General features: G+C 47.6%; 84 protein-coding genes, 2 tRNA genes, 1 other RNA gene and 2 pseudogenes. 34 read left to right on the top strand and 55 right to left on the bottom strand.

Going from position 1 to position 89,103, the window contains the following annotated elements:
• Positions 1-114: 114 nt before the first annotated feature.
• Entirely contained in the window at positions 115-975 is an 861-nt protein-coding gene (gene argB / locus ACH2BK_RS07325) for an acetylglutamate kinase (protein WP_395003017.1), read from the bottom strand.
• 64 nt (positions 976-1,039) lie between these two features.
• Here argB and ACH2BK_RS07320 point away from each other — a divergent pair, with 64 nt between their 5' ends.
• The 3 genes from ACH2BK_RS07320 to ACH2BK_RS07310 all read left to right on the top strand — a co-directional run bounded on the left by ACH2BK_RS07320 (position 1,040) and on the right by ACH2BK_RS07310 (position 3,937).
• Positions 1,040-1,969: a D-2-hydroxyacid dehydrogenase gene (locus ACH2BK_RS07320; RefSeq protein ID WP_395003015.1), complete on the top strand. Its 930-nt coding sequence runs from the start codon at positions 1,040-1,042 to the stop codon at positions 1,967-1,969.
• A gap of 81 nt (positions 1,970-2,050) precedes the next feature.
• A complete protein-coding gene (locus ACH2BK_RS07315) occupies positions 2,051-3,331 on the top strand; it encodes a hypothetical protein (protein ID WP_395003013.1) in 1,281 nt (426 codons plus the stop codon).
• 9 nt (positions 3,332-3,340) lie between these two features.
• Positions 3,341-3,937: a DedA family protein gene (locus tag ACH2BK_RS07310; RefSeq protein WP_395003011.1), complete on the top strand. Its 597-nt coding sequence runs from the start codon at positions 3,341-3,343 to the stop codon at positions 3,935-3,937.
• Here ACH2BK_RS07310 and ACH2BK_RS07305 read toward each other — a convergent pair.
• The 4 genes from ACH2BK_RS07305 to hisB are packed head-to-tail and all read right to left on the bottom strand — an operon-like array spanning position 3,924 to position 6,515.
• Complete coding sequence (locus ACH2BK_RS07305) at positions 3,924-4,877, bottom strand: septal ring lytic transglycosylase RlpA family protein (protein WP_395003009.1); 954 nt, start codon at positions 4,875-4,877, stop codon at positions 3,924-3,926. The genes ACH2BK_RS07310 and ACH2BK_RS07305 overlap by 14 nt on opposite strands.
• A 15-nt stretch (positions 4,878-4,892) precedes the next feature.
• Positions 4,893-5,432, bottom strand: coding sequence for a hypothetical protein (locus tag ACH2BK_RS07300; RefSeq protein ID WP_395003007.1), 540 nt, complete (start codon positions 5,430-5,432; stop codon positions 4,893-4,895).
• Positions 5,407-5,931 (bottom strand): KdsC family phosphatase, encoded by a 525-nt coding sequence (locus ACH2BK_RS07295; protein WP_394998071.1) that lies wholly within the window; start codon positions 5,929-5,931, stop codon positions 5,407-5,409. Before ACH2BK_RS07295 ends, ACH2BK_RS07300 begins: the two co-directional genes overlap by 26 nt.
• Entirely contained in the window at positions 5,928-6,515 is a 588-nt protein-coding gene (gene hisB / locus ACH2BK_RS07290; RefSeq protein WP_395003005.1) for an imidazoleglycerol-phosphate dehydratase HisB, read from the bottom strand. The genes ACH2BK_RS07295 and hisB overlap by 4 nt, the downstream gene beginning before the upstream one ends.
• Positions 6,516-6,660: 145 nt before the next feature.
• Here hisB and coaBC point away from each other — a divergent pair, with 145 nt between their 5' ends.
• On the top strand, positions 6,661-7,929 hold the full coding sequence (gene coaBC, locus ACH2BK_RS07285) for a bifunctional phosphopantothenoylcysteine decarboxylase/phosphopantothenate--cysteine ligase CoaBC (protein ID WP_395003003.1): 1,269 nt from the start codon (positions 6,661-6,663) through the stop codon (positions 7,927-7,929).
• Entirely contained in the window at positions 7,910-8,659 is a 750-nt protein-coding gene (locus tag ACH2BK_RS07280; RefSeq protein ID WP_395003001.1) for a hypothetical protein, read from the top strand. The genes coaBC and ACH2BK_RS07280 overlap by 20 nt, the downstream gene beginning before the upstream one ends.
• Here the strand turns inward: ACH2BK_RS07280 and ACH2BK_RS07275 are convergent.
• The 9 genes from ACH2BK_RS07275 to ACH2BK_RS07235 all read right to left on the bottom strand — a co-directional run bounded on the left by ACH2BK_RS07275 (position 8,643) and on the right by ACH2BK_RS07235 (position 16,183).
• Positions 8,643-9,590 (bottom strand): methyltransferase FkbM, encoded by a 948-nt coding sequence (locus ACH2BK_RS07275; protein ID WP_395002999.1) that lies wholly within the window; start codon positions 9,588-9,590, stop codon positions 8,643-8,645. The genes ACH2BK_RS07280 and ACH2BK_RS07275 overlap by 17 nt on opposite strands.
• Entirely contained in the window at positions 9,581-9,706 is a 126-nt protein-coding gene (locus ACH2BK_RS07270) for a hypothetical protein (protein ID WP_395002997.1), read from the bottom strand. The genes ACH2BK_RS07275 and ACH2BK_RS07270 overlap by 10 nt, the downstream gene beginning before the upstream one ends.
• On the bottom strand, positions 9,699-11,096 hold the full coding sequence (locus ACH2BK_RS07265; RefSeq protein WP_395002995.1) for a hypothetical protein: 1,398 nt from the start codon (positions 11,094-11,096) through the stop codon (positions 9,699-9,701). Before ACH2BK_RS07265 ends, ACH2BK_RS07270 begins: the two co-directional genes overlap by 8 nt.
• Positions 11,093-11,470 (bottom strand): FkbM family methyltransferase, encoded by a 378-nt coding sequence (locus tag ACH2BK_RS07260; RefSeq protein WP_395002993.1) that lies wholly within the window; start codon positions 11,468-11,470, stop codon positions 11,093-11,095. The genes ACH2BK_RS07265 and ACH2BK_RS07260 overlap by 4 nt, the downstream gene beginning before the upstream one ends.
• A complete protein-coding gene (locus ACH2BK_RS07255; RefSeq protein ID WP_394998079.1) occupies positions 11,454-11,831 on the bottom strand; it encodes a hypothetical protein in 378 nt (125 codons plus the stop codon). Before ACH2BK_RS07255 ends, ACH2BK_RS07260 begins: the two co-directional genes overlap by 17 nt.
• Positions 11,828-12,847 carry a hypothetical protein gene (locus tag ACH2BK_RS07250; protein ID WP_395002991.1) on the bottom strand — a complete coding sequence of 340 codons (1,020 nt, stop codon included), beginning with the start codon at positions 12,845-12,847 and terminating at the stop codon, positions 11,828-11,830. The genes ACH2BK_RS07255 and ACH2BK_RS07250 overlap by 4 nt, the downstream gene beginning before the upstream one ends.
• Positions 12,771-14,252 (bottom strand): hypothetical protein, encoded by a 1,482-nt coding sequence (locus ACH2BK_RS07245; RefSeq protein ID WP_395002989.1) that lies wholly within the window; start codon positions 14,250-14,252, stop codon positions 12,771-12,773. The genes ACH2BK_RS07250 and ACH2BK_RS07245 overlap by 77 nt, the downstream gene beginning before the upstream one ends.
• Positions 14,253-14,259: 7 nt before the next feature.
• Positions 14,260-15,090 carry a hypothetical protein gene (locus ACH2BK_RS07240; protein WP_395002987.1) on the bottom strand — a complete coding sequence of 277 codons (831 nt, stop codon included), beginning with the start codon at positions 15,088-15,090 and terminating at the stop codon, positions 14,260-14,262.
• A gap of 103 nt (positions 15,091-15,193) precedes the next feature.
• Complete coding sequence (locus tag ACH2BK_RS07235; RefSeq protein ID WP_395002985.1) at positions 15,194-16,183, bottom strand: hypothetical protein; 990 nt, start codon at positions 16,181-16,183, stop codon at positions 15,194-15,196.
• Between the two features lie 150 nt (positions 16,184-16,333).
• Here ACH2BK_RS07235 and fabI point away from each other — a divergent pair, with 150 nt between their 5' ends.
• Positions 16,334-17,161, top strand: coding sequence for an enoyl-ACP reductase FabI (gene fabI, locus ACH2BK_RS07230; RefSeq protein ID WP_395002983.1), 828 nt, complete (start codon positions 16,334-16,336; stop codon positions 17,159-17,161).
• Positions 17,161-18,477: a 30S ribosomal protein S12 methylthiotransferase RimO gene (gene rimO, locus ACH2BK_RS07225; protein WP_395002981.1), complete on the top strand. Its 1,317-nt coding sequence runs from the start codon at positions 17,161-17,163 to the stop codon at positions 18,475-18,477. The genes fabI and rimO overlap by 1 nt, the downstream gene beginning before the upstream one ends.
• Here the strand turns inward: rimO and ACH2BK_RS07220 are convergent.
• From ACH2BK_RS07220 to ACH2BK_RS07180, 9 genes are all read right to left on the bottom strand, one after another.
• Positions 18,474-19,853: a hypothetical protein gene (locus ACH2BK_RS07220; protein ID WP_395002979.1), complete on the bottom strand. Its 1,380-nt coding sequence runs from the start codon at positions 19,851-19,853 to the stop codon at positions 18,474-18,476. The genes rimO and ACH2BK_RS07220 overlap by 4 nt on opposite strands.
• A gap of 122 nt (positions 19,854-19,975) precedes the next feature.
• On the bottom strand, positions 19,976-20,329 hold the full coding sequence (locus ACH2BK_RS07215) for a hypothetical protein (RefSeq protein ID WP_395002977.1): 354 nt from the start codon (positions 20,327-20,329) through the stop codon (positions 19,976-19,978).
• A complete protein-coding gene (locus ACH2BK_RS07210; RefSeq protein WP_395002975.1) occupies positions 20,314-20,730 on the bottom strand; it encodes an alpha/beta hydrolase-fold protein in 417 nt (138 codons plus the stop codon). Before ACH2BK_RS07210 ends, ACH2BK_RS07215 begins: the two co-directional genes overlap by 16 nt.
• Positions 20,706-21,125, bottom strand: coding sequence for a hypothetical protein (locus tag ACH2BK_RS07205; RefSeq protein WP_395002973.1), 420 nt, complete (start codon positions 21,123-21,125; stop codon positions 20,706-20,708). Before ACH2BK_RS07205 ends, ACH2BK_RS07210 begins: the two co-directional genes overlap by 25 nt.
• A complete protein-coding gene (locus ACH2BK_RS07200) occupies positions 21,106-22,803 on the bottom strand; it encodes an AAA family ATPase (RefSeq protein WP_395002970.1) in 1,698 nt (565 codons plus the stop codon). Before ACH2BK_RS07200 ends, ACH2BK_RS07205 begins: the two co-directional genes overlap by 20 nt.
• On the bottom strand, positions 22,790-24,130 hold the full coding sequence (mtaB, locus tag ACH2BK_RS07195) for a tRNA (N(6)-L-threonylcarbamoyladenosine(37)-C(2))-methylthiotransferase MtaB (protein ID WP_394997039.1): 1,341 nt from the start codon (positions 24,128-24,130) through the stop codon (positions 22,790-22,792). Before mtaB ends, ACH2BK_RS07200 begins: the two co-directional genes overlap by 14 nt.
• Before the next feature lie 16 nt (positions 24,131-24,146).
• Positions 24,147-25,904, bottom strand: a complete 1,758-nt coding sequence (locus ACH2BK_RS07190) for a mechanosensitive ion channel domain-containing protein (protein WP_395002967.1) — start codon at positions 25,902-25,904, stop codon at positions 24,147-24,149.
• 17 nt (positions 25,905-25,921) lie between these two features.
• Positions 25,922-26,971 (bottom strand): 3-dehydroquinate synthase, encoded by a 1,050-nt coding sequence (gene aroB, locus ACH2BK_RS07185; RefSeq protein ID WP_395002965.1) that lies wholly within the window; start codon positions 26,969-26,971, stop codon positions 25,922-25,924.
• A gap of 21 nt (positions 26,972-26,992) precedes the next feature.
• The gene (locus tag ACH2BK_RS07180; RefSeq protein ID WP_395002963.1) at positions 26,993-28,462 is read right to left on the bottom strand and encodes a COG3400 family protein; all 1,470 of its coding nucleotides are present in this window, start codon (positions 28,460-28,462) and stop codon (positions 26,993-26,995) included.
• Between the two features lie 118 nt (positions 28,463-28,580).
• Here ACH2BK_RS07180 and tgt point away from each other — a divergent pair, with 118 nt between their 5' ends.
• The gene (gene tgt / locus ACH2BK_RS07175) at positions 28,581-29,711 is read left to right on the top strand and encodes a tRNA guanosine(34) transglycosylase Tgt (protein WP_395002961.1); all 1,131 of its coding nucleotides are present in this window, start codon (positions 28,581-28,583) and stop codon (positions 29,709-29,711) included.
• Positions 29,712-29,768: 57 nt separating this feature from the next.
• Here the strand turns inward: tgt and ACH2BK_RS07170 are convergent, their stop codons facing one another.
• Positions 29,769-29,915, bottom strand: a complete 147-nt coding sequence (locus ACH2BK_RS07170) for a hypothetical protein (RefSeq protein WP_394997049.1) — start codon at positions 29,913-29,915, stop codon at positions 29,769-29,771.
• Positions 29,916-30,029: 114 nt separating this feature from the next.
• Here ACH2BK_RS07170 and metE point away from each other — a divergent pair, with 114 nt between their 5' ends.
• From metE to ACH2BK_RS07130, 8 genes are read left to right on the top strand one after another with little or no spacing between them, the layout of a single operon-like run.
• Positions 30,030-32,315 (top strand): 5-methyltetrahydropteroyltriglutamate--homocysteine S-methyltransferase, encoded by a 2,286-nt coding sequence (gene metE, locus ACH2BK_RS07165; RefSeq protein ID WP_395002959.1) that lies wholly within the window; start codon positions 30,030-30,032, stop codon positions 32,313-32,315.
• A gap of 12 nt (positions 32,316-32,327) precedes the next feature.
• Positions 32,328-33,338 carry a methylenetetrahydrofolate reductase gene (locus tag ACH2BK_RS07160; protein ID WP_395002957.1) on the top strand — a complete coding sequence of 337 codons (1,011 nt, stop codon included), beginning with the start codon at positions 32,328-32,330 and terminating at the stop codon, positions 33,336-33,338.
• A 29-nt stretch (positions 33,339-33,367) separates the two neighbouring features.
• Positions 33,368-33,805, top strand: a complete 438-nt coding sequence (locus tag ACH2BK_RS07155; protein ID WP_395002955.1) for an outer membrane beta-barrel protein — start codon at positions 33,368-33,370, stop codon at positions 33,803-33,805.
• Positions 33,806-33,816: 11 nt separating this feature from the next.
• Positions 33,817-34,554, top strand: coding sequence for an ATP-dependent dethiobiotin synthetase BioD (bioD, locus tag ACH2BK_RS07150; protein ID WP_395002953.1), 738 nt, complete (start codon positions 33,817-33,819; stop codon positions 34,552-34,554).
• Positions 34,555-34,610: 56 nt separating this feature from the next.
• Positions 34,611-36,767 (top strand): glycine--tRNA ligase subunit beta, encoded by a 2,157-nt coding sequence (glyS, locus tag ACH2BK_RS07145; protein WP_395002951.1) that lies wholly within the window; start codon positions 34,611-34,613, stop codon positions 36,765-36,767.
• 36 nt (positions 36,768-36,803) lie between these two features.
• Entirely contained in the window at positions 36,804-39,953 is a 3,150-nt protein-coding gene (locus tag ACH2BK_RS07140) for an FAD-binding and (Fe-S)-binding domain-containing protein (protein ID WP_395002949.1), read from the top strand.
• Positions 39,950-40,900 (top strand): 16S rRNA (cytosine(1402)-N(4))-methyltransferase RsmH, encoded by a 951-nt coding sequence (gene rsmH, locus ACH2BK_RS07135; RefSeq protein WP_395002947.1) that lies wholly within the window; start codon positions 39,950-39,952, stop codon positions 40,898-40,900. Before ACH2BK_RS07140 ends, rsmH begins: the two co-directional genes overlap by 4 nt.
• Positions 40,897-41,274, top strand: a complete 378-nt coding sequence (locus tag ACH2BK_RS07130; RefSeq protein WP_395002945.1) for a hypothetical protein — start codon at positions 40,897-40,899, stop codon at positions 41,272-41,274. Before rsmH ends, ACH2BK_RS07130 begins: the two co-directional genes overlap by 4 nt.
• A 107-nt stretch (positions 41,275-41,381) precedes the next feature.
• Here the strand turns inward: ACH2BK_RS07130 and ACH2BK_RS07125 are convergent, their stop codons facing one another.
• The 4 genes from ACH2BK_RS07125 to bamA form a co-directional block, all read right to left on the bottom strand.
• On the bottom strand, positions 41,382-41,708 hold the full coding sequence (locus ACH2BK_RS07125) for a hypothetical protein (RefSeq protein ID WP_395002943.1): 327 nt from the start codon (positions 41,706-41,708) through the stop codon (positions 41,382-41,384).
• Between the two features lie 171 nt (positions 41,709-41,879).
• Entirely contained in the window at positions 41,880-43,256 is a 1,377-nt protein-coding gene (locus tag ACH2BK_RS07120; RefSeq protein WP_394997065.1) for a M16 family metallopeptidase, read from the bottom strand.
• 9 nt (positions 43,257-43,265) lie between these two features.
• Positions 43,266-44,336, bottom strand: coding sequence for a dehypoxanthine futalosine cyclase (locus ACH2BK_RS07115; protein ID WP_395002941.1), 1,071 nt, complete (start codon positions 44,334-44,336; stop codon positions 43,266-43,268).
• A gap of 21 nt (positions 44,337-44,357) precedes the next feature.
• Complete coding sequence (bamA, locus tag ACH2BK_RS07110; protein ID WP_395002938.1) at positions 44,358-46,643, bottom strand: outer membrane protein assembly factor BamA; 2,286 nt, start codon at positions 46,641-46,643, stop codon at positions 44,358-44,360.
• A 260-nt stretch (positions 46,644-46,903) separates the two neighbouring features.
• Between bamA and gdhA the strand changes: the two genes are divergently transcribed.
• Together gdhA and ACH2BK_RS07100 are read left to right on the top strand one after the other, a co-directional pair.
• Positions 46,904-48,256, top strand: a complete 1,353-nt coding sequence (gdhA, locus tag ACH2BK_RS07105) for an NADP-specific glutamate dehydrogenase (protein ID WP_394997070.1) — start codon at positions 46,904-46,906, stop codon at positions 48,254-48,256.
• A gap of 401 nt (positions 48,257-48,657) precedes the next feature.
• Positions 48,658-48,885, top strand: a complete 228-nt coding sequence (locus tag ACH2BK_RS07100; protein WP_395002936.1) for a hypothetical protein — start codon at positions 48,658-48,660, stop codon at positions 48,883-48,885.
• Here the strand turns inward: ACH2BK_RS07100 and ACH2BK_RS07095 are convergent.
• The 4 genes from ACH2BK_RS07095 to ACH2BK_RS07080 all read right to left on the bottom strand — a co-directional run bounded on the left by ACH2BK_RS07095 (position 48,872) and on the right by ACH2BK_RS07080 (position 51,336).
• A complete protein-coding gene (locus tag ACH2BK_RS07095; protein WP_395002934.1) occupies positions 48,872-49,447 on the bottom strand; it encodes a hypothetical protein in 576 nt (191 codons plus the stop codon). The two genes, ACH2BK_RS07100 and ACH2BK_RS07095, sit on opposite strands and share 14 nt — an antisense overlap.
• 62 nt (positions 49,448-49,509) lie before the next feature.
• A complete protein-coding gene (gene rpe, locus ACH2BK_RS07090; RefSeq protein ID WP_395003021.1) occupies positions 49,510-50,151 on the bottom strand; it encodes a ribulose-phosphate 3-epimerase in 642 nt (213 codons plus the stop codon).
• Positions 50,152-50,211: 60 nt separating this feature from the next.
• Entirely contained in the window at positions 50,212-50,448 is a 237-nt protein-coding gene (locus tag ACH2BK_RS07085; protein WP_394997074.1) for a hypothetical protein, read from the bottom strand.
• A gap of 15 nt (positions 50,449-50,463) precedes the next feature.
• The gene (locus ACH2BK_RS07080) at positions 50,464-51,336 is read right to left on the bottom strand and encodes a 3'-5' exonuclease (protein WP_394997075.1); all 873 of its coding nucleotides are present in this window, start codon (positions 51,334-51,336) and stop codon (positions 50,464-50,466) included.
• Positions 51,337-51,412: 76 nt separating this feature from the next.
• Between ACH2BK_RS07080 and purH the strand changes: the two genes are divergently transcribed.
• The gene (gene purH, locus ACH2BK_RS07075; RefSeq protein WP_395002932.1) at positions 51,413-52,954 is read left to right on the top strand and encodes a bifunctional phosphoribosylaminoimidazolecarboxamide formyltransferase/IMP cyclohydrolase; all 1,542 of its coding nucleotides are present in this window, start codon (positions 51,413-51,415) and stop codon (positions 52,952-52,954) included.
• Positions 52,955-53,169: 215 nt separating this feature from the next.
• On the opposite strand, the gene ACH2BK_RS07070 is transcribed toward purH, so the two are convergent.
• The 7 genes and pseudogenes from ACH2BK_RS07070 to ACH2BK_RS07040 all read right to left on the bottom strand — a co-directional run bounded on the left by ACH2BK_RS07070 (position 53,170) and on the right by ACH2BK_RS07040 (position 62,959).
• A complete protein-coding gene (locus ACH2BK_RS07070; RefSeq protein WP_395002930.1) occupies positions 53,170-54,252 on the bottom strand; it encodes a DUF354 domain-containing protein in 1,083 nt (360 codons plus the stop codon).
• 56 nt (positions 54,253-54,308) lie between these two features.
• A complete protein-coding gene (thyX, locus tag ACH2BK_RS07065) occupies positions 54,309-54,965 on the bottom strand; it encodes an FAD-dependent thymidylate synthase (protein WP_395002928.1) in 657 nt (218 codons plus the stop codon).
• Between the two features lie 60 nt (positions 54,966-55,025).
• Positions 55,026-57,233, bottom strand: coding sequence for a flagellar hook-basal body complex protein (locus ACH2BK_RS07060; protein WP_395002926.1), 2,208 nt, complete (start codon positions 57,231-57,233; stop codon positions 55,026-55,028).
• A gap of 8 nt (positions 57,234-57,241) precedes the next feature.
• A pseudogene (flgD, locus tag ACH2BK_RS07055) lies at positions 57,242-58,051 on the bottom strand (flagellar hook assembly protein FlgD); the annotation flags it as partial.
• Positions 58,052-58,060: 9 nt separating this feature from the next.
• Positions 58,061-58,999, bottom strand: a complete 939-nt coding sequence (locus ACH2BK_RS07050) for a flagellar hook-length control protein FliK (protein ID WP_395002924.1) — start codon at positions 58,997-58,999, stop codon at positions 58,061-58,063.
• Positions 59,000-59,444: 445 nt separating this feature from the next.
• Positions 59,445-60,212 (bottom strand): hypothetical protein, encoded by a 768-nt coding sequence (locus tag ACH2BK_RS07045; protein ID WP_395002922.1) that lies wholly within the window; start codon positions 60,210-60,212, stop codon positions 59,445-59,447.
• Positions 60,213-60,274: 62 nt separating this feature from the next.
• Positions 60,275-62,959, bottom strand: a complete 2,685-nt coding sequence (locus tag ACH2BK_RS07040) for a heavy metal translocating P-type ATPase (protein ID WP_395002920.1) — start codon at positions 62,957-62,959, stop codon at positions 60,275-60,277.
• Positions 62,960-62,995: 36 nt separating this feature from the next.
• On the opposite strand from ACH2BK_RS07040, the gene ACH2BK_RS07035 reads away from it, so the two are divergent.
• Entirely contained in the window at positions 62,996-63,136 is a 141-nt protein-coding gene (locus tag ACH2BK_RS07035; RefSeq protein ID WP_395002918.1) for a hypothetical protein, read from the top strand.
• A gap of 218 nt (positions 63,137-63,354) precedes the next feature.
• On the opposite strand, the gene ACH2BK_RS07030 is transcribed toward ACH2BK_RS07035, so the two are convergent.
• Together ACH2BK_RS07030 and prfB are read right to left on the bottom strand one after the other, a co-directional pair.
• Entirely contained in the window at positions 63,355-64,029 is a 675-nt protein-coding gene (locus tag ACH2BK_RS07030) for a hypothetical protein (RefSeq protein ID WP_395002916.1), read from the bottom strand.
• Positions 64,030-64,039: 10 nt separating this feature from the next.
• Entirely contained in the window at positions 64,040-65,131 is a 1,092-nt protein-coding gene (gene prfB, locus ACH2BK_RS07025) for a peptide chain release factor 2 (protein WP_395002914.1), read from the bottom strand.
• 262 nt (positions 65,132-65,393) lie between these two features.
• Between prfB and ACH2BK_RS07020 the strand changes: the two genes are divergently transcribed.
• A complete protein-coding gene (locus ACH2BK_RS07020) occupies positions 65,394-66,956 on the top strand; it encodes a hypothetical protein (RefSeq protein ID WP_395002912.1) in 1,563 nt (520 codons plus the stop codon).
• A 295-nt stretch (positions 66,957-67,251) separates the two neighbouring features.
• Here ACH2BK_RS07020 and ACH2BK_RS07015 read toward each other — a convergent pair whose 3' ends face one another.
• Genes ACH2BK_RS07015 through ACH2BK_RS07000 form a run of 4 tightly spaced genes read right to left on the bottom strand, consistent with a single transcriptional unit; the run spans position 67,252 to position 70,850 of the window.
• The gene (locus ACH2BK_RS07015; protein WP_395003019.1) at positions 67,252-67,962 is read right to left on the bottom strand and encodes a di-trans,poly-cis-decaprenylcistransferase; all 711 of its coding nucleotides are present in this window, start codon (positions 67,960-67,962) and stop codon (positions 67,252-67,254) included.
• 11 nt (positions 67,963-67,973) lie between these two features.
• Complete coding sequence (locus ACH2BK_RS07010; RefSeq protein ID WP_395002910.1) at positions 67,974-68,693, bottom strand: restriction endonuclease; 720 nt, start codon at positions 68,691-68,693, stop codon at positions 67,974-67,976.
• A 28-nt stretch (positions 68,694-68,721) separates the two neighbouring features.
• Positions 68,722-69,174 carry an acyltransferase gene (locus ACH2BK_RS07005; RefSeq protein ID WP_395002908.1) on the bottom strand — a complete coding sequence of 151 codons (453 nt, stop codon included), beginning with the start codon at positions 69,172-69,174 and terminating at the stop codon, positions 68,722-68,724.
• Positions 69,175-69,176: 2 nt separating this feature from the next.
• Positions 69,177-70,850, bottom strand: a complete 1,674-nt coding sequence (locus ACH2BK_RS07000) for an N-6 DNA methylase (protein WP_395002906.1) — start codon at positions 70,848-70,850, stop codon at positions 69,177-69,179.
• 232 nt (positions 70,851-71,082) lie between these two features.
• On the opposite strand from ACH2BK_RS07000, the gene ACH2BK_RS06995 reads away from it, so the two are divergent.
• Together ACH2BK_RS06995 and ACH2BK_RS06990 are read left to right on the top strand one after the other, a co-directional pair.
• Positions 71,083-72,039: a hypothetical protein gene (locus ACH2BK_RS06995; RefSeq protein WP_395002904.1), complete on the top strand. Its 957-nt coding sequence runs from the start codon at positions 71,083-71,085 to the stop codon at positions 72,037-72,039.
• A gap of 21 nt (positions 72,040-72,060) precedes the next feature.
• On the top strand, positions 72,061-72,183 hold the full coding sequence (locus ACH2BK_RS06990) for a hypothetical protein (protein ID WP_395002902.1): 123 nt from the start codon (positions 72,061-72,063) through the stop codon (positions 72,181-72,183).
• Positions 72,184-72,211: 28 nt separating this feature from the next.
• On the opposite strand, the gene ACH2BK_RS06985 is transcribed toward ACH2BK_RS06990, so the two are convergent.
• Genes ACH2BK_RS06985 through fabD form a run of 4 tightly spaced genes read right to left on the bottom strand, consistent with a single transcriptional unit; the run spans position 72,212 to position 74,830 of the window.
• Entirely contained in the window at positions 72,212-72,658 is a 447-nt protein-coding gene (locus ACH2BK_RS06985; RefSeq protein WP_394997105.1) for a type II secretion system protein, read from the bottom strand.
• Positions 72,659-73,186 (bottom strand): SixA phosphatase family protein, encoded by a 528-nt coding sequence (locus ACH2BK_RS06980; protein ID WP_395002900.1) that lies wholly within the window; start codon positions 73,184-73,186, stop codon positions 72,659-72,661. It abuts the gene before it with no gap.
• Positions 73,176-73,892, bottom strand: a complete 717-nt coding sequence (locus tag ACH2BK_RS06975) for a 5'-methylthioadenosine/adenosylhomocysteine nucleosidase (RefSeq protein ID WP_395002898.1) — start codon at positions 73,890-73,892, stop codon at positions 73,176-73,178. Before ACH2BK_RS06975 ends, ACH2BK_RS06980 begins: the two co-directional genes overlap by 11 nt.
• 11 nt (positions 73,893-73,903) lie before the next feature.
• A complete protein-coding gene (fabD, locus tag ACH2BK_RS06970; protein WP_395002896.1) occupies positions 73,904-74,830 on the bottom strand; it encodes an ACP S-malonyltransferase in 927 nt (308 codons plus the stop codon).
• Between the two features lie 131 nt (positions 74,831-74,961).
• Between fabD and ACH2BK_RS06965 the strand changes: the two genes are divergently transcribed.
• Positions 74,962-75,052 (top strand) — tRNA-Ser (locus tag ACH2BK_RS06965).
• A gap of 421 nt (positions 75,053-75,473) precedes the next feature.
• Here ACH2BK_RS06965 and ACH2BK_RS06960 read toward each other — a convergent pair.
• From ACH2BK_RS06960 to ACH2BK_RS06945, 4 genes are all read right to left on the bottom strand, one after another.
• Complete coding sequence (locus ACH2BK_RS06960; RefSeq protein WP_395002894.1) at positions 75,474-75,632, bottom strand: hypothetical protein; 159 nt, start codon at positions 75,630-75,632, stop codon at positions 75,474-75,476.
• A gap of 569 nt (positions 75,633-76,201) precedes the next feature.
• Positions 76,202-76,780 (bottom strand): hypothetical protein, encoded by a 579-nt coding sequence (locus tag ACH2BK_RS06955; protein ID WP_395002891.1) that lies wholly within the window; start codon positions 76,778-76,780, stop codon positions 76,202-76,204.
• A 58-nt stretch (positions 76,781-76,838) separates the two neighbouring features.
• Positions 76,839-77,609, bottom strand: a complete 771-nt coding sequence (locus ACH2BK_RS06950; protein WP_395002889.1) for an MlaD family protein — start codon at positions 77,607-77,609, stop codon at positions 76,839-76,841.
• Positions 77,610-77,712: 103 nt separating this feature from the next.
• Positions 77,713-77,789 (bottom strand) — tRNA-Arg (locus ACH2BK_RS06945).
• A gap of 106 nt (positions 77,790-77,895) precedes the next feature.
• Between ACH2BK_RS06945 and rpsU the strand changes: the two genes are divergently transcribed.
• Both rpsU and ACH2BK_RS06935 read left to right on the top strand, forming a co-directional pair.
• On the top strand, positions 77,896-78,108 hold the full coding sequence (rpsU, locus tag ACH2BK_RS06940) for a 30S ribosomal protein S21 (RefSeq protein ID WP_095627347.1): 213 nt from the start codon (positions 77,896-77,898) through the stop codon (positions 78,106-78,108).
• Positions 78,109-78,185: 77 nt separating this feature from the next.
• A complete protein-coding gene (locus ACH2BK_RS06935) occupies positions 78,186-78,317 on the top strand; it encodes a hypothetical protein (RefSeq protein ID WP_394997118.1) in 132 nt (43 codons plus the stop codon).
• A 421-nt stretch (positions 78,318-78,738) separates the two neighbouring features.
• Here the strand turns inward: ACH2BK_RS06935 and ACH2BK_RS06930 are convergent, their stop codons facing one another.
• Positions 78,739-80,214, bottom strand: a complete 1,476-nt coding sequence (locus ACH2BK_RS06930) for a hypothetical protein (protein WP_395002887.1) — start codon at positions 80,212-80,214, stop codon at positions 78,739-78,741.
• A 259-nt stretch (positions 80,215-80,473) separates the two neighbouring features.
• Between ACH2BK_RS06930 and ACH2BK_RS06925 the strand changes: the two genes are divergently transcribed.
• From ACH2BK_RS06925 to ACH2BK_RS06900, 6 genes are read left to right on the top strand one after another with little or no spacing between them, the layout of a single operon-like run.
• Positions 80,474-81,247, top strand: coding sequence for an inositol monophosphatase family protein (locus ACH2BK_RS06925; RefSeq protein ID WP_395002885.1), 774 nt, complete (start codon positions 80,474-80,476; stop codon positions 81,245-81,247).
• Between the two features lie 2 nt (positions 81,248-81,249).
• A complete protein-coding gene (gene accD / locus ACH2BK_RS06920; RefSeq protein ID WP_395002883.1) occupies positions 81,250-82,119 on the top strand; it encodes an acetyl-CoA carboxylase, carboxyltransferase subunit beta in 870 nt (289 codons plus the stop codon).
• Positions 82,094-82,552, top strand: a complete 459-nt coding sequence (locus tag ACH2BK_RS06915) for a 23S rRNA (pseudouridine(1915)-N(3))-methyltransferase RlmH (RefSeq protein WP_395002881.1) — start codon at positions 82,094-82,096, stop codon at positions 82,550-82,552. Before accD ends, ACH2BK_RS06915 begins: the two co-directional genes overlap by 26 nt.
• Before the next feature lie 18 nt (positions 82,553-82,570).
• Entirely contained in the window at positions 82,571-82,948 is a 378-nt protein-coding gene (gene dksA / locus ACH2BK_RS06910; RefSeq protein WP_395002879.1) for an RNA polymerase-binding protein DksA, read from the top strand.
• Positions 82,949-82,957: 9 nt separating this feature from the next.
• Positions 82,958-83,980: a hypothetical protein gene (locus ACH2BK_RS06905; protein ID WP_395002877.1), complete on the top strand. Its 1,023-nt coding sequence runs from the start codon at positions 82,958-82,960 to the stop codon at positions 83,978-83,980.
• Between the two features lie 8 nt (positions 83,981-83,988).
• Positions 83,989-85,383, top strand: coding sequence for an FAD-linked oxidase C-terminal domain-containing protein (locus ACH2BK_RS06900; RefSeq protein ID WP_395002875.1), 1,395 nt, complete (start codon positions 83,989-83,991; stop codon positions 85,381-85,383).
• A 16-nt stretch (positions 85,384-85,399) separates the two neighbouring features.
• Here the strand turns inward: ACH2BK_RS06900 and ACH2BK_RS06895 are convergent, their stop codons facing one another.
• Entirely contained in the window at positions 85,400-86,692 is a 1,293-nt protein-coding gene (locus tag ACH2BK_RS06895; protein ID WP_395002873.1) for an adenosylmethionine--8-amino-7-oxononanoate transaminase, read from the bottom strand.
• 81 nt (positions 86,693-86,773) lie between these two features.
• Here ACH2BK_RS06895 and rnpB point away from each other — a divergent pair.
• Positions 86,774-87,547: RNase P RNA component class A (gene rnpB, locus ACH2BK_RS06890), an RNA gene on the top strand.
• 215 nt (positions 87,548-87,762) lie between these two features.
• Positions 87,763-89,103 (top strand): annotated as a pseudogene (locus ACH2BK_RS06885) (methyl-accepting chemotaxis protein); the annotation flags it as partial.

Raw genomic sequence — 89,103 nt, 5'->3', positions numbered from 1 at the left:
AAAGCCCATTTTCTTGCCAAACGCTACGCGCCATTCTCGCTTTGGGATAAACCACGATAGGACCTTATAGGCTAGTCTCCTGAGATAATACTCTGGCATCACACCTCCTTACAATCAATCACACACAATCTGCGTGCCAATGCCCTCTTTGGTAAAGAGCTCTAGCAGCAGAGAGTGCTCGATACGCCCATCGATGATATGCGCCTTTTGCACGCCATTGCGCACGCAGCCCACACACGCCTCGAGCTTTGGGATCATACCGCCGCTAATCACCCCCTGTGCGCGCAGAGATTCTATCACGCTAGGTGTGAGCGAGCCAATAAGCTGCCTGTGCGCATCAAGCACGCCCGGAATATCGCTAAGAAACATCACTTTGCTCGCCTTGAGGGCTTTGGCGATCTCGCACGCAGCGATATCGGCGTTGATATTATACCCCGTGCTATCCTCGCCGCTAGCAATAGGCGCGATAATGGGGATAAACCCCTCGCTTAGAATCTTCTCTAACAACCGCGTATCCACACTAATTATCTCTCCGGTGTAACCAAACTTCCCATTATCCTTTGCCCGCGCGCTTAGCATCAATCCGTCCTTGCCGCTTATCCCCACGGCACGCGCTCCGTGGAGATTTAAAAACGCCGTGAGCTCCTTGTTTATCTCGCCACTTAGCACCATCTCCACCACCTGCATACATTCCTTGCTCGTGACACGATAGCCCTCGACAAAGTGGCTCTCTATCTGCAATCTAGTGAGCATCTCATCGATACGCTTCCCCCCGCCATGCACGACTACGGGGCGTATCCCCACCATATACATCAGCACCAAGTCCAGCGCGAAGCTCTCTTTTAACTCGGGGTTTAGCTGGGCAGCCCCGCCGTATTTGATGACGATAATCTGCTCGCGGAAGGCACGGATAAAAGGGATAGATTCTAAAAGCACATTGACGATTTTTTGGTGGGTTTTGTAGGATTTTTGCATTGCCTGCCTTTACTTTGTGTGGTTTTTGCATTATTATTACTAAAAAAACATTAAGGAGCACATAATGAAAAACATCGTCCTGCTGGATTCACAGACTTTGGGGGAATGCGATTTGAGCGTGTTTGAGCGATTTGGGAATTTCACACACTACCCCACCACAAGCCCACAAGAGGTGCTAAGCCGCTGCAAGGACGCGCATATCGTGCTGACAAACAAAGTCGTGCTCGACTCCGCCCTGCTCGCGCAGCTCCCTAGCCTCGAGCTCATCTGTATCACCGCTACGGGTATGAATAATGTCGATTTGGACTATGCTAAGCAAAGGGGTATCGTGGTAAAAAATGTCGCAGGCTACTCCACCAACGCCGTGGCACAACACACGCTGATGATGGCGCTAAGCCTTTTGGGCAATCTGGGGTATTATGATGGGTATTGCAAAAGCGGGGAGTGGAGCAGGAGCGCGATTTTTACCCATATCAAAGATCCCATACGCGAGATAGATGGGCTAGAATGGGGGATCATCGGACTAGGCACGATTGGGCGCAGAGTGGCGCAGCTAGCGCAGGGCTTTGGGGCGAGGGTGAGCTACCACTCCACAAGTGGCAACAACACCAAAGCCGGCTATCCACACAAGGATCTAAACACGCTCCTAAGCACGAGCGATATCATCTCTATCCACGCCCCGCTAAATCCTCAAACCAACAACCTCCTACACGCGGGCAATCTAGGGCTACTCAAAGATCACGCGATTTTGCTCAATATGGGGCGTGGCGGGATCGTCAATGAAGCCGATATCGCTAAGATTTTAGAATCTAAGCCCATATACTTTGGTGCCGATGTGCTCGCCAAAGAGCCTATGGAGCCAAACCACCCCTTGCTAAATCCTAAAATCGCGCATAAAATCCTGCTCACCCCGCACTACGCGTGGGCGTATGACAAAGCTAGGGCAAGACTACTAGAGGGCGTGCTCAAAAATATCGCGGAGTTTGTGGGCTAAGTTTTGGCGTAAAATTTGGGAATCTAAGTTTTTTTTAGGTAGAGTCGCGCCGCTTTTTATCTAAACAACAAAGGAATGATAATGGTGAAAAAAACCCTCACTTCCCTAGCAGTATGCGGAGCATTAACCCTCACAAATGGCGTGGAGATAGAAGTCTCTCCCTTTGGCTATCTCACAGGAATGTATCACTCACAAAATGACTTCACATTCCATGTGCGCAGTGGCGCGGATTTTAATGTCAATAACAGCGGATTTTCCTTCGGACTTGGGGCGATAGGTGCGTGGAATATCCCGCTAAGCCCAAATACCCCCTCATCAAGCGCAGGGGATATCTCCGATGCATATATCCAATATAAGCGCAGTGTCAAAACCAACGACAACAAGACTAAAGAAACCCTGCACGCATCAGTGGGGCGGTTTAATAGCGATTATCTACGCTCGGACTGGATAGCGGGCAATATCCAAGGGATCGCGGCGCGCTACTCTGTGTCCAATCGCTTTGATATCTATGCGACTTATCTCAACTCCTACCTCAACACCGGATACAAAAAAGGGCAAATCGGCACAAAATACGGCACTTCTATCGCAGCCCTCACGCCCTTTAGCCCAACTACCAAAGATAATTTTGTAGGTGGTGAGGTGCTGATGGCGGGGCTTAGCTTCACAGAGCAGAGCAAATACCTCATCGATGTTTTTGGACTTATCAATACCTCGCTACCCGAGAGATTTAGCACACTCACAGACAGAGGCTCGTCGCTCCTCGCACAGGGCGGTATCACGATGGGATTTACCCTCATACCACACGAGAATTTCAAAGCCCGCACGACTTTGCGTGGGCTTGTGCAGTATGGCAACACCGACAGACGCGATGTGGCAAACAGAGCCGGGCAGGATCTAAGCTTTCTTTTGTGGGCTGATGAAAAGGTTACGATTTTTAATGATTTCTATGTCGGAGCGGGGGCGCACTATGTCGGCGGACGCGAGGGTATGGGCGGTATCTGGAGTATTACCGATGCCACGTATTATTATGGCAACACGATGGGACTAGCAAGCACGACTATGGGCTATATCGCGCCCTATTTCCTAAACAACACCATTAGCGCGTATATCTATGGTGGGATTGAGTATCAACGCTTCAAACTCCACGCACTCGCCTCATTCATCGACTACACAGAGTTTTCGCTCATGGCGCAGTATAGATTCTGGGAGCAAAATGCGATGAGCCTTGAAGTGGGCGGGGGCTTTGTGCATTATAGCTTTGACAACTACACATACACCAGCACAACCTCGCCTTATTCTTATTATGGCATACTCGCCTCGAGCAACAACGCCTTCAGTGTCTTTGTGCGCTTTAACTACTAAGGCTAGGATTTGGAAGAGATTATACAAGCCTTGCAAACTTGGGGTTATGTGCTCCTCTTTGTGTATAGTCTCTATGGTGGCTATGTAGGGCTCATCGCCGCAGCGAGCCTTAGTGCGCTAGGTAAGTTTGATATTAGCCTATGTATCATTACCGCAGGGCTAGCAAACGCGCTTGGCAGCTCGCTTGTCGCCTTTATCGCACGGCATTACAAGGCAGAGATTTTGCCCCTGTTTGCCAAATACTCGCGCCAAATCGCCCTCACGCAGATTTGGATACGCAAATACGGCAAAGTCAGTATCTTTGTGTGCAAATATATCCACATTATCCGCATTATCGTGCCTATCGCCATAGGGATTAGCCGATACAAATTCACGCTCTTTTTGTTTTACAATGCCCTTGCTTCGTTTGTTTGGGCGATTTTGGTGGGCTGTGTTACATTTTTTTCAAGCAATGCCGTACTTGCCTTGGTAGAAAAGCTTGATGTCCATCCTTATATCCTGCCGCTTGTGCTTGCGTGCTGGGGGGCTCTCATCGTGCTTTTGATGCGCACCGCCTCACGCAAGATTCACAAAAAACCCCCGCACACAAAATCTACTCGCGTATGAGAATCTTATCGCCAAAGCCCTTGGTGTTTTTCATAAAATCCCGCGCCTCCTCTTCACTCTGAAATCCCTGCAAAAACACACGATAGAGAATCTCATCGTTTGCATCACGCATCTCTTTGATAGTAGTCGTGTAGGGCGGATAGGTGTCGTATTGCTCTTTGGTAATGAGCGCGCCCTCTTTTTTCCTAAACGCCCCAAGCTGCAGCGCAAACCTCCCGCCCGATACACTCTGTGGAGTTTGTCCTATGGCAAACTCCTCCTGCAACGCCTCATCATCTCGCACCTCATCTTTAGATTCTGTATTGATCACGCCCTTAAAGCCTATAACCTCAAGGCGCACCTTTGCCGTGCCGGCTTTGAGCATATCGATATCCTTTGCCGCGGCGTTGCTTAGATCGATAATGCGCCCCTCGACAAAGGGACCACGATCGTTGATACGCACAATCGTGCTTTTGCCATTTTCGAGGTTATGGACTTTCACCACCGTGTTCATCGGAAATGTCTTATGCGCGGCAGTGTGGGCATACATATTGTAAGTTTCGCCATTAGAAGTCTTTTTGGCGTGGAAGTCGGGACCATACCAGCTCGCTAACCCCTCAAAGCTATCACCAAGTTTCACTTCCTGTGGGTGATACCACTTCCCTGCGATTTGGTAGGGCTTCATCGTGGCGTTTTGGATCGCAGGAGATTCACGCATAGCACTCCCGCCTATGTTGGCATCTACGCCACTTTGAAACGCATCTAGATCGTTATAATTCTCTGAAAAACTCTGATAAGTGTTGGTATTGCCGTGCTCAAAGGTGCGCTTGTGGGTGTTTTCATAGCTCCCCCAATCCTCATATTCGCTAAAACTCCCTTTGCCACCGCTATACGCGCTATTGCTCGCACAACCACACAAAAGCCCCACCAACGCAATGCCCACATACCTACGATAATCCATCGCCACTCCTTACTGCTATTGTGCGAGTTGGATAAACCCATCAAGGCTCTCGCCCTGCAAATATTCCTGATTTTGATCAAAATACACATTAAGCCCTTGCAAATCCGTCTCCTCTTGATTGACAAAAAACTGCCCCTCGCCCTTAAAAATCCGCTTTTTGTAGTCATACACACCCCGCTCACTCCATAGCACTAGCCCATCTTGGCGGATGAGGCGGATACTTTGGGGCGTGTGGTAGATATCCTTTATCGCCTTGAGATAGGGCGCGTAATACTCCTCCCTGCGCTGCTGTGAATCTAGCTGATAGGCAAAAACCTCATAGCCCTCATCGTAGGTGTTGTAACGCAGGATTTTAGAGCCATTTGCGATGAGAGAGAGCGGATCTGTCGTGAGCAAAAAAAACTCAAAATCCCCAATCTCAACACTCGGGATATTAGTGCCTATGTCCTTATAGGTGCTTTCATCTTGCTCAAAAAAGAGCAAACTCCCTAGACTAAGTAGCAATAAACCAACAAAAAACGCATAAATGCTAAAGGAAATATTTTTTAAGCTCATCGCGATTGTCTTTGTTGCGCTTGCCTTGAGATTCTTTGGCGAGAATATCCTCTATCATCTCGCGCACCGCACCTTTGCCGCCCTTTTTGCCTAGCACGACTTTAGCAAGGGCTTTGATCTCCTTGGCACCATCTTTGGGCGCGTAAGTGTGCTTAATGCACTTAAACATCGGCAAATCATTGAGATCATCGCCGATACACGCCACTTCATCACTCTCTAACCCGAGCTTATTTAGAATCTCACGCACCACCGCGCCCTTATCACTCACACCCATATAGATATGCTCTATCCCGAGCTCTTGTGCGCGCTTTTGCACGATGAGAGAATCTCTGCCTGTGATGATCGCACTCTTGCGCCCTAGCTGCTTATTCCACACACTTAGGGCTAAGCCGTCTCTGATATGAAAGCTCTTTATCTCCTCGCCACTTTGGGTGTAGGTAATCTCGCCCGTAGTCAGCGTGCCATCGACATCAAGCAATAAGAGTTGGATTTTTTTCATAGCACGCCTTTGGTGCTTGGCGTGGAGATTCTAGGATTTGGCGTGAGTGCGCGGCGCAAACTCACTCCAAAAGCTTTAAACATCGCTTCGGTAATGTGGTGGAGATTTTTGCCACGCACACAGATGATATGCGCGCTGATTTTGGCATTAAAGCACACTGCGCGGAAAAACTCCTCCACGAGCTCCACATCAAAACTCCCTATCTTGCCCCCATAGCCTTCCCCTGCTTCAAAGACCAAAAACGCGCGATTAGCGAGATCTATATCGCACGCCACGCACGCCTCATCCATCACCACGCGCGCATTGCCAAAGCGCTCCACGCCGCTTAAAGGATACATCATCTGCCTCAACGCCTCGCCTAGAGCGATCCCACAATCCTCCACACTATGATGATCGTCTATATGTGTGTCGCCTTGGCATTTGAGCGTGAGATCCATAAGGCTATGCTTGCTAAAAGCCTCAAGCATATGATCAAAAAACCCAACCCCACTGCTAATCCTCGCACTACCACTCCCATAGAGAGTCGCCTCTAGGCTAATGTCTGTCTCTTTTGTCTTGCGTGTGTGTGAAATCTGCTCTTTCATACTCTGCCTTTGGGTTTATAGAATCTAAAAATGCCACCATTTTACCAAAATATTAAAGCCCCGCACAGAAAATACGCCAAAATTGTGCATTTAGGGATAAAGTTTTATTACAATGCAAAGCAAAATCCACAAACTAAGGCAGGCAATGACTGATTTGCAATTCCTCGCACCCTTTTTTGCGCAAAAGCGGATTTTGCTCCTTGTGAGCGCGTCTGTGTCGCTCTATAAAATGCTCGATGTGCTTAGCACGCTCACCAAGCTCGGCGCACAAGTCAAAGTCGCAATGAGTAAAGAAAGCACCAAGCTCATCAATCCCACGCTTTTTGAGGCTCTAAGCAAAAGTGTCGTGCTCCATCAAGATTCACAGAGCTGGAGTGACACCCATACGCCAAACCACATAAGCTACGCCAAATGGGCAGAAGTCGTGCTCATCGCCCCTGCCACGGCTAACACCATCGCCAAACTCGCCTATGGCATAGCCGATGATACGATCCTTTGCACCGCGCTCGCCTCTAGCGCGCCTAAGCTCATCGCTCCCGCGATGAACACCACTATGCTAAACGCCCCGCAAACACGAGAAAACCTAAACAAATTAAGATGCCTAGGATTTGAAATCATCGAGCCTAGAATCTCCCTGCTAGCTTGTGGCGAGCACGGCAAGGGCGCGCTTGCCCAGCACCACGATATCGTCTTTGCCCTCGCACAGGTGCTCATCAAAATGGGTATGTTCAACAACACCGGCTTTTGGCACAATAAAGAAGTGATAATCACAGGCGGGGGGAGCAAAGAAAATATCGATAGCGTGCGCGTGCTAGGCAATCTCTCAAGCGGCAAGCAAGCATACTTCCTCGCCATAGCCCTGCACTTACTAGGCGCAAAAGTCTTTTTGATAAGCTCAAGCGTGCCTACCATACTGCCCCAAGGCATTCACTTCATCGAGGTTACCACCTCGATTCAATACTACCAAGCCATTATAGAATCTAAAAAAATGTGTAGAGCCAAGCCCATACTCTTTATGGCGGCGGCTATAGCGGACTTCATACCCGAGGCGGTGAGCCAAACCAAAATCAAAAAAGATTCACTGCGCAACCTCCAGCTTACCTTTGAAAAAAATATGGATATTTTGAGCAAGCTCTCGGCTAAAGAGTTTGTAAAAATCGGATTTAAAGCCGAGGATAATCACCAAAGCGCCTTCCAAAATGCCCAAGGAATGCTGCACAAAAAAGAATGCACCATCGTGTGTCTAAATGTGCTAGATTCACTCAAAAACGCCTTTGGTTCGGACAACAACCAAATGACACTCATTAGCTCTAACGCGACACAAGAGACGCCACTACTTGATAAATTTAGCCTAAGCTTTGAAATCGCTGCCTTCACCCAGCAAGTGCTGCTAAATGATGATAACGCGCATTAGTGCCCTCCAAAAGCTCCTCTCACAAGCAGATTCTAAAGCCCTGCATTTTAATGCGCGCCTGCCCATCTCACTCAAAGTCCTGCAAAAACTCGATGCCACCACCTACCTCCTGCAAGTGGGCACCAAAACCCTCAAAACCACGAGCTACAAGCCCCTGCATATAGGGCAAAAGTATTGGGCGCAGATGTCAAGCACTAAGGATAATAATATCGTGCTAGGCAATCTCTTAGAGCAGCCAAAGATATTAGATTCTATTACGCGAAGTCCGCTGAAATTTAGCCCACAAACGCTAGAGGAGGTGCTCACAGAGCTAGGCAACAATCTGCCCAAAGAAATGGCACAATTTAGCGCAGAGCAAATGGCGCAGGCAAAGGACAGGGCGGAGTTTGAGTATTTTGGGTTTGTGCTTGCGGGGCTAAAGAGTGGGGTGCTAAGCCTATGTATCGCTGATAAGGGCGCGCGAGATGGTTTGCTGCAGCTAAAGGGAGAGAGAGATGCGCTCACTTTCAGTGCGATTATGCCAAACCTCGGGATTATCGAGGGGAAAATCACGCTAAGAGAGGGCTTAGCTCATCTCGCGCTTAAGGCAAATTTTGCCAGCACACTCGCGCTTTTGCAATCACAAGTGGGCGAATTGGAGGGCTTTGGTTCTGTGAGTTTTGAGGAGGCGGCGCATCTCGCACCACTTTTTGTGCTAGAGGGCGAGCATTTGCTCAATGTCGTGGGCTAAGGCTTTTTAGGATCTTTTGAATCTTCCTCACCACGCGCCTTAGGAGGCTTGGCATCTCAAAAACAAGGCTAAAGTTTAGTGAATCTAGCGCGGGATTTGGAGCTATGTGGCGAGGGTGTGTGAGCGGAAAGATGAGATCATAGCTTGGCATACGCGCAAACTTAGAATCTCCTTGCGTGTGTGCGGCGTCCTGTCGATTAAAGCCGATGTTTTGAATCATATTATTTTTGGGATACACACAGAGCCCGCGGGACTTCCAAATGCTAAATGTCCAAGGATAATCCCAAGTATCGATTTTGCCTGCATAATACGCGCCAAAAGTCCTGCGCCAACTCCTGCGCTCGGATGTGGAGCTAAAGGCAAAGCGCGCGAAGTCGCTAGCAAAATCGCTAGATTCTAACTCATACTTAGCCCACGCCCTAGCCCAGCTCGCCCAGCCCCAAATGTGGTTGTATTTGGAGAAAAAATAATCCTCTTGCAAGCGTGCCTTGGGGCAAAGCGTCTCAACTGATGGATTGGGCGCGAAGTCAAGCGCACTCCACCCGCTTATCATCATCACGCGCTCCTGCTCTTTATACCGCGCCAAAAGCTCATCACAGAATCGAAAAAAGCTCAAAGTCGGCAGGCAATCATCTTCTAGGATAATGCCCTGCTCTTCATACGCAAAAAACCACGATATAGCCGAGCTCACCGCTGCCTTGCACCCGAGATTAGAATCCAAAAAACGCGTATGCACCCCACAATCCCAATCAATAGAATCTAACAAAAACTCCCGCACTTCCTGCACGAGTGTGGATTCTGCTATGCCTTGTGCGTTTATTTTACCCTCCCTTGCGCCATCGGAAGCCAGATATATCCTTGGTGGCTGCACACGCGCGATTTGGGCTAGAATCTGGCGCACCGTATCAAGACGATTAAAACTTAGAAGCAATATGGCATTTTGACACCGATAACCTCTAAGATATTCCCCCCCCCCCCGAGAGTGGATTCTGTCATATTATTGCAAGAGCTAGGCTCTATATCAGGGCTTAAAGCCAAGCTAGACATTTTCGCGCTCTGCAAGATATGAGAGCACAGAATCTAACATATCCCTAGCCTTTGTAGGGGATTTATGGTAGATACTGCGAGCTTTGATGTAGGCTTTGTATTGGTGTATCTCTTCTTCAGTTAGCACAAAAGATTGTGGATTTTCTAATAGTGTCCTAACTCCATTATATAAATCCTCAAAACTCTCTACATACACGATATTTTTAGCATTTTTCAAAAGCATATTATGCCCACCAAAGACGATACAGGGCTTGCCGCTAAAAAATGTCGCTTCCAAATGCACTGTGCCATTAATCGTAGCTACTGCCAACGCCTTTTGGTTGAGTTCTTTTGATGAGGTATCAAGGTCGATAAAACGCACATTTGGGAGTTTCTCAAGCTCCTTGTAAAAACTTCTATTTTTAAAATACCCAAAGTTATAGAGATAATAATACATTCGTGGCTTATTGAGACTAAACTGCATAGGGTGCTCTTTGACATAGAGCTTGTAGCCCTCTGGCAAAGCGCGAGAGAGCATTTGGATAACGCTTAGCTGATTTTGGAGTGGCACGCACACGCTCGTATTACCCTCTGGCTCAAATTGGATAGCATAGAATATAAACTTTTCTCCCTCTTTTGGCTGAGTGGAGATTTTCTTATAATAATGTTTCATACGCATAAGCTGCACATAGCTCAAAAGATTTTCTTTGAATCTACTGCCCTCTTTGCCCACCAAAACATTGCGCCCCCACACAAGAAAATCCACCAACAACGAACCTCCCAAGCGCAATAGCAATCTCATCATTGCATTGCCTACCTTAGAGTGCCTTTGATAAAATGGTGGTATCCAGCCAAAATCAAAATGAAAATAGAAATTTTCCGCTAATTGCTCATCGTTTAAGGTATCCCCACACAAGGGAATATAACTCTTAGTCGCGTAATCCAAGATATTTGGCGCAAAAATCAGCCTCGTGGGCGCACAAAATGCGGGGATACCACGCTTTTGCGCTATGGGCAGACAAAGCTCGCAGAGCAAAATATGCTCTATGGCGTTGTTAAACACAAAATCAATAGTGTGTGTCTCAAAGATGTGATTCCACCAAAAGAGTGCATTAAGGTATTTGTTAGTAACAAGCATTGTGTCCCGAAAATCACGATGATAGGTAAATTCTATCTTGCGTTGGGTGTCGCGAAAAGATTCTATAAGTTCATAGTCCAAATACTCCATAGCAATGACAGATTCCACTGCAAAACGATGCGTGATAATCTCAATCTGTTCTTTTGTGTATGCTGCCCTGTAAGATTGTGCCTGCTCAGGTGTCTCCACCACAAGCACGATAATACGACATCCACGCGCGATAAACTCATCTACGAGCTCACATTGTCTATCCACAAGGATAATGTTTTTCATACATCATTCCTTTGGAATATCAGCGTATTGTGTAGTTTGGCGTGCAGTCTGTATTGGTGTGAATCTAAGAGCGCATAAATGGGATTGTCCATAATTTGGGCTAAATCACTCCCAAAAGATTCTACAAGGATTACGCCCGGCTTGTATTTGCTCCAATCATTGGATTGCAGCACTTCCAAATCCAAGCCCTCACAATCAACGCTTAGCACATCAATGTGTGTTTGCAGCGGCAGGTGCGAATCCAAAATCTCGCTAAGCTTTCTCACGCGCACAGGCACTTGGGCTTTGAGATGGTAGCGCGGATGATTGGCATAGGAAGTCGAGAGCTCGGGGGAAAAGCCATTGAGTGCGGGCTCATTAAACATATAATACATTAATGCCCCCCCCCCCGAGACCTACTCCACACTCGATATTGATATCTCGCGCTCGGAATCTCCTAAAAAGCCTCATACTGCCGGGCATAGCGTCGATATTGATACCCCTCCAACCGCGCTTATACAAAAGATAAGTGTTTGAGAATCTAAACGGGTGGTGCGCGCCCACATCGACATAAAAGCCATTTTTTTGGTGCTCAAATATCCGGCGTAGTAGCAAATCCTCTCCCTCTTGGGAATAAGACTTGGTAGCAAAACGCGTGATATAGAGGTTTTTAAAATCTCGCAGGGCGTCATATAGGGATCTTGGGAGTAAAGACGACAGAATGGACTTTAGTAGGGATTTGGCGGAGATTCTCATCGCACACCTCCGTGCGCGAATTTTGAATCTTTAGTAAAGGTGCAGGAAATATAAAGACTAAGTAGGAGAAAGCTTATAAGAAGGTATCTATTTACCCCCCCCCCGAGGACAGAATCTAGGCTTGCTCTAGGAAATGCGTCAATCATGGAGCTTGAGGAGCAGTTAAAGATTCTATACTCGCTACCAAAAAGTTTTTGGAGTTGTGAGTAAGCCCCAAATATGAGATGATCGTGATAAAGTCGCTCTCCCATATCCATACTTTCATATCTTGCGTGTGTATTTTCTTTTGCTTCTTTATAAAAATGCTTGTAATCCCGTATAGATAGCTTGTTGGTAGTGTTATCTACACAATACCCCAAAAATGCGTTTTGATCACAACCCAAAAGATAAATCCTTTTGTATCCCATAGCAATCGCACTCACAATGGCAGGGACTAGCACACAGGCATTTGAAGGGATAGACAAAGTATTTTTATACACGATTTTTTCAAGCCACTCAAACCCTCTAAACCCAAATACATTGTATGTATAAACACGCATATAAGGATTGGAAAAAGTCAGTGTGTGCTTCCACACAGATGGCACTAAAAGTATGAGGTTGTTTCTCAAAGCACTTAGCATATCAAGTGTTTTTTCAAAAACCAAACGCATTTTATGAAAATCATCTTCCACCAAATCCCGATAGGCATTGCCAACAAAATACATAGAATCCATAAGCACATAATATTTGGGTTGGAGTTTGGCAAAGAGAGGGGTTTGGATAGCATTATTCATCATCAAAACATCTTTTGAGGCTATGAGATCTTCATAACCACCAATATCATTCTGTAAGCTCGGTCCATTTGCGATGATAAATAGCTCATCGTTTTTACCATCACGAAGACTTGGAATGGTTGGACAAAATTTTATGTGTGTGAGTAAATGCTTTGCAAGGGCTTCTTTATCTGCATCGTGCCGCTCCGATGCGAGATAAACTCTGCAGTGTATAAAGTAATAAAAATATTCTATAAAGGTCAATTAGGGAATATCTATTTACCCCCCCCCCGAGATGAGATTCTATAGTGTCTAATATCTCCTGTCCCCTATTTGGGGATACCGCACTAATAGTGTGTTTTGCTATAAATTCCTTACAATCTGCTAAATCAGATTCTATACTGAAATCTTGTGGAGATTGTATGAGGTGCTCAACATCATGCTTCAACCTCTCAAAGCTCTCTACACAAATAATGTTTTTGGCATTTTTTAATAAAATATCATAGCCGCCAAATGCAATACAGGGTTTATTTGCTAGTGTAGATTCAAACTGAATAGAGCCATTGATCGTGGCCACTGCCAAGGATCTTTGGATAAGCTCCTCCGATGAAATATCAAGAGATATAAACTCTACATTCTTTAGTTTTTGAATCTCTTTATAAAAATTTGCATTTTTAAAATACATAAAGTTGTAAAGATAATAATCCATTCCCGGTTTATTGAGACTAAACTGCATAGGATGCTCCTTGACATAAAGTTTGTAGCCTTCTGGCAAAGCGCGGGAGAGCATTTGGATAACGCTTAGCTGATTTTGGAGTGGCATACACACTCCCGTGTTAGCCTCTGGCTCAAAGTGGATAGCATAAAAGATAAAGGGAGTATCATAATGTGGAGAGTGTGCTAGGGAACAATACGCCCTCTTTTGTTTTTTAAGTTGGTAATAACAAAAAAGCTTATACCAAAAACTTATGCGCATATCTCCACCTATGGCATAGCGCAACACAAAGCTACCTTTATAAAGGCATTGCAAGAAATCTACAAGGAGTTGCCCACCGATACTTCTCACGGCTTTAGCTATGATTTTTTTGAAAGTGATTGTATTGTGGGGTTTTGGTAATTGTGTAAATAATTCCCGCGTAATTTGCGAGGACAAAAGCGTTCGTTTTACAAAAGGTATAAATGTCTTTTTATTAAAATCAAAGAGGTTTCTAGCATTTAAAATTCTTCTTGAGACACAAAAAGCCGGAATATTTTTGAAATGTGCCAAATACAATGCTATATCAGACATGCACCCATGCTCTATATTGTCAAACACCACCAAATCGACACTATAGCAATCAAAAATATGCGCCCACCAAAAGAGTGCATTAAAGTATTTATTAGTTACGAGCATGCCATCATCTAAATACCGCTGATAAAAAAACTCCACCTTGCGTTGAGCATCGCGCAGGGATTCCATAAGTTCATAATCAAAATGTGTAATACCATCGACTTTTTCAATATCTGAAACAGACATAATATGTAAAATCTGTGAAGTGCTTTTGTATTTTTGCTTACAAACCTCCACATCACTATCATAGAGCAAAATGAGAACTACGATACGATACCCACGCTCAAGTAGCGTATCCACCATACATATATCAAAATCCATAACAACAATGTTTTTCATCGCTCGCTCACACATCGCGTCTGCCTATCAGGATTGCTCTATATAACAAAAGCATAAAGAGATAGTATCCTACTAAGGAGAGACATTTAATTACCCCCCCCCCGAGGACAGAATCTAGGCTTGCTCTAGGAAATGCGTCAATCATGGAGCTTGAGGAGCAGTTAAAGATTCTATGCTCGCTACCAAAAAGTTTTTGGAGTTGTGAGTAAGCACGAAACATCAAAGAGTCGTGGTATAGCATCTCTCCGAGACTAAAAGCATAGCCTATCTGATCGCTCTCATTGTTGTTTGTATAAAAATGCTTATAGTTTCGCATAGAAAATTTATTAGTTTTATTATCTACATAATACCCCAAGAACGCGTTTTGATCACAACCCAAAAGATAAATCCTTTTGTATCCCATAGCAATCGCACTCACAATGGCAAAAATAAGGATATTATCGCTTGAAGGCATAGCTAAAGCTTTCTTATATGCTATTTTCTCTAACCACTCAAATCCTCGAAAATCATAGAGACCAAATGTGTAGATGCTAATACGCGGATTTGTGATTTTCAAGCCATCCATAAAGGTAGATGGCACAAAAAGTGTGAAATTATGCTCTGTGGTATTAAATAACTCAAATGTCTTTTGAAATGGCACACACACTCTGTCAAAGCTTTCTTCGTCAAAGTGTGTTTTTACCGCCTGTCTATAACTTTTACTTAAGAAAATCGTATCGACAATAGCGTAATACTTTGGCTTAAGGGTTTTAAAAAGCGGTGTTTGAATCGCTTGATTAACCATAAGGACATCTTTTTGGGCAATGAGGCTTTCATAGCCGGCGATATCTCCCTGCAAGCTTGGCCCATTCACAACAACAAAAATCTCGTTATTGTCCTTGTTGTAGAGTTTAGCAATAGTGGGTATAGCGTGTAAATGCAACAACCAATGCTTTACTTCTTTATCTGCATCGTGCCGCTCCGATGCGAGATAAACTCTGCAGTGTATAAAGTAATAAAAATATTCTATAAAGGTCAATTAGGGAATATCTATTTGCCCCCCCCCCGAGGACAGAATCTAGGCTTGCTCTAGGAAATGCGTCAATCATTGAGTTTGAAGAGCAGTTGGTAATGTGTGAAAAAATCTCTCCAAGCTCCTGATATGCCCTAAATGCCTCCGTCATACATTGCATAATAAACGCAAAAGTATAAGGCATATACAACACGCTCTGCGCGTCCTCATAAAAATGTTCATTCTGCACAAATACTCTATTTTGAGAATCTGTGCTAAGGCTCTTGTGCCAATCACTATCTGCCCCAAGCAAATAAATACGCTCATACCCCACAGCAATCATACAACAAAGCGAGGCAATCAGCACATTTATCCCGCTTGGAATGGCGAGATTAGCCCGATACATTGCCCTAGCGAGATTTTTAAAGCTATAAAGCTCCACGGCATTAAAAGTCACAATATGCACTTTAGGATTTGTGCATAAGCAAAGATTCTCACGCGCACTTTTTGTTATATCTTTTGATGAAGCCTTATAATGCTGGTAGGGGACAAACAGCACCATCTCCCAATCCACCCTCTCCAAAGCCTCACTCAACTCCGCCACACGCCGCGCAAACTCCACGTCTATATCGCCACCGGGTAATATCCCAAAATACGCTGGATCCATAAGGACATAATACCTTGGTTTGAGTTCAAAGCCTAGTGGTGAAGCAAGACTTTGATTAACCATAAGAATATCCTCGCAAGCAAGCTTGCCTTTATAATCTGCTATATCCTTGATGAGTGATGGTCCATTGCCCAACACAAACACGCGACTTTTTGCAGGCTCTACACTCCGCACACTAGGGCTAAAACTCCCAAATCGTAACTGCTCCTGCGCCCACCACAAAAGCTGCCATGAGTTTTTGACAAATGTCCTAACGCCACCTTTAATGCTCAATCCCAAACCTTTTCATAATCGCAACGTAAAAACTCCGGCGATTGTAGCCAAAACAAACTTGGAGATTTTTTAAAGAGAGCTGTTTTTAAGTTTTAAGCCCATATAATGCGTGCTTTAGATTCTAAATCCCCCACTTTAAGGAGCAAACTTATGATACTAAAGGGCAAAAAAGGGCTCATCGTAGGCGTGGCAAACAATCGCTCAATCGCATATGGTATCGCCAAAGCCTGCAGGGAGCAGGGTGCGGAGCTAGCTTTTACATTCCTAAATAGTGCGCTAGAAAAGCGCGTGCGTCCCATAGCACAGGAGATGGGGGCGGGTGAGCGTGTGTATGAGCTCGATGTGAGCAAGCCAGAACATTTCGCTAGCCTTGTAGAAAGTCTTAGGAACGACTTTGGCAATCTTGATTTTGTCGTGCATTCCGTGGCATTCGCACCAAAAGACGCGCTAGAGGGGGCGTTTGTGGATACGAGCAAAGAAGCCTTTAACACCGCTATGGAGATCTCTGTGTATTCGCTCATCGAGCTTAGCCGCCATGTGCTGCCATTGCTCAATACCGGCGGGGCGATTTTGACACTAAGCTATCTAGGCAGTGTCAAGTATGTAACCAACTACAATGTGATGGGCGTGGCAAAGGCTGCGCTAGAATCTAGCGTGCGCTACCTCGCCTACGATCTGGGCAAACGCCATATCCGCGTCAATGCCATCTCCGCAGGTCCGATAAAAACTCTCGCGGCAAGCGGCATAGGGGATTTTAATATTATGCTCAAATGGAATGAAGCCAACGCACCACTACAAGAAAATGTGAGTATCGAGCAGGTGGGCAACTCCGCGATGTATCTTTTGAGTGATCTTGCAAGTGGGGTTACGGGTGAGGTGCATTATGTGGATTGTGGGTATAACATCATGGGTATGTGCGCCACCGAGGAAGTCGATGGCAAGCTCGTGCCACGATGGGATAGCGTGAAAAATAGCTAATGCCAAAACAACTCCACCTCATCTCACTAGGCTGCACCAAAAATCTCGTAGATTCTGAAGTGATGCTAGGCAGGCTCGCTAGCTATAAGATCACGCAGGATTTGGGCGCGGCTGATGTGGTCATCATCAATACCTGCGGCTTTATAGAATCTGCCAAGCAAGAGAGTATCGCCACAATCTTAGAGGCGAGTACCAATCGCAAAAAGGGCGCGCTGCTCGTGGTGAGCGGATGCCTAAGCGAGCGGTATTATGACGAGCTAAGAGAGCAGATTCCAGAGATTGATATCATCACGGGCGTGGGGGACTATGACAAAATCGATGAAATGATAGAATCTAGGCAGAGCCGCCACTCGCCTAAGGTTTTTCTCGCTGATGAACTAAATGAACGCGTGATCACTAATTCTAGTTTCCATAGCTATATCAAGCTAAGCGAGGGCTGCAACCAAAAATGCAGTTTTTGCGCTATCCCCTCGTTTAAGGGCAAACTGCACTCACGCACGCTAGATTCTGTGATAAAAGAGCTAGAGATTCTCTACTCTAAGGGCTTTAGGGATTTTAGCTTCATCGCACAAGATTCTAGCTCGTTTTTGCGTGATGTGGGCGTGCGCGATGGGTTAGTCCAGCTCATAGCGCGCATAGATGCGCTTAATCTCCCTATCACTGCGCGCCTGCTCTACCTCTATCCGAGCACCACGAGCCTAGAGCTTATAGAATCTATTGCCAACTCACGCACCTTCCTGCCCTATTTTGATATGCCTATCCAGCACATCACAGATTCTATGCTAAAGATTATGAATCGCGGAGCAAATCGCGCTACACACCAAAAACTTATAGAATCTATGGACAAGGTTAGGGGGCGATTTATGCGCACAAGTCTCATCATCGGGCACCCCGGTGAGAGCGAGGAGGACTTTAGGCAATTGTGCGCGTTTGTGGAGCAAAGCCCCTTTGATAGGGTTAATATCTTTGAATACTCGCCCCAAGAGGGCACAGCGAGTTTCACGCTCCCCAAGATAGAATCTAAAGTGGTTACTAAGCGCATAGCCACCATAAATAAGATTCTAAAAGCCAAGCAAAAAGCCTCGCTAAATGCGCTACTAGGGCAAAAACTCGAGGTGGTTGTAGAGGGCGTGAGCGAGATGAGTGAGTATTTTTATAGCGCACGCGCAAGGCTATGGGCGCGTGAAATCGATGGGGAGATTCTCATCAACGACAGGATAGATTCACTAGGGGCTATCGAGCCAAAAGCCTATCTGTGCGAGGTTACGCAGATTAAAGATGACTTTGTCTTTGGCAAACTCATAGCGGAGGCTTAGGGAGCGTGAGGAGGGCTCTTATACACATCAGCTAAAAGCGTGTCGATGATACACGCTACACTGCCTTTGGGTGGAAAATAAAAACAGCTTTTCAGAATATCCTCTCGTCTAAACTGCAACGGAGCTATCATACCTTGAAAATCCTCTTGTAGCCTAGCGATGAGCTCTCGCATAGAATCTAAAGAATTAATAATAAAGCAACCTTGCAAAAGCTTCACTGCCCAGTTGTTGAGCTCCCCACCCATAAGGTTTTGTGTATAAATCACAGGTTTGTTTGCCAAAAACGCATACACGATTGTAGAACTCGCATCAGAGACAATCACATCAGCTTTTTTGAAGCTATCCTCATAGCTAGGATTGGTGTCTAAGGAGAGGTTTGGAGTGTTAAAACGCGCGACAAATTCCTGCCACTGCGCACCGCTAAGGATATTGTGATTGCCTTGCTTGGTGTCATACATATTTGGGTGTGGCCGATAGATAAAGTGTATCTTATCTTCCTTAGCTTGCTGCATAAAATACTCAATAAAAGTAAAAAAGGTGTTGTAACTATCGCCTTTGCTATACCGAGAGGTATAAAATATGGTAAGTTTTTGCGTGTGTGGCTTGGAAAAATCTCCTTGCTTGAAGTTTTCTAACCGAGGCGATCCCGTAACGACAAAACGCGTATAGGCGTCTTTGCTCTTATAAAATGCCATAACATCCCTATGAAAGGTATCAGGCACAAACAAAAAATCATAATACCTATTTGCCCTGCTATACCATGGTGCCGATGGGTGATCGCTTGGTGCAAAGTCAAAATAGAACGCCACAAAAAATATACCATACTCTATTCTAGCTAGCTTCATACACTCCGCAATGTCGGCATTGCCCCAGCCTTTGGGTCGCAAGCTATCATAAGGTCTAGTAGTGAAGCAATACTGCGCTTGTGTCTGATTTGGGAAAAGTGTGGGGCACATTTGCGTATCAAAGCCCACGATACACTGCACTCTAGAGCGTGAATCTAAGGCGTGTGTGATAGGAATCCCAATCTTATCCCCAAAGGCTTGCAAAGCTTTAGTAGCACCCAAATCATAAAAATTTTGGCTTTGCACCAAAGTGGGCATCGCTAGCACGATAACCTCAAATCGCTCATCGCTAGCTAGGGCTAGTGCCAGAGGCTCTAAGGCCTCCCAGCTCCCACCCCAATCGTTATAAAATAAGACTTTGATTTTTGTATCGCGGTTGTGTGTGGCGAATTTTTGGAAAGATTCTATGGTGCGGAGACGATAAATGCGCGCAAATCGCTTATCCTCAATATAGCGATGGATTTTTCTTTTAAGAGCTAAAATGGGGGGGGGGGTGAGAAGTCTTAAGAATTTTTTTAGTTTTGCAAACATCAACGCTCCTTGTGCTATGGGATTTGAATGTGCATTATATCTGATTATGTTTTGATACGATCTTAACTGCTCTAGCCCAAGGGGGTTTGCCTCCTACCGCGCCTATAGAGACAAAGCGCACTCTAACTTTTTGGTATCCTAATCCCAAACACCACGCCGTATTTTTGTAATGGAGTGTCCTTAAAAATACCCTCACACGCGTGTGCCACTTGCATAACAAACTCCATCTGCACCCCATAGCGCGCTAATCTCTCTAGCTTCTCCATATCAAGATTCTCTAAATAGGCTTGTGTGCCTATCAGCACGACTTTGAGCACGCGTTTCCCCGCCTCACAGCACACACACGCATTCTCACACACGCGTGCGCACTCCTCCCCACAGCCGATAAGCACATAAGGATTGTTGGCATAGCGTGCTAGGATCTTGCCTCTCATTTGTTGTAAAGATTCACTAAAATTTACTAAATCTCTTGGCACTCACCAAATCCTCCCCCTCCCAAAAGCTCACTTAGCATAAGCACAATCGATGGTCTAATGCTATCGCCATGCCCTCCTGCAAATACTTGTGTATTCATACACGCCTTTGGGCATTGCGCATGCAAAGCCTTGCTAAACTCTGCAAGTGACATACCACCTTTATGAGGCTCATCTGTGCCATAGCTAAAAGCAATCTTAGCATCGCACAAAAAAGTGCGTGGGATCTCCACATCGCCCCACCACAGCGATGGCGAGGCGATCATATAGTGGCTAAAGGTCTCTTGGTGGTGCAAAAGCACATACAGTCCAAAGAGCCCCCCAAATGAATGCCCAAAAAATCCTATGCTAGAGAGCTCCCCACCCGCGCTCTTACGGACTAAAGGCAGAATCTGCGTGTGCAAAGATTCAAAAAAACGCGCCGCACCCCCGCCCTGCCCTCTCTCACTAAGGGCGTATAGTCGCGTGTGCGCCTTGGGGTATCATACGCCAGCTCCCCCTCATAGCCCACGCCCACGATAAGCAGCGGAGATTCTCTTGGCGTGTAGTGGTGGGCAATGTATTGGTTGATGGCTATGGGGAAGTGTGCGTTGCCATCTAACACGACTAAGGCGGGGTATGTGGCGGCATTTGTCTTTGGTTTGGCGATGAAGATTTTGCGTTCCCCCATAGTGTGTGTCTCTATCGTGAAATACTCGCGTGCTAGGGGGTTTAGGGATTCTATCTCTTGGCTTGGGCGCGCGTGCAATGCCACGCACACCGCCACACACACGAGAAATTTATGAAAAATACTTCTCATCGATGATGGCTTTTATCTCATCTTTGTGTAGTCGCTCCTGCTCTAAGAGCCTGTGTGAGAGCCGCTCAAGCAGTGGCTTGGCGTTAGCGAGAAAGTCTTGCATCTCTTTGCGGCACTGCTCGAGTATCTCTGCCACATCGCTAGAATCTGCGATGAGTTTTTTGCCCATACCATAGTCCTCACACATCTGTAGCGCGATTTGCTTAGCATTGGCGATATCCTCCTTGGCATTGCTAAAGACTTGGTTATAGAGCATCTCTACTGCGATACTTCCAGCTAGGTGGATTTTTATCTTATTGCTCATCTCGGTTTTACTCACAAGCTCTTTGTCGATATCCTTAAAACTCTCGCTAATGAGTGAAATCTTGTCAAAATCGACATCTAGCCAATACGCGCTAAGTGCCTTGGCACTCTGATAAGTCGCCAAAATCCGCTTTTCCTCCTCGCTAAAGCTAAGCATTTTTTTCTTGCCCAACAGCACCTTGTCTTTGGTATTGAGGATATCCTCCTTTTGTATCACATCGCTTTGTCGCCTTAGCGCGCTTAGAGCGGCTTCATTGACAAGCGAGGCGATCGCCGCACCGCTAAAGCCCACGCACAGCCGCGCCACCTCATTTACATTAAAATCGTATTTTTTATCACGCAAATACACTCCAAAAATCTTTTCACGCTCGCTTAAATCCGGCAAATCCACATAGATTCTACGATCAAATCGCCCACTGCGCAGTAATGCCTCATCGAGCACATCGATTTTATTCGTCGCGCCGATGACAATCACCCCGCTAGAATCTTCAAAGCCATCCATCTCCGTAAGGAGCTGGTTTAGCGTGGCTTCACGCTCATCATTGCGCGTGCCACCTCGTGCCTTGCCCACCGCATCGATCTCATCGATAAAGATAATGCTCGGACTCTTTGCCTTAGCGCGCATAAACAGCTCCCGCACGCGCTTTGCCCCCATACCCACATAGATTTGCACAAAGCTCGAGCCACTTTGATAAAAAAACGGCACGCCCACCTCGCCCGCCACGGCTTTAGCAATCATCGTCTTGCCCACGCCCGGCGGTCCCACAAGCAGCACGCCCTTAGGCAGTCGTATGCCCAAATCCTGATATTTTTTGGTGTTTTTGAGATAGTCGATAATCTCAAAAAGCTCCTCTTTGACTTGAGTAATCCCCGCGACATCCCTAAAGGTAATCGCGCTTTGGAAATGCGGCTCAAAGCCCTGCTCAAGGGGTATCATCGGGCTTTGTTCCTTGCGCGCGATCGTGCCGCTAAGATTTTGTGCGTTGATATCTAAGCCCTTGGGTTGGGGCTTAGGTGGCATAAAGAGCAGCGAAACTGCCTTAATAAGCACCGCCACGCCGATAAAAATAATCACAAAAAGCCCAATCTCATCTAAGAAACTTCCGCTTTTTTGCGCCACCACCACCGCGATATGGGGATCAAGCTCGGATAGATTGATAGCATCTCGCGCGACTTTGTAAGTCTCATTATACGTGCTAAAACTTAGCTCATTGTCTTTAAGCACGATGCTTTGGGGCTTAGCCTCTAGGAGCTTTTTGTGAAACTCATAGGGGCTTAGCACCACGCTAGAATCGCGCAAAAGCATAAACGCGATGAGTAGCCCCGCAAGGCTCAAGGCTATGAGTGAAAAAATGAGATTTTTAGATTTTGGCATAATTCCCTTCTTTGTTTGCTTGGTATTCTCTAATCTCTAGCCATTGCCCATTTTGGAGCGGCTTAGAGCTCTCAATCGTGATTTTGTTAAAAAACTCATCAAGCCCGTGATAGAGGCGCAAATCCCCACTCGCTCCATCATCATCAAATCTTGACGCCAACGCACTGCCCTCTTTAGAATCTAGAGATGGCTTAGATTCACTAACGCTGCTGGCTGCGCTAGATTCTATCAAAACATTGAGTGGCTTAGAGCAATGGCGGCGCATTTGGTAGTTGTTTTCTTGCACAATGTTTTTGAGCGTATGGAGGCGTTGCTTTGCCACATCGCCCTTAGTGGTGTTTTTCATACTCGCTGAGGGCGTGCCGGCGCGCGGAGAGTAGATAAAGGGGTGCAAATGCGTGATAGGGAAATGCTTAAAATTCTCCAAAGTCTGCGCCCAAATCTCCTCGCTCTCGCCCGGGTGCGCCACGATAAAATCTGTGCCAAGGAAAAATCCCTGCTTGTGCAATCGCATAAAGAGCTCCAAATCCTGCTCCACGCGGTTTTGGCGATTCATAATCTCTAGCATTGTGTTGTGTGTGTGCTGCAGGGCGATATGGAGGTGCTTTTCAAAAAGTGGCTCTTGGGTGAGATTCAAAAACTCCTCGCTTATCTGACTAGGCTCTAGGCTGCCCACGCGCAGACGCTTTAAGCCCTGAAGTTTGAACAGAGATTCTATAAGGCTTGCGATACTCTCATCGCCCAAATCCTTGCCATAGCTGCCGACATTTGTGCCTGTGAGGATAATCTCGCTCACTCCAGAATCTAACAACCGCTCCACTTGCCTAATAATCGCTGCTTTTGGGAAGCTGCGCGCCCCACCACGCACAGAGGGGATAATGCAATAGCTACACGCAAAATCACAGCCCTCTTGGATTTTGATAAATGCGCGCGTCTTGCCCACAAACTCACTCACAATCGTGCTATCAATATGCAGGGGCTGCTCCTCGGCATAAAAAAATCGCTGATTTTTTGCTAGCAATGCGCTAATATCCTCTTTGAGACTATGAGGGAATACCCCAAAGGCAAGGTTTTTGTCATAATTCTCCCTGCCCTTAGAGCCCGCACCACAACCTGTGAAGTAGATTCTCTTCTTAGAATCTCTAAAGCGATTGATATAGCTCTGCACGCCAGAATCCGCGCCATTAGTCACTGTGCAGGAATTCACCACGATGATATCGGCGAGATTCTCATCGCTCACGATCTCATAGCCCCTAAGATTTGCCATCATCACTTGGGTATCAAAGAGATTGCTCCGACAACCAAAGGTTTTAAAAAACACACGCATCACACACACCCTCACTCTAGCTTATTGGGAAGTTCCCGTGATCTAAGTCTTTGTTATCCACAAAGGGTATATCCGGTGCGCCTTTGGGGCGTGTGGGGGGAGTAGAGGGATTTGGCATAGAGGCATTGGGTGCGATAGGCTGTGGCTCGATAAAGGGTTTATTGCCCCTGCCATCGCCACCTGTGGGCACGACTTTTGTCGTCGGATAAGCTATGTGTATATCCTCCTCGCGCAAAAACGCCTCGATAAGCTCGCCTGAAATCGTGCTGCGCAAAGTCATAATCGCATAAGAATTGACGTGATACCACAAAGAGATTCTAATCCCATTTGGCTCGAGCATACAAAATGCGCGCGTCTCGAGGTTGATATTGCGCAGTGAAAAGCGATCTTTGAGCCGCTCCATACGCTTGCGCGTAACCTCTGTGTAGCCTTTGGAGTATTTTTTGCCAATCTCTGTGGCAATACCTAGGGCTTTTTTGTAATTGCTATCAAAGGTTATGCTAATATCTATCCCATCCCACACGGTTTTGAGCCCAGCGTGCGTGTAGTTTGCCAAAAGCGTGGTAAAAATGTAGTTATTAGGGATAAAGATAATCCGCCCGGCACGGCGATTTTCCATATAGGAAGTGAGCGTGATATCCTCATAAATAGTCATACGCAATACCGAGATATCAAGCACATCGCCCACATACACCGCGCCATCTTTTACCACGCGCACCCTATCGCCCACGTGGATACTGCCCCCTAGCACGATCACAAACCACCCAAGCACGCTCATAAACAAATCCTTCATCGCGATCGCCAAACCCGCCGAGGCAAAACCCAAAATCGCCACGAGATAGCTGACATTTTCTAAATACGAAAAAAGCAGGATAATCACAACAAGGCTAAGGTTAAAGATATTGATGATTTTGTTTGCGGTATAGACGCGGTTGCTATCAAGGATATATTTGCGCAGCGCGATTTTGATAAAAAGCCCGATGAGGAAAATCGCACCGATGGCTACAAGAATGGAAATCATCTTGATAATCTGCTCTTTTATCTCAGATTCTAATGTAGCGATGATGCTCTCTGTCTCTTTGGCATAGATTCCATAGGAGGTTTTGAGAATCTCCTTAGCAGATTCTAGGCTTTGGAGCATTTGGAATGCCTCAATACTCTCAATCTGATATTCCTTTGCTTTTTTGGCGATGTTTTCATCGATATAGTAGTCATTGAGTATCTGGGCTATCTCATAGCGTTGCTTTGCCTTATCGAGGATTTCCTCTAGGCTTTTAGCATTGCTCTCAATTGTGTGCTGATTTTCTTGCAAGCTTTTGATAAAGGAATAGCCGCTGATGATAAGGATTGGGTTGCTCACATGCGGGACATCTTGGATCTCGGGGAGCTCGAGGAGCTGGGAGTAGTTTTTGGCATAGGATTCTAAAATATCGCGTTGTCGCTGGAGGGTTTGGAGCGTGTTTTTGTATTGGAGGATTTGTGAGGCGACTCTAGAGCTCTTATCCTCGATAGATTCTAATCGCTCAAGCTCGCTTTGTGTGCGCGATATCTCTTGGAGGAGGCTTTCATACGCCTTGATATTGGTGTATTGCTTATACCACGCGTTATTACTCTGGGCGATATCTTGGGTTATCTTAGCGAGCTTAGATTCTAAGCTCGGTGCGTCTATGCCCTCATTATTCGTGTTTGTATTGGCGTTTGCGCCCATATCCGCACCCACACTCGCCCACGCCACACACATAGCGCACAGCACACTTACGACTACTCGCCTCATCGCCTAATCCTCTTTTGTCATTTGCTATATTGCTCTAGCACTTCCATCACGATTTCTTTAGGGATATCATCGCGCATACACACACCGCCGATATGCACAGGCAGCACAAAAGTGATCTTGCAATCCCTGCTTTTTTTGTCTAAGAAAAACTTCTCCCAAAACTCCCTAACATCGGCTATTTTGTAGGAAGTTGGAAGGTTATAGTGCTCTAAGAGTGCCTTGATACTCTCGCGCTCTTCTTGGCTTATGAGCGAGAGTTTGAGGGCGAGATCGTTTGCCATACACATACCTATGGCTACACACTCGCCGTGCAGATAGCCCCTATAGTGCGTGAGATTCTCTATCACATGCCCAAAGGTATGCCCATAATTAAGCGCAGCGCGCAAGCCCTGCTCTTTTTCGTCCTTGCTCACCACCATAGCCTTTATCTCTATGCTTTTAGCGATGGCATACTCTAGGCTTTGGGTATCTTGCAAGCACGCGCCCTGCAAGTAGGCAAAAAACTCCTTATCAAAGCACACCGCCATTTTGATAATCTCCGCCACCCCCGCGCTAAACTCCCTTGAATCTAGCGTGGAAAGCAAGTTGGTATAGGCATACACGGCTTTTGGCTGATGAAAAAGCCCGATGAGATTCTTCCCAAAGGCATTATTGATCCCACACTTCCCACCCACGCTAGAATCTACCTGTGCTAAAAGTGTGGTGGGAATCTGGACAAACTCCACGCCACGCTGATAAATCCCGCTCACAAAACCCACGATATCACCCACTACTCCGCCGCCAAGTGCCACAAAGAGCGAGTTTCTATCAAGCTTATGCGTGAAAGCACACTCCAAAATATACTCCACGCTCCTTAAGTCCTTATACGCCTCGCCATCGGGGATAATGCACACATACACTTCCTTTGCCACAATCTTTGGCAAAATGCTAGAGAGGTGCAGCCCAGCGACTTTGGGATTTGAGACGACAAGCACCTTGCCATTATGCGTGAGTGGCTCTAGATTCTGTATGTTAGTAATATACACGGGGTATTGCTTAGTGGGGGTGTTTATGATGATTTCTCGCATTAGACAATCCTTTTTGGTGGGTTAATAGGGGATAAAAATCTGTGGGTTTGTATCAAGCCCGAGCGAGAGGCGTTGAGAATCCATCGAGCCAAAGGCAAAGAGGCGCATCTGGGTAATGCTGCTATCAAAGGGCACAAACTGCAAATACACTTCGTGCGAGCCCTGCAAAAACAAAATGGGATTGTGCGAGCTAGAATAAGTAATCTCTGGCTTTTGTGAAAAAATCTTGCCGAGATTCTCGATATTATTTAGCAATGTGCGCTGGTGCTCTGAATCTGGGTTAAAATCATAGAATCTCGTCGTGATATGAAGCTGCTTAGAGATATCAAACATTGCTGAAGCGATGTTTTCGCCCTTTTGCAAGCCCTCATCGACGACTAGGAAGCTCTTTTGCACCTCTGCTAGACGCTTATAGCCTGTCTTTAGCACCGGTGTGTTGGCTTGGTAGAGGGCTTGGCGATGAGCGCGCGGGACAAAAAGCGCGTGACTTAGCACAATGAGCCCCGGACGCTTTTTGCAGTCTTTGCGAATCTGGACGCAAAAGTCGTTGTTGTCATAGATGAAATGTATCTCGATCTTTGGGGCTTGGTGGGCGCGGATAGATTCTAAAAGTGCGAAATTGCTAGGATTTAGCACAAAAATGCGGAGTTTGTCGCTTTTGATATGCGTGTGCAAAAAGAGCGCGTCCTCTATATCATCTAGCACGGACTGCACGCTAGAGCGGCTCGCATCGACATACAAAAATATATCCTTGCCAAAGGGTGCGGGAAACTGCCCGATATCGCTTTTGGCACTGCGATAGATTTCGCTTAGCACCACAGAATCTCCCGCCACAAGCAGCACATCATTTGGCTGGATCACTAATGTATGCGTGGCGAGGATAAACTCCGCGCGGCGATAAATCCCCACGATACGCCATTTTTTTTGCTGGATAGAGCCTATGTGGCGGTAGGCAAAGATACTCCCCGGCGGGATAGCGATCTCCATCAGCTCGCCCTGCTCTAGCCCAAAGCCGCGCGGTATGAGCGGGACATTGGCAAGGCGTTGGGTGAGGCGGTTTGCTACTAAGTGTTCAGAATCTATCACGATGAGATTGGGATCTATCGCGCCTTTTAAACGCAAATCCTCGCGTAGCAGCACGACATTGTTATTGCCCTCAGTCGTGTGGATGGTAAATTCGTGATTGTTAAAGAGCACGATACGCACTTTGGCATTAAACCTGCGGATAAGCTCATAGAGCACAAAACGCTCCTTTGGCTCATCAATCACGATAAAGACATCTTGGATATCGCTCCCACACAGAGATTCTAATCGAAACGCTGAAGTGTAGTCAAAGCAATGGGTTTCTATGGAAGTGGGGATAGAGGCTGGGAGCATCGTGCTATCCTTGCACACGATGGCGTAGGCGTTGTTGCTAAAATATTGGGTGATGATTTTTTGGATAAAGATTTTTGCTACAATGCCATCGGCAAAAACAAGCGTTTTTTTCAAACCAAATCCTTCTAGCCACAGGGGTAAATTTGGCGTATTATAGGAAGCTAAGACTAAAGAGCCTCTGAAATCAATAAATTTAATATAAGTTTGGATTTTAAGGAATAAAGGAGAGTGTATGCAGGTGCGTATTGATGGGCGAGATTCACACGCTAGAGCACTCACGCTCACGCTCGCTCACGGGGAGATTCACACGCCTATCTTTATGCCTGTGGGCACACAGGGCTGTATCAAAGCCCTAGATAGCTATGATATCTCCCACCATTTGCGCGCCCCCATAATCCTCGCAAACACCTACCATATGTATCTGCGCTGTGGGATTGAGAAGCTAAAAGCCCTTGGGGGGATTCACAACTTTGCCAACTTTGGAGGCAATTATTTGAGCGATAGTGGGGGATTCCAAGCCTTTAGCCTCGGGAGCAATGTGGCTTTGTATGAAAATGGCGTGGAGTTCAAATCCCATATCGATGGGAGCAAGCACCTCTTTACCCCCCAAAAAGTGCTTGAGATTCAATACGCGCTCAATAGCGATATTATGATGGTGCTTGATGATCTCGTGGGGCTGCCCGCACCTAGGGAGCGTATCATAGAATCTATTGAGCGCACGAGTGCGTGGGCGCGCACAAGCCTTGAGTATCATCTGCGCCAAAAGAGTGAGGGCAACGCACGCACCAACCATCTCTTTGCGATTGTGCAAGGTGGCACGGATACGAGCTTGCGTGCGCAATCTGCTCTAAGCCTCACGGCGATGGAGGAGTTTGACGGATACGCCATAGGGGGCTTGGCAGTGGGAGAGAGAGCGCAAGAGATGTATGACACGATAGAATCCACCATCCCCTACCTGCCTAGCGACAAACCGCGCTATCTGATGGGCGTGGGCACGCCCCAAAATATCCTAGAGGCTATCGAGCGGGGCGTGGATATGTTTGATTGCGTGATGCCCACGCGCAATGCACGCAATGCCACGCTTTTCACAAACCTTGGCAAGATTCATATCAAAAACGCACGATTTGGGCTTGATAGCGCACCGCTAGATTCAGAGTGTAGCTGCCACACCTGCCAAAACTACTCGCGCGCGTATCTCCACCACCTCTACAAAAGCGGGGAGATGACTTACTATCGCCTTGCCTCAATCCACAATCTGCATTTTTATCTCACACTTGTGCGCGAGGCTAGAGAGGCGATTTTGCGCCAAGAATTTCACACCTACAAAGCCAAAAAGCTAGAATCTCTACAAACCCTGCGCTAAGGCACACCCACTAAGCACCTCCCTAAGCTCGCCCCCACACTGCCACTTCTTAAGAATCTAAGCATTATAGAATCTCTTTTTAGATTCTGTTGTGTATGTGCGCAGCGGGGCGGAGGATTCACCACTCTTTATTACACAGAGTTTATGAGACAATCCCGCGACTAAGAATCTAAAATCCCCGCATACAAAAATATCAAAACACATATTGTGTTTGTTACTTTTTGTATCAGTGAATCTAAAAAATATCAAAACACATATTGTGTTTTAAAAAAATTATGCAATAATACCTCTAAACAAATTTCACTTCAAAGGATTGCAATGAGTAGTATCATCGGATTTCCGCGTATTGGACAAAATAGAGAGCTCAAAAAAGCCCTAGAGAGCTTTTGGGCGGGGAAGTGTAGCCAAAGTGAGCTAGAGAGTGTGGCAAAAGATTTGCGTGCTAAGCATTGGGAAGCACAAAAGCACCTTGATTTTGTGTGTGTCAATGACTTTAGCTATTATGACAATGTGCTTGATCTTGCCTATGCATTGGGGGCAAAACCTGCGAGATTTAGAGAGCTTAGCGGGCTAGAGGGGTATTTTGCTATGGCAAGAGGGCATACAAAGGGCGTGGCGTGCGAGATGACAAAGTGGTTTAACACCAACTACCACTATGTCGTGCCAGAGCTTAGCGAAAATGATAGCTATGTGGCGAATGTGGATTCTATCCGCGCTCAATATAATGAAGCCAAAGCGCTTGGGTTTAAGCCAAAAATCTCGCTCATTGGGCTTTTTACGCTTTTTGGACTAAGTAAGATTGTAAGCGGCGAGCCACAAGCGATTTTTTCTAAACTCAAAAGTGCCTATCTTGATTTAATCGATGAGATTGCTAAGCTAGATTCTGAAGTGGTGGTGGAGTTTAGCGAGCCTATCTTTGTGCGAGGGTTTGGGGGTGAGAATGCGGTGTTTAAAGAATTATCGTGCGTGTATGAGAGAGATGTGATCACTTGCATTTATGATTCCATTGCCAAAAAGGGCATTAAGGCGATTGTGACAACCTTTTTTGAGCATAGCAACGAACTCACAGAAATCCTGCTAAACACAGGCATTTATGGTATCGGACTAGATTTTCTAGCAGGGAGTAAAAACACACAAGCCCTAGAGCTTATCGCTAAAAGTGATAAAGTCCTCTTTGCCGGGCTTATTGATGGACGCAACATTTGGGTGGCGGATTTGGATTCTAAACTCAAAACTTTAGAATCTATTGCGGCGATTGTGCCAAAGAATCGTATCGTGCTAAGCACTTCTTGCTCCCTGCTCCACGTGCCTTTTGGCAAGGACGATGAGAGCAAAATCGATTCACAAATCCTAAGTTGGATTAGCTTTGCTAAAGAGAAGCTTGAAGAATTGCGTGTGCTAGAGGATTTATTCCAAAATGGCGTAAGCGGGGCTAGTGGGGCTAGCAAGGAATTTTTAGAATCTAATAAAGCTATCAATGCTGCCCGCAGGACTTCAGAAAAGACAAATAACAAAGCCGTGCGTGAGCGCGTGAGTGCCAACACCCTAAAAGTGCGTGATGTCGCCTTTAAAGAGCGCATTAAGATTCAAAGAAGGGAGCTAGGCTATCCAGATTTAGCCACCACGACGATTGGCTCATTCCCCCAAACACCAGAGCTTAGGGCATTGCGACTTGGCTTTAAAAAGGGCGAGATTACTAAAGAATCTTATGAAAACGGGATAAAGGAATATATCAAAGATTGCGTGGCGTTTCAAGAGGAAATTGGGCTAGATATTTTGGTGCATGGCGAGCCAGAGCGAAACGATATGGTGGAGTATTTTGGCGAGCAGCTTGAGGGCTTTGTGTTTAGCCAAAATGGTTGGGTGCAAAGCTATGGTAGCCGATGTGTCAAGCCCCCCATCATCTTTGGCGATGTGGCACGCCCTAGGGCAATGACGCTAGAGTGGATACAATACGCCCAAAGCCTCACAAGTAAGGTTATGAAAGGTATGCTAACAGGACCGGTAACTATCCTAAACTGGAGCTTTGTGCGTGATGATTTGAGCCGCGCTCAAGTGTGTGAGCAAATCGCCCTAGCTATTGCTGATGAGATTGATGATTTGCAAAATGGTGGGGTTAGGATTATTCAAGTTGATGAAGCGGCGTTTAAAGAGGGCTATCCCTTGCGTGCTGAAAATATCAAAGAATACGAGCAGTGGGCACTAGAGTGCTTTAAAATCTCAACAGCAGTAGCGAGGGCAAATACGCAGATTCACACGCATATGTGCTATAGCGAGTTTAATGATATCATTAAAACCATCGAGGCAATGGATGCCGATGTGATTAGCATAGAAACCGCACGCAGTGGCAATGAACTCCTCAAAGTCTTTAAGCAAGTGGGCTACACACACGAGGTAGGACCGGGAGTGTATGACATACATAGCCCTAGAATCCCAAGTGTAGAGGAGATTATCACACAGATTAGGGCACTCTTAGAAGTGCTGCCCAAAGAGCAGTTGTGGATAAATCCTGATTGTGGATTGAAAACACGCAAATGGGAGGAAGTCAAGCCTAGCCTTAAAAATATGGTGGAGGCAGTCAAAGCGGTGCGAGGCGAGCTCTAAAAGGTGGCGCGTATGCCTACAACGCCAAGCCTAGAATCCACGCAGCCACTAGATTCTGTACTTAAAAGTCGTGATTGTGCGCTAGATTCTGTGTGCGCAGCGGATTCTATGGTAGCAGATTCTATGGTAGAGACGCTCATTAGGGATTTGCATACCAATAAGCCGTTTTTAAGTCTTGAGGTTACCCCGCCGCTTGCGGGCGCGCTTAAAGGGAGCAAGGAGATAGAGAGCCTCTGTGCGCTCTCACGCGAGATCCCTATTAATGCCCTTGTCTGCACAGATTCGCCCCTAGCGAGGTTTAAACCAAGCTCCATTCTAAGCTCTATTAAGATTCAAAATCTTACCCAAAAGCCCCTTATTTGCACGCTTTCTATGCGTGATCGCAATTCTATCGCGCTGTGTGGGGATATTTTGGCGGCAAACGAGTTTGATTTACGCGCGTTTTTGTGCCTCACGGGCGATCCCATTAAACTCGGGGATTGCGCGCAAACTAAGGGCGTGTTTGAAGAAAATTCGCTCAAACTCACGCACATTATTAGCGAGCTTAACGCAGGCAGGGCGGTAAATGGCAAGCCACTCCAAGCACCTGCTAAGCCCATTTATAGCTTCCAAGTCATCAACTCCTATGCCAACAATCTCCAATCGCTCAAAACCAAAATGCGCAAAAAAATCGCCCAAGGCGGCGTGCAGGCACTTTTTACCCAACCGGTGTATTCTACAGAAGTGGCGGAGTTTTTGTGTGAAAGCCTAGAGGAGCTAAACGCCGAGTATGGCACGCATACCACGCTTGTCTTTGGGTTTTTCCCTGTGGTGAGTTATAAAGTCGCGCTGTTTTTGCGCGACAAGCTCCCGGGTGTGTTTATCCCAGAGTCGTGGATAGCGCGGCTTGAGACGGCTAGAGATCGCGAGTATAAAGTGGGTGTGGAGCTATCATCTAAGTTGCTAGCGGAGCTGCGCGGCTTGCACGATAAAATACATTTTATGAGTGCCAACAAACCAGAGCTTGTGCGGGAGTTTTATTAGATTCTGTATGTGAGCATTTTGGGACGCGTATGCAGAAAAAAGTGGAGAGTATCTCGCAGTGGAAGCAGACGGGGCAAAGAGCAAGTTTAGGCATGATATCGACGCGAGTGGGTGCGCGCGTCAAAAGTGGCAGTATAGGCGGGCATAAGTTTATATTTGGCGAGCGAGGGAGGTTTGGCGTGCGTCCATATGTGTGTTTTGGCTATGGTGCTACAAAAAGCGTAGCATACAATATGGGCGCGGGTGTGCTGTATAATATCATCGATACCACAAACAAAGTCTTTGGTGTCTTTGCCAGCGTGGCTATCGGCGGGGAAACTTGGGTGGCAAATGGCAAAGACTACAAGCCAAATGGGGGCAAAGGCGAGGCGTATGGGAATTTTCAAACAATCCTTACTATCAACGCCACCAAAACCACGATGCGCCGCCCCTATGCTCTAAGCCTTGCCTATACTTACAACTTCTAGAAGGAGGTGCTATGGCGTATCTGGCGGTTGTGGGCTCTCATACCGATGTGGGCAAAACCGCCGTGAGTGCCGCGCTATGCCACACGCTAGGGCTTGCCTATCACAAGCTTATCCAAGCTGGCACGCCCACCGATAGCGAGGCAGTCGCTGCCCTCACGCCCCACACACCCATAATCCCTAGTGCCATCACACTGCGCACGCCCACCTCTCCCCACCGCGCCAAGAGGCTAGAATCCCTAGAATACGACGCCCTCGCCCTGCCCCTACCCACGCTCCCAATGCGCGATGAGCCTGTGGGAAAATCTGCCCCCACGCCTAGCCCTAAATCTACTCCCAAAAAACCCGCGCCCAAACCTGCGCATATCCTCATCGAGACTGCCGGAGGGCTCTATACGCCCCTAGATTCTGTGCATTGTGTGCTTGATTGGGTGGCGCACCATCGCCTGCCTGTGGTGCTTGTGGGGCGGCACTATCTAGGCGCGATAAATCATATCCTGCTCAGTGTGCAATCTCTCAAAGCGCGCGGGGTGCCTCTCCTAGGGCTTGTCATCAGCGGGGCGTGCGATGATGAGGGGCGCGATAGCGAGGCGTTTATCTCACAATATGTGGGAGTGCGTATCGCGCATTTGGGGGAGTTTGGGAGCAGTGAGGAGTTTGCAAGTGCGGCAAATGCGCTAGCGCGTGAGCTAGAAGCACTCAAATCCCCCCTACTACACTTGCGCACCACGACACACAAGGAGCAGCTTTAACCAACCCCTAATGCTTTGCGTGCTAAAATCCCAAGATTTTATCACAAAGGATACCCTTGAAGACTACTACACTTCTCATAGAGATACTCACCCAAGAACTCCCCGCAATCCCCTTTTTGCAAGAACTTCCCCATATCGCTACCAAATGGCAGGATTCACTCCGTGCCCACCATATCGCGCCCTGTGAGATACAAGTATTTTTCACCCCTAGGCGTATCGTGCTCTATGCTAGGGACTTCCCGCTCTACTCCCAAGATCGCGTGATAGAATCTTATGGCGCGCCCATTAGCATAGCCTATGAAAATGGCGATGTGTGCGGCGCGCTCACTAAGGCGGGGGAGAGCTTTTTTGCTAAGCATAGCCTAGATCCAAAGGAGGATCGCGACAAAGTCAGTATAGCTACCAAAGATGGCAAGGAAGTGCTGTATTTCTCCCATACCCAAAAGGGCGTGGAATCTGCTAGCTTGCTCCAAGAGATTTTTAGCGCGTTTTTGGGGAAACTAAGCTTTGGCAAGAGTATGCGTTGGGGGGCTCTAAGCGAGGGCTTTATCCGCCCTATTGAGAATATTTGCGCGTTTTTGGGCGAGACTTGCCTACACCTTAGCGCGTTTGGGGTGGATTCTAAGCCACAGACTTTTGGGCATAGGGATTTGGGCTTTGCGCCCATTAGTGTGGGGAGCGTGGCGGAGTATTTTGAGGCGTTGCACACACACAAGGTGATTCTCAACCAACAAGAGCGCAAGGAGCGTATCCTAGAGCAAATTAGCGAGATTGAGCGCGCCCATAGCATAGAGGTGGAGATCGATCCCGTGCTGCTTGATGAAGTGGTGGCGATCACGGAGTATCCGAGGGTATTGCTTGGGGGCTTTGGCGAGGAGTTTTTGGAGCTGCCAAAGGAAGTCATCATCACTTCTATGAAAGAGCATCAGCGGTATTTTGCAATCCACAAGCAGGGGCGGCTTTTTAATGGCTTCATCGTCGTGAGCAATTCCACAAGCAGCGATACTTCACTCATCATCGCGGGTAACCAAAAGGTGCTCAAAGCCCGCCTAAGCGATGCGATGTTTTTCTATCGCAACGACTTAAGGCGCGGGCTAGAGACAGAGGGGCTAGAGCATATCCTCTTTGTGCAAAATCTAGGGAGCTTGGCGGATAAAAGCCAAAGAGAGCTGCAAATCGCGCAGATTCTGTATGCCAAATACGCGCCCACTCACAACTTCGCGCCTAAGAATTTTGCGGAGCTTTTGGCGCAGAGTGTGCGCTTGGCTAAGGCAGATTTGCTCACCGAGATGGTGTATGAGTTTCCTGAGCTGCAGGGGATTATGGGCGGGTATTATGCGCGCGCACTCGGCTTAGATACGCTAGTAGCACAAGCCATCAGCGAGCAGTATCTGCCCACGGGGGAAGATTCTGCGCTGCCCTCCAACGCGCTAAGTGCGATAGTGAGCCTCTCAAATAAGCTTGATAGTATCTTTGGGCTTTTTAGTATTGATAAAATCCCAACGGGCTCTAAAGATCCCTTCGCCCTGCGGCGCGCGGCAAATGGCGTGATAAAGATTATCCAACATATGGGCTTTAGCTTTAGTCTGCGCGAGGATTTGCGCACGCTCTATGAGACACTAGGCTATGGCAAAGATTCACAAAGCAGAGCGAGCGAGGATTCACTCGCCACGAGCGATAACAAGTTTGCTACGCAAACTTGCATTAAAAAGATAGAATCCTTTTTCCTCGAGCGGCTTGAAAACGCCCTGCCCATAAACCCCTCGATTTTCCGCGCGGCACTCTGTGGGCTTGATACACACAACCAACCACAGCGCGATATCAATGCGCTTATCCAAAACGCCCTCACGCTCCACGAAGTCTTTGCGAACACGCAGGATAAGCCCGCGCTCCTTAGCACCTTTAAGCGCGTGGCAAATATTTGCAAAGACATCGATCTTAGCGCGCTAGATTCTATCAATCCCGCGCTTTTTACCCACGATGCAGAATCTCGCCTTTTTGAAAGCTTTATGGGGATTAAAAATCGCTCATTTACCTCGCGCCTAGAGCACACGCAGGCACTCTTTGCGCTCAAAAATCCGCTTGAAGCATTTTTTGAAAATGTGCTAGTCAATGACAAAGATGAGTGCTCAAGGGCTAATCGATACGCGCTTATTGGCGGGATTTATCGGGAGTTTTTGACTATCGGCGACATCGCCCAAATCGCTATCTAGCGCGCGTGCGCCACACACAACAACAAAGGAGCAACAATGCGAGATTATGAAAGTTTTGCACAAGAGTGCAGGGAGTTTTTGTTTGACACACACGCGGGAGTGCGCCAATACAGAATCTATGAAAGCTACATTATGCGCTTTGCCTATGGAGTGGATGCCTCGTGCTACCGCTATATCCCTAAACTCGTGCTAAAGCCCGTGAATGAGGCAGAAGTGGTGCGTATCATTGGCTTAAGCAAAACCTACAATATCCCGCTAACTTTTCGCGGCTCTGGCACGAGTCTAAGCGGGCAGGCGTGTGGGGATAGCGTGCTTGTAGTGTGTATGCACAAATGGCAAAATATCAAGGCGAGTGCGGATTCTATATGGTGTGATTGCGGGGTGATAGGCATAGAGGCAAACAACGCGCTTAAAGCTTTTGGCAAAAAAATCGGTCCTGATCCCGCGACGATCAATAACGCAAGCATTGGCGGGATTTTTTCAAACAATTCTAGCGGAATGTGCTGCGGCGTGAAGCAAAATAGCTACCAGACGATAAAATCCATCCGCGTGATCTTACACGATGGCTTTATTTTGGACACTTCAGATGCTGATAATGTGCAGGAGTTTGTGCGCACGCACGCCCAAATGGTGGAACAAATCCTCTCCTTGCGCGAAGAGATAGTGAGCGATGAGGCATTGCGCAAAGAGATAGAGCGCAAATTTGCTATCAAAAACACCACGGGTTACGCGCTCAATGCTTTGAGCGATTTTGCGGATATAAAAGACATTTTAAACCATATCTTTATCGGTGCGGAGGGGACACTTGGCTTTGTCTCGCGGGTGGAATACACACCGGTAAAGGACTACGCGCTCAAAGCCTGCGCGCTGCTTTTTTATGAAAATCTCGGGTTGGCAGCGGGGGCGATTGAGATCCTCTCGCGCAATGATGATAAGGTGAGCGCGGCGGAGATTATGGACTATGCGTGCCTAAAGGCGGTGAGCGGTATAGAGGGTATGCCCCAAGAGCTCGCAAAGATAGCGGAGGGGAATTGCTGTATCTTAATCCAAATAGAATCTGATAGCAAAGCGGAGCTAGATTCACACATAGAGGCGGTGAGAGGGGAGCTAGAGCGCGTGCCTACGCTTTTTGGGATAGAATTTAGCTTTGATGAAGCCACGCAAGCCAAATGGTGGAAAGTGCGCAAGGGGCTTTTGCCCATATCAGCAGGCACTAAGAGGCGCGGTAGCACGGTGATCACAGAGGATATTTGCTTTGAGATTCCAAACTTTGCTAAGGGGATTGAGGGGATTGGGCGGCTATTTAGAGAATATGCGTTTGATGGGATTATCTTTGGGCACGCGCTCAGTGGGAATGTGCATTTTATCATCACACCCTTGCTTAGTGATACAAAGGAGCGTGAGAACTTCGCGGCGTTTATGGATAAGATGGTGGAGCTAGTCCTCTCGCTGAAGGGCAGCACCAAAGCCGAACACGGCACGGGCAGAATGATGGCGCCATTTGTGGAGCAAGAGTGGGGAGAAAAAGCCTATGGGCTCAATAAGCGCATTAAAGCCATTTTTGATGAGCGCAATCTCTTTAACCCCGATGTGATTATCTGCGAGGATAGGGAGATTCATATCAAGAATCTAAAGCCCGCGCATAGTATTGAGGATTATCTAGAGGCGTGTATGGAATGTGGGTTTTGCGAGAAGGTGTGCCCAAGCAAAAACATCACGCTAACCCCTCGCCAGAGAATCGCGGTGTATAGGGAGATAAAGCGACTTGAGAGCCTCACGCACATAAGCGCACAAGAGCGCGAGGAGCTAGAATCTTTGCGCAGGGATTATGCGTATTTTGGCGTGGCGACTTGCGCGACTTGCTCGATGTGCGCCACCCTCTGCCCGCTAGAGATCGACACTGCCAAAATCGCCACAAACTCCAAAAACGCCAATGCCTCCAAGCTCGCAAGCACCATCGCAGGCGTGATAGCGCGCAATATGGACAAGGCGAGCAAGGTAGCAAGATTTAGCGTGGGCGCGGCAAATGTGGGGGCTTCGCTACTGGGGAGCAATGTGCTAAAAAGCTTTAGCACTTCCCTCAATAGAGCCCTCCACACGCCCATAGTGCCCAAATATATGCCCACCAAAAACACCTACGCTCTAGAATCTAAAATGCTAGATTCTATAAAATCCACTATGAGTGGCGGAGCGAGCGATAGCAATTTGCCACAAGCAAATTGCAGTGAAATGATAAGCCCTAGCTCGGTTTATAAAAAAGGTGTTAGCCCAAGTGGCGTTGATGACGCGCTGGCACTAAATGGGGTTTTGGATTCTAAAAAATCTCCTGTATGTTCGCGCAGCGGAGGCAATGAGGGCTTAGCCCTCATTGACGATAGCAAGTTTGCCACGCAAACTTGCATTAAAAATAATGACAAAATCCTCTACCTCACAAGCTGTCTTAATCGCGTGTTTGCGCCCCCTAGACAAGCAGCAGACAAACGCCCAATACAAGCGGTGTTTGAGAGCCTCTGTGCCAAAGCAGGCATAAGCGTGCTCTACCCCAAAAATATCGCTAAAATGTGCTGTGGCAAGGCGTTTAAGGACTTCACAACCAAAGATCCTAGCCTAAATCCCCTCCACCGCACACTACAAGAGCTCCTAGAGGCTTCAGAAAATGGCGCAATCCCCATCGTGTGCGATCATAGCGCGTGCAGTGGCGAGCTAGTGGAGCAGCTCAAACACTTGCGCGGCTTTGAGGCGTTGCGCGTGGTTGATATGAGCGCGTATGTGCGCGATGAAATCCTGCCGCGCGTGCGTATCGCGCCCCTTAGTGAATCTGTGGGCGTGTATGCGGTGTGCTCGTGCAAAAGACACGCGTGGGCGGAGAGTATCTATGAGATAGCCGCGCACTGCACGCGTGGCGAGGTGGTTACGCACCCACAGACTTATTGCTGCGGCTTTGCGGGGAATAAGGGCTTTAGCACGCCAGAGCTCAACACTTCAGCTCTAGAGGGCTTAGCGGAGCACTTCGCCACGCACAAGCCTAAGCGGATGTATGCCACTTCTAGCACTTGTGAAATCGGGCTGAGTGAAAGCACAAACCACGCGTGGCAGCATATCATCTATCTGCTCGATGAAGTGGCGCAATCGCGTGAGAATGTGCAAGCCCACGAGGGCGCGCAATTACCCGAAGGCGTGCGTTGAAACATATCTCTGTGCTAAAAGATGAGGTGCTAGAGGCGTTTGCCCACCTTGAGCGTGAGGCAAATCCCCTAGTCCTTGATCTCACGCTTGGCTTTGGCGGGCACACGCTCGCGCTTTTGCAATCTCACCCCCACGTGCGAGTTATTGGCGTGGATAGAGACGCGCACGCGCTAGAGCTAGCCAAAGAGCGGTTGGGGGCGCATAAAGGGCGCGTGGAGTTTGTGCAAAGCGACTTTGGGAGCGTGTGGGCGCGACTAGATAATGAGGACAAAGCGTGCGTGCGTGCGGTGCTAGCGGATATAGGCGTGAGCTCTATGCAGCTAGATTCAGCGCAGCGGGGCTTTGGCTTTGCCTCACACACGCTAGATATGCGTATGGATACCTCCATGCCCCTTAGCGCAAAAGAGGTGCTAAATGCCTACAGCCCTACGCAGCTAGAGAAGATTTTTAGCGAGTATGGCGAGATTAGAGAAACCAAAAAGCTCGTGCGCGGTATTGTGCAGCGGCGTGAGCGAGAGCCCTTTGGGAGCGCGAGGGAGTTTAGCGAGCTCTGTGCGCGCACCCTCACGCGCACCAAGGGGATAAATCCCGCCACGCAAGCCTTTCAGGCGATTAGGATAGAAGTTAATGATGAGCTAGGGCAGCTAGAGGGGCTTTTGGATTCACTGCAAGGGGCGTGGGGTGAGGGGTTTTTGCGCGGGGCGCGCGTGGGGATTATTAGCTTCCACTCGCTAGAAGATCGGATTGTCAAAAACGCGTTTAAACAATGGAGTAAGGCGTGTGTGTGCCCACATAGCGCGATGAAATGCGTGTGTGGCGGGGATAGTGCGCTGGGCGAAGTGGTGCATAAAAAGCCCATAATCCCAAGTGAGGGAGAAATCGCCCACAATAGCCGCGCAAGGAGCGCGAAGCTACGCGTCTTTGCCTTTAGGGAGGGTGGGCGATGAGCCAAGAGAATGCCTTTAGTTTTGAGCAAGATGGGTATGATGAGCACTCGCAGCACTCGCCTTTGAGTGCGTCTGCTCATACGTGCCAAAGCCCACAGGAGCGAGAAGCTCTCGCGCAGGGCTTGCAGGAGGAAAATGTCGTGGGTGCTAGGCATTTGCTGTATGGGCTTGGGCTCTTTGTCGTGATTGTGGGATTGTGCTTCCCCAAAATCTATCTCACAAACACCATTTATGCCACGAGCAAGGAGGTTTTGAGCCTGCAGACGAGTAGGGAAATCCTTTATGAGGAAAATAAAAAATTGCGCCGCGAGCTTGAGGATATCGATTTTAGATTCCGTGTGCTTGATAACCTCGAGCAGGAGCAAAACTTTTGATGCAATTTGTCTTTGGCAAAGTGTTATTTGGGTGTGAGGCAAAGCCCTACTGCGCGTGTAATTACAGAATCTAGAGCGAGATTCTGTAGTTTTTTGGTTTAGCCGTGTCAGGGGTGCGATGTGGCATTTGCGCAGATTTTATCAAAACGAAGTTTCTTTAGAAAACGAAGTTTCTTTAGAAAACTTAGAGACTGATTTTTTGCTTGTAGTAGCAAGCCCGTAGAATCCACACCAAACAAGGCAAAGCCAAGCACGGAATGTAGAGAAAATACAGAATCTAGTGTAGGCTTAGAATCTAGCCTAACAGAATCTCGTGTAGATTCAGAATCTAAGGAGCTAGATTCTAAACTTTCCTTAGATTCTGAATCTGCCTTACATTCTGCGCTTGGCTTGCCCCCTTGGTGTGGATTGCGTGGGGTTACCAACGCAAACAAAAAAATTAGTCATTGCGGTGTGGCTGTGTAAGCTTTGCGGATTTTTCGGAAGGCACGGACGCTAAGTCCGCTAACCTTCCAAAAAATCCGCAATCTTATCGCATTGCATACCCAAGGAGCCATTTTCCCCCGAGCAAAAGCGCAATGCCCTAACAGAATCTAGAGCCCTCTCTACTGCCCCTCCACAAAGCTTATACTAAGCTCCAAAATCTCTGCGTGCTTGGCGATAAAATCATTAATCTCTTTAAGCGAGAGGCGAGAGATTTTAGCGATGTCCTTTTTGTGATTATCAAGCGGGAGGTTGCGCATATAGTTCATAAGCTTAGCATTTAGTCGCTGCGAGAGCGTCTCCTCGCTAAGTGGCTCACTGCCGAGTATGAACGCCTTGGCAGCGTCTAGCTCCTCTTGGGTAATCCCCTTGTCGATAAATTCCCTCATCACTTCCTGCACGACTTTCATCGCCTTGTCTTTAGAATCTAGCCCTGTCTGCAGATACCCCACGCCGTAATTCACCAAATCACTCCCGCCTATGATACTAAAATACGCGCTGTATGCAAGCCCCCGCTTGACGCGCACCTCTTCCATTATGCGCGAGCCAAAGCCCGATGCGCCCAGCACGAAACTCATCACTTTTGTTTTGTAGTTTTCTTTAACCTTTGCGCCAAAGGGCGAGGCGAAGTGTATGTAGGCTTGCTTGGTTTGCTTGTGTGCGATGATTTCTTTTGGAGTGGTGCGGGGCTTGATATGAGGTTTGGTGGGCTTGGTGCCTAGGGGTAAGAAACTTAGCTCTTTAGCCAACTGCTCTTTAAGCTCCTTAATCTCCATATCCCCTCCCGCCACGATGATGAGACGCTCTAGCACGAGGTTTTGGCTCAAATACTGCTCGATATCGCCCAAAGTGATAGAATCCACGCTCTCCTCGCTGCCCATACTCGGGTATTCCATCGGGGTGTTTTCAAAAAATATGGCATTGAGATTGGTGCGTGCGACATAATCAAAGTCGTTTGCCTTGCGCAAAATCGTGGCTTTAGTGATTTCTTTTACCTTCACTAGGCTCTCTTGGGTTGTATTAGGATTTTTTAGCAAATCCACTAGGCAGGCGAGCGCGAAGTCCTTATGCTCGCGCAAAAACGACACATCAAAGCTAAGGGTTTGCGCGCCTGTGCCCACATCGAGCGTGATGGCTTTGGATTCTAGCTTGTCTGCAAAGGCGATATTGCCTAGCTCCCGCGTGCCCTCATTGAGCACTGCCGAGGCGAGATGAGCGAGCCCCGCCTTTGCTTCCTTGGCATTTTTGGGATTTGGCAGAGCATCTTTAGCATTGAGCGCGTCATAGATACTCCCGCCCCCCTCAAACACAAGCTCGATTTTGCCCACCGGGAGCAAATCGCTCTGCTCAAAAATAAGGGGCACATTCACGCCATTAATCTGCACATACTCAAGGGCAGAATCTTCAGATTCTATGTAGTTGTTGCTCTTTAACACCATATACAAACCTCCGATAAAAATCAAAAACCCAAACACACCCACATAAAACTTCTTTGGCATCATCAATCCTTAGTATCGCTGCAATATCTCATAGGCGGTATTGCGCTTGGCAGGGTGGTAACCTAAGTCCTTGATGAGTGCTATCATCTCTTGTTCATTCATCGAGTGGCACGCTCCTGCGGAGGAGACGACATTTTCTTCCATCATCGTGCTGCCCAGATCGTTTGCCCCAAAGAGCAGGGCGAGCTGCCCGATATAAGAGCCTTGCGTAACCCACGAACTTTGGATATTAGCGAAGTTATCCAAGTAGATTCTACTGCATGCCAAAAGGCGCAAATACCGGTGCGAGCTAGCACATCGGATATGCGGAAACTCCTCTTTAAGCGGCGTGTTATGAGGCTGAAAGCTCCAGAGAATAAATGCCCTAAAGCCGTGGTATTTGTCTTGGAGATTGCGCAATGCCTCCCAATGCGCCACGATATCCTCATCGGATTCCACACTGCCAAACATCATCGTCGCCGTGCCCTTCATACCGATTTTGTGTGCTTCCTCATGCACCTCTAGCCACTCGCGTGTATCGAGTTTTTTGGGCGCGATGATATCACGCACTCTATCGCTTAGTATCTCCGCGCCAGCACCCGGCACCGAGCTAAGCCCCGCAGCCTGCAGGCGTCTAAGCACTTCAGGGATAGTGAGTTTAGAAACCTTAGCTATGTAGTTTATCTCGATTGCTGAAAAGCCGTGGATAGTGATTTGTGGGTATTTTTGGTGGATATGGCGCACGAGATCTTCATACCACTCGATTGTAAGCTTAGGATGCACGCCGCCTTGGAAGAGGATCTGCGTGCCGCCGATGGCGATGAGCTCCTCTATCTTGGTATCAATCTCATCAAAGCTGAGTATATACACACCCTCCTCGTTTATGCGTCGCTTAAACGCGCAAAATTTGCAATCCACCCAGCAAATATTGGTGTAGTTGATATTCCTATCCACTACAAAAGTGATGGTTTGGCTCGGATGGAGCGTGTCGCGAATCTGCGTGGCGCGTATGCCTAGATCTTTTAGCGAAGCGTTTTTCATCAAATCCAAAATCTCATCATTGCTCACGCGCTTTTTGGTAAGGGTAGGTGTCTCGCTCATACTGCCTCCTTGTGAGGGGATCTAAAACCTCGTCCCCATGGTAAATTCAAATGTTGAAGTGAAGTCGTTTGGCCCGGGATTGATCGCTCGTGGAAAGACAAGCACGAGCGGTCCGATAGGGCTCACCCACTCTATGGCTAATCCCCACGACTGCCGCACCGTCTCATTGATAGAATCCACGCCTATCATACCATAGTCATAAAAGACAGCTAGGCGCATTTGGGCTTTTTCTAGGATTCCATAGCTTAGCTCTAGGGAGTTTGTCATCATATAGTCACCGCCTATGCGGATACCTTGGGGATAGCCACTCGTATAATAGCGCGGCGTGAGGGAGCTAATCTGATAGCCCCGCACACTCGTGATACCCCCCATATAAAACTTACTCGTGATAGGCGCGTAGCCCTGATCGATGATCATACCTGCTTGCATTTTATAGCGCGCGATCAGATCCAGCCCTATGAGGCTCTTTAGGTGCTTATAGCCCGCAAATTTTCCATAGATTTTGGTGTATTTTTCCTCGCCGCCAAGCCCGGCGTATTCGATATAAGCCGAAGCAATGATACCATTTTTGGGGAAGTAGTAGTCATCGGTGTTGTCAAAATAGATACTTGGGCTAATCGCGCTTTTTAGTGGCGCATCAAGCGGGGTTATACCGCTTTTGTAAGCTTCTTGAAAATACTGCTTGTAGGCTTGTTCTGTGGCTTCTTGATAAAATCCTAAAATCCTCGTGGTGCTTAGCGTATAGCCCAAAGACACTCTAAAAGTATCGGTGATGAGACGTCCAAAATTCACACTTCCGCCGACAGTCTGCTCACGATAATCCCAGTTCCAATAAGTAGAGACAAACGCGCTCACAGATTCACTATATTCAGAATCCAAAATACGCGGGTTAGTCAGCGTGAGATTAAAGAGCTGCCGACGATACGACCAATCCACATACAGCTGCCCGCTATGCCCCGTCCCAAAGAGATTGCGCTCTCTGATAGAGGCATTTATCATCAGCCTATCATAGCTCCCATAGCCAAAGCCAAACATCAGCTCGCCAGTGCGCGCCTCCTCGACATTCACAAGCAAATCCATAGAATCTTCGCTCACCCTGCGCTCTTGTATCTCGACTTTATTAAAATACCCCAGACGCTTGAGGGCGTTTTCGGATCGGCGGAGTTGGGAGAGTGAGTATTCATCGCCGGGGGCTAAGAGGAGCTCGCGACGGATGATTTTATCTGCAGTGCGGGTGTTGCCCGTGATGATCACATCATTGATTTTTACCTTTTGCCCTATTTGCACATAGTAGATGACTTTGACTTCAGAATCTGTAGTGTTTTTGTCCAAATCCGGCGATACACGCGTGAAGGCATAGCCCAGATCGGCGACTTCTTGCTTGATGATCTCCATATCCGCGCGCAAGTTTTCGATATTAAAGTAGTCTTTTTTCTGAATCTTGAGCTTTTTTAGGAGTTTTTCTTCTGAGATTACGGGGGTTTGGAGTATGACTTTGACTTCAGAGATTTTATAGCGCTCACCCTCTTCTATCTTGTAGTAGAGCTCTGCGCTATGATCGTTAAAATCCGCTTCCAAAAATGCCGGCGATACGCTAGCGTCCAAAAACCCCTTGCGCATATACGCGTCTTGGATTCTCGCACTATCAAATTCTAGATCATTGAGCTTGAGTTTGCCATCATTGCGCCCCCAGAGCCACCCGGCGAACTGCTTTTCTCTATTGGCAGCGAGCTCTTGGACTTCACTCACGCTAAGTTTTTTGCGCCCCTCATAATGGGCTTTGGTGATGATGATGTTTTCGCCTTGATTGACATTGAGTGTGATCGCATACGCGCCATCGCTGCCTACAGGCGTGATCTCTTCTTGTATCACGCTGCCATAGTAGCCTTGATATTCTAAAATCGTCTTGATGATGAGCTTAGCGCGCTCTAGCTTGATTTCATCGTAGCTATCGCCCTTTTTGATACCAATTTGGCTATAAAGCGTTTCTTTTTCTTGCTCACTGCCATAGCCCTTTATCTCGACGCTAGCGATTTTGGGGCGTTGTTTAAAGTGAAAAGTCAAAACCCCATTATCAAAAGTCGCATAAATATCCTCAAAATATCCTTGTTTGAAAAACGCGACAATCGCCTCATCGACTTTATCCACATCAAGTGTATCGCCGGGCTTTAGCTTGGAGATTTCTGCAGCGAGGGTATCGGATATAGAGGTGCTGCCCTCATAGTGTATCGCGGTGATTTGCGCGCTATGGGCTACTCCCACACAGAGCACAAATAGCACCAAAAGTAGTTTTGGATAGGTTTTCATACGATTTTTATACGCTCTTTTAAATTTCTATTAATTTTGCACAAACAAGGGGCGAATTATACTTGAAAAATCGTAAAAAACAAATGCTTGGTATAAATTGTTTCATATATGCCACATATGCCCAAAAATTCCCCAAAATTCCGCCCCGCTTGACTTGACAACTAAAAAAATACGATAGAATGCGAGAGCTTGCTCTCCGAAAATGATAGGTTTCTAGCAAAGGGACGAGGACAAGCGAATAAACAACTAAGGAGAGCATTATGTCATATGCACAAGAAGTTTTGGCTAAAGTAAGAGCGAACTATCCTTCACAGGTGTTGTTTCATCAGGCGGTAGAAGAGGTTTTAGAATCTCTCAAACCAGAGCTTGAGAAAAATACAAAATACCAACAAAATGCTATCTTAGAGCGTCTTGTAGTGCCAGATCGTGAGATTCACTTCCGCGTGAGCTGGGTGGATGATGCGGGCAAGGTGCAAGTCAATCGCGCATATAGAATCGAGTTTAACGCAGCCATTGGTCCATACAAAGGCGGTTTGCGATTCCACCCAAGTGTGAATGAAGGCGTGATCAAATTTTTAGGATTTGAGCAAATTTTCAAAAACTCCCTCACAACGCTTGCTATGGGCGGAGGCAAGGGCGGAAGCGACTTCGATCCCAAGGGCAAAAGCGATGGCGAGATTATGAGATTTTGCCAAGCATTTATGAATGAGCTCTACAGGCATATCGGCGCCACTACCGATGTCCCCGCAGGCGATATCGGTGTCGGTGGGCGCGAGATTGGCTACCTCTTTGGACAATACAGAAAGCTCACCAACAGATTTGATGGCGTGCTCACAGGCAAGGCTCTCGCGTGGGGCGGAAGCTTGGTGAGGACGGAGGCGACTGGCTATGGCTGCGTGTATTTCGCACAAGAGATGCTAAAAGCGCGCGGCGAGAGCCTAGAGGGCAAAGTCTGCACCGTTTCAGGCAGCGGCAATGTCGCCATCTACACCGTCGAAAAACTCCAGCAACTCGGCGCAAAGCCCGTAACCGTGAGCGATTCTAAAGGTATGGTTTATGACAAAGAGGGTATCGATCTCGCACTGCTCAAAGAGATAAAAGAAGTCAGACGCGCCTCGCTTGAAGAATACGCCGCTAAGAGAAGTAGCGCGGTTTATACAAAAGCGAGTGATTACAAGCCCGGCACTAATGGCGTGTGGGCGATTCCTTGCTTTGCGGCTTTCCCTAGTGCGACACAAAATGAGCTAAGCCTAGAAGACGCTAAGACATTGCTCCAAAATGGCTGCCAATGCGTGAGCGAGGGGGCTAATATGCCTTCTACTATCGAGGCGGTGCATCACTTTATCCAAGCAAAAATCTGCTATGGTCCGGGCAAGGCGGCAAACGCTGGCGGCGTGGCAGTGAGCGGACTAGAAATGGCGCAAAATGCGAGTATGAATCCTTGGAGTTTTGAGGTAGTTGATGAGAGACTTCAGGGCATTATGAGAAGCATTTTCACAAACGCAAGTCAGACTGCAGCGGAGTTTGGCGAGCCTACAAACCTCGTGCTTGGCGCAAATATCGCGGGCTTTAGAAAAGTCGCCAACGCGATGATTGATCAGGGCGTGTTTTAATCACACCCCCTTAGGGCTTTGGCTCTTAAGCCAAGGCTTTGGGGCAAAGCAAAGCATACAAGAAAACGCGACTTTCACACACTCCTTATTTGTGCTGGTATTTACACACAACCACCAATTAGCGTTTATAAAATCTAAATAACTCACAGAATCCACTGCTTCAAAAAACCTTATCAAGGCTTTGCCAAATATCAATAGTGCGTGCGTAAGCACGAGGCCTAAGCGCAATTGCAAAATTGCGCCATTTTTGCGGAGCAAAAATCAAATAAAATGTGTAGCGCGTCAGCGCATACCGCCCCTCGCCCGCTTCGTAGGTTGGATTCTAAATCTCTTAGAGATTCTGTGCGTCTTTTAGAATCTCCGCGCTAGATTCTGTAAATGTTTTGGATTCTGAATCTACTTTGAATGTTGTGCTCTCTACATTTGCTTTTATAGATTCTGTAATCGTCTTTGAATCTGTTGGGCTAGATTCTGCAAATGCCCTAGACTCTGTATTGCCTAGATTCTGTTTTTGCTCATTTTTTAGAATCTCTTTAGATTCTGTGCTTCCTAGAATCTCCGCACTAGATTCTGTAGATTCTGTGTTTCTTAGAGTCGCATTCTCACGAATACTTTCTAATTTTTTTTAGAATCTCGTGTTTGCGCAAAAAGAAAAGGGGTTTCCCCTCTCCCCGCTCTCCCCAGCCCCGAAAAGAATAAAGCGCCGCTTTTTCTTTTCGGCAATCGGGGAGAGTGCCTCGCTGTATCCGCTTCTAGCGCAATCGTTGCGGAGGCACTCCTGCCTCCTTTTTCCAACGATTGCACACCACGAAGCGGGCGAGGGGCGGTATGCGCTGACGCGCTACACATTTTATGTGATTTTTGCGCTGCAAAAATGGCGTAATTTTGCAATTGCGCTCGGCTTGCGCTATCGCGCACATTATTTAAATTTGGCAAAGCCTTGATAAGGTTTTTTGAAGTGGTGGATTGTGTGAGTTGTTTAGATTCTGAACTAGATTCTGAATCTGCACGAGATTCTGTTAGACTAGATTCTAGGCTTTCTTTAGATTCTGAATCTACTTGAGATTCCGTGCTTGGCTTGCCGCCGAATTGGTGTGGATTGTGTGGGGCTACCGGTGTGGCTGTGTAAGCTTTGCGGATTTTTTGGAAGGTTAGCGGACTTGGCGTCCGTGCCTTCCGAAAAATCCGCAATCTTATCGCATTGCATACCCAAGGAGCCATTTTCTTGTGCGCAAAAGGCGGATTTCTAGAGCCTAGATTCTAAGACTCTCCACCGCCTTGGCATAATCCTTAGCGCCAAAGATATAGCTTCCTGCTACCACCATATCCGCCCCGCTTTCTTTGATGAGCGCGATATTCTCCGCACTAATGCCGCCATCGACTTCTATGAGGCATTGGGGGCTAAGCTCATCGCGCAAAGTGCGCAAATCGCGCAGTTTTTGCAAGCTATATGGGATAAACTTCTGCCCGCCAAAGCCCGGATTGACGCTCATCAGCAGCACCAAATCTAGCTTTGGCAAAATATAGCGTAGAGATTCTAGGCTCGTGTGCGGGTTTAGCACCACGCCGGCTTTGATGCCTTGGGATTTGATCTCCTCTATCAGCCTATCGAGATGGCACACTTCCTCCATATGCACGCTCAAAAACGCGGGCTTAAGCGGCGCAAAGAGCTTGACAAAAAATTCACTATTGCGCGTCATCAGATGGATATCAAGCGGTTTGGTAGCGATTTGGGCGATTTTCTCCACCACAAGCGGTCCTATCGTGAGGTTTGGCACAAAATGCCCATCCATCACATCGATATGCAGATAATCACATCGCGTCGCACAGATAGCCTCCACCTCCCGCTTAAGATTGAGAAAATCCGCCGAGAGCAGGCTGGGAGCGACGAGCATCGTGGGTTTCATAATGTGTCCTTGTGGTGTGAGATTTGCGCGCATTGTAGCATTTTTGCCCTAATCCTTAGCACTCAAGCCTTTTAGCCAATCGGAGTGCTGGGCGATAGGATCTTTTTGCAGCAGGCTATCACGCAGAGATTCTAACTCCTCGCTTTCTAAAAGCCGCATAATCTCGGGATTCAAACGCGTAGTGTGCGCGCCCACACTTAGGGTGTTTAGCAGAGATTCTATCTCGCTAATGAGCGCGCCCTTAGTCGTAATCTCGCCATTTTTGGTTGTGTATGGAGTGTCCATTGCCCGCCTTAGAATCTAGCTTCTATCAGAATCTAGCTCTGCTAGCTCTTGTGTGATTTGTGTGTCAAAAGATTCAAAATAGCCCTGATTTTGTGGGATCTTTGCCCTAAACTCCTCCAAAATCGCTCCATAATCGCTGACAAGCAGCTCGCCCTTTAGCAGCAAATATTTGAGATAGAGCCAATAGGTATTGAGCACATCGCTTTGGCAGTATTCTTGTATCTTCTCTAGTGCCTCCTTGCGCGTGAGACTAGGGCTAAAAAACACCTCATACACCTGCGAGCCACTCATATCGTATTTGCCCACGATCCCACACATCTTGCACACAGAATCTAAGCTAAGTCCGCGCACCGCCCCAAATCCCCCTAGGCTATCGAGCAAATCCGTGTGGAATCGCTCGCTGTAGCGTTGGCGGTAGTTTTCCCATTTGTTTTTATTAGCCTGTGGATTGTCTGTCTCAAAATACGCGTGTGCTTGGATACGATAGCGCATAGCACGCAGAGTGAGTGCCACCATATCAAAGCCCCTGCCATTAAAGCTCACAAGGCTTGGTTGCTTGGCATTAAACCATTCCCAAAAATCTCTGAGGATTCCAGATTCTAAACCATCAAGCGTTTGTGAATCTAGCTCCCCACTCTCTTTGGCAAACCTCTCGCCTGCCTTCAGCCCGAAGTTACCCACCTTGATAAAATGCCCAAAATCATCGCATAGCACGCTTGAGATACTAATGATACGATGAAAAGGAATGGGCAAAAACTCCGAGCCGCTTTTTTGGGCTTGGTGGGCAAAGGCTTGGGTGCAAATCTCCACCGCACTTCCGCTAAAGCCAAAAGTTTGGGCAAGTAAGTGGGTATCAGGGATCGTCTCGATATCAAAGACACAGATCATTTAAGTCTCCTCACACGCGATATAGGATACAATCAAACTCCACAATTGTAACAAAGTCAGCATAAAAGGAAGCAAAATGTATGCACTACTAAGTGTGAGCGACAAAGAGGGGATTGTCGAGTTTGGCAGGGAATTAGTGAATCTAGGCTATGAAATCTTAAGCACGGGAGGCACGCTTAGGGCGTTGCAGCAAGCAGGTGTAGGCGCAAAAGAAGTGAGCGAGCACACGCAGAGTCCTGAGATGTTTGATGGCAGGGTAAAAACCCTCCACCCCAAAATCCACGGCGGGATTTTGTATCGCCGCGATGACGCCGCGCACCGCCAAAGTGCCAAAGCGCACAATATAGAATCTATCGATATCGTGTGCGTGAATCTCTATCCGTTTAAACAAACTATTGAGCGCACGGAGGATTTTGATGAGATTATCGAAAATATCGATATAGGCGGTCCAGCGATGGTGCGCTCAGCTGCTAAAAACTTCCAAAGTGTGCTTATAGTCACAAGCCCTAGCGACTATGCGCGCGTGATTGTGAATCTAAAAGCGGGTAAGAATACCCTAGAATTCCGCACAGAGCTTATGATAAAGGCTTATGAGCATACCGCGAGCTATGATGCAATGATTGCCAACTATATGAACAAACGCTTTAAGCAGGGCTTTGGAGAAAGGCAGTTTATCGTAGGGCAAAAGGTTTTTGACACGCGCTATGGGGAAAACCCCCACCAAAAGGGCGCGCTGTATGAGTTTGGCGAGTTTTTTAGCAAGCATTTGCGCGTAAAAAAGGGCGAGCCGAGCTTTAATAATCTCACAGATATTAACGCGGCGGTATCCATCGCCACTGCTTTTGGCAAATCGCCTGCTGTGTGTATCATTAAGCACGGCAATCCTTGCGGCTTTGCGATGAAGCAAACCCTGCTAGATTCATACATAAGCGCACTTAAATGCGATAGCGTGAGCGCGTATGGAGGCGTGGTAGCGGTAAATGGCGTCATCGATGAGACATTGGCGCAAAAGATGAGCGAGATTTTTATCGAAGTGATTGTGTGTGCGGACATTAGTAATGAGGCGCTCAAAGTCTTTGAATCCAAAAAGCGCACTAAGATTTTTGCCTGCGCGCGCGAGGGGGAGAGAGTGCTGTATATGCCGCGCGATAGCTATGATTTTAAGCATATCCAAGGGGGCTTTGTGTATCAGCAGGGCGATAGCGTGGGTGTGAGCGAGGTGCAAGAGGCTAGACTTGTGAGCAAGAAGGCGGCAGATGAGGCGCAATTTAGGGATTTAGAAATCGCGTATAAAGTCGCTGCGCTTACCAAGTCAAATTGTGTCGTGTATGCCAAAGATGGCGCGCTGCTGGCGATAGGTATGGGTATGACAAGCCGAGTGGATGCCTCAAAAGCCGCCATTGCCAAGGCAAAGGATATGGGGCTAGATTTGCGCGGGTGTGCGTTGGCGTCCGAGGCGTTTTTTCCTTTTCGCGATAGTATCGATATGGCACATAGCGTGGGCGTGGCGGCAGTGATCCAGCCCGGTGGGAGCATACGCGATGATGAGGTGATAGCGGCGTGCGATGAATTTGGCATAGCGATGTATTTTAGTGGTGTGAGGCATTTTTTGCATTAGATTCTATAAATTTGCTTGTGCGCGGGAAAAATGGCTCTTTGGGTAATCGTTGCGCGGACTTGTTGTTTGTGGTAGTGGGATTATAGAATCTAAGCAAACAGACTTGAGGAGTGAGTGCGTGAGTGCATGCTAGACAGAATCTAGGGCTTTAGATTCTGTAGCGGGGGCGGGGCTAGAGTGTGTGAGCAATAGGCATTTGTGTGTTTAGGCCTGCATTAGGAGCGATAGAATCTCTGCGCGATTTGCTCGATGATAGCGCGCATAGCCTGCTCTCTGGGTGCGCGGAAAAAGAGCGTATCTTGCCTAAGCCTTGGGGCTTGGCGTGCTAATGCCTCTCTCACAAGCCCTAAAACCTCCTGCGCGCTTGTGGCGTGGCTCATCAAGCGGTATTTTAAAAGATATGTATCGTGAAAAAGCAGCAGGGAGCGCGTAGAGATCGTGGGTATGCCTAGGTAGGAGGATTCTAGATTCATCGTGCCCCCACCGCCCACAAGCACATCGATAAAGGGATAAAACTCCTGTGGCGCGAACTTTTGGCAGATAATAGAGACATTCTCCAAATCCCCAAACTCCCGCTCTAGCTCTCTAAACCCATAGCGGGGCATAATAGCGATATTTGCATCGAGGCTTTGGGCGAGTAGCGCGATACTCTCATAAATCACGGGCAGTTTTTGCGCGACATAGTGGGCTTGATACTCCTCCTCGCGCACGAGGATCGTGGGGCGGTGCGTGGGCAAGCCTAAAATCTCTCGAAAATCCCTGCCCTTTGGCATATCCTGCAGCCACAAAGCCACATCGATAAAGGGATAGCTAATGAGGTTTTCCTCACTCATACCAAGCAGCTTGAAGCATTCCCGCGGCAGCACAAAGGGATAAAAGATGAGGCTTGAGAGCGGGAGGGTGAGGCGTGCGAGCTTGGTAAGCAGGCGCACATCGCAAATATGCCCCGCCATAGGCGTATCGGCAAAATGCACAATAGGTATGCCAAGCCCAAAGGCTACCTGCGCCGCATCGGCACTCGCGCCCGTGATGAGGAGTGTGGGGAGATTCTCGCCAAAAAGCCTCAAAAGTTCCTCTTGTCTGCGCATACGCGCGCGGAATTTATCCGCTATGTGCGCCCCACCATAGCCACCCACACAATAATGCGCCATCCCAAAAAGCTCCAAAAGCCTCACGCACTCATCATACTCACTGCTTGCACGCGTGGTGATACAAACCTCATCAAGCGCACTCAAATAGGGCAAAAATGCGCGGAAAAAGAGCACATATTTGGGATCAGTGATATCAAGCCAAATCATCGCACAAGGGGTGGCTTAAGCGCGTGGTTGATGAGAAGGGGCTCCATAGCGTGTCTTTAGGCGTGTGGCATGGGATTTTTTGGCGTGGGGGATTGCTCGAGGCAGTGGGCAAAGAGGTATTTGTGTGACTGGGGCAGGGCTTCAAAAATGGCGCGGGCGAGCTGCTGAATCTCCCACAACGCGCTTCTGGCACTACGCAGCGAGAGGAAGTTTTGCAGTGAGCGGGCGTTGATGCTCCAAGCAAGCTCGGTTTTATAAGATTCTGGCATACAAAACTTCGCCAAATCGTTGCTAATCCCCTCACTTAGCAAGATTCTGAGGTTTTCGAGCGCACGCACGCTCGCTTCATTGACTTTTGGCTCTCCACAAAACACAAGGAATTGCTGCGCGCGCGCAAGATTCCTAGAATCTAGTGGCAAAAAACTCTCGCAATTTTTGAGCTCTTTGAGCGTGTAGCGCGTGGATTTGACACTTAGGCTTGCCATTCTGTGGCGTGCTAGCTCCTGCAGGCACGCACGCGAGATGCCTTTTATATAAAAGTTATAAAACAAATGCTCCAAAGTCGAGCTGTGCTTGTTTTTATTGCCCACGCGATCGATAAGTGCCAAATCCCTCTCCCCGCCATTATCACTTTTATCAAAGCTCTGCCAACAAGTCCTAATAGCGTTTGAGCAGATTTCTAAAGGCGTGGCGTGTAAGAGAGTGATTTGCATAACAATCCTTTATACTGGGCTTTGGGCGGGGATTTTAGCAAAAAATTACTTTAAAACTCGCTAGCGTTTGAGGTTGATAGCCTCTTTGATGAGATCATCGCCTGTTGTGAAAGCCTTGGCGTTCATCGAGTAGCCCCGCTGCATTACGATGAGATCGGTTAGCGCGCTGCCCACATCGACGTTGCTTGTCTCGAGGTGCTTATAGAGCACCGAGCCAAAGCGCAAATGCTGCCCGCTCCACCCAAGCAAGGGCTTGCCGCTACTGATATAAGTGTCGCCACCACTAACAATCTCACTCATCTCAAAGAGATTGCCGCCCACTTTTTTTAGCCCCTGATCATTGACAAACGCCGATATGCCCACGCGCCCCATAGCCTCAAACGCGCCGTTGGTAAAGGACAAAAAGATAATGCCATCTCTATCGATACGCAAATCCTGCAAATGCCCCTCGCTCCGCCCATCTTGCTCGGTTTGGAGGATTTGTGAATCTTGATAGAGGCGATTGGCACTGCGTCTATCAGCACTCCCTGCGATATTATAAGTGATCTCCCCATCGCCAAAAGCGATCGTGATGGGTTGTGTGATGGGGTTGTTATTTTCATCAAAGGCTATTTCGTGCGTGCTTGCCTCGCCTAGCGCGATTGTGCCATCTTGGTTAAAGAGCTGCGTGCGCACCTCCCACCGCTCGTTGATACGCGGATTGGTCGTAACATCTGCGGAATTTAGGAGATAATAATGGCTTTGGAGCAAAAACTTCGCCCCGCTCTCATCATACACCTCGACATTGCTCTGATAGCTAGGCACCTCTAGGTAGGCACTCTCAAAGCTATGTGTATCTAGCGCCCTCCAGCCTATTTTATCCTCTCTAGGGTTTGAATTCCCCTCGCTTATGCGCTCATAAAGCCTGCCCTGATAGCTCACGATAGTTTTTGGCGCGTAGTTTGTGCCCTCGGTAAATTCCTGCGGGAGGTTGCGCGCTGATGGGAGCACCTGCTCCCAGCCACCTTCTAGCGGATTGCTACTGCCACTAGATTCTATGCGTTTATAGACATTGCCCTGATGGTTAATGAGCTCGCCCACTTGATAGCTCGTGCGCTCCTGCCACTCCCCTAGCGCGCTTGTATCTAGCACCTCCCAATTTGTAGAATCTTCTAGCGGATTGCTATTGCCACTCTCGCCTGTGTAGGCAAATACAATCCCCTGTGCATTGATTATATCGCCCCTGCTATAAGTTTTGCTAGGGCTATATGCTGAATCTATTCCGCTAGCAAAGCTATCATTACGCCCGGCTATGCCGAGTTTCTCGGCGAGATTCCCGCTAATGCTGATGTCTTTTGTGGAGTAGGTGGCGTTTGAGAGCTTTAGCCCTGCCTTTGAGATACTCCCATCGGGGAGGCGCGTGAGATCTAGCCCCAGCCCCGCGCGCTCTAAAAGGGCGTTTTTGAGTTCATTAAAGGTGCGAAAATCCCTGCCATAGCGCAATTCTATATCTTGATTATGCCCATTGTGGCGCAGAGTGATAAGAAGCTTATCAAAAGTCGTGGCGTCCAAAGTCTCGCCATTAGCACTAAAGCCATTTAAATCAGCATTTAAAAACCGCTCCTCATCAAAACTCCCACTAGGCAGGCTATACACTTGCGTGGCGTTGGTGGTGCTTTGCTTTTTGTTGAGGTTTATGCTCAAATCCACCTTGGTAGTGAGCACGGGCTTAAAATACAAATCTTGGGGGATTTGCAGCGGCTTTAGCTCGCCTGTGCCAAGCTTAGCAAAGTCCTCATCGCTATTATTTGAGGTGGTAAAGACATTATTACTAATCTTGCCCAAATCCACGCCATACATATAATGCCCGCTAGAATTGACGATATAGCCCTCCCCATCACGCAAAAAGCTCCCATCGCGCGTGAAATAAGTCTTTTGCTTGCTCTCATAGCCATCATCTTTTATCACAAAGGAGCCCTCTTTATTCTCCCCCACGACAAACCACCCCTTGCCCTCATAGGCGACATCAAGCTCCCCATCGCTATTTTTGTAGCTCCCACTGCGTGTGGAGATGGCATTGCTTGCTTTGGTAACGCCGTAATTGTAGTCGTTGTTGATAGCAGAATTGGCATTGAGTGAATCCATAGAGCTAGCAAAGAGGCTTTCAAATTGTGGTTGGTTTTCGCGATAGCCTAGCGTATTGACATTGGCGATATTATTAGCGAGTGAATCTAGCCCAAATTGGTGAGTTTTTATCCCGCTAAAAGAATTGATCATCGTGCCATTCATAGATTGTGATCCTTGTTATAAAACTCTATGGCACTCTGCAGCGGCAAAATCATATCGCCCATTCTAAGCATTGGCGCGCCTTTATCAAAGATGATGCTTTGCACCTCGCCACGCCCCACGCGCGCAGTGTGGTATTGGCTCGTGGTGGGATCGAGATTGTATTCTGCGCGGATATTGTAGCTCCCGCTTGGCATTTGCGTCCCATTATCGCCTTTGCCATCCCAGCTAAACTCCACATAGCCGCTCTTACCCGCGTATTCTTTGAGCGAGAGGGCGCGCACGAGCTCATTTTGCTCATTAAAGATATGGATCTTTGGCTCGCCCTGCTGCGCGTCAATCGCCTTGTCAAAAAATATCTGAAACTTCACGCTATCCCCCGCGTTTAGATTCACTCCAAAGACATCGGTTTCAGCGATTTTGCCTATCATCGAGACGGATTGGAGGGCATTGAGTGCCGCCATCGCGCTATTTGAAGACGCGGTAGTTTTCATACCCTCATTGAGGCTCTCAAGCGATTCTTTCATTTTTTCTTGGAATTCTTTGAGCTCCTTGTTGGTTTCTTGGGTGGATTTCATCGCTTCAGCCACTTCTACCATCGTTTTTTTGTTTTGTTCTTGCATTTCCACTTGCGTGAGTTGGGCGGTTTGGGTGATGATTTTATCCGTCTCCATTGGCGCGGTGGGATCTTGGTTTTTGAGCTGCTCGAGGAAAAGACGCATAAACGCGTCGTTGTCAAGTTCATTAATATTTTTTGGATTTTGCTTTTGTTTTTCTATCTTAGCAGTCGCGCCCGTTACTTCCCCTAGATCAATCGCCATACTCGCCCTTTATGCGTATTGTGGTATCGTGATAACCATCGTGTGGGATTCTAAGCCATTTTCATTCCCCTCGCTTGCTTGGTAGGCTTGGCGTTGGTTTCTGCGCCCTTGTTGGTGCTTTTGCCCCGAGTTCGCGCCATTTTGGGAGAAGTTCAAATCCACATTGCTAAAGCCCATTTGCGCGAGGTTAGCGCGTAGTTCGGCTTGGTTATTGACAAAGAGATTGATAGCAGTGGGGTTAGACACCACTTGCACCTGCAAATCTTTGCCTTTTTTGGAGATAGTGAGCTCTAGCGCGCCCAGATTCTGTGGATTTAGCTCTAGGGAAAGCTTGGTGATGGGGGGCTTGTAGTTTAGTACCTCTTGGCTGAGTTGTGAGGCAAAATTGCGCACCGATTCGCGCGCGGCTACGCTTCTATAGAGCACTTCGGGTTTGATTGCCTGTGCGCTAGCTGTGGGAGCTTGGGGCGCGTCTTTGGGCGTGTGGTTGGCTTGTGGGGCTTGTTTGGTGGGCTTAGATTCACTAGATTTTTGTATGTGCTCAATAGCGCGCGCACTCTGCTCCAAATCCTGTGCAAACTCCTCGTTTGCCATCTGCACACTTTGGTTAGCTTGGGGCTTTTGAGAATCTAGGGGCGTGTGGGAGGATTGCTGTTTAGAATCCCCGCTAGATGCGCTCTCTCCTTGTGGCGCGGCTGCGTGCTTGGCGATATGGGCTTGGGGCTTTTGGGGTGCGTCTTGCTTGTCTTGTTTTTGCGCCTTTGGCGCGCTTGGCTCGTGCGTGTTTTTTGTGTGCTCTTTTGGCGTGGTGGGGGGAGGGAGCGTCTCATCGGGGGAAATCTCTTGGGGAGTGTGCGCGCTAGATTCTTGGGTGGCTTGTGCCATAGCCTGCGTTGCGGGAGTTTGCTCCGTGGGCTTTTGTGCAGCTTGCTCTTTTGGCTCTCTCACGCTCGCTTCTTTTGATAATTGCTTAGAATCTCGTGCATTATCGGCTTTGGTGGGCTGCTCCTCATTGAGGGTGGTTTTTGGCTTTGGCGTGGCTTTTTGGCTTGTCTTTTGCGCTGCTTTGGGGGCGTTAGATTCTAAAGGAGGTGTTAGAGAATCTAGCTCTAGGTTTTGAGAATCTTGCTTGGGTGCTGTGGGCGTATCGTGCGTTTTTTGCGTATGTGGCTCGTGCGCGTTTGTTTGTTGCGCACTTAGATTCTGTGTGCCCTCCTTTACCCTCCCCGCTTGCGCTTCTTTAGAGTTTGGCGCGCTCTCTAGTGCCTTGCCTTGCTTTTTTTGCGCTACCTCATCTTGGGATTTTTGGGCTTTGGGATTTTTGGGCGCGCTCTTTTGCGTAGAACCGCCTTGCTCCTCTATGGTTTTATTTTGTGAATCTTGGCTTTGTGGCTTAGATTTGTCGGGGTAAGTCCTTTAAACCAAGCATTGAGCCTAGCGTAGAGCTGCCTTGCTCTGCTTTGCTTTCTTCATAGATATTAGAGATCTTGCTTGTGATATTTTTGGGCTTTTGTCTGCCGCGATTGATGACTGCCACGCGATCCTCGGCGTTTTCTGCCTCGTATTCTATTTTTTGCTTAGCAGATTCTGGCGTCCTCTTTGGCTTTTGTGCTACCTCCTGTGTCTCTAGTGCCGTGATTGCAGCAGGATTTAGCCCCTTTTCCTTGGCGAGATTTTGCACATCTTCAAGCGTTTTTGAATCGCTCGGATTAATTGCCGCAACAGGCTTAGGAGCGAGATTTGTAGCCATATCTTGCAGGGCTTGTTTCTCTTGTGTGCCTTTGGTGCCTTGATCTTGCGCGGCTTTGAGGGCTTGGGCGAGCGGCGTGTCCTTGGGTGCTTTGGCTAGTGTGGTGGATTCTTGGGATTTGAGTGCTTCGGGCGAGAGGGAGGCAGCGAGCAGCTCTGTGGTGTTTGGAGCAGTTTTGGGCGCGCTCTTTTTGGCTTCCTTAGCCTCGCTAGATTCTATTTTAGATTCTGTCATAGAAGTCTTTTGTGTTTTGCTCTCTTTGCTCTGCGCAGGCTTTATGCTGCTAGCCTTTAGCCCCTCGAGGTTTTGGGTGCTTTCTTTGAGATATTTTTCAAACTCCGCGCTACGCGCTGATTTTTTCTCCACAAGCTTTTGGGCTTGGGGTTGGGCTTGCAGGATATCTTCTATCATAATGCACTCCTAGATTCTGTTTAGAATCTACTTTAAGCAAAAGGCATTCCCCCTATTTATCCCTATTTGCTTTGACTCTTAATCCGCAGGGAGTTTAGCACCACGATGATAGAGCTAAAGCTCATCGAAAATGCCGCAAACAGCGGTATGATAAGCCCCGCAAGGGCGATTGGGATCGTGAGGGCGTTGTAGGCGATACTGATTGTGATATTTTGCTTGATGGTTGCAAAAGTGATTTTGGCTAAGTCTAGGGCATTTTGCACGCCCTGCAAGCTATCATTTAGGATCACCACATCACTGCTTAAAATCGCTATATCGCTTCCCGCGCCCATTGATATGGCGATATCGCTTTTGCTAAGAGCTAGCGCGTCGTTTATCCCATCGCCCACCATCACTACGATTTTATTTTGGGCTTTGAGATTGTCGATAAACGCACCCTTATCTAGCGGCGAAAAGCCCGCGTGATACTCGCTAATCCCGAGATCTTGGGCGCATTTGCGCACGCTGACTTCCCTATCGCCACTTAGCAAAACTGCCTCCATATCTCGAGCGCGCGCATAGCCCACTAGCTCCCTCGCATAGGGCTTAGGCGCATCTTCTAGCTCAAAGAGTGCGAGCAGCTCCCCTCCTTTAGCAAAGCCAAATATCATACCTCCCCCTAGCTCTAGCGGGGGGATTGCCACACCTTGCTCTTGTAAAAACACCAAGCTCCCGCCAAGCACACGCTCGCCTAAGCTTAGTGCGCGCACTCCCTTGGCATCCACCTGCTCATAGGAGTGCAGCGCCACAAGGCGTGGGCGCAAATACGCATAGTGCGTTTCTACATAGGCGCACACGCTAAGCGAGATGGGATGCTTGCTAGAATGCGTGAGTGTATAAAGGAGCGCGGCATTTTCAGAATCTAGCCTATCTATATGCACCTTGCACACTTGTGGTTTGCCCAAAGTCAGCGTGCCGGTTTTGTCAAACACGATCACTTGCGCTTTGGCAAGCGTCTCTAGGAAGCTCGCTTGGCGGAAAAGTATGTGTTTTTTATACCCCTGCGCGATCCCCACGATCGTGGCGATGGGCGTGGCGAGCGCGAGCGCGCAAGGACAGGCGATGATGATGACAGAAATGGCGATAATCATCGCCCCTTCTGCCCCCTTGCCCCCTAGCACATACCAGCCCAGAAAGCACAACAGCGCAATGGCTAGTATCGTGCGTGAGAAATTTTGCGAGATGGCGTTGGCGAGATTTTGTATATGTGGCTTGTGCGCGAGACTTTGCTCCACGAGATTTAGGAGCTTGCTCATCAGGCTATCATCAAAGCTCTTTGTGGCGCGATAGAGAATCTTATGCGTAAGATTGATAGAGCCAGAGAGCACTTCCTGCCCAGCATTTGCCTCTAGGGGCATACTCTCGCCATTAATCGCCTTGGTATCAAAAAGCCCCTTATCACTAAGTAAGATTCCATCAATAGCGATTTTCTCACCCGGCAAACTCATAATCACATCGCCCACCTGCACTTCTTGGGGCTTTTTAATCTCTAGCTCGCACTCATCGCCGTTTTTGCAAATCGTGATATTTTGGGGCAAAAACGCATAGAGAGATTCTAAACTCTCTCCCGCGCTCTTTTTGCTCCGCACCTCTAGGAACTTCCCAATGAGCACAAAGGTGATGATCATACTCACAGATTCAAAATAAGTCTCCCCGCTATGTGTGAGCGCGGCATAAATGGAGTAAGCATAAGTGAGGCTAGAGCCCACGCTCACAAGCATATCCATACCGATAAAGCCGTTTTTGAGCCCATAATACGCCCCCTTATAAAACGCAAAGCCCGAGTAAAAAAGCGTGAGTGAGCACAGGAGGAATGAGGCGAGGTTTAGCACATTGCGCGCATACTCCTCGATACCCAGAAAATACCCGCTATATTGCGCCACCGCGATCCACATAATATTCATCGTGCAAAAGAGCGCGACAATCACGCGCGTGTAGTATTCCCTTGTTTGCTTTTTATCAGCATTTTCTTGAATCTTGGGATCGTAGGCATAGGCGTCATAGCCGATGGAGCGGATGAGCCTGATGATTTGTGAAAGGTTGATGAGCGCGCTATCCCAAGTGATATGTAGGCGGTTGTTGGTGTAGTTGATACTCGCGCTTTTTATGCCCTTTTGGGAGTTGAGGACTTGCTCATTGAGCCACACGCACGCCGCGCAATGGATATGAGTGAGGATAAGCGCGCAGCTTTTTAGCTTAGGATTAGCAGAATCTAAACGGATATATTTTTGCTCAAAGCTCGGGGAGTCAAAAAAGCCCAAATCCTCCGAGCTATCCTGCGTGGGCGGAGTGAGTGCCACCTCGCCAAGCTTTTCATAAAAGCTCCCCAAATCCGCCTTTTGCAGCAGCATATACACGCTCTCGCACCCATTGCAGCAAAAATACAGCTCCTCGCCATTATGTGAGAGCCTTTTGAGCGTGCTCTCCTCATAGGCGAGCTGGCAGTGGTTACAATGTCTTAGCACTAGCTTTCCTTGTAGTGGATTTAGCAATCCTAAAATTCTAGCAAAGCCTTGCATAAGATTGCGTGGGAAGTTTGGGGATTTTGATAAAAACTTAGAATCGAGCTTATAGACTCTAAAGCCATTACGGAATCTGCTCCCATAGAATCCAACCAAACTCACAAAAACAAAATAGAGAATCTCAAGATTTACAGAATCTAGCCCTATAGATTCTAAAGATTCACAAAAGCAAAATGCAGAATCCACGACTTCAAAAAACTTGTGCGAGGCTTTTTTGGCGTTGTGGATTCTGTAAATTTCTTAGAATCTGAAAGGCTAGATTCTAAGCCCACACTAGATTCTGTATTTTCTCTACATTCTGCGCTTGGCTCTGCCTCGCTTGATGTGGATTGTGTGGGGCTACCAACGCAAACAAAAAATTAGTCATTGCGGTGGTGCTTGTGGAGTTTTTGGCGGGTGCGGGGGTAGGAGCTACCTAGAGGGTAGTGACTACTCCCCAAACCCGCCAAATCTCTGCAATGACTACCCGCTCTGCTGATGTGAGCGCAGCGAAACGAAAAAGAGCCATTTTCTGGTGCGTAAGGAAAACTAAAACCCAAAATACCTATAACTAACCCCAAACGACACGATATGCAGCTCCCTCACAGGATAGCTAAGCGTGTCGTTTGTTGTGTAGAGATTGTAGCGCGCATAGAATCGGAGGGCAAAAACGCGAGATACAGAGTGTTTGTGAAGCTAAAATCATAGCCGCGATTGTTTCGCTGATCGAGGTAGCGGCTCACCTCGCTCCGTATCCGCACGCGCCCTAATTCAAGCAACAATCCCGCCCTAGCGATAAGATAGGTGTTGCTCACAAGCTCATAGCGCGAGCCCACAATGGGCAGGGCATAGAGCGTGAGTCTATCCCATTTGGTGATGTAGGGTCCAAATCCGATTTCTGCTTGTGGGGAAAATCGCGTCTGGGTATTGAGCGTAGCTTGGTAGCGTCCATCGCTGATATTAAAGAGATTAGCACGCGTGCTAAGATCAAACCAAACCACAAAGGGAAACTCCCTCACGCCGACAAAATCATAATGCCATAGCTCAAAGGCATTGACAAACACATTTTCTCTATCAAACCCGAGCTCTAGGGCTAGCACGCGCGCAGTTTGAAAATGCGCGGTATCTAGCGTCTCCTGCGGGCTTGCATTGAGTAGCAACGCGCCTCTTTGCGTGCTTGAGCCCTCAAGCGCGAGATTGGCATCGCCCCCATACACAAACGCACCCCAAAGCCCGACAAAGAGCGAGAGTAGCGATGGGCGCGCCGCTGCAAGCATTGAGAAAATCCTATCCCCTCTGCACGAGCACAGATTCTATAAGCTTGTCCATATCCCCATCGAGCACGCCGCTCGTATCACTCGTGGCATACCCGCTGCGCAAGTCTTTCACCTGCTGGTAAGGTGCGAGCACATAGGAGCGGATCTGATGTCCCCAGCCTATCTCGCTTTTTTCTTGCGTGGCGATGCCCTCTTGCTGTTTTTGTCGCTCTAGCTCATAGAGCTTGGATTTGAGCATTTTGAGCGCAGTGGCTTTGTTTTTGTGCTGACTTCTGTCGTTTTGGCATTGCACGACGATCCCGCTAGGGAGGTGGGTGATCCTAATGGCAGATTCTGTCTTATTGACGTGTTGTCCGCCCGCACCACTCGCACGATAGGTGTCTATACGCAAATCCTTCTCTTCGATGATGATGTCGATATCATCATCGAGCTCGGGGCTTACCTGCACGCTGCTAAAGCTCGTGTGCCGCTTGGCATTGGCATCAAAGGGCGAAATTCGCACGAGCCTATGCACGCCGTTTTCGCCCTTTAGGTAGCCATAGGCATTTTCGCCCTTGATGATAAACGCCACGCCCTTTATCCCCGCTTCCTCGCCGTCTTGGTAGTCTAGCAGCTCGACTTTGTAACCTCGTCGCTCGGCATAGCGCAAATACATACGATAGAGCATACTCGCCCAATCTTGGGATTCTGTCCCGCCCGCACCGGGCTGAATCGTGATGATGGCATTGGCATTGTCATTTGGCTCGCTAAGCATTACTTGTATCTCAAGTGCTGTGATGGTGGATTCTAGCTCGGGAGCTTGGGCAAAAAGCTCGGCTAGGGCTGCCTCATCGCTCTCTGATTCTAAAAGCGCAAAAAGCTCCTTGCAGTCTTGTAGCATTCCCTCTGCTTTGTTAAACGCCTCTAGTAGCCGCTCGTTTTTGCGCTTGAGCTTGCCCACTTCCCCCGCCCTCTTAGCATCCTCCCAAAACTTTGGATCTAGCTCCTGTGTAGCAATATCCTCTAGCTCTTGGCGCAACTCTTGGGGCTTGATGATTTTAGCGATATTTTCTACCTTGCTACTAAGCTCTTTTATAAGCTCACTGTATTGATAACTATCCATTTTAAGATACCTTGTGTGATGAAAATGTGCTGTGTGGCATTATAAAAAAAAAGCTTTTAGAGATTGCTAATTTAGGCGCATTTTATCAAGCACTCTGTATAATCCGCCCCGCTTACAATCACCTACATTACGGAGGCTTTTATGCAGCAAGATTCACTACATAAAGGAGTAATTAGGGGGGGGGGCTAGGAGAAGCCAAAGCCCCCACAACCTCACTCCTACCCTAAAATCCCTCACTTTTGCTTTTGTCTGTGTCTATGCGGTGTGTATCATCATCTATGCGCGCTACACATTCAATCTCGATGATGTTTGGATGTGGCTTGATATTTTGCACGACAAACCCATATTTAATGGCTACCAACCACACGCGGGGCGATTTTTCCCCCTAGCCTCGATAGATCTCAATCTCCTAATGCCCCTCTCGCACTCGCCCTATGCGTTTTTCACACTCAATGCCCTTATCGTGCTTAGCAGTGGCATTTTGCTATGGAAAATCCTAGATTGTGTATTCCAAACTTATTGCATACCCAAACGCTATCAGTGGTTTGTGTTGGCGATGTTTGTGGGTTTGTTTTTGCATCCGGGGTTTGTGAGTATTATGGTGGGCATCTGCTACCCAGAGCGACTAGAGAGCCTGTGTCTGCTCGCGTTTGTGTATGCAAGTTTGAGATTTTATCTTAGCCCTCGTGTGCGCTATATGGCACTTGGGATAGTGAGCGCAAACCTCGCGATTTATCTCAAAGAGCCGACATTCCTCGCCATAGGGGTTTTTGGACTCTTTGGGCTAGTGATGAGTGCTAGAGGCGATGGGGCGCACAAAAAGCGCGCCTTGGTGTATTATGGCTTGCTTGTCTTAAGCGCAGTAGCCTTTCTCACACTCTATTTGTGGCTTGTCTATCCACAGATTCTCAAATCCTACCAACGCCCTAGCGTGATAAGTGAAGCCTTGCGCGTCCTAAAGGGTTTGGCAAATTTTAGCCTCAATGATTGCTTTGTGATATGGCTTTTTGGCACATTGGCAGCATATCGTGCCTACAAGCTGCTGTGGCAAAAAGCACGAGATTCACTCTTTTTTGACGCCCTGCTTTTTAGCGGTATGGCGTATCTGGGGGCTTTTATCGCGCTGCGATTGTTTGAGCATTACTATCTCATACCCGTGTATATCCTAGGTGGCGCGAGCGTGGTGTATTATCTCTTTGCCCTAGGATATGCCAAAAAGCTCTTTTTTAAGGTTGTGGCGATTATATGCTGCGCTTTGTTTGCGCTCAATGCCCTGCCCACAGGGATTTATACCTTTGTGTGGCTCAAGGGCGAGGGCGTGAGATTCCACCAAAGCCTTGAGTTTATCGCCGCGCAAGCGAGGCAAAATCCCCATATCACGCTCTATTTTGATGGCAATGGACGCGGCAGAAACTACAATACTTGGTATTGGGGATATTTCGGGCGATATTTGCAGGAGGTGTATCATATCTCAAACTTTGATATCAAAGCCCACGAGCCAAACCACGATGGAGTGGCGCTTGAGCATAGCGAGACTTCATCGCTTAGCATTTATAGCCAAAGTGCGCCAAGCACTCCGAGCAAGGGCGATTTTATCATTATCAATAGCTCTTCGCACCATTTTATAGATTCTACCTATCTCAAAAATATGGCACAAAAATACGATCTCGTGTATCAAAGCAGCGCATTCACGATCCCATATATCACGCCAAAATCGCTCATCAAATACGCCTTTTCTAGCGCGTCACTCATAGGGCAAATCAAGGTTGGCGATGAAAATATCTTTAGGCTTCCGCAATTTGATTATATCTACCAAGTGCGCTAGAGCCTAGAACATTTAATGCAAGTTTTGCGTGGCAAAACTTGTTATCGCTTGTGGGGAATAAATCCCCACTTCGCTCCGCTGCGCGAGCATACACTGCATTTATTGGCAAGATTACAGAATCTTTGGTGTCACCACCTCATTAACGCCGCTTGGGCTAACACCTTTGCTATAAACCGGGCTAGAGCAAAGCCCTCATTGCCTCCGCTTACGCGTTCATACACAGAGTCTAAATGCGAGATTCTGTGATTGTTTGGTGTAGCCGCGTCAGGAGTGCGGTGTGGCAATGGAGTAGATTCTATAAACCCCCAAAGCGGCGGTTGCGCTGCGCAAATCGCTGCAAAATCCCCTCGAGCTCTTTGGTGCCAAAATCAGGCCAAAGCGTGGGGGTAAAAAACAACTCAGCATACGCGCACTGCCAAAGCAGGAAGTTTGAGAGGCGCATCTCTCCGCCCGTGCGTATGAGCAGATCCACCGCGCTCACCTCGCGCGTATCGAGAGTGTTTTCGATATTTTTTATAACATAGTCGATAGATTGCTCGCGTTTGAGGCTCTTAGCCTGCTCAAACACGCCACGATTATACAGCGATAAAACCGAGCGGGCGATTTCGTTTTTTGCTCCATAGTTTAGGGCGAGAAATTGCGTTAGCCCCGTATTTTGCGCAGTGGCATTTTGCATAGTGTGTATGAGTTTTTGGAGCTTTTTGCTTAGTCCCTCAATATCGCCGATGACGACAAAGCGGATATTGTTGCGCTGATAGACTTCTAGCTCACTTTGCAAATAATGCTCTAAGAGCTTCATCAAAAATTCCACTTCCTGCTTTGGACGCAGCCAATTCTCGGTAGAAAACGCATAAAGCGTGAGGTATTTGATATGTTGCCCAGCACAATACTGCGTGATCTCACGCACGACTTTTGCACCCTGTCTGTGCCCAAAGGTGCGGTTTTTACCCTTTGCACTCGCCCATCGCCCATTGCCGTCCATAATGATGGCGAGATGCCTAAGCATACCAAAACTATTCACAATTCGCTTTCCTTTTGTTTAAGATAAAACATTAGATTCTCAATATCTGCTATATTAATCAATAAAACACCGCAACTATTAGCCAATTCCATAGCATGAGAGGTAAAAGTGCTATTTGTGATGACTGCTGCATATTTAGTTTTATAAAATTTTCTTGCAGCTTCTATTTCTTGCACAGCCTTATTGCCCACTGGCCGTAAATAATACTTGCATTGTATAGCTATCTCTTTACCATCTTTGGTGGCGATTATATCTGCGCCTTGATCGCCTGATTTTTTAGTTTCCACAACATCATAGCCTAAATCTCTCAAGACACCTGCACAATACTCCTCAAACTCATAACCATTTGTTATACTAGATAAATTTTGTGTCTCCCTACTTATCATAACCTCAATTTCCTGTTTGATCCACTCATAAGGGACCCAATTTGGAGGATTTCCTATTACGCATTCTATAAAATGTTCAACCTCTGAATCCCACTTCTTTTTGTCTAAAGTGCCATATATAGTCTGACATTTTTTATATTGTAAGCTCAATGTAAGTTGATGCTTTATACAAATCTCTCGTATCTTTTGTAAATATTGCTCTTGTTGTTCTAGTTCGCAATCTGCTTGTTTGCTTGTTTTTCCTCCAAACATAATAAACATAATAAATCTTATTGAAACAAATCCTAATATGATAAAAAGTATTACAAGTATTACAACAACATTAACCATTTACTCTCTCCTTAAAACAACATCTTGACTAAATCTTGCGCAATAATCTTGCCGGGTTGCCTGCATAAAATCCGCTTGTTGTTATGTCTTTGGTTACCACACTGCCAGCACCAATGATGACATTATCACAGATTGATACGGGTAAAATTGTGGCGTTTGAGCCGATAGAGACATTATCGCCGATTTTGGTAGCACGCCATTTGTCCTTAGAATCTGCCGGAGCTCCCTCGCTAAAAAGATCATTGACAAACATCACGCCATGCCCGATGAAGCAATCCTGCCCAATCTCTACGAGCGAGCAGATAAAGCTATGACTCTGAATCCGCGTGCGTGCGCCCACACTCACCTCGCTTTGAATCTCACAAAATGGTCCCACAAACACCTCATCGCCCAAAGTGCAGCCATACAGATTGTTTGGCGTCATCACCACGACCCTCTCGCCACTTTTTACGCCCACTATTTTGCTCTCTACTAGCTCCATACCTAGCCTCGCAAAGCCTCTAGGGCGTCTTTGACTTCTTTTAGCTGATTAGAGAACGCACAGATTTGCTCAAATCTCTCTTGGCTATGGGATTCAAAGTCTGTGGGGATGATGAGGCTTTTTAGATTCTGTATATCGATACTTTTGGTGTAGTGCTCATAGAGCGTGCTTAGTGCCTTTTGTCCTTGGTGTGAGTAAAAATAACAATACAATCCGATGGCTTGCCTAGGGCTCACACAACGCACGATGACAATCCCAGCATTTGCCACCGCGAGTTTGTGCGCGATATTTGGGCTAAAAATCGTAACCTTTGGCGTATTGCCACGCAGTGAAAGGCAAATATCATAGGGTTTTAGCGCGTATTTTTGCACCTTGAAGCTATCGCCTAGGGAGCGTTTGGTAAAAAACTCCTCGCTAAAGCCATACTCGCTAAAATCCGCCAAACCCACATCGTAGTAGTCGATACGCGTGTCGCTTTTGCCCCCATACACGCGCTGCCCGCGAAAAATCTCCACGCCTAGTGCGCTTAAGCTCTTGCCCTCTTTGTGTTGGGTGTCTTTGCGCGTAAGGGGGAGATGGTAGGAGGTTAGGTGCGTATAAGGCATAAGGAAACAAAAGTCGTTTTCTCTGCGCGTAAAAAACGCCTCCAAAATCTCATCAAGATTAACAAGACGATTGTATTTGCCATCTTTTTTCCAAAAACGCTCGCCCTTAGCATCGATGTTTAGAATCTCTTCATTATCGGGCGAGAGCACGAGCACGCAAAAATCGGCGTTTTGGTGGGGGAAGATGTTTTTGGGCAGCTCGATAATCGCCTCGATAAGCCCCTGCTTATAGAATCTCTGCATAAACTCACTCTCAAGGCTGGATTTTTGCAATGTCTGTGTGCGCAGGATAAAAACTGCGCGCTTTTTGAGATAATAGAGCGCGTGGATTAAAAACACCCATTCAGCGTAAGTTTTAGCAAGGCTATGCAAGCCCTTAAAGCGCTTATCGTCTTTGAGATACTCCACGCCTATATGCGCGCTAAATGGGGGGTTGCAGATGATTTTGTCAAACTTTTGCTCAAAAAATGGAGCTTTTAGAATGTCATTAATGATGAGATGATCACAGGCGATGTTTGCGAGCTTGCAGGTGAGTTTGGCGACTTTGGCAAGGCGCGTATCTAGCTCCTCGCCATAGAGGGCGATGGGCGAGTCTGGCTGCTTAGCGCGCAAAATCTGGGAAATCATCAAAAACAATGTGCCAATGCCATAGCAGGGATTGTAGATCTTTTCATCGCTCTGTATGTCTAGCAGGCGCACGAGGAGTTCGTTTATCTCTAGGGGCGTGGAGTAGTAGTAGAGCTTGTTGGAAGTCTTTTTTTGGGTAATGATGTGCAAAAACTCTTCGATATTGCCTAGCGTGGTGTCGGTGGCTTGGATAAGCTTTAGAATCTTTAGGAAGTTGATATTGGGATTAATAGCGATAAAAAGCTCCTGCCCGATGAGTTCCTCGATCTTAGCATTGAGGCTTTGGGCGAGGGGCTTGCGCTTACTACCTAGCGCGATAGATTCACTCAAAATATCGGGGTGGAAGTTTTTGATGATAAAAAGCTCGAGCATAATGCTAATAGAATCTAGCATATCGACGTGATAGCGTTTGATATACTCAAAACACTGCAGTAGCTTCTCCACGCGACTCCTTAAATGTGTGTGTTTGTTTTGGGGTTGATTGGGGCGTTATTTTAGCATAATTTTGAATGCCTGTTGGCTGGGTTGGGGGTGTAGCCAAAGAAATTTGGCTCTCTCACAGGAAAATGGCTCCGCAGGCTTGCAATGCGATAAGGTTGCGGATTTTTCGGAAGGCACGCTCGGTTTGTCCGCTAACCTTCCAAAAAATCCGTAAAACTTACACAGCCACACCGCAATGACTAATTTTCTAAAGAAACTTCGTTTTGTTGTTAGCGATAGTAACCCCACAGAATCCAACCAAGATTCACAAAAACAAAATCTAGAATCTAGTTTTTCAGAATCTAAACAACTTCCAGAATCTATCACTTCAAAAAACCTTATCGAGGCTTTGCCAAATATTAATAATAGTGCGTGCGCAAGCACGATCCGAGCGCAATTGCAAAATTGCGCCATTTTTGCAACGCAAAAATCAAATCAATGTGTAGGTGCGATAGCACCAACCACCCCTCGCCCGCTTCGTGGTGTGCAATCGTTGGGGCAAGGAGGCAGCAGTGCCTCCGCAACGATTGCGCTAGAAGCGGAAAAGCGAGGCACTCTCCCCGTTTGCCGTGCCGAAGGCTTGCAAGCAAAGCGCAGCAAAAACAGTGGAGACTTTTTCGGGGCTTTGAGAGTGCGGGGAGGGGATAACACCCCTTTTTGCGAAAAAACACAAGATTCTAAAAAATTAGAAAGTATTCGTGAGAACACGACTCTAAGAAACAGAGAATCTACAGAATCTAGTGTGGTTTCAGAATCTAAAACATTTACAGAATCTAGTGCGGAGATTCTAAAAGACGCACAACTTACAGAATCTAGCCCGCTAGATTCTAAAACAATCACAGAATCCAAAGAGATTCTAAAAAATGAAAAAACACAGATTCTGCTTAGTCCTTGCGCCACGCCATCAAATCTGCTATTTATCCAAAACCCGATTAAAAAACTCCTTACACAGCGGTGTGGCGTAGTGGCAGGAGATCTTGGGATTTTGGCTGAGATCTTGGGGCTCTATGCTAAAGGCGATACGCACCTCGCCCACGCGCGCATACAGCATAGGATGCGCGTAAGCAAACCCACACGAGGCACTAGGCGCATGCAGAGAATCCAAAATCGCCCGAGCCTGCAGGGGCACATTCTGAAAAGATACAGAATCTAAAAACTCGCGCAGATACAGCGTGTGCAGCCGCTCGTGCGCCATAGCGAGCTTGGTGCGCAGATTCTGCAAGCACATCTTTTGTGTCTGCAGCTCCACCACCCTAAGCGCGCCAACGCTCAAAACCCCCACAACGACAATCACTAACAGCAATTCTAGCGCGCTAAATGCGCCCCTAAAAGATGGCATTTGAAGTGTTAAGCGGGATTTGTTTGCCCCCATTTGGGTGTCTGGCAAAGAGCTTTTCACACAGCGTGGAATCCGCCTTTTGGGTAATCTTGAGCTCCAAAATCGCGTTTGTGAGGCTTAGGGCTATACAGGAGTTTTGCGTATCTGGCGTGGCGTTTTTGCCAAGCGTGATGGCATTGCCCTGCAGCACCCACCGCGAGGAACTAAGCCCTGCGAGCGTGAAGATTTGGGAGAGCGTGAGGGTTTTGGGATCGAGGTTTTGTGAGAAGACTTCGCGCTGAATGGTGCTAATGGCGTTGTTTATGTCGTTTTCTATCGCCACGACTTGCGCGTCTATGCGTGTGAGCGAGAATCTCGGGATAGCGATAGCCGCCAAAACCCCGAGTATCACGATGACAAACACGAGCTCTAGCATACTAAACGCCCCGCGCATTTACAGCCTTTTGGGATCAATAAGGAGGCTAAGGCTAAAGGCATTTTGCCACATCGTGGGCTTGTCTGAATCTCGGCTAGTCCTGCGCACAAGCTCTAGCACACAGCCCTTTTTGATCGTGAGAGCCCCACAGCCTGTCAGAAACTCCACAAAAAGCCCAATATCGGGCTGATGCCCCACGATGAGCAATGTCTGCGAGTCCCCACACTGCTCCAAAAGCCTCACATAGCCCTCATATCCGCAATCTGGCGCGATGAGTGTAGAGATCTCAAAAGGCGTATGGGGGAGGGATTTGGTGAGTGGCTTGATGGTTTGGAGTGCCCTTGTGGCGGGCGAGCTGATAAGGCGATCGATGGATTTAGTATCCAGAAAGTCCCGCACAAAGCGCGTGATTTTTTGACTCTGTGCCTTGCCCTTTTTGCTAAGGGGGCGCAGTAAATCATCCGGGGCTTTGTGCGCAAACTCCTCTCTGTCTAGGGCGTGCGCGTGCCGCACGATAATGAGGCGCGAGAGAGGGCTAGAGCTCAAGCGCGTATCCTAGGGCTTTTAACATTTGGAGGGTAAATTGCGCGCTGATTTTGGCTGCGGATTCTAAAAATTCATCAAAGCTCACATCCGCGCTGCCATCGGCACTATCACTGATGGAGCGAAACACACAAAAGGGCACGCCAAAGGCGTTGCACACTACTGCCACGCTCGCCCCCTCCATCTCCACGGCGTCTGCGCCAAATTCTTTAATAATCCACGCTTTTTTAGATTCACTAGCGATAAACTGATCGCCCGAGGCGATGACGCCCTCGCGGAGCTCCTTGCCTATGAGCTTGGCGACTTTATGCGCTAGGGCGTTTAGCTCCGCGTCTGCTGCGATAAAAGTCGCGCTCTCGGGGATAAAGCCTAGCGGGTGCCCAAACGCGCTGATATCCACATCGTGCTGGCAGAGCTTGGAAGCGATGAGCAAATCGCCGACTTTGAGATCCTTTGCCAATCCCCCTGCCACGCCGCTAAAGAGGATTTTTTCACAACCAAAATGCGCGATCATCACGCTCGCAGTGATTGCGGCATGCACCTTGCCGATTTTGCTATAGGCGATATACACCTCATTTGCGCCCACGCTTATCTTATAGTAGGTATTGCCCCCGAGATTTTCTTGCGCGATAGGGCAGCCCAAGCCCCTAAATGCCTCGATAAGCGGGGTAACCTCCTCAACCATCGCACCGATAATGCCAACTTTCATACATAGCTCCTTTATAGCGATTCTAGGGTTTCTTTGAGCGTGGCGAGGCTACTCACATTATAAGTGGGCTTTTGGCTTAGGCGCTTGTTAAGCCCCTTTAGCACATTGCCATTGCCAAACTCTATATACCCATCGACTTGTGGATCCACCTTGAGCACGGATTGCTTATAGAGCACGGGGGCGATAAGCTGCTTGCTTAGGAAATCCTTTGCCTCCTGCTTGCTTTGGTAGGTTTGCATAGTCGCATTGGAGAGGATTGGCACGGACGCATCGCCGCTCAAACTCTCCTCCAAAAGCGCGCCAAACTCCCCCAAAATCGGCTCTAGCATAGGACAATGGCTCGCCACAGACATAGGCAAAAGGAGTGCGCGCTTGGCTCCGAGGGCTTTTATATCGGATTCACACGCGCTTAGATCGCCTTTTTTGCCCGCTAGGACGACTTGCCCATCGCCATTGTAGTTGGCACACCATATTTGTTTGCCCCCATCTTGGGCTTTTTGACAAAACACCTCTAGCGCGCTATCCTCAAGCCCCACGACAACCATCATACCCGCATCCTGTCCCTCACAAGCCTTTGCCATTAGCGCGCCTCGGGTATGCACGAGCTTCACACCCGCGCTAAACTCCGCACCACCTGCCACCACAAATGCACTCACTTCGCCTAGCGAGTGCCCAAACGCGAGGCTTGGCATTATAGGGTGCTCCTGCTGCAGGATACTATGAGCGATGTAGCTGGTGAGAAAAATCGCTGGCTGCGTGTATTGCGTGAGATTGAGGTTGTCATTTGGGTTAAAGAGCAAGTCTTTCATATCGATTTTTATCGCCTCGCTCGCTTCATCACACAATTCTTTAGCGAGGGTGAAGTTTTCATAAAACTCCTTGCCCATACCTACGCTTTGGCTCCCTTGTCCGGGGAATAGAAACGCGTATTTTTTCATCGTATTCCTTTATTTGTCTGTCATTTGTGTTCAAAAGCTCGGATTCTAGCATATTTCTCGCTAAGATTTGCTAAAAGCGCGTTAAGCCTTGTTTTATGTTTTTTGGGTTAAAATCCCGCTTTTTATCCGCTGGACCGGTGGGTGAGTTGGCTGAAACCACGTCCCTGCTAAGGACGCGTAGCCGCAAGGTTACCGAGGGTTCGAATCCCTCCCTGTCCGCCATACTTCTGTGCATATTTTTCTTTCACGACTTTTTTATCATTTTATTCTTACTCATAGCTTTGATTATGTGGCATTATCATTCCGAGGATTTGGGCTAGATTCGCTTTTTGATTTTATCCATAAACAAAATTTTTGAGGAATTTATCAAAATAAGAATTGTTATTAATTTTTATTTAAAGAAAAATGTTTATAATTACGCCATAAAAATTCAAAAGATGCACTTGGTTGGGCGGGTGGGTTGAAGTGCATCTTTCCTTCCTTATTTGTTGTTGTGTTCTCTGGAACTCTCCAAGCCTCCTTTGGAGAGGGAGGACAAATCCAAAATCTACATCCACACACAAGGTATTACAGAATATCTAAAGAAAGATTAGAATTGGGTTTTAATGTTTTAGATTCGCAATCCAATTGAGATTTGCACAAGCTAGAATCTAAGACTTTTTATAGAAACTAGTCCAATAGATTCAAAAGCATTTACAGAATCTAGCCCAGCAGATTCAGAATCTAAGCAACTCACGCAATCCACAACGCCAAAAAATCTTAGCGAGGCGCTCGATTCTAAGAATAGTGTGTGCGGTAGCACGAGCCTAGCACAATTGCAAGATTGCGCCATTTTTACTGCGCAAAAATCCAATCAAATAGATTCAGTGTGCAGAATGCACCCCGTAGTAAGCTCAATCGGGGTGGGGGGAGGCTAAAGAGTGCTTACCCGCCCACCTAAGTTGTAAAAAATGAGGAGGAGCTACCTTCGCACGCTTAAGGCTGCCACTTAGCCCTACCTGCACATTGTAAGCCTCACTCCCCCTCTTGCAAAAACAAGCGATACAAAGAAACTAGGAAATATCCGTAAGAATGTGACTTTGAGAAATGAGAAAATACAGAATCTAAGCGGCACAGAATCCAAGCCCCAAAGAATTTACAGAATCTAGGGCGGACTTAGTTTCTAGATTCAGAGTTTTAGATTCTGTAAGCTGCTTAGAATCTCGGTTTATAGAAAAGGTGCTAGCCCAAGTGGCGTTCCTGACACGATTACACTAAGAGATTCTATAAACTTGCCAAAAAATGCAATGTATGAACGCGTAAGCGGAGGGGCGAGGGGCTCTGCCTCACGCCCCGATACACAAGTTTTGCGGCGCAAAACTTGCATTACAATCATAGAATCTGCGCGATAACCTCTGAGAGCACCTCTTGGCTTAGCTCCAAAAATACCGGCGCGAACTCGCGCATATCAGCAATTTGCTTCTCGCGCACGATCACGCCGTTTTTGAGCAGGCTCGCGTCCTTGGCATCTAGCAAGTCATAATACACGCTCAATGTGGCGTATTCTCCGCCCTCTTTTTGGATAATGAGAATCTTATCGATATGGAGCTTGATGATTTTGCTCATCTTCACGCTCCCAAATGGCGGCTTGATGAGGCTTAGCCCCCGCTCGCTCATCATCCCCCCCAAAGTCGCGACAAGCATCTCCTTGGGCTTACTCACCCATTGGGCATTGGGCAGGATACGCGTGCGCAGCGTGTGTGAATCTAGTTTATAAATATCGGTGCTATCATAGGGCAGTGCCGCGCTGATGATCATCCCATAGCTCTGTCTTGGATTTTTGAGGATTTTTTGGCTATGCAGGGAGATATCATAAAAGCTCACTTCTGGTATCTCAGTCTTTATATCCACGCTCACGCACCCTGCGTATATGGCTACGATAAGTCCTGCGATTAGGTATTTTGCTCTCACTTTTTGCTCCTTGCTATGTGTTGGTGTATATGCCCGCTAGATTTGCGCACTGCTAGATTCACTTATCGCCACTTTGCCTTTTGCCAAAGAGGCTATCGTATGGGTTTTTCTCGATTTTATCCACCAAATGCGTGGCTTTGGAAAAAAAACGATCGACTTGCAATAGCGTATCTTGGAGCTGCAAAAGACTAGGATTTAGGATCGCGCGCACATCGTATTGCCCGGATTGGAGATTGGTATCCACAGCCTTGGTGATGGAATCTAGGCGTTTGGTGATCTGTGCCATATCTTGGCTAATTTGTGAGAGATACAAAAAGGTGCTTTGGATATTTGCTATGGTTTGGGCATTGGTGAGCTCGCTGATGCCCTCCATCACATTGAGGCTTTTATCGCCGATAGCCTCTACCTTTTGGAGTAGGACATCAAGCCCGCCTTTTTTGAGTTCGATGATGCGTGAGGTGTTTGGCTGCGTGCTAGAGCCCTGAAAAAACGCGAGGTAATTCGCCCCCGCAAGCCCGCTAGAGGCGATGGTGAGATAGGAGTCCTCACGCACCTCTAGGCTAGAATCTAGCGCAAGCGTGATTTTAATAAGCCCCTGTGCGAGATCTTCAAAGCTCACATTACTGATTTTACCCACCGCGATGCCTTTGAACTTGATAGGCGTGTTGATCCCTACCGAGGAGGCTTCGTCCTGCGTGAGGATATAGTAAGTGTTGTATTTGCTAGTGCTAAAGTCAAATCGCCCTAGCCACAGCACAAAGACACAAAACCCTATAGCAATCCCAAGAAAAACGATACCAATGCTCAAATATTTGACATTGCGCTCCATAGTCCCTGCCCTAAATGATTTGCAAAAAAGATTCTGAAATGATACCAAAATATTGAAAGGTAGTGAGGAAGTTTCACGGAGTCGCACCAAATGCAGTGCGAGATGGTGTGCTCGGAGGGATTCAAACCCCCGACCTACAGGACCGCAACCTGTTGCTCTATTCAGCTGAGCTACGAGCACACAAAATGTAAAGGCGGCATTCTAGCGCATCATTCCTTAATGTTTGTTTTAGACTTTTTGCTTTACAATGCCACCCTTATTTTATACAAGAAAGTGGGTGATGCGTATGCCGGGTATCAAAGTGCGTGAAAACGAGAGCTTCGATGAAGCGTATAGAAAGTTTAAAAAGCAAACCGATAGAAATCTCGTCGTTACCGAGACGCGAGCTAGGAGGTTTTTTGAGCCACAGACAGAGCGCCGCAAGAAGCAAAAGATAAACGCTAAGAAAAAACTCCTCAAGCGTCTGTATATGCTCCGTCGCTACGAGTCTAGACTCTAGGCAGACTTGCGGCAAACATCGGCGCGCTACGCGCCCGGTGTTTGTGTTTGCAAAGCCTTGCTTAGGCTCTTAGCCTTGTGGATTGTGAGTGCTTAGATTCTGCACTTGCGCATTTTTTAGAATCTCTTAAATCCCCCGCCTTAGATTCTGTGCTTCCTGATATTTTGTCATTGTCTTTAGAATCTGCGCTAGATTTTACACCGGCTTAGATTCTGTAAAGATTTTAGATTCTGCTTAGGCTCGTGCTTACGCACGCACTATTATTTATATTTGGCAAAGCCTTGTTAGGATTTTTTGGCGTTGTGGATTATGTGAGTTTCTTAGATTCTGAATCTACTTGAGATTCTGCTAGGCTAGATTTTAAGCCCACACGAGATTTTATATTTTCCTTACACTCCGCGCTTGGCTTTGCCCCGCTTGGTGTGGATTCTATAAGCTCACCACTGCAAACAAAAAATTAGTCATTGCGGTGGTGCTTGTGGAATTTTTGGCGGGTGCGGGGGTAGAAGTTACCTAGAGGGTAAGTGAGCACTCCCCAAACCCGCCAAATCTCTGCAATGATTACCCAAGGAGCTATTTTCCCCGCCCAAAAGCCGCATTTCTTCACAAGAGTGCAAAAGCCTCTAGGGCTTAGAAGTCATAGCGCATCTCTACGCGCCCTCTGCCGTAATTCACCTCTCCCACATTTTGCCCATAGTAGGCAGTGGCAGTGAGTCTGCCGACTTTATAAGTAACCGATGGCGCAATCTCTTGGAAAGTGATCCCCTTGCCATTTTGTGCGTCATTTATGTCGCTTTGGCTCAACACGCTTGGAATGTATGGGTAGTTGTTGTCCCCGCTTATGAATGAGTAGTCTAGCCCGAGCTTCCATGCTTTTGTCAATGCATAATCTAGCACGAGGTAGCCCACCTGTATGCTAGAGCCAGCGCGTCCCCCAGCACCCATGAAGCCAAAGCCCTCTGCTGTCGCTCCTGTGCTATTTACCCAGAATTTCCCAGCGACATTTATCCCGCCTTTGTGATCGAGCAGTGTGCCATAGCCATCGCCAAAGCTCCCCAGATAGCCGAGCTTGAAGGAGAAGGGATTTTCTTTGCTCTTATAGCCGATTTGGAAGTTATAAAGCCCGCGGCTTTTTGCCCAATCTTTGTTAGCAAAGCCGCTGTAGTCTGCTAGTCCAAAGTCCCCGCTACCGGTGCGGAGTGTGAATCCCCAAGCCGTGTTGGTAAAATCCCCCGCACCTGTCATGAAGTTGGCATTATCCACCATACCTGCTGCCGAGACTTGCCCTAGCACATAAAATCCGCCAAAGTCGTATTTTGCCTCACCAAAGGCCATATAGTTTAGCAACCTATTGATATGCGCCAAAGAAACATTGTAGCTAAAGCCCCCGAGCTTTTCTCCGCTCACAGAAAGGCTGATGAGATCGTTACCCATAGAGCCTCGGCTGTTGTTGCTACTTCCGAGGCCTACGCCACCATTGCTAGTGCTACCGCGGAGGCTGTAGATGACATGGCTTGTGATCCAGCTATCATAGAGGTTTATGGCTAGCTTAGTCTTGCCTGTTTGGAGCTTGGCGATAGCACCTGTGCCTATATCTGTGTTTTTATCACTAAAGACTGAATCCATCGAAATCCGCCCAGCGCGAAACTCGGCTTTGATGTCCTCGCCCTTTAGCTCCTTATTAACCGAGAGTTGGGAGATACCAAATCTGTCGTTAAACTCCTTGCCTGTAATCACGGCCATAGTCCCCTGTGCAGCACCATTTGTGTTGCTGCTACCTGTAGGGTTTGAGCTACCGTAGTTAAACATTAATCCTGTGGTGAGGCTCCACCCATCGACTTTGCCCGAAGTGAGATCGATCCTAAATCTGTGCTGCTGATCCGCACCGCCGCCGCCAGCACCCTCAATCGTGGTAAGTCGCATACGCGCAAATCCCTTAGCCTCCATTCCTTCAAAAAAGCTGCTCACGGCCTTTTTGCTCTCACTTGGCGCGGGAGCTTGTGCGCTCTGTGCGTCTTGAGCACCCTGTGCGCTTGGTGCCTCATTAGCGATAAGCAAACTCGAGCTAAGCAATCCTGCCAATACTAACGAAATTTTGTTATTCATTGTTTCTCCTTGGTTGAATTTAAAGGACGGGAAAATTCTAACGATCCAATTTAAAATGTGTGTGTAGGGCGCGTAAGGATTATGTAAAGTTTGCTAGAAGCGCGGAGAAATCCTGTGCAAATCCTATGAAAACCTCTCCAAATCCCTTTGAATCTAGCTTTATGAGAGATTAAGGTCAATAATGCGATGATTTATCAGTGCGCGGCGCGCGTGCGTAGGCGCGTAGCGCGCATTTGTGATCACGCATAAAGGCATAGGTTTGGACACATTTAGAGATTTTGCACTCACGCCATTTGTATCGCGCTGCATTGTAGCGGGGCGAGAGGTTATCGCGCGATTAGATTCTGCTGATAGCGCGCTCTATGCTAAGCACTCCCTAGGAGCGGGGGGCGATGTGAGCATAGGTGCGGATTTGGAAGCGCAAAAAATCTTTGTGCGCCACCTGCTCCCCATCGCGCATATAGATTCTGAAGAGAGTGGGTTTATCCCCTCATCGCAGGGCATAAGCGATATAATCCTCCTTGATCCACTCGATGGCAGTGACAACTTCCTCTCACACATTCCCTATTATGGCGCGTCGGTGGCATTGTGCGATGCGCATAGAATCTGCAAGGAAGCGGTGGTGATAGATTTTTGCGCCCAACGCCTCATCGCGCGCAGCGGGGATACAATCCTAGAATATAGCCTGCGAGATTCTAGCCCTCGCGCTATCAAGCCCTATGTAGCCACGCACTCGCACACCCCCAAATGCGGGATTTTTGAGAAAGCCTACTCCAATCCCCATATCGCCGCGCGCCTCTTTGCTAATGGGCTAAAATTCCGCTCTCTAGGCGCGAGTGCGCTCTCATTTAGCCTAGCGCACAAGGTAAGCTTTATGCTCTTTGTGGGTAGCATACGCGAGTATGATAGCAAGGCGGGGCTATATCTCTGCGAGGGGCTCTATATAAATCAGAGTAGAGATTTCGTGCTTATAAGCAAAGATAAGCAAATTTTTGCTACCATTATGCAACTTCTCACCCAAGGTAAGGATTAGGTATGTCATTTAGCGATTTTTTCAAGTCCAAAAAAGCCGAGCCACGCGCCCAAAAAGGTGAGGCACCATCGCATTGGATCAAATGTCCAAACTGCAATGCGCTGATGTATTATAAAGAAGTCTTTGCCCAATCCCAAGTCTGCCCCAAATGCAACCATCATCTTAGAATCTCCGCGCAAGAGAGGATCGAGCTTTTGTGCGATGCGGGGAGCTTTGAAGAATACGACAAGGATTTACGCCCCATCGATCCGCTAGAATTTGTGGATAAAAAAAGCTACAAGCAGCGCGTGGAGGAGGGCGAGCAAAAAAGTGGCAGACCTAGCTCGGCAATCGCTGGGGAGGCGTTTATCGAGGGCATTGGCACGCAATTAGTCGTGTTTGACTTTTCCTTTATGGGTGGCTCTCTAGGCTCTGTGGAGGGCGAGAAAATCGTGCGCGCCATCAATCGCGCTATCCAAAAACGCCAAGCTCTCGTGATATGCTCCACAAGCGGTGGCGCGAGAATGCAAGAATCCACGCATTCGCTTATGCAAATGGCAAAGACTTCCGCCGCGCTCAATAAACTCTCCGCTGCCAAACTCCCCTTTATCTCGCTGCTAGTCGATCCGACTTTTGGGGGCGTGAGCGCGAGCTTTGCGTTTTTGGGCGATGTGATTATCGCCGAGCCGGGTGCGATCATCGGCTTTGCCGGTCCTAGGGTTATCAAGCAAACTATCGGCGCGGATTTGCCACAGGGCTTCCAAACTGCGGAGTTTTTGCTCGAGCACGGGCTCATCGATATGGTGGTGGAGCGCAAAAATCTCAAAAAAACCATCGCGGATTTGATGAGATACCTCAACACAAACTATGAGATACAACCTATATTGTATTAGCAAGGCAGATTCACAGGAGCTAGTGGAGGATTTTGTGATGAAATGCAGAGGGTTTGGCGCGCAGCTGCTCATACACGATGTTTTTAACAACGCCATCGCCAAGGCGCAAAAAATCTCCGCCACCAAAGCCCAAGAATCCTACTCCCAAGCCCTCACACCCTTTGTCAAGCACACACCCTCACACCTTAGTATCGCGCTTACACCTAGTGCCAAGATGCTAGATTCACACGAGTTTGCCAACCTCATCGCCAATTACCAAGAAGTGAGCTTTTTTATCGGCGGGGCGTATGGGTTTAGCTCTGATTTTTTGCGCTCGCTAAAGACTTTGAGCCTCTCTCCGCTCACCCTAAGCCACAAAATCGCCAAAATCGTGCTGTGTGAGCAAATCTATCGCGCGCTAAGCATTATGACAAACCACCCATACCACAAATAACTTTTACAAAGGGCACAAATGGATTATGAGTTTTTTAGCACATTGCTGACACAAAGAAAGCGGGTTTTACGGGATTCTATGATAGAGAAGGGCGAGCTTATGGAGCAGTGGTATAGCTCTAAGCTCTCTGATGATAGTGATGTCGTGGCGGCTGCGCTCTATGAGACGAAAGTCGCTAATATCCTCGAGCTGCAAAAAACCGAGATCGATGATATAGACTACGCGCTTACTAAAATCAAAAACAAAACCTATGGAATCTGTGAGATGTGCGATGATGAGATCGATATCGAGCGGCTAAAAATCAAACCCCACGCGAGGTATTGTATCGATTGTCGCGAAGATGTGGAAAAAAGGCAGATTTTAGAGCAAAAAATGCAAAACCTCAAGAAACGATAAGGAGTGGCTATGCGATTTAAATACTATATGGCTTTTGTGGTGGTGTTTTGTGTGGTTTTGGGCATTTATGCCTACACATTGGAGCTTGGGAATTTTGCCCTCACGCTCCCAACCGGGCGCGAGCTCGATCTCCCCGTGAGCCTGTGGCTCATCATCCTCATACTCGTGTTTTGTCTGTGTAGCTCCATACTCTTTGCCTCCTCGTGGGCGAGCTCGCTTATGCGCTCCTATCGCACGCGCAATGACTTCAGCCATCTCTTCTCACAGATAAACGAGCAAGCCCTCAACAAACCCATAGAATCTCGCGTGTATAAAAATCCCGATATCTCCAAGCTCTCCAAAATCCTCGCGCGCTTTTATCTCAAGCCGCGGCTAGATTCTAATGAATGCTTTGAGCCCAAAATCGATAAGCTTTTTGAAAACTACAAAGATGTGATGAGTGGCAAAAGCGTGGATTTGCGCGCGTATGCTCTAAGCAAGGATAATAAATTTTCCATACAGAATCTCAAAAACAAGATTCAAAGCGATAGTAAATTTGCCTTTAACGCCCTTAGTGAGAGCGAACCCCAAGAGATACGCGATTTTGCAGTGGTGCAGATACTCACACACGGCTCATCTAAGGATATCGAGCGACTTCTAAGCTCACAAGTGGGCTATAATGCCTCGATGAAGCCTTCCCTCATACACGCCTTTATCGCCAATCACGAGCTTTTTAGCCCAGAAACGCTCTCGCGCATCTCCCAGCAAATGTCTTTCAACGCCCAAGACTATGTCCAGCTCGCCCAGCAGAGCAAAGACATACTAGAGCCGCACGCGTGGTATAAGCTCCTAGAATCTCTCGCCAATGCCGATGAGCACGCCGAAAACGCGCTGTTTTATGTGATGTTTGAACTCGAGATGATCGATAAGGTGCGTGAGAGGCGCGCCCTGCACGGCAAAGACGAGTATCGCCTCATCGATGCGTATTTGGATCTCAAAGATTCAGGCAAGCACTATCCGCTTGATATATTTTTTAATCAATGCAATATTTAGGAGGGGGTATGATAGCACCGCTAGATTCTGTGCATATCCGCGCGCTGAAGGCAATCGTAGGGGAGGAAAACTGCTATGACGATCCCGCGCACCGCATAGCGTATTGTTATGACGCCACAAGGGAGCGATACGAGCCCCAAGCGGTGGTGTATCCTAGAGACGAGCGCGATGTGAGCGAAATCCTCAAATACTGCAACACACACAAAATCGCTATAATCCCCCGCGGCGCGGGAAGTGGATTTACCGGTGGGGCACTGCCGGCAAATGGTGGGATTGTCCTAGCACTTGAGAAGCACTTCAATAAGATTCTAGAAATCGATGAGAAAAACCTCATCGCGCGCGTGCAGCCGGGCGTGGTAAATAAGCACTTCCAAAACGAAGTGGAAAAGCGCGGACTTTTCTACCCGCCCGATCCTGCTAGCCAAGAATATAGCACGCTGGGGGGCAATGTGAGTGAGAATGCCGGCGGTATGCGCGCAGCAAAGTATGGCATCACCAAGGACTATGTGATGGCACTGCGCGCGGTGCTGCCCAATGGCGATATCATCAAAGCGGGTAAGAAGACGATTAAAGATGTCGCGGGCTACAACATAGCGGGGATTCTCATCGCGAGTGAGGGCACGCTAGCGGTTATAACCGAGATCACCCTCAAGCTCATCGCCAAGCCCAAATACCGCCAATCCGCTATGGGCGTCTTTGGCAGTATCAACGACGCGATGAATGCGGTGTATAAGAGTATGGCGAGCGGTATCACGCCCGTGGCGATGGAGTTTTTGGACAATCTTAGTATCCGTGCAGTCGAGGAGCGATTTGCCAAAGGCTTGCCCATAGACGCCGGAGCGATCCTCATCACGCAAGTAGATGGCGATATGCCCGAGGTGCTTACCTATCAGCTTGAGCAGCTTGAGCAGAAGTTTAGAGAAAATGGCTGCGTGGCGTTCAAAAAAGCTCAAAACGCGCAAGAGGAGGAGGATTTGTGGTTTGCTAGGCGCAACGCTAGCCAAAGTATCACGATCTATGGCAAAAAAAAGCTCAACGAAGATATCACCGTGCCCAGATCGCGCCTGCCCGAGCTTTTAAGTCATATCGCGCGCCTAAGTGAGCAGTATGGCTTTAAAATCCCGTGTTTTGGGCACACGGGCGATGGCAATGTGCATACCAATGTGATGGTGCCAAACCCAAGCGATCCAGATGAGCTAGCGCGGGGCTATGCGTGTATTGAGGAGATTTTTAAAATCGCCGTGGAGCTAGAGGGGACTTTGAGCGGGGAGCACGGCATAGGGCTCGCCAAAGCCCCCTTTATGCCCCTAGCCTTTAGTAAAGAGGAGATGAATCTCTTTAGAGTAATCAAGCACGCCTTTGATCCCAACAATATCCTCAATCCGGGCAAAATGGGGCTCTAAGCCTCACTATAACGCCTCACAGAGTAGCCAAAATCGCCTCCAAACTCTCAAACACATACGCCACCTCTTGCTGTGTGATCACATAAGGTGGCATAAAATATATTGTATTCCCTAGCGGGCGTAGCAGCAAACCTCTCTCAAGCGCTTTATTATACACTTCTATGCCCTTGCGCTGTCCTTCAAACCCTATAAGATCAAAGGCGAGGATCATACCGCGTTGGCGCATATTGCCCACAAAGCTAAAGCGTTTTAGAATCTGTGAGCATTCCCAAATATACGCGCTTAGAATCTTATTAGATTCTATAATTCCTTCATTTTCAAAAATATCAAGCACGGCGTTAGCGCACGCACACGCCAAAGGATTGCCGGTATAAGAATGCGAGTGCAAAAACGCCCGATGGCTCTCATAGGGCGCGTAAAAATGCTCATAGATTCTCTCACTCGTAACCACCACAGACAGAGGCAGATACCCACCCGTGATACCCTTGCTAAGACAGAGAAAATCAGGCACCACCCCGCACTGCTCAAGTGCGAACATACTGCCTGTCCTCCCAAATCCCACCGCCACTTCATCAAAGATGACAAAAATCCCGCGACTTTGACACATTTTGGTAGCCTGCGTGACGAATTCTGGCGTGTGCATCGCCATATTGCCCGCGCACTGCACGAGTGGTTCGAGGATAAAGGCGACGATATTTGGGTGTGAATCTAGCGTAGATTCTAAATCCTGCAGGGCTTTGTCGGTATTGCCTAGCGTGGGCGCGCTGCTTGTGAGCGTGCGGAGCAATATGGGCTCATAGACTTGCTTATACAGCCCCACATCGCCCACGCTAAGCGCGCCGATTGTCTCGCCGTGGTAGGCATTCTCTAGGGATAGGAAAGTATCATAAAAACTGCTTTTAGATTCTATAGCCTTAGCGTGATACGCCATTTTGAGCGCGACTTCTATCGCGCTTGAGCCATTATCGGCAAAAAAGCACTTGCTAAGCGGCGCAGGGAGGAGCTCACACAGGCGTGAGGCAAGTGTGATGATGGGCTCGTGTGAAAATCCCGCTAGGATAATGTGCTCGAGATTTTCAAGCTGGGCGCGAAGTTTTTGGTTTATATAAGGGTGGCAATGCCCAAAGAGATTCACCCACCAGCTCGAGATACAATCGATATAGGCTTTGTCCTCAAAGTCATAGACATACACGCCCTTGCCACTTTTAATCGGTATGAGCGGGTAAGTCGCCTCGTGATCGTGCATCTGCGTGCAGGGGTGCCAGATATGGGCGAGATCTTGGGATTTTAGAATCTGTGAAGCGTGCATTGTCAGCCTTTGTGTGTGAGATTTGGGGCATTGTAAGTGCTCTAAGCTTTTGTTTGGCTTAGCGGGGATATAATACCGGCTTAGGCATAGCAGGTGGTTGCTTTTAGAATCTAAAAGAGGAAAGTCCGAGCTACATTAAGACAGGATTCCATTTAACAAATGGCTGGTGTGAATCAAGGGAAAGTGCAACAGAAAACAACCGCCAACTAGAGAAAATGGCTCTTTAGGTAATCATTGCGTAGATTTGGCGGGTTTGGGGAGTAGTCACTACCCTCTAGGTAGCTCCTACCCCCGCACCCGCCAAAAGCTCCACAAGCACCACCGCAAATACTAATTTTTTTGTTTGCAGTAGTAAGGATTCAGAATCCATACTAAGTCAAGGGGCAAGCCTTGATGAGATTTACTAGCAGGTTTAGAATCTTAAAGAAGTTTTGGGATTCTAGATTCAGAAAATCTAAGGGGTTTATAGAACTGCCACTTTATAGAATCCCATCAAGGCTTGCCTTTGGCGTGGTGTGGATTCTATGGGGCTACCACTGCAAGCAAAAAAAGCTTTGAAAAATTTGGGGAAGGTTAGCGGACTTAGAGTCCGTGCCTTTCACAAATTTTTCAATCTTATCGCATTGCATACCCAAGGAGCCATTTTCCAAAAAAGAAGTTGGTAAGGGTGAAAAGGCGGGGTAAGAGCCCACCGACATTGTAGCAATACATTGTGCCGTGCAAACCCAATCCGTAGCAAGAAGAGCAGGTTAGAAGTCTTAAAATCTCTTAGCTCTTCGCAAGAGTGCGGTAGTGATACCGCACCTAGATAAATAGCCACCCACGACAGAACTCGGCTTATGCTATGCCTAAACTCCGAGATTCTCTACACTTTGTGCTAAAAACTTTTACTTTTCTACACTCTCCTCCTTACTTTTTGCTTAATTCCGCCCCATTTTAAGCGTTTTTTTTTTTTTTGTAATAAAATCGTAACACTTTAAGCTTGGCACTCAAGGCCATGTGTGCTTCAAGCACGATGTGGCGACACTTGATTGCTTTGCATGGGTTACAAAGAAATCAAAGGAGAATAGATGAAAAAATGGTTTAGCTCTCTAAGTATTGCCACAAAACTTCTTACTTCTGTGGCAGGTATCGTGGTGGTGGGCATTGTCGTCTTAGCTACGGCGGTGGTTAATGAGGTGAGTAAAAATCTCATTAGTAGCACAAAGAGCACGATTACACAAGCTTCCAAAAACTACGCCACGACTATGAAGGGGCTCTTTGATGAAACGATCGTGCTCACTAGCGGCGTGGGCTCCTCGCTCAATAAAATCTATCGAGAAAACCCTAAAGAAGTCGATCTGGGCAGCGTGGCAAGTATCATCGAAAATATGCTAGATAATAGCCACGCAAGTTATAGCTTTTTGTATCTTTTATCGCGCCCAGAGGGGGAGCTTGATAAGAGATTTTTTACCCAAAGCGGCAAGTTTGTGATGCTCTATCATAGCCCAGATGAGCGCAAAAACAGCGCCCGCTTGCAACAAGCACACGATAACATCATCAATATTCCTGTGATTAAAAAAATGCTAGAGGAGGCAAAAGATGGCGAGCAAAAAGCCTATGTGGGGCAGCCTATCAAGATCGATTTTGGCTCTGGCGAGTTTTTGGGGCTAAATATCGTCTATCCGATTTTTGGTGGCAATAAGCAGCTGCTAGGGATTGTGGGCTATACCTTTAATCTTTTTGATGTCTCTCATAGGCTCATTGATCCTAAGCTTAGCTTGTATGCAGGGGATTTGCGTGTGCTTACAAACGATAGTGGTGTGATAGCCATACACGAAAATCCTAACCTTATCCTAAAGCCTCTACAAGAGGTAAACCTGCACCCAAAAGCCAAAAATACACTCAATGCAATCCTTACAAACCAAAGCGGTATGTTTGATGACTATGTCACGATTGTGGGCAATGAGAGCTATGCGAGTGTGGAGTCCTTTAGCACTATAAACAACACAAGCCGTTGGTCAGTCTTTGTAAGCGCGCCCAAAAAAGAGGTGCTAAAGCCTCTGTATGATTTGCAGCTCCATATCGGGCTTTTGTCTGTGGTGTTTTTGCTCTCTGTGATGGTGGTGGTGTGGTATTGTGTGCGTAAAATCGTGGGCGCGCGACTGCCTATCATCCTCTCCACCCTCTTCAATTTCTTTAAGCTCCTAAACCACGAAAAGGTAGAGATAAAGCCCATCCCCATTATGGCAAATGATGAGCTAGGAGCTATGGGCAGAGCTATCGATGAAAACATACAAAAGGCTAAGCGTGATTTAGAGCAAGATTCTCATCTCGTCTCCCAATCCCTAGAAGTCATCAACCACACTCGTGAAGGATATGCTGATAGACGCATCACCCTAAGTGGTGCCAATCCCCAGCTAAACACACTA

Source organism: uncultured Helicobacter sp., assembly GCF_949282165.1.
Lineage (GTDB): Bacteria > Campylobacterota > Campylobacteria > Campylobacterales > Helicobacteraceae > Helicobacter_F.
Note: the sequence above shows the minus strand (reverse complement) of the source record. Positions and strands in the feature narration are given on the sequence as shown.

What these genes read in the sequence shown, in the direction of transcription:
- ACH2BK_RS07080 (WP_394997075.1), bottom strand. Translation starts at nt 51,336, where the DNA reads ATGATCTGTGTCTTTGATATCGAGACGATCCCTGATACCCACTTACTT.
- ACH2BK_RS07155 (WP_395002955.1), top strand. Translation starts at nt 33,368, where the DNA reads ATGCAGAAAAAAGTGGAGAGTATCTCGCAGTGGAAGCAGACGGGGCAA.
- ACH2BK_RS06900 (WP_395002875.1), top strand. Translation starts at nt 83,989, where the DNA reads ATGATAGCACCGCTAGATTCTGTGCATATCCGCGCGCTGAAGGCAATC.
- ACH2BK_RS07190 (WP_395002967.1), bottom strand. Translation starts at nt 25,904, where the DNA reads ATGAGGCGAGTAGTCGTAAGTGTGCTGTGCGCTATGTGTGTGGCGTGG.
- ACH2BK_RS07070 (WP_395002930.1), bottom strand. Translation starts at nt 54,252, where the DNA reads ATGATTTGGCTTGATATCACTGATCCCAAATATGTGCTCTTTTTCCGC.
- ACH2BK_RS06895 (WP_395002873.1), bottom strand. Translation starts at nt 86,692, where the DNA reads ATGCACGCTTCACAGATTCTAAAATCCCAAGATCTCGCCCATATCTGG.
- ACH2BK_RS07120 (WP_394997065.1), bottom strand. Translation starts at nt 43,256, where the DNA reads ATGCCAAAGAAGTTTTATGTGGGTGTGTTTGGGTTTTTGATTTTTATC.
- prfB (WP_395002914.1), bottom strand. Translation starts at nt 65,131, where the DNA reads ATGGATAGTTATCAATACAGTGAGCTTATAAAAGAGCTTAGTAGCAAG.
- ACH2BK_RS07130 (WP_395002945.1), top strand. Translation starts at nt 40,897, where the DNA reads ATGAGCCAAGAGAATGCCTTTAGTTTTGAGCAAGATGGGTATGATGAG.
- ACH2BK_RS07270 (WP_395002997.1), bottom strand. Translation starts at nt 9,706, where the DNA reads ATGTCTAGCTTGGCTTTAAGCCCTGATATAGAGCCTAGCTCTTGCAAT.
- ACH2BK_RS07115 (WP_395002941.1), bottom strand. Translation starts at nt 44,336, where the DNA reads ATGAGCGAGACACCTACCCTTACCAAAAAGCGCGTGAGCAATGATGAG.
- ACH2BK_RS07255 (WP_394998079.1), bottom strand. Translation starts at nt 11,831, where the DNA reads ATGAGAATCTCCGCCAAATCCCTACTAAAGTCCATTCTGTCGTCTTTA.
- argB (WP_395003017.1), bottom strand. Translation starts at nt 975, where the DNA reads ATGCAAAAATCCTACAAAACCCACCAAAAAATCGTCAATGTGCTTTTA.
- ACH2BK_RS07295 (WP_394998071.1), bottom strand. Translation starts at nt 5,931, where the DNA reads ATGAAAAAAATCCAACTCTTATTGCTTGATGTCGATGGCACGCTGACT.
- ACH2BK_RS06950 (WP_395002889.1), bottom strand. Translation starts at nt 77,609, where the DNA reads ATGGAGCGCAATGTCAAATATTTGAGCATTGGTATCGTTTTTCTTGGG.
- hisB (WP_395003005.1), bottom strand. Translation starts at nt 6,515, where the DNA reads ATGAAAGAGCAGATTTCACACACACGCAAGACAAAAGAGACAGACATT.
- bamA (WP_395002938.1), bottom strand. Translation starts at nt 46,643, where the DNA reads ATGAAAACCTATCCAAAACTACTTTTGGTGCTATTTGTGCTCTGTGTG.
- ACH2BK_RS06985 (WP_394997105.1), bottom strand. Translation starts at nt 72,658, where the DNA reads ATGCGCGGGGCGTTTAGTATGCTAGAGCTCGTGTTTGTCATCGTGATA.
- dksA (WP_395002879.1), top strand. Translation starts at nt 82,571, where the DNA reads ATGGATTATGAGTTTTTTAGCACATTGCTGACACAAAGAAAGCGGGTT.
- ACH2BK_RS07200 (WP_395002970.1), bottom strand. Translation starts at nt 22,803, where the DNA reads ATGCCAAAATCTAAAAATCTCATTTTTTCACTCATAGCCTTGAGCCTT.
- ACH2BK_RS07085 (WP_394997074.1), bottom strand. Translation starts at nt 50,448, where the DNA reads ATGGACACTCCATACACAACCAAAAATGGCGAGATTACGACTAAGGGC.
- metE (WP_395002959.1), top strand. Translation starts at nt 30,030, where the DNA reads ATGAGTAGTATCATCGGATTTCCGCGTATTGGACAAAATAGAGAGCTC.
- ACH2BK_RS07010 (WP_395002910.1), bottom strand. Translation starts at nt 68,693, where the DNA reads ATGGTTAATGTTGTTGTAATACTTGTAATACTTTTTATCATATTAGGA.
- fabD (WP_395002896.1), bottom strand. Translation starts at nt 74,830, where the DNA reads ATGAAAAAATACGCGTTTCTATTCCCCGGACAAGGGAGCCAAAGCGTA.
- purH (WP_395002932.1), top strand. Translation starts at nt 51,413, where the DNA reads ATGTATGCACTACTAAGTGTGAGCGACAAAGAGGGGATTGTCGAGTTT.
- ACH2BK_RS07030 (WP_395002916.1), bottom strand. Translation starts at nt 64,029, where the DNA reads ATGCTTGCAGCGGCGCGCCCATCGCTACTCTCGCTCTTTGTCGGGCTT.
- ACH2BK_RS07320 (WP_395003015.1), top strand. Translation starts at nt 1,040, where the DNA reads ATGAAAAACATCGTCCTGCTGGATTCACAGACTTTGGGGGAATGCGAT.
- ACH2BK_RS07170 (WP_394997049.1), bottom strand. Translation starts at nt 29,915, where the DNA reads ATGTGTTTTGATATTTTTGTATGCGGGGATTTTAGATTCTTAGTCGCG.
- rpsU (WP_095627347.1), top strand. Translation starts at nt 77,896, where the DNA reads ATGCCGGGTATCAAAGTGCGTGAAAACGAGAGCTTCGATGAAGCGTAT.
- rimO (WP_395002981.1), top strand. Translation starts at nt 17,161, where the DNA reads ATGCCAAAACAACTCCACCTCATCTCACTAGGCTGCACCAAAAATCTC.
- ACH2BK_RS07220 (WP_395002979.1), bottom strand. Translation starts at nt 19,853, where the DNA reads ATGTTTGCAAAACTAAAAAAATTCTTAAGACTTCTCACCCCCCCCCCC.
- ACH2BK_RS07315 (WP_395003013.1), top strand. Translation starts at nt 2,051, where the DNA reads ATGGTGAAAAAAACCCTCACTTCCCTAGCAGTATGCGGAGCATTAACC.
- ACH2BK_RS07045 (WP_395002922.1), bottom strand. Translation starts at nt 60,212, where the DNA reads ATGATAGAAGATATCCTGCAAGCCCAACCCCAAGCCCAAAAGCTTGTG.
- fabI (WP_395002983.1), top strand. Translation starts at nt 16,334, where the DNA reads ATGATACTAAAGGGCAAAAAAGGGCTCATCGTAGGCGTGGCAAACAAT.
- ACH2BK_RS06905 (WP_395002877.1), top strand. Translation starts at nt 82,958, where the DNA reads ATGCGATTTAAATACTATATGGCTTTTGTGGTGGTGTTTTGTGTGGTT.
- ACH2BK_RS07280 (WP_395003001.1), top strand. Translation starts at nt 7,910, where the DNA reads ATGATGATAACGCGCATTAGTGCCCTCCAAAAGCTCCTCTCACAAGCA.
- ACH2BK_RS07260 (WP_395002993.1), bottom strand. Translation starts at nt 11,470, where the DNA reads ATGTATTATATGTTTAATGAGCCCGCACTCAATGGCTTTTCCCCCGAG.
- ACH2BK_RS07305 (WP_395003009.1), bottom strand. Translation starts at nt 4,877, where the DNA reads ATGGATTATCGTAGGTATGTGGGCATTGCGTTGGTGGGGCTTTTGTGT.
- ACH2BK_RS07005 (WP_395002908.1), bottom strand. Translation starts at nt 69,174, where the DNA reads ATGGAGCTAGTAGAGAGCAAAATAGTGGGCGTAAAAAGTGGCGAGAGG.
- rpe (WP_395003021.1), bottom strand. Translation starts at nt 50,151, where the DNA reads ATGCTCGTCGCTCCCAGCCTGCTCTCGGCGGATTTTCTCAATCTTAAG.
- bioD (WP_395002953.1), top strand. Translation starts at nt 33,817, where the DNA reads ATGGCGTATCTGGCGGTTGTGGGCTCTCATACCGATGTGGGCAAAACC.
- ACH2BK_RS07060 (WP_395002926.1), bottom strand. Translation starts at nt 57,233, where the DNA reads ATGAATGGCACGATGATCAATTCTTTTAGCGGGATAAAAACTCACCAA.
- ACH2BK_RS07265 (WP_395002995.1), bottom strand. Translation starts at nt 11,096, where the DNA reads ATGAAAAACATTATCCTTGTGGATAGACAATGTGAGCTCGTAGATGAG.
- accD (WP_395002883.1), top strand. Translation starts at nt 81,250, where the DNA reads ATGTCATTTAGCGATTTTTTCAAGTCCAAAAAAGCCGAGCCACGCGCC.
- ACH2BK_RS07015 (WP_395003019.1), bottom strand. Translation starts at nt 67,962, where the DNA reads ATGCTTAGGCATCTCGCCATCATTATGGACGGCAATGGGCGATGGGCG.
- mtaB (WP_394997039.1), bottom strand. Translation starts at nt 24,130, where the DNA reads ATGCGTGTGTTTTTTAAAACCTTTGGTTGTCGGAGCAATCTCTTTGAT.
- ACH2BK_RS06930 (WP_395002887.1), bottom strand. Translation starts at nt 80,214, where the DNA reads ATGAATAACAAAATTTCGTTAGTATTGGCAGGATTGCTTAGCTCGAGT.
- ACH2BK_RS07205 (WP_395002973.1), bottom strand. Translation starts at nt 21,125, where the DNA reads ATGAGAAGTATTTTTCATAAATTTCTCGTGTGTGTGGCGGTGTGCGTG.
- aroB (WP_395002965.1), bottom strand. Translation starts at nt 26,971, where the DNA reads ATGCGAGAAATCATCATAAACACCCCCACTAAGCAATACCCCGTGTAT.
- ACH2BK_RS07140 (WP_395002949.1), top strand. Translation starts at nt 36,804, where the DNA reads ATGCGAGATTATGAAAGTTTTGCACAAGAGTGCAGGGAGTTTTTGTTT.
- coaBC (WP_395003003.1), top strand. Translation starts at nt 6,661, where the DNA reads ATGACTGATTTGCAATTCCTCGCACCCTTTTTTGCGCAAAAGCGGATT.
- ACH2BK_RS07245 (WP_395002989.1), bottom strand. Translation starts at nt 14,252, where the DNA reads ATGAAAAACATTGTTGTTATGGATTTTGATATATGTATGGTGGATACG.
- tgt (WP_395002961.1), top strand. Translation starts at nt 28,581, where the DNA reads ATGCAGGTGCGTATTGATGGGCGAGATTCACACGCTAGAGCACTCACG.
- ACH2BK_RS06975 (WP_395002898.1), bottom strand. Translation starts at nt 73,892, where the DNA reads ATGAAAGTTGGCATTATCGGTGCGATGGTTGAGGAGGTTACCCCGCTT.
- thyX (WP_395002928.1), bottom strand. Translation starts at nt 54,965, where the DNA reads ATGCAAATCACTCTCTTACACGCCACGCCTTTAGAAATCTGCTCAAAC.
- ACH2BK_RS07160 (WP_395002957.1), top strand. Translation starts at nt 32,328, where the DNA reads ATGCCTACAACGCCAAGCCTAGAATCCACGCAGCCACTAGATTCTGTA.
- ACH2BK_RS07300 (WP_395003007.1), bottom strand. Translation starts at nt 5,432, where the DNA reads ATGAGCTTAAAAAATATTTCCTTTAGCATTTATGCGTTTTTTGTTGGT.
- ACH2BK_RS06915 (WP_395002881.1), top strand. Translation starts at nt 82,094, where the DNA reads ATGAGATACAACCTATATTGTATTAGCAAGGCAGATTCACAGGAGCTA.
- gdhA (WP_394997070.1), top strand. Translation starts at nt 46,904, where the DNA reads ATGTCATATGCACAAGAAGTTTTGGCTAAAGTAAGAGCGAACTATCCT.
- ACH2BK_RS06995 (WP_395002904.1), top strand. Translation starts at nt 71,083, where the DNA reads ATGACTAATTTTCTAAAGAAACTTCGTTTTGTTGTTAGCGATAGTAAC.